Source organism: Pseudoalteromonas sp. McH1-7 (genome assembly GCF_013366255.1).
GTDB lineage: Bacteria > Pseudomonadota > Gammaproteobacteria > Enterobacterales > Alteromonadaceae > Pseudoalteromonas > Pseudoalteromonas peptidolytica.
Map to the genome: position 1 here is coordinate 1 of NZ_JABWPQ010000025.1, position 93,769 is coordinate 93,769.

Genomic DNA, 93,769 nt, shown 5'->3' on the forward strand with positions numbered 1-93,769 from the left:
GAATATATGGCAGCAATGAACTTTGAAATTCTATCAATTACTATCTTGTAATCGGAGAGAGTCCATATATGGTATTAATTAGCGGTTGCCAAGACAACCAAGGAACAGTATAACAAAAGCGCTTTTGGGGATATTACAAAGGAAACGACTTTGATTTGGCGAGGACTGGTTGCACTGCTACTTATTATATTCCTATTCTTTTTGCTGGTACTAATTTACCCTAGCGCATCGAAAGACTCGCCCAAGTCTTTATTACAAGAGCTTGGCGAACAATTGGAGATCCAGACCAATAAACTCCGTGCTGTAATAGACCCCTCTCATGTACCGACATACAAACCGCAGCTAAACACTCAACGAGTTACTCAACCAGTTAATCAAAGAGTGCCCACGAAAAAGCCTGAGCAAGTACTGGAACACCTGACAGGCCACAGTGATGTGGTTAATATGTTTAGCGGCATGACAACGCCAACTTGCGCAACTTTAAAAAATAAAGTGTTTTCGTTAAACGCGCAGTCCCAAAACAACCAACATCTGCAATTACAGCTAACAGGTAAAAAACTTAATCCACAAGCCCGTGCCCAAGCACAGCAAGTACTCCAAGTGGTCTACCTGCTATTTCAGCACTTTATCAATCAATCGGCACAAAAAAAAGCGCTCAGTCCTATCCAGCTAAATATGTATATTGCAGCCAACGATGATGAGTATAACGAGTTACTTCTTGCCCGTAATGTCGAGCCTAGTGGTACTGCTGGGATGTATTTTTTGTTTCAAAACCAAGGGTTTGTTAATGGTGGTGGTAGCGATGAACAAACCTTAAGAACATTACTGCATGAGTCAGTGCATGCGCTGGTATTTTATTATTTTGGCTTAACACCTAGGTGGGTAACGGAAGGCATAGCGGAGTATTTTGAGCACCTTAGAATAAATGAGACGGGTCGATTTACGATCTACAACTCAACTGAGGACTGGCTAACGCAACAAGGCCTGCTGCGCACACACTATACAAAACTTGATATCAGCACTTTGTTCAACAGCGAAGACCAATGGCAAACGCTGCAAAATACAACCCTTTACGCTAACACCTATCTATTCACTGGATTTATGATTGAGAGCAACAGTAACGCTTTTTTTGAATACTTGCTTCAAGAAGGCAGTAATCCTTGCAATATTGTACCAGCGCAAAATATTGAAACACTCTTTCGTAGCCACAATGCGCATATTGAGTCTCAATTTGAACAATGGCGCAGCGTCCCAAGACGAATACAAATTGGCCGCTGGTAGAGCGCTTGCTTTGCATACTGGTCGATTTCAACCAATTTACTTGGTCTAAGGTTTTAGCTTTTCAGCTTTTTAGCATGTGTAGTAATCGATAGGATAGCCCACAATTCAATTCCAGCAATGATACTTTTAATTGTCGGGTAGTTATAAAATACCCAATTCCATTCCCAAAACTGCTTTGCGAACTCCTCATCAAAACCAAGGTAATCAAGATTGCGAATAAAGTTTTCAAACATCGCCAGTAAATCAGCCACAATAAACAATAAACATACTGTCATTAATGACATGTCGGAGATAGTAAAATGCACTTTCCCACAGGGCTTATTTCGTACTCTTTGGACTGCCCTTGAAATCACAGGACGATATGCTAACACGATAAAGTTAACCATATCGGTAATAAGATGAATGGTATAGATACGAGTATTTTTCCATAGGTGCAAAGCATCTGCATTTAAGCCAAAAACATTGAAGTGAAATACTGAATACTCGAGCGTTATAATAGTTAATTGGATCGCACAAATATGTATGGCATTCACGTTTTCTCGATACCAAATCATAATCACTACAAGCGCTGTAATCACCCCCATACGATCTAAGAAAGGATGATCTAAATACAAGACACTTAGAAGTGTAAAATGCAGTGCAAGTAGCAGCTTCATATTTTCAGGAGCAAAGCCTTAAATGTTATTTTTAAAGTGATTTAGTCAACAAATTCAGAAATATAAAACATCTGGCTGTTACAATAAATTCGGATTATACATTCAAGATTGAAGCATCACTCTAGAGTGATGTTCGTTAAGAAAAGTAACTCTACTTTTTAGAAGAAATGTTATCGGTTCTATTTGTATCTTGCTCAGTATCACACTCCCTAATTTGACACATCAGACCTTTGATATCGATGGAGCAGTAAATACATATTTGCAAAAATTGATCGATCCTAGGCTGCCCTACCCCATTTTCCCAATTTTCAATTGTTTTTGGAGATACACCAATTTTATCCGCCATCTTTTGCTTAGAAATCCCCTTACGACTTCTAAGTGCACGAAGGTCATCTCCTGTTATACTATTTTTAAAGAAAAACAACGCTGTTATATCCCTAACATGATATCGTTACTATACGAATGTTAAAGAAGCAGTAAATGAGTCATGCCTGCACGCTTTGCTTCTATGCCATCTGTGAACTTAATAGCGAAGATAGCAACAAATAGAAACAAAAAATTAACAAATAAAGCATTACTCTTTATTACGTTACAAATCGTATATTAATTCGGTACCCCAAGCAAATATAACAGCTGTAGCAGTGAGCCTTCACAAATAGCGGCGTCAGCCTGTTCAACCACTTTTGGCTTGCCGTGAATGGCGACACCGAGCTGTGCTTTTGCCATCATCACCAGATCATTTGCGCCATCACCAATCGCGACTGTTTGCGCCATAGGTATACTTAATTGGCCTGCTAACTGCTCAAGCACTTTCGCCTTTTTGTCGGCATCCACTATTTCTCCTAACACTTTGCCAGTTAGCTGCTCGTTGGCCACTTCTAAGGTATTAGCAAAAACAGCGTCTAGCTGTAACGGTGCGATTAGCGCTTCTGCAAACCAAGTAAAACCACCAGAGGCAATGGCTAAAGACCAGCCATGCTGTTTTAATGATTGGCACAGCATTGCAATACCGGGCATTAATGGGAGGTTTTCCTTTAACGCTTGGATCTGTGATAGCTTCACACCTTCAAGGGAGGCGACACGACGATGTAGGCTTTGTGCAAACGAAAGGCTCCCCGCCATGGTCTGCGCTGTGATAGTTGCCACTTCATCAAACCTGTCAGCCAATCTTGCAATCTCATCAATACATTCGATTTGAATTGCGGTTGAGTCCATATCCATCACCAACAACCCAGGGCGCTCAAGCGTTGGTGCTTGGCTTATAATTGCACCTTGTAGATGTAACGCATCAGCCACAGCCCTAACCTGTGCCTTAGTAGGCAAATGTGAGGTATCAATGCTAAAGGCCAGCGCCACAGGCAGCGATTTATGTGGTTGATAGGCACACACATAAATAGGCTGCGCGGTAAACTCAGCAATAAACTTAGCTAATTTTATCAAGTGCTCACTAGCTACCTCTTCACCAAAAAAACAAAGTGTTTGCCAAGTATTAGCAAGCGGCGGATTTACTTGCGAGAGACTTGTGTTATTTTGATAATGATACCACTGCCCCAGCGACATCATTGTGCGAATAGGTGTTTTTAGCTCAATATCGCCTAATTGAATGATTGACGGCATAAGTTGCTCCTTGATAGCGTTAAGGTGATTTTTAACACGATTGCGCTTAACTGTCAGTATCTATGCTCGGTAAAAGCAGGTAATATTTGATAAATATGAAAAATTTACATGTCCTAGAAGCCCTAAATTCATCTCAAGGACGCAGACTGTTGCGTTTGTGTATCGCCGCTATCTGCTTGGTTATGGTTACTTGGCTTGCTTTTAACACCAGCTTTGAATCACATCGGTTATTGCACAATGGCGCTGACCTCACAGCGCGCAGCTTGACCAAGCAACTAGCAAAAAATGCTGCCTTACCGCTTTCACGTAATGATAATCCGAGATTAAGTGCGCTCGCTAACCATTTAGCTGGTGATGACTTTGTCTTACAAGTTTCTATTTATGACTTTCAAGGACGGTTTGTTGTTGGTAATGACGGTAACACAGCCCCCACGCAGTACCAGCAATTGCCTCAAACACTCCCCGGTTTAAGTAAAACAAAAAGTATTATTTCTGAACCAGTTTATACCCCAACAGGCCAACCATTGGGCTTTGTTAACATGGTATATCTAACAGAAGCTGCGATGTCACAAAGCCATGCTCACTTTCACGAGCTAGGCAGAGTGGTGTTACTCATGTTGATTATCACGATGGTATTTACGTGGCAAATTGGTAGGGGATTAAAAGGTTGGGAAGTCAAACGCAAAATTCGCAAGAAAGTGAAAACACTTGGGTCGCCAAATCGACATTGATTCAAGGCTAACACTATTACTATTGTAAATAACTTGATAATATCAATGGTAATTTATATAAATTCCAAAGACAAAGGATATGAACAATAAACTTTTTATCATTCCAAAACCAAACCCGAATGCCACTCTAAGGTTATTTTGCTTTCCTTATGCGGGAGGTTCTTCCACGATTTTTACCCCGTGGATTGAACGGGCTAATACCCATATAGAGCTGGTCTTTGTGCAATTGCCAGGTAGAGGGGCAAGACTCATGGAGCCTGCTATCGACAATATGCCTGAAGTGATAGAGGAGCTATTACTGTATAAAGACTTCATTACCAGTAAGCCCTACGCGTTTTTTGGTCACAGTCTTGGTAGTCGTATTTCTTATGCTCTCGCTTGCGAGCTACACACTTTGGGGCTTCCTTTACCTAGTAAAGTCTTTGCCTCTGCCAGCCGAGCACCACATTGCACATCGAATAAAAAATATTTACATGACCTTCCTCATGATGCCTTTATAGCAAAGTTACGCGATTTAAATGGCACACCGAAAGAGGTACTAGACAATGCTGAGTTGATGGAATTGTTAATTCCACTTCTGCGAGCGGATTTCAAGATTGCCGATACCTATGTTGCCGAGCAACGTGCCCTCCCAACTCCTATTCACGTATTTCACGGTGTAGAGGATGAGATTTTAGATGAACATATTTTGGCTTGGCAAGCGCTCACCGCTCAACCTTGTACCTACAAATATTTTGACGGTGGACACTTTTTTATCCATCAATATGGCGAGGAGATGATTAATATCATCAACCAGCAGTTAACGTAACCATCGCGGTTTGGTATATAAATAAGGCGTAAAAGTTGCAGTCAACAACGGCGCTTTTACCTCTTATTTATTGCTGATAAGGATGTTTTATACCGTCACAAAGAGTACGTTTGCCCGATAACCTGACCCCGTATATATTTGCTGTGAATGCCTATCGTAATGGGTATTTATACCAATTTGACTTAATACTTGCTCAATTTGAAGGAGTAAATCTGACGCTAACAGCGTTAAAAATTTCTCATTTAGAACAACTAAATAGCAAAATTTTTGCCTAGTTATCGACAAGATTTTCTCGCCTCAAAATAGACCATTTAATTAAGCAAATTGGTATTACAGCATCAACCTTGGTTTATGCCAGTATTGTCAACTTATACCAAATAACTGTTTGGTATTTTGATAAAGCATGGCACCCAACAAGTTTGGTGTTTCAGGGCGGTATTCACAGAGCTTTTCAAATACTTCAACTACGCGCTTGGGCGTATTGACCTTTCCTTGATACCCATTCAGCGGCATGGATGGAGCATCGGTTTCTAGTACTAAGCTTTCAAGTGGCAATTGTGAGATGATCTGTGCTGTTTTTTCACCCCTTGGATACGTGATAGTCCCACCAACTCCAAGCTTAAAACCCTGACTGATATAATATTCAGCTTGTTGTTTTGAGCCTGAGAAAGCATGGATCACCCCACCAAATTTTGGCTTAATGCGCTTAAACACTGCGGCTATCAGATGATGACTCTTACGGTGGTGGACAATAAGTGGCAACTCAAGCAAATTACTCAGCCTAACATGCGCTTCAAAGAGCGAAACTTGCTGCGCTAGCGCTTCACAAGTAGCGTCTATGCCACACTCTCCAATGGCACACAGCTGTGCACGGTTAAGCTTGGCGTGCTGGGCAAGTTTTGCCATATCACCTTCGTGGTGTTTGTCGATAAAATAAGGATGCAGACCCGCTGCAATCGCGCATTCTAGGTGTTTAGTTTTAAATTCAAGCAGTCGTTGCGACTGAGTAAGCGTAACACCTGGTACTATAAAACGTTCAACCCCCGCGCTTTGGGCGGCTTTTATATGCGTGGCTAAGCCCGCTGCCAACTCACTAAAATCAAGGTGGCAGTGGCTATCTATAAAAGCAAGTTTATGGGTTGAGTCGCTCAATTTCCCAGCTGCCATCAGCTTGTTTCACATACATAAAACGGTCATGAAGGCGGTGTTCTCCCCCTTGCCAAAACTCAATTTTGGTGGGCACAACACAATAACCGCCCCAAAAATCAGGAAGTGGTATTTCGCCTTTAGCAAACTTGTCTTTCATGCTACTAAAAGTTTGCATTAATGCTTGACGCGATGATACCGGGCGTGATTGTTGAGACGCCCATGCAGCAAGCTGGCTTTCTTTAGGCCGTGACAAAAAATACTTGGCAACACGGCTAGTTGGCAATGGTTGTGCTTCCCCATAAACAATTACCTGACGCTCAATCTCATGCCATGGGAAATGCAAACAGATCTTGTTGTTTTGTTTTAGCTCTTGCGCCTTTCTTGAGCCGGTATTAGTAAAGAAGACAAAGCCATTTTCATCAACATGTTTGAGCAATACTATGCGCTGAGATGGCTGCCCATCTTCATCTACAGTTGCAACTACCATCGCCGTGGGATCTGCAAATTTAGCTTCAATTGCCTGCTCAAGCCACAGTTCAAATTGCGCGACTGGCGTGTCCTTTAGCATCTCACGACGCAAACCATCTTTGGTGTACTCTCTACGAATATCTTCAAGTTTCATCACAATTTCCTTAATAATACCGATTTCACCTACTTTTTGCTTATCATGAAGAAGCTAATTGGTATAAAAAAGCCGCTATAAAGCGGCTTCTAGTATACCTTAATGCAAGTTAAAACGAACTTACATTTGCTCCATCACTTCAATACCTAGCAAGTCTAGACCTGTTTTCAGTGAATTAGCTACTAGATTACAAAGCAACAGACGGCTTTCGCGTACTTCTGCTGCCACGTCCTCTTTCAAAATTGGGCACGCTTCATAGAATGTCATATACAAGCTGGCAAGCTCATATAAGTAGCTACATAGTACGTGTGGAGTCGCTTCGCTGATCATCAGATCAAGCACTTCTTCAAGTTGCAATAGTTTAAGCGCAAGTGCCTTTTCCTGCGGCTCTTGAATTTGGATGCGACCAGTTAGACTTGTGCTATCGACATTTGCTTTGCGGAAGATACTGCGAACGCGAGTGTAAGCATACTGTAAGTAAGGCGCTGTTGCCCCTTCAAAGCTCAGCATTGTATCCCAGTTAAAGATATAGTCGCTGGTTCTATGCTTTGATAAGTCAGCATATTTCACCGCACCGATCCCTACCTTACGAGCGATTTCTTGGCGTGCTTCATCTGATAAATCAGAGGCTCTGTCAGCAAGCTTTTCCGTTGCTCGGCTTACCGCTTCATCGAGTAAATCCGATAGCTTAACGGTGCCACCGGTACGGGTTTTAAATGGTTTACCATCGTTACCCATCATAGTACCGAACAAGCTTGGCTCATAGCTGGTTTTATCTTTAAGTAGCCCAGCTTTACGTGCAGTGATCTCAACTTGGTTAAAGTGTAACCCTTGACGCGCATCAACAAAAATGAGGATGCGGTCAACATCTAGCTCATTTGAGCGGTAATCACAGGCGGCAAGATCAGTGGTTGAATATAAGAAGCCACCACCTGATTTTTGCACGATAAACACAGAAGGTTCACCGTCTTTATTTGCTAGTTCATCAAGGAATACGACTTGAGCGCCCTGATCTTCTACTGCAATGCCTTTCTCTTTTAGTAGCGTAATAACACCTGCAAGCCGGTCGTTGTAGGCACTTTCCGCCATGATGTCATCACGCGTTAGCGTAACATTTAACTTGCCGTATACTTCTTCTGAATGCTTAACAGACGTGTCGATAAACATTTGCCATAGCTTTTTACAATGTGCATCACCACTTTGTAGTTTGACTACATAATCACGGGCTTTATCGGCAAAACCTGCTTCGTCATCAAAACGCTTTTTAGCATCACGATAGAAGCTTTCTAAATCGGCAAGTGCGACATTTTCCAGATCAACGCCTTGGTTTAACAAATCTTCTAAGTGCGCGATTAGCATACCAAACTGGGTACCCCAGTCGCCCATGTGGTTTTGGCGAATAACGGTATCACCACGGAACTCAAGGGCGCGTACAACGGCATCACCAATAATAGTTGAGCGCAGGTGCCCGACGTGCATCTCTTTAGCTAGGTTTGGCGAAGAAAAGTCCACAACGACTTTGTCAGGTGTCGCATGCTCTGCAACCCCTAGCTTGGCATCCGTATTTGCCGCTTCAAGGCTTGTAGCTAAAAACTCAGGTTTGAGGTGAATATTAATAAAACCTGGGCCTGCTATTTCTGTTTTATCCGCAAGATCTGTAACGTCTAAGTTATCGATTATTTTTTGCGCCAGTTCTCGTGGGTTGGTTTTTAATGCTTTTGCAGCTCCCATTGCACCGTTAATTTGGTAATCACCAAACTGTGGACGCGTGCTTTGTGTTACCGCAGGGTTTGTACCTTCAGGGATACCAGCCGCTTGCATCGCTGCATTGGCCTTTTCAATTAAAATACTTTTAATGTTCATTTGTTTTCCTTTAATGCGCAGCGATTAGTGTTCACGAGTTTCATGGAACTTCACGTCAGGGTAACGCTCCATAGATAAATTCAGATTTACGCGACTTGGAGCGATGTACGTGAGGTTGTCACCACCATCTAATGCTAAGTTTTGTTCACACTTACGACGGAACTCAGCCATTTTCTTCTCATCATCACAGCTTACCCAGCGTGCTGTTTGTACTGTTACGCTCTCGTAAATCGCATCAACGTTATACTCAGACTTCAAACGCGCTACAACCACGTCAAACTGCAGCACACCAACCGCGCCAACAATCAAGTCGTTGTTGATAAGCGGTCTAAACACCTGTACAGCACCCTCTTCAGAAAGCTGCACTAAACCTTTGAGTAGCTGTTTTTGCTTCAATGGATCTTTTAGGCGAATACGGCGGAATAACTCCGGTGCAAAGTTTGGAATACCACTAAATTTAAGCGTTTCCCCTTGGGTAAAGGTATCACCGATTTGAATTGTGCCATGGTTATGTAGACCGATAATATCACCCGCGAAGGCTTCTTGGGCACGCTCACGGTCACCTGCCATAAAGGTTACCGCATCTGCAATACTGATTTGTTTGCCAATACGCACATGATTCATTTTCATGCCTTGAGTATATTTACCCGACACAATTCGCATAAAGGCAATACGGTCACGGTGTTTTGGATCCATATTTGCTTGGATCTTAAACACGAAACCAGAGAACTTTTCTTCGTCCGCTTTTACTTCACGTTCATCTGTTTGACGCGGCAGTGGCGTAGGTGCCCACTCGGTTAAGCCATCAAGCATGTGGTCAACACCAAAGTTACCCAGTGCCGTACCAAAGAACACTGGAGTGAGTTCGCCCGTTAAAAACAGTTCTTGGTCAAACTCGTGTGAAGCACCCATGACCAGCTCAAGCTCTTCTCGGAGCTGCTCTGCGAGGCTTTCACCTATAGCCGCATCAAGTTCGCTGTTATTAAGCCCTTTGATGATACGCTTGTCTTGAATTGTATGTCCTTGACCAGTTTGGTACAAAATCGTTTCATCACGGTGAATGTGATATACACCTTTAAACTCTTTACCACAGCCAATTGGCCAAGTAACTGGCGCACACATGATGTTCAGCTCGGTTTCTACTTCATCAAGTAGCTCCATCGGGTCACGAATATCACGGTCCAACTTGTTCATAAAGGTAACAATTGGCGTGTCACGTAAACGCGTAACTTCCATTAATTTACGAGTACGATCCTCTACACCTTTTGCCGCATCGATCACCATCAAACATGAGTCAACCGCAGTTAACGTACGATACGTATCTTCCGAGAAGTCTTCGTGCCCAGGAGTATCCAATAGGTTGACTAAGGCATCATTATACGGAAACTGCATCACGGAAGTGGTTACCGAGATACCACGTTCTTTTTCCATTTCCATCCAGTCAGACTTGGCGTGTTGGTTTGAACCTCGACCTTTAACTGTGCCTGCTTTTTGTAACGCCTTTCCGAATAAAAGTACTTTTTCGGTAATGGTGGTTTTACCCGCATCAGGGTGTGAAATGATCGCGAAAGTGCGTCTGCGCGACACTTCCTGCAAGATACTCATATTTGACATTGAAATTCTACTTATGGCATTGGTAACCGAACCAAAACTCGGCCACGCTAAATTCGAACAAAGATTGCTATATTCTCTCTGATCTTGGCCATTTTAACAACTTGATGACCATAATTTTCACAGTAAAAATCCATCATCTCAACCCAAGCCACTGTGCACTAGCGTGGCTTTTGTTGATACATTTGCTTGTCGGCACGTGAGAACAAGCTCGCCATGCTTTCAAATTTACTGTCGCACTTGGCAAATCCCGCCGAAAAGCCACACTTGGGTAACTGCTGTGCCTTTAATGCTTGGTAAAATGCAGCTTCGCTTTGATAAATAAAGTCTTGGACGTCATCTTCATTGACCCGTTGCACCATAGCAATAAATTCATCGCCACCATAGCGCCCAATGATGTCATCTTCACCGCTTATTTCCTTCAGCGCTTTACTTAAGCATTGCAATACTTGGTCGCCAACTTCATGACCATAACTGTCGTTGATGGGTTTGAATCCATCCAAATCTAAAAAAATACAGTATAACGACGCGCCAAGCTTAAATGCTATGTCACGTTTATGTTCACCGAGCAGTTCCGTCGCTCGACGATTTAACACTTCGGTTAAAGGGTCTTGCATCGCAATCGCTTTGATTTTGCTGTAACGCTCAATCATGACGAGGTCATCTTCGAGCATATCGCGCAGGTGCTCAACACATTCAATCATTGATGGAGCATAATCGGTTGGCTTAAAGTCCATTACACATAAAGTGCCGAATGACTTACCATTCGGCCAGTGAATGGGCACGCCTAAATAAGATTCAAAGCCATCTTCGGCGACTTCCGGATTATCATCCCATTTGGCATTGCAGCTGGCATGTTGCTCGTAAAGATTGCGATTGTTAGCCAAGACATGCTTACAAAATATATTGGTTTCTTGGGGAATAAAGCCACCAGCAGGATAAGGGTTTTGCGCTTGAGTACTGGAAATCATGACGGTAAACCCGTCTTGTTTTTTTTGTACCACAAATGCTGCAGGCGCTGAGAGTATTTTCGCTAACAAGTCGACTGTTTTTTGCCACTTGACTAACGCCTCTTGCGTTGTATCACGTTTAAATAAATCTGAGTAGGGCACACAGTTGCCTTGCTAAAAACCACGGTGCCCTTAATAATAATTCGCTTAAAATAAATTTCAATTGTACGGTTTACTTCCGTGACAAAGCAGGAATATCCATCATATTTTTATAGCTTGGATCGATACTAAATTGCTTAGCTGGAAATTTCACTTCTTTCACCCGCACAAACTGTGACGATGATTGCTGTCCAGGTAGGCTACCCAAAGGTGAAACATCAATACTGATCTTATTCTCAAGCGTGGGCATGGTATAACCAGAGAGGCTACCAACGTACTGTTGATAGCGATTAAACACAGCGGCATGTTGAGCTGATAAGCCAATATCGGCGATGTCAGCAAAGCACACTTGTTGCTGTAGCATGGCCACGCTAAACTCATAAAGCTCACAACTGATACCATTAATCCGTGCACGCTGGTTTAGCTTTTTTAACTGATTATTGCCATTGCTCTTAAGCTGTTTGATTTGTTGCTCAGCCATGCGCAGCGCACTTTTTGCCGTTTCAAGATGAGCTACATTCTTTAACCCCTCTTGGCTTTGTAATTTTTTTAACTCAGCCTCTTGCTTTGTCAACAAAGCAGACAAGTCACCAAACATGTTATTGCTCATTTCCATGTAGCTTTTTGACGTTGGTGTAACGACATATAGTTTGTTTTTCAAGGCATCAAATAGCTGATACTGTGCTGCGTTATCCATACGCATGGTATGGCCTTTAATCTTGAAGCTTTGCTGCCCAAGACCGGACTTGAATACTAGCTCCACTTCCGCTTGCGCTACCCCTGAAAGGGCCACTAATGACGCTGCAACCACAGTTTTAAACTTTAATAAATTCATAGTACTAAACTCAGAAATTACCGATATTGCCGATTAGGTTATAAATTGGCAGGAATAGCGCGCCGATAATGAATATCATAAATCCTCCCACTAAAAAAATTGCCACAGGTTCAACTAAGGTTTTTAGTTTATCTATGGTGTCATTAACACGGGTTGTATATTCATCAGAGATAAACCGCGCTTGATCTTCAAGCTTACCGCTGCGCTCACCTGTCATCAGCATCCTGATGATAAAGTTAGGGTACGACTTAGTTCGTTTAAACTCATCCGACAAGCTATTACCTTTGGCGACCCCTTGTTGAATCAGTTTTATATTTTCTTTATAAACTTCGTTGGGTACCGCCGCGGCAATTACTCCAAGAGATTTGTAGATATCCACTCCTGAGCGCACCAACAGCGAAAAGTATTCAAACACAAAGGCCATATTTGAATAACGGATCAATTTACCCACAACGGGGATTTTAAGTGCGAGCTTTGAAACCCAATATTTAAACCCTCGATGTTTTTTATAAGCCACCGAGATCAGTAAAAACACTGCGATAATTGCCGCGATGTAATAAAGCGTGTCATGGCGTAGTGAATCCGAGATATTCATCACCATCAGTGTAATGGCAGGCAGCTCAACTTGCATTTGCTGATATAGCTCTGTCATAGATGGGACGGTGTAATACATCCAAAACACACAGGCCAGTAAAGTTGCGAATAACACCACAACTGGGTAGATCAGTGCTTTTTTCACATCCACATTAATACGACCAATACGATTAATATGTTCCGCCGCATTTAGCAATGTTTGGTCGAGTAAGCCAGTTTCTTCACCAATACGGCACAGATATAGCACTGAGTCAGGAAATACTTCGCCTTGCTTTTCCATTGCGGATGACAAACTGTTGCCAGACTCTAATGCCATTCTTAATTCATCCGCAATAGTTCTAAGCGCTGGGTTTTCCGCATATTCAGCAGCATCTTGAAGTGCACTAATAATAGGAATACCGGCTTTAAGCATAACCGCGATGTTTCGCAAAAAGTCTGCAATTTCCGACTTTTTAATTTTGCGCTTTGTCGACCAGTTTGATAGCGCATAAAAAGGTTGCCATACTGCGTTTACCGGCTCTAATGCAATAACGGCACAGCCCTTTCGTTCGTAATATTCATGGGCAGAAATTGGGTTATCAAAAGGCAGCTCAGCCACCCCTTTCATTGCTTGGCCATCGCGGTCAATGACTTTATATTTAAATAACGCCATTAGTTGTACTCCACTTCTTTAGCAACTAAGTTTTGCAGCTCATCAACCGTCGTCGTACCATTTAACACTAAGCTAGTAGCAACACTGTGCATAGACACGTAGTTACCCGCTTTTGCATGTGCATATAGCTCTGACACAGGCTTATTTAACTCAATGAGGTGACATAGCGATTTGTCTACTGACATAATTTCATAGACAGGCACACGTCCCAAGAAACCAGTATGGCCACATGCCTCACATCCGACACCTTTTGCCAGTACCACGGGCTTATCCAGACCCAAGTATTGCATTTCTTCTGCTGTGCTTTGGACTTCTTCGCTACAGTGGCGGCAGTTTTTTCTCACCAAACGCTGAGATACCACGCCGACGAGAGAGTCAGCAATCATGTGGTTACTCACATCAAGTGAGCGCAATCTTGGGATTACTCCCATCACGTCATTGGTGTGTAATGTTGATAATACCAAGTGACCGGTTTCAGCCGCGGTCACAGCGGTATGCGCGGTCTCATTATCACGGATCTCACCGACTAAAATGACATCCGGGTCATGGCGGAGGAAGTGTCTGATTGCATCAGCAAAACCATACCCGGCTTTTTCATTGACCTGAGTTTGTCTAGCCAGTGGTAAACGGTACTCTATCGGATCTTCAACCGTGACAATATTCTTCTTGAGCATATCTAAACTGCTCAAGCCAGCATGCAGCGTAGTGGTTTTACCCGAGCCGGTTGGACCGGTAAGTAAGATAATTCCAGAAGGCTTGTTAAACATACTTTCAATTAACCCAAGGTGCTCAGGTAAAAAGCCCAGTTGTGACAAACTACGCAGTTCCACCTCTCTTGGTAAAATACGCGCCACTAAGTTTTCTCCGTAAGGACACCCAAGCGTCGATACACGAATATCATAACTCAAGCCATTCACCACAACTTCAAAGCTGCCATCTTGCGGTAAACGCTGCTCAGCAATATCCATTGATGCACGCATTTTTATCGTTGAGGTTAAGCGGCTGAGCTCTTTAGGTAATGCAAATGCTGAGCGCATTACCCCGTCAACACGAAATGCCACACTAATGCTTTTTTCCATTGGTCGGATATGAATATCCGTCGCCCGTTTTTTAACCGCAAAACGTAGAATGTTAGTTAGCAACGTGTCTAGCGTGCGCACAGACTCTTTATCGGCAATAAGGTGGTCGATTTCGTCTTGGAGAATCTTTTCTACTGGGTTATTCAGGTAAAAGTAGTGGTTATGTAACAGCTTTTGGATCACCCCCTTTTCTGCAAGGTGGATGTCTAAATGTAGTTGGCAATATTTGTATACAAGCGCCCGCAAACCATCTATGTTCTCATTACTCGTTGCAATCGTTAGGGTGCGCTCATCACATTTTAGTGGAATAAACTGGCTACCTTTACATAAGTTAAAATTGAACTTTTTTAATGCTTCAGGTTCAGGGATATAGTGAGCTAGGTCAATATAAGGTAGCTTTAGTAATGTTGCCAGTTGTTGGGCGAGCGCACGCTGACTTACAAAGCCGTTACGCTCTAGTACTTCACTTAACTTTTCGCCAGTGATCACTTGCTCTTGCAGTGCAAAATCGATTTCATCCTGTTTAATAGCCCCTGCACTGAGTAATAATTCCGCTAGGGTCTTCATTTCTTGTGTCATGAAAAATCTCTAAATTCTAAAAAATTGAATATGATAAAGTACAAACAAGGTTGCTTGATCTAAACTGGCTGTGGCTGGTAGCCCCAATACAAACTGTAACTTCTTAATCGCCCCAAGTGTTTGTACGCCCAACATGCCGTCAATGTCTCCACCGTACAAACCTGCGTTTGCCAGTGCCATTTGCATGTTGCTCAACTCCCCTTGCAGCGAAGACAAACCTGACCAGGTAAAAATACACTCGTGTTTAACGGCAAAGCACACTGCTTGTCCTTGCTCAGAAACGGCATGTAGAGGAAATGACACCACCTGTAAGTTACCGCTACGCTGCAACCAATTGATGATAATGGTGCTATTTTGCGCAGCCAGCGCTGCCAACACGTCCTCTTTTGCGTAAAACTGCCACAGTGATGATGCTTCCTGTTCCGGTAGTAAACGCTGCGTGAGTTCATGTAACGCACGCTCAGCTAACACTTTCTCAGGCGTGGTAGTGGTGCTATTGCCCTCAGTGGTGGGAGTATTATCAATGACAGCTGGTGCAGCATCACTGACCATGCTCACCTGCGGCGCTGGTTTCACCTCAGGCTTGTTAATCGATAGGGAAACCTGCTCAGGCTCACTTACTGTTGAGTCGCTGGAGTCTAGAGACGCTTCGCTTTGTGTTTCTCTTGACGTGATTGGTTGCTCCGCACTACTTTGCAGCCAATCATCGTAGTGGCCTTTGACCTTATCAACCACAGCAAACTTGCTCGCCAAAAAGGCAGCTGAAACCATCACTGCGGTGTAAATACAGCCAAAGATTATCTTTTTTTGGCTGCTGCGATAATAAAAAAACGCTTCACCGACATCGACAATCGCAAGTCGAATAATATCGCGACTGACCACTGACGTTTGCTTAGCCGCCAACACAATCAGTACTCTATCCATTAATAGGTTTACTAATCTCGGCACCCCGCGGGTTGCTCGGTATATCAAGGTCAAAGCTAAGCGAGATACTTGAAGTGCATCATACCCTGACGCTTGGGTTTTATATTTAATATATTGCGCCATTTGAGCCTTAGATAACGGCAAAAACTGACGAGATAACGCAATACGACTTTTAAGTTGTCGCATCGACTTAGTATTCAGCGTGTCTTGTAACTCTGGTTGTCCCAACAGCACTATTTGTAGTAATTTTTCGGAACTGGTTTCGAAGCTGGTTAGCAACCGGATCAACTCTAGGCTCGCGGCTGACAGATTTTGTGCATCGTCAATCACAACGACAGAAGTCACGGCATTCTTTTTATTTAATAGTAAAAAGTGATTGAGCTGCTGTAGTAGCTCCGGCATCTCTTTTGAGCATGGCGTTAAACCAAAATCCACGATGATTTGCTCAAGTAAAGCAGTCTCTTGCACCACACTATTGAGCACCAGTGCCGTTGCCGCTTGCAAAGTGGCAAGTTCTTGGAGTAACACTCGACTAAAGGTCGACTTGCCCAATCCCACTTCACCTGTGATCACCACAAAACCACGTCGCTGATTGAGCGTAAACAAAACTTCATGCAATAATGCTTGCAGAGTATCGTGCATGTAATAATGATTACCATCGGGTACCGCCGGAAACGGGTGATGTGTCATCCCGAGGCGCTCTATATGATGATCCATCGCTGGCATGGGAAACTGCAATCGTGTCATGATGATACTTGAAGAGACTGTAGATAACGCAAACGCGACAATAAACCGCGCGCGCGGTTTTGCAAGGTTATTTCCTTGAACCCTTGCTCTAGTAAGGCTCGAGCCTCGTCATACGACTTGAGCTGCATCTTGCAAACGGCAAGGTTCATTCTTGACTGTTCATCTGTTGGCACTAAATAAATCGCTTTTTGCCAGTAGCTAATTGCCTGCTGATAATTTGCCTGCTGCATATACATATATGCCCACGCCTTGGTAATAAATGGGCTCGTTGCTGATAAATCAGCATCATACTCTTGCAGTAGTATGCTTAGTTTTTCCCAATCTTGTAATTGCATCGCACGGCGAATATCGCCAAAACGCTGAGCGAGTGACTGTTTTGCTTGAGCCTTGATATTTAAATCAATTTTCACCTCAGGCTTCACTAAAATAGGTGTCTCTACCACCTCTGTTTGTGCTCTAGTATTGACATTTTGAGGTTGCTGCGCATCAATATCTGACACGTCGGTGTCAACCGTGCTCACCGCTAGACGTGGTGTTTTTGGCTCAGCAAGCGCGGCAACTTGCTCTACGTTTTTTTCCGCTTGTTGAGACTCCAACACAGGCGCACTCGAAGGCGATTCAGTTTGCAACGGCAACTCTTGCGCGTCATCTGTTGTTACTGCATTCGCATCACTCGGCTGCACCACTATCAAGGGGTCAGCTTTAGCACCATACTCCCTTGACCGTTGCGTGTCTTCCCTCACCTTGGTATCTGCTGTCGTGGCAGCAGGCACCAAACTGGTACTCTGCCAATCCCAAAGTATATACGCCGCGCCTAGTGCCCCTACTACGCAAACAGGCACTAGCGCTTTGGTAAAGCGAGTGTTGGTCGTTGAGGACAAAGCTGCTGGCGTCGACGATGACGTTGACTCCAGCGCTTTGAGTGAATCAAAAATTAGACTCAAATCAGGTTAACCTTTAGTACTAGCACCAGCTCACGAACTCCTGTGCCGTTGCTCTTTTTCTTAAACAAGTTACCAAGTACTGGTAAGCTGCCTAGCACTGGAACTTCTGATTCGTTACGGAAGTCTGATTGATCAATCAAACCACCCATAATGATTGTGTTACCATTTTTCACCTGTAGCTGAGTCGACATCGACTTTAATTCAACCTCAGGCAGGGTCACTTTCACATCAGCACCCGCTTCTACTAAACCGAGGCTCAACGGATTTACTTTGCTTTGTACAGGGTGGATAGACAGATTGATATCACCATTTTTTGCAATGAATGGCACCACACCAACCATTAAACCATCAAATACTTGGCGCGTTTGAACTTCCTGAGTAGTCGAAAGCCCTGTACCCGTACCATTCGTCGTGATACGCGTGTCTGAAATATACGTTGATGATGTACCCACACTGATGATCGCAGGCTGGCCATGCTTCGCACGAATTGTCGGGTTAGATAGCACGCCAACATCGCCGTATTTTTGCATCATATCAATCGCAACTAATGTACTGCCCGTTGATTTGTGGAAAGAAAAGTCTGAAGTACCAGAGCCGCCCATTGGTGGGGTCGTTAACGTAATACCACGCGCACCTTGAGAAAGGTTACCAAACGTGCCAACCGCTTCTGATACACTGCGGGTACCTGCCGAGAAAGCACTCGAAATATCATCACGTAAAATACTCCAATCTACTCCCCAGCGGAAATCATCACTAAGGTTGACTTCAATGATCTGTGCTTCTATTAGTAATTGACCGCTATGAACTTGCTCATAGTTATTCACTAATGTTTTAACCGTCTTCATCACTGACGGCTTTGCTCTTACAAATAGCGTACCTGTAGTGCGATTGAGTGAGTACATTGCAAGGTCGTTGCGCACGGCACTACCAAGGCGAGATAGCTTGCCTACTTCAGCCATGGTGCTTGCTCCAGCAATCGTACCTGCAAGAATATCACTGCTGTTACTACCAACGAGCTTTTGCAGCATGTTCTCTAGGGCGTCATAGGGGTTTGAATTTGGCATTGCAACGCCAGAAATAGAGAACTCACCTTTGATCTGGTTGTTACCAGACCCACCTGAGCCGCCATTTTGACCGCCATTACTGCTGCCACCCAACACGTCGCCGCCAGTGGCAAAAGTACTTTCTACGTCAGACTCCATAAACGCTAAGTTAAATACCGCGTCTTCCATCGGGTTGACGATGATAGTATTGTTTTCAATAGCGCCAGAAACATCTGCGATACGCATGATTTGATCAAACACCATAGACGCACTCACGTCTTTAAACTCCATGCTAATTGAGTAATCAGCGTTGAGTAGGTTTGGATGTACCAATAAGTTCAATCCAGTTTGACCTGCAAATACTTTCAGCACTTGGTGCAGTGCCGCATTCTCAACCGACAAAGTAACCTTAACTTCATCGAGTGGGTTAAACTCAGGTACTTCTACTATGCTTTGTGTTGCTTCATCTAATGCTTGTGTTTCTAGGCTTGCTCTTAGCTTCTGCATACGCTCCCAAGCGCTGCGAGACTGTTCTGCGATCAGCTCATGTGCTTCAGGCTGCTCTTTATGATAAGACTTGCTAAGGTCGACTTGATGACGTGGCGCATTGGCAGTACATCCTGCTAACACAAACGTAGCGGATATCATGGTCATTTTTATAGCAGAATGAGTTAACTTCATAAAATTCTCGTTAAGTCGTTTTAATTGAAATTGGTGATTAATTGTTTAATTCTTTTAGGCCGCCATTGGCATCTAAAATCGCTGCGTTATCGATTGCTAGCTGAACTACATTACGTGCATTCTTTTTCGCCTTTTCAGAGCTAGATACGCTCTTCTTAGCTTCGTGAAGCTGCTTTGCTGTTAATCCGATTACGGCAGTATCTGCCGCCGCTGCTAAGCCGTAACTTACCGTTGCAGCTACTTGCATACCAGCTGAGACGCACATATTCACAGCAAGACCTAAGGAGGCTGCACATGCGGCAAACTTGGCACCGGATTTAACCCCTGAAGCGGCTGTCGTTGCGACCGTTGAAGCAAGTTTTGCTGGTGCCATCGCCATATCTGCAATAGCTTGGGCTTCAGCTCTGTTTGCTGACACCAATACACCACTGGCGTCGTTGTAAGTCAGCACGCTGCTTGCAATGGTTTGCTCAATTGAACGATAGGTTTCAAGTAATGCTGGACAACCTAATTGCGTGCTCAGGTTAGAAACTGAAACGGGTACGGTCGTATCATCATAGGTATTCGAATGTGCTTGCGCTTCTGAAGCGAACAATCCATTGTTATTTACAAGTCGGCTTCGACTATCTAAACGCTGGTTGTTTCCGAGCCTGATTAGCACATAGGCAAGCGACTGCTGAGATGCAAAATTCATCCGCAGCGCTGGTTGGAAACCTGCACTATTAAGGGATGTATATAAGCTATTCCCAACATTTTGCTCAATTGATGATTTAAAAATATTATTCGGTTTTGAATTATCTACCCAGTCCAGCAGTGCTAGCTTGTAGCAAAAATCTCCCAAGTTTGTGAGTACAGGGTAATCATAAGGTGAATCACTCTCATCGGTAGTATCAGGAGCTGTCGCACCAGCTTTTGCCACTTTATCAAGGTAACTTAATAGGTTGCCTGCTTGTTCCTGCACTTTACATTCTGCAACACTAAACCCATATTTAGGGTCTTTGTACTGCTCAGCCATCTGCTCACAAACGTGGGCTGGTGAGTCTTTGTTACTCTCGTACTTATCAACCTCAGCTTGATCTGACCTAAACGCATCTTCAAACTCTGTGATCACACCATCTGAGCGCTGGAATGTATCGCGAAATAGCTTGGTCATGACATTATCAAGGCGAGTATAAAGGCCTTTGAGTTTGTCATAATTTGCTTTTTTCTCTTGCTCTGCAGCAGTAGGTGAGTCTGGTAGGGTGTAATCAAATAACTCGGCACGAGATTTAAAGTCACCTTTAACATCACGTTCAGTGACATCATCCCCCGATTTTTCTTTTATTTTCCCCGTATAATAATCGTCTACTTGACCACGCACGTCGCTAAGCGCTTTACTAAAGCCCTCATATAATGTACTTGACGCTCGCGTGCTTTTATTTGCAAAATCCATGGCTGCTTGATTCATCGCGGTACGGATCAATGCTTCATTACTAGAGTTCAAATCTGTCAATTGGTCAGCTGCAATTGCGTAACTATCCAAGCTGGTAAACCCTTGCTTATAGTAATTGTTTAACGTTGCGTCAGATTTGGTTATCCCGTTGTAGCTACTCACCTCTTGATTAAATTGATCGATTAATTGCTCAAGCTCTGCTCTTTGTGCGTTGACCTCAGCAATCGACATATCTGAGCGAGTCAACAAGGTGTTTACGATTTGGTTAGCATCACCACTCACTTCACCTAATTTTTGGTAGTACTCATGAAAGTCTACCACTTTATGAAGTCTAGCCTCAGCTTGTGTTACTTCCTTATATACCGAAGAGTTTTCCGAGAAGTCATCCGCTTTGTTCGTATCACCATCCAATAAGGTGATTTTTACTCTGCGCTCAGATGCAAGTTTAGAGATATAGCTTTGGTTGATTTCATTGGCAATTGCGTCACCTCGCTTGTCCGCATCGCTACTGTATTTATAAGCTTTATTAACGATGATACCAGCTCTAAACGCGTCTAATTGCGCTTGAACATTTTGGTTATGGGCTACGTTAGGGTCTGGCGTATAGGTTTCTGGTTGCGTGTCATCTGGTGGTACATCAGACACGGTAACGTCTTGAGGAATGCCTCCTTCAAAGTTTACTTTACGAACCTGCTCATTCGAAGACGCTAAATCAAAGCGTTGCCCGTTCAGCGAATCACGGTATGGCGCATAATTTAATCCTCGAACATCGCGCTTTGTTAGCCCCAAGGTGTTATACGGGACTAAACCTTCGGTGCTCGTCAAGGCACAATCTTCAAGACCATCTGAGTCGGCACTATCCGGACAAGGTAACCTATGATGAATAGCAATAAAACCGTTGATTGCTTCATTCACTCGCTCAGCAGATAGCTTTTGTTGTGATACCACATCTAGCTCATCTTGCTTTGCCACCACGGCGCTAAGCGCAACCGCTCCTGCGGTTATCGCAAGCAGAGTAACCATTAAAGGAAATAAACTAAAACCTGCGTGATTTAGTCGCATGAAATTGCACTCCCTTTTTGTTCTTGTGTGAATGTTCTTAAGGTATTACAGGTAGAATTTAGCTTTCCAATATATTCCTGAACTTTGCTTTTTTGCGACTTCGCCCGGTCTTCTGTTTTTTCAGCATTCACTAGCGCTTCAATTGAGCTGGCAACCGCAACAGCAGCCGCAGCGATATCAATTGCAGATGCTGCAACGGCACTCATTGTAGAAGGGTCTCCACTAGTTGCATCAGCAGCGCCGTCTAAATTACCAGCAACTGCAGAGGCGGCTTGCGCTGCTGCTACTGCCATATTGACACCGGAACTCACTCGTACCATGTAGAGGTCACTCAGTGTGCCGTCTAGCGTTCCAATCGTAGAGTTAAAGGCTTCTCTTTGAATGTCCAATAGTCGAATTTGACTTTCCATGCTATTGGCTGCAACCAGTAATCCGGTACAATTTAGCTCTCCAAGTAGCGGAACCAAGCCTTTGCTTACCGCTCTATCGTCACTGATAGCTCGCTCTGTTTTTCCAGGAATAAGGTAGGTATTTTCCCTGTTGTAAATTAATTCGGAGCCAACTTGACTCACAGTATCGACGTTACCATCGCTTAACTGACCATTGTCATAATCCTTGAGGCCACCGCTGATTAAGGTAAACCCGGTTTGACCAGCATTTGCAACCTCATTAGTTCTAATATGCTGACACAAGGTATACATATTCGTCGCATTTGTGCTGCTAAGCACTGAGCTAACCTGATAGCGAATAGGCTGATTCCAAGCGTCTGTAATTACGCCATCAAGCCCTAAGGTTTCGTAAGGCAAGGTACCATAACGAGAACCACAGTCTTCTTTGCCATCTTGATTGGTATCTGGGCAAGGGAGGCGTAGATTGGTTTGTAAATAATTAACTAAAATATCTTCAGCGGCAAAAATACTCGACTCAGTGACCAAATAGTCATTTCTTGTTTGCTGTTTGTTAAATGCACCAAAGCCAATACCTGCAATTACAGCCAGCAGGCTCGTCAATATCGCCAGCTCAAGTAATGAAATGCCTTGTTGCTTTTTAAATGAATTTACACTGTTCACTTGATTTGACCTGCCTGCTCTATTTCACGTGCTTTTTGCAGCTCTGCTCGCATCGTTGTACCGGCAAGTTGAGCTCGCTGGATAAGTTTGTCATGATATTCAAGTGCCGCACTGAGTGTGTCACGAGCATCTCTTTGTTCTGTTGTATTCGTGTCTAGATACCACTGCACTTTAACGAGATCAGCAACTGCAAGCGCTAAGGCAAACCCCGCAGGCACTGCAGCACCGCCTTTAGAAGATATCATGTCATCTGTGGCATCCTTTATTGCCGCAATATTGAAAAGCTTGTCTAAGTTAAGAAAAATCTCATCAAGCTCAAGTCGAGCTATCCCCTCTGCGGTGTTGAGCATATATATTTCAGAGTTAGCTAGGTGAAGCTGATACATGTTCTCATTGGCAATGTGTGCAATACCTTTAAATAAAGAGGTGTTTGCTTGGCTAAGACGCTTACCGCAATTCAACTCTCTATTAAGCTGTGCAAATGACTTAATGAGCGTAGTGTCATCATACTCATTCGTTGCAGTACGCGACTCTGCTTGAAATTCAAATACATCATCGGTATTTCGCTCAGAATAGCCTTCACCCGTAAGTACTTTTTGTGAGCGAGAAATAGACAGTGCGTAGGCGGGATAAATAACCCCAGCTGTCCCATTTTTTGTTTGGATACGCTCTGTAAATAAGCGTTGATTTTGTTTAGCACTGAGCACATCACTAATTTCATTGCCGCGCTCAAGTGCTGTTAGCTGCTGGCAAAAATCAAGCGTGTTGATGGTATTGGTTGTAGTTTGATAGCCATCACTTTGCTGTAGGTCATCAGAGTCGCTGGTTTTATTAAAGCTTCTACCTAAGTAGCTAAAATATAAGCTGGTACTGCTATCAGCTACACGGTAACGATTCACCGCGCAGTCACTTTTTCCCTCTTCACAAAGGGGCTCGTGGTTTACAGGTACTTGGCTATAATGATTGCCTTGGATGACCAAATCTTTGCTGTCTTGCTGCTGTCTGTAAACGCCGTATTCAATGCTCACTCTACGCCATTCTTCATCAGCATTTAGTGCGATTTGCAAATCCGCGACAGGTAAATAACCGACATGCACTTTGTTATCGCCACTGACACCGTGCTCCGTCGGATTTACAGTGACCCCAGACGGCACCGTACAATCTTCACGGCCATCTAAATTGATATCAGGACAGGGTAAACGGTGGTGAGTTTGTAAAAAGCCTAAAATTGCCCCATCGATTTCATCAAGTAGTAAGCGTGACTCACTGATTGATAAAGTTGGTGAGTCTTCGCTTTTCCCTCCAGCACCAATACCAGAGGTCATAACAGGTAAAATAGCTGCAAGTAATAAACTTAAAACGGCCATACTCACTGCTAATTCAACAAGGCTAAGCCCTTGCATACGCTTAAGTTGACTGCGAACCATAACTAATTACATACCTGCGAAATTAAGTTTGCCATCGACACAAAGTGCACCACATCGTCATACTGTGCTGACTTCTCACGACCTGAAAATTCGTAGCAATTATTGCCGCTGCCATTTTCGCCATCCAGCATACCGTTTATATTGTCCAAATCTTGTGCGCCCCCTGAGACCAACACAAAAGCTGGATTAAAAACATCAGCAGCCTGACAATTCAATCCCCGAGCTCGGATCACCGACAGTCTGTTGGTACTGATAGCAGCTCTATAACGAGACTTGGTTTTTTCACATAAATCATCGAGGTTCAGTCGCCCACCATCCCAACTGCTTGTTGCACTGTCTACTAACTGAGTCAATGCAAAATCAACGGCATAAAATGGGGCATTGCCAAAAGTATCAACGGGTCGTTGCTCTAGCGCGAGTGTTGTGAAAGGCAAAGTACCTTTTAATAATTCAGGTGGCGTTGCTGCATTAGGGCAATCTTCACTACCATCATTATTGGTATCGGGACAAGGTAAGCGGTAATGGGTTTGCGTAAACAGCAAAAGTGGTGCTGCGTAAGCATCTAAACTGAGGTTAGAGCCAGAGGCGGCTAGCTTTTCATTACTACTTGTTGCCTGCACTCCGGGCTTTTTACTGTTGTTCATCATCATCCCTGTGCCAACAGAAATGAGGATCCCTACAACCATGATATAAACTGCAAGCTCCAACAACGTGAAGCCTTTAGTTTTACGCTGTGTTATTACCCCGATACTTGGCATTTATAGCGCCTCACCAGTCATGCTTAACCGCGCCATCTGGCCTTGCTGATAAAACACCGCAGTTCTATCTTGCACATCAACAAGCTTTGCACCAGACGGTAAGGTCTGGCCAAGCTCATACACTTGGTTATCGACTACTGCGTACATTTTATCTGCTGACTTATAAACCATGCTCAAGCTATGCTGGTTAATCACACTTTGTAAGTCAAAGTTGGCATCTCTTGCCACGTAGCCAAGCATACCCAGTGACAATGCCTTATCGTTTTCAGCTATCACAATTTGTTTGTCGAGGATAGGCAACAGCGCATGCAGCCGCTCCTCATCAAATTTAGAGTAATTGAGTGTGTGTAAGGGCGGCACTCTTACTGGGTCGTTAAAAGACAGTTGAGCAGGTGCTAACCAATTCGCAACCGCCGTAACAATACATGCGCCGAGCGCCATTCCAACGCCTGCTAATCCTAATTTTTTACTCATAGTGGACGCTCCAAATCTAATGCAAAGCTAACCCCTTTGAAGCTGGTTTGTACCGAGCTATCTCTAAGCTTGTAACCTTGACTTGTGAGTGACTTAACAAATTGGTTAAAGTGCTCTATTGGATCGTCTGATTGCGCAGTTTGTGTCCCCACTAAACTAATAAAAAGCTTGTTTTCGTCAGTTTGTTTTGGGTAATCAAAACTTATCCAATCAAAAACCACAGAGTTTTGTGGGATAGCCGTTGCAATATCAGCGAGCACTTCATGATAGCCGGGCAATTTAGAAGCATGCTGAATACGCTCTAAATCATCCAAATAGAGCTGATAGTCGTTTTGCTGAATGACTTTGCTTGGAATTTGCTCAGTTAATGTACTTTGCATGCTCTGTACTCGAGCACTGAGCTGTTGATGACTTTCGCTGACTTGGAAGTATTGAAGGCCAATATAAGCATTTGCTGCAAGCAATAAGCTAGCCACCAATGGCAAGCTTTTTTTAGCCAAATAAAGGTATTTTGACTCGCTTTGATTCAGTGCATGCTTAAGCGATAAGCTACCCAAGTGAGGTGCTAGTGAACTAAACATAGGCTGGCCATCAACAATCACAGGAGTTGCTGTGACAGGCTCTAAATCAAGTTGCAATTCACTGGCAAGCGCTTCAGCCCAATCAACACTTGCGTCTGGTTCTAACCAAAAATGTACCGACACTGAGGTCGACTTCAAACGCAATTGGCGCTCAAGCGTACGCAAAGCATTGGTCAAACTTGCGATACGGTTTTCACCTTGGAACATCACCTTAGGCAATGACTCAAAGCCAACCACTTTACCCTTTTGACTGAGTAAAATACTAATATCACTTTCTGTGACAACGAAGCTAGCTCGTACCTGATTGCTTTTATTTGTCGCCGCAAGGCTAGCGTAGAGATGATAATAAGAAAACAACAGGGTATTGTGTAACGTATTATCTGCAATCACCTGATAACGATTATAGGTTTCTAGATTAACCGGTGCGTAAAACACACTGTTGTTCATTTGCGCTTGCTTGTTTTTTTGGATCGCAAGCAACTGCACATTACCTACAATTTCACCACTGTCTTTTAACTCTTTGGATAAGATAAATTCAGCGTATTTATAATCACACTGAATATGCTTAAACGCCGCAGTTGTGGCAAAGTCTGTCACCAAATGAACGTTTTCAGACAAGGTACCGACAAAGTTATTTACGCCTTTATGCTCTAGCGTCTGCCAGTTTTTTCCGTCGATTAAGACCAGCTTTCCATGGCTTTCAACTAAATACTTATTTGACATTATTTCTGTACCACCAATGCTGTGCCTTTATAAGACAGTAAGAAGTTTTGTACTTCATTTTGGCTGTGTTCCAGCATTTTCACTCTATCTGTGATACTGCCAGACAAGCTCATCCCTTCACGACTCAACTGAAAATTTTGAGGTACATAAAAGCGCCCAGGCTGACTATGTGTTTGTGACATATAAGCATCAATTTCGGCGATAGGGATCATTTGGCGGAAGTTAACTTTATACGCTTGCAAACTAGACTCACCAAGCCCTAATGAACTTGCTTTCTCGGTTAACTTAGTAACCGCAGCGTCGAAGTTTTTTCGCTGCTCTAATTTAGCTAAATAGCGCTTTTGCTGCTGTTGTTGATTTATTAGTTCAGAAAGAACTAAACGCTCTGATCTTAATGCTTTATCCGCAGAAGCCTGTAGGTATCCCACTACAGGCAAACTGATAGATAACAGCAAAATGAGCGCTAAGCTGATGCGAGTAATCATACTGCTCTCTTATTGCTCCATTTTGTAAACCGCAGTCACTAACATTACGGCATCTTCGTCTCGGTTAAGTCCTTCACGACTTTCCACAACTTGGTCGTTCATCGCATAGGTGTTGTTACCTAACCATTCGCGACCAGACTCACCAGACGTTGTCAGTGAATTTGGATTAGGGTTGTATTGACGGAACATACCTTCGATTGCATCTGCTTTGCCATCAATCATACGGTCAAACTCTCGAGCCAGCTCAGGAGTAAGGCCTCTTAGCACCATCACATTGCCACTGCCGTGAATTTGCCCCTCAGGGTTCCACTGGAAACATACCTGAACTTCTTGTGGGTTACCGTTGCTGTCAAGGTAGACAAATCTATCTTCCCTACCTTCAGAACGAGCTGCTGGCATGCGGATCCCTTGGCGATCCATCAAATCATGTAAACTTTGTGCAGCTAGCGCACGGTCATCGTCCATACCGATACGAGTATGCCCTGCACCCTCACAAATACGCGGCAGTGTTTCTGGCAAGCGAATATCACTTCCTTCAACACCTGGCACCCCTGCGCCACCAGCATTTTGTTGACGAATACCGACATACTCAAACTCTTTACCTGCAACCATGTAGCGCGGCTCTTGCTCACTATCACCTAGTACAACACCGGTGCGGTTATAGTACTGGTTATATGCCATTACCCACTGGTCGATAAATGTTTGCTTGAGCTTTTGTACTTCGGCGTTACGCTGTAGGTTTTGTCCTACTGACACGGCACTGATGATCAAACCAATTACCACCAGCACGACTGCCATTTCAACTAGCGTGAAACCTTTATTCTTGTTCATTGTTGCTACCTTACTGATTCATCTTGTAGTGTGCAGTGACAATTTTTACTTGTGCTTCGTCTGTAAATCCTGAAGCGGTTGAAGCCGTGGTGCTTGCTTGACTGTCTTTGTTGGTAAAGCTCCAGCCCACTTGTGGTGTCGTCGCTTGCTCTCTAAAGCGACCTTCTGCGGCGTTGATTTGACCGTCGATCATCTCATCTAACATACGCGCAAGATCTGGAGTTAAGCCCGCAATAACCATCACGTTACCTGAGCCTGAATTTGAGTTTGGCTTGTTCCACTGGAAACACACTTGAATTTCTTGCGGGTTACCATTGGTATCTAGATAGACATAACGATCTTCACGACCTTCTGCACGCCCCGCTGGCATACGAATACCAAGCGCATCAAAGTAGCTATGTAGATTTTCAGTGCTATTTTCACGTCTTTGCGTGTATTGGTCGATGTTTTGTCCTTGACATAAACGCGGCGGCTCGTCAATTTGACTGTAGTCTCCACCTGTATTTAGCTCTAAAAACTGCGATACCGTTGTGGTTTTTTGATTGTCTTTAGTAAATTCACCAGCGGCATTTACTGCAAACGTTGGCGTACTTAGGCTATCGCCAACAACCACACCTGTGCGCATATAATACTGGTTGTAAGCCTGTTCCCATTGATCCACAAACTTTTGCTTTACTTTGTTATATTCAGAACTACGCTGTAAGTCTTTACCAATTGATACCGCACCTAGAATTAGCCCGATAACAACCAGCACCAAAGCCATTTCAACTAGCGTAAAACCCGTTTGCTTATTCGACTGAAGAGGTTGGTTTTTCATTCTCTGGTTCCTGTTATTGAGTCATGCGGTAAAATGCAGTAAGGGTAGAAACTTGCTGATGATCTTCTACCGCTGAAGTCGTGTTACTCGCACCGCCTGTGCCAGCTGTTGTTACTGTATTGTTACCTGTTGGCCAACCATCACCGCCATTACCTGTACTCAAGCCAAGCGTGATTGCGTTATCTAAACGAAAGCGGCCATCGTCAGCATCCACAAGGCCATCAATGGCGCTGTCTAGTGAGCGTGCTAAGTCAGGAGTTAGCCCCTTGATCACCATGACGTTACCAGCACCATGGTCTGCACCTGCTACCAAAAATTGGAAACAAACGGTGAGCTGTTGTGGATTACCATTGGTATCTAGGTAGACATATCTGTCTTCATAACCACTCGCACGACCTGTTGGCAAACCAATACCAGCACGGTGGAAGTAGCCTAGTAAATCGGCTGTTTGACCAACCGTTGCAGGCGTTGAACAAAGCTCTGTGATATTTGCTTGAGAAAGTGCATTATCAGCAGTTCCAAGCAGTGTGTTAATAGTATTGTTGTCAGTAACATTTACCGCATTCACCGCTAATGTTGGCGTTTTTGGGCGGTCTCCAACTACCACGCCCATGCGGTCATAATATTGGTTGTAGGCCTGTACCCATTGGTCAACAAATTTTTGTTTGATCTTTTTGTATTCAGCATTTCGCTGCATATCTTTACCGACAGACAGCGCGCCAAGAATGAGCCCTATCACAACCAGTACTAAAGACATCTCAACAAGAGTAAAGCCTTGCTGACGATATGTTTTCTTCATCGCTATTGTTCCAAGTAGTTAGAGAGTTAAAAGTTAAAATGGCATACGGTAGTAAGCATCTACCGATTGTAAATTGGTGCCGTTGGCTACAGGCCAATCGGCATCGGCATTAGCGCCAGTAATGAGGCGAAACATACCGTCACTGGCGTTACTAAGGCCATCAATTGCAGTGTCCAGCTTTGCTGCCAAATCGGGGGTTAATCCATTGATACGTATTGCATTTACTGCAATCTCTGAGCCCTGAATACGCCACTGCTGTACGTGAGATAAGCACACTGCTATTTGGCGAGGGTTATTGTCTAAAGCATTAAAAACGGCTTTGTCTTCACGACTTGCGCCGCGGCCAGTTGGCAGTTCAATACCGGCATCATTAAAAAACTTGCGCAAATCAGCATCACAAATATCACCATTACCCTGGTTTATTTTTCCAGTGGCGGGAGTTATGTCTCCAGGGACGAGGCCAACATAATCAAAGTAGATTTTATAGGTTTGTGCCCAAGGCATAACAAAACGGCTTTGGATCTTGGTGTACTCTGCATTTCTTTGAATGTTTCCAGCAACCGAGCTAATGGAGATCAACAGTCCAATCACCACTAAGACAATTGATAGTTCGACGAGAGTGAAACCTTTTTGATTCATGCTACTACAGTATCCAGTTGATAGTTTTGATGTTTAACCTGTTCTACTGATGATTAATGGAAGTTAGCTGCCAGTTTTAACGCTAACTACGCTTAATTCACCTTCAAAAGCCAGCATTTGGGGCATAAATTCGCCTGACTTACATCAAATAGGCACCTTGGTAAGCGTTCGGTGTAAAGGCAATATCCACCAAAAGTGCTTGCTCAAGTAAAGAAGCAGGTTCAAACACGTTTTATAAACAAGAGGTTAGCTTTTGCTTACTCAAACCTTAGTTGCTGTAAATTTATTGCTTAATGCTGCTAGCGGTGACGAATCTTATACAACAAAACCAAAACACACAATAGTGCATAAAGTTAAATTGTAATCAAAGGAAATTAATATCACCCCATTAAAAACAACAACTTGTAAAAAATAAAAGTAAAAATTGTAAAAACACAAGTTTAAAACCAAAAACAGAACTAATGATTCAAAAGCAACTATAATCCAAAAGTAGCACCGATTTGAATTACACGTCATTACACGTACGTTTGGAATTTAACCAAAAACAATACTTTGAGCGTAAAGATTAAAAAAGGGATAATGAAAAGGAATGAGATACTAGAAAGTAAGGTAGGAATGAAATGGTCAAAGTTATTCAATGGGTGAACTTAACCGTGTTGCACCCATATAAACATCAAAAATTTAACAAGCAGGTTTTAAGGTTAACTTCCTGTTGTTATAATAGGTAATTAATTCATCGACTGTTTGCTGACAATATTCGCGGATCCCAGAAACCAGCATATGCTTTTCCCCAAAACCTACTTTTATGCCATTTGCGGTTAGGTTAAAGCGTAAATTGATTTTTCCACGCTTGCCATCATAGCTAAACTCAGGTTTGTCAGCCTCAAGTGATACTTCACTGACTGAGATATCATCCATTTGAATGCTCATAGATTCGTAGATAACCATAGGTCTTGCGGGGTTTATCATTACCTCTTGCTCACCCATCAATGGAATGATCACATGTGGGAAGGTAGTTCCAGAAAATTCAACATAATTTGTAGTTAAACTATCGATAAGCGATGAGCATGTACTTGTCTCCCCTTTGCGTGTTACAGAGAGCATTACTTTGTCGTTTGCCATAATATCAAACTGCGCACTGCCCTCGGGGAAAGTAAGAACGGTTGTTTCATCAACCATTCCTACAAAGCTAAACTGCATACTTTCACTCAAGCCATAGTGTTTAAGTACTAATGAGAAAAGTAGATCCCCTGGCACACAGAACTTTTTTGCATCTACATCATGTAATGGGTTGTAATCGTCCGCAACGCCCTTGGCAAATGAGCTGCCTTGCTCTCTGGTAATGGTGATCTGATTTGCCTGTTGTTGATAATACGGCTCTAACATCGTTACTTTTCTCTAACCTAGATAATAAAATTGCGCCATATTACCAGAATTTTTAGCACTAGAGGTCGAATCTGTTTCGGATATTCTGTTGCGAAATATTACAACAAACTATTCAGCGGCTCAGCGCCCCAAGTAAGCAGTAACAGCACCGACAATATTATAAAAATAAAATAAGCGACAATACCTGACTTCATTTTTGGCGCAACAGCAGCATTCTCTTGCTTGCCTGTTAGCAGTGTTTTAACTAAATTCTGACCTTTCAAGCGGTACATTACAATCGCCACGATATGAATAGCAATCGCCGCGAGCAATATGTCAATATTGGTGTGATGGATGTCACCTGCAATCTCAACTAAATCGTAAGAAACATACTGGGCGAGTGGACCTTCCACCAAAATATCATCTGTCGTCATTAATCCAGACCCCAGCTGCACAATAATCAAGACAAAAAACACCAGTACCATTTGGCTGCCAGCCGGGTTGTGGCCAACATGACTTTTACTGGACTTGATGGCACTCACTATGGCTTTTGGTGAATGAAATAACGCGCTAAGTTTTGCCGTTTGGCTGCCAAATAGCCCCCAAATAAGTCGAGTAGCCATTAACGCCAGTAACAAATAACCTGTAACAAAGTGAAGCTCCATCATACCTTCTTCACCCGTGATATATAAAGTAACCAATCCAGCCACAAGCAGCCAATGAAAACCTCGGATGAACCCGTCCCACACTTTAGTCATAACGTATTTGCCCCAATAATCAAAACTACCGCTATGATGACAGGTTCTAAAACGCAGTACAAAAACTTATCGTTAAAACGCGCTTGATTGATACATCTATATCATTTATGAAATTGTTAACAGATGACTTTATTCAAATGAATGACGACGTCAAGCTGGCTATAGCCTACGAAAGTGCACGAGAATATAAACCTAAAAGATAAATAACAGCGAATGTTCTATAGTAAGTAGAAATAGGTGTTATCACATTGGGGTAATGATGAAATATATGCTGATGTTGCTACTCATACTTAGTGGTAGCTGTAATGCAAAAATTCTCCTACTCTCTATTGAACCTGATGATGAATTTCGACTTTTTTCAAAAAAATCGAATAACCTAGAGTCAGATACAAACAACCTGCTACTCAATCAGTTTGGTCGCGATTTTTTTGATTTTAAAATAGTCACGCCGAGCGAGCTAAATCAGTTACTTGCCAGTGACCAAGCAGTATGTGCTGTATCACGACTTAAAACGCCAAGCCGACAGCAAACTTTTTTGTTCACTATTCCTATTCATTTGTATCCCAGTCACCGCCTCTACTACTTTAAGCAAAGCACGCCCATCGATGCCAGCTTAATTAATAGCACAGGCAAACTAAAGTCATTGAATAGCTTAATGGTATTCTACCCTGATAAAACCATTATTCGAGAAATCGGCAAATCGTATGGTACAGCTATTGATGCTGCATTATCTGAACTAGCACCACACAATGTCTCAGTCCAGCCATACAAAACATCGGCGGATACTATTATTAAGGAGTTTAGTTCAGGTAAGGTTGACTTTATATTAGCCTACCCCACAGTATTTCAAAATAGTTTCCCTAAAGATAAAGCACACTTGATAGGCTCCTTACCTCTTGCGAATAACCTCTCTCATCTAGAAGGCCATATAGCCTGTAGTCACACCCGCGAAACACAGGCATTTATAAAACAAGCAAACGCCATGATACGGGCGCTTTACCCTACCAAGCTTTATATTACGACGCACCTAAAGTACCTACCAAAACCAGATCATCTACTGATCACTCGCAGACTTGCAATGTTGAGCACCAAATACAAACCCATCCAGCCATAATGACGATTAGCTCAATGTTAGATAGTCATTTGCATTTGAGATTATCCACTTGCAATATTGAGAATTTGCCGATAAATTAGATCGCACACGATTAAATCTCAAGAGATTAATATGGCTAATTTATATCAGTTTGAAGCAAACACACTCCAAGGTAAGACATTTTCATTTACGGACTTACAGGACAAAGTCGTACTAATAGTCAATACCGCCAGTGAATGCGGCTTAACTCCACAATACGAAGGCCTACAAAAGCTACATCAACAGTATGCCGAGCAAGGCTTAGTGATTATTGGATTTCCTTGTAATCAATTTGGGAAACAAGAGCCAGGCGATGCAAAGCAAATTCAAGAAGGTTGCCTAATCAACTATGGTGTTGACTTTCAAATGATGGAAAAAATAGAAGTTAATGGCGATAACGCACATCCGCTTTATCAGTATCTAAAATCTATATTACCTGGAATGTTTGGTAACAAAATAAAATGGAACTTCACCAAATTTTTATTCGATAAACAAGGCCTGCCCGTAAAGCGCTACGCACCAATAACAAAACCGGCACAAATTGCACAAGACATTGAAGAGCTGCTGCGTTAAATGAATAAATCCAACCCTCAGCTCAACCTTGATAACCAGCTTTGCTTCAAGCTTTATAACGCGTCGAGACAAGTTACAAGGCTCTATCAGCCGCTACTCAAAGAAGTTGGGCTCACTTACCCGCAATATATCGTGCTACTTATTCTGTGGGAGCAAGACGGACAACTAGTGAAAGAAATCGGCAAGCGAGCGGGGCTGAATAGCAACACACTCACCCCTTTGCTGAAAAGGCTTGAGCAGCATGGAATAGTCTCACGGAACAAAACACCGGATGATGAACGACACACAATTATTCACTTAACTAAAGCTGGAAAAGCACTAGAGCAATCCTGCGCCTGCATTCCAGCCCAAATGTTGGAAAAGTCAGGGTTAAGCATGGAGCAAATGCAGCTGCTAAAAAGCGCACTCGATTTGTTGCAATGATCTAGACTTAGCGTCAAACCAAGATCTAATACCAATTAGACTTAATACTTGCTCAATTTGAAGGAGTAAATCTGACGCTAACCGCGTTAAAAATTTCTCATTTAGAACCACTAAATAGCAAAATTTTTGCCTTGTTATCGACAAGATTTTCTCTCCTCAAAATAGACCACTTAATTAAGATAATTGGTATAAATCAAAAAATGAAAATAAAAAGACATCAATATTGCAGCATTTTCGACTGCTTTACGTTAAAATATTCGGTTATACCAGTTACGCAAGTTCCTGTGACTTGCGAATAATTGTAGTTGGTATCAATTGGCAGCAGTTGCTGCTTATCACCATCACACGGGCTTCCTAACGGGGTATTTATGTCAGATAAGTGCTATATCACAGCGCAACAATTGCTAGAAGATTCATTTCGCTTAGCCGCTAAAGTTTATGAAGATGGGTTTAGACCTGACTTTATTATTGGTATTTGGCGTGGTGGTGCGCCTATTGGTATTGCAGTGCAAGAATTCTACGACTACAAAGGCATCGAAACCGATCACATTGCAGTGCGTACTTCCTCTTACTATGGCATTGGCAAGCAATCGAAAGAAATCAAAGTACATGGCTTGCACTATATAGTCGAAAATGCGAATGCCGACGACTCATTACTGATTGTTGATGATGTCTTTGATTCTGGTCGCAGTATTTTCGCATTAAAGGAAAAACTTGAAGAGCTAATGCGGTTAAACTTACCGCGAGATATTCGCGTAGCTTGTCCATACTACAAGCCTGCGAATAAGAAGGTGCCCATGACACCAGATTACTTTATTCATGAGTCTGATGAGTGGCTAGTATTTCCTCATGAGCTTTCGGGTTTAACCCCTGAAGAGTTAATCGAGGGTAAGTCAGATCTCGCTAATATTAAGCACTTGTTCGCTAAGTAGCTTAATATAAAAGCAATGAGGGCGAGTGTTACTCGCCCTTTTTATTAACCTAAACTTCCGATAATCTATTGTATTTTGGCTATGATCCCCATCAAGCCTGCGCGAAGCTATCTACAAACGCTTCAAGCGTATCAATGTCTACTGGCTTTAATCCTTCACTACTGCGCACTATAAGTCCTTTTTCTACTAATTCACTCACCACTCGACGGTAAGCACGCTCGGTAGTCGCAAATCGTTCAGCTTCGGCGCTAACCGTTGAGTAGGCTCGTAATAGTGTCGGATTAGAGTTTTCCGCGCGCAACAAACAATCTTTAGCAATGTTATAGCTCAAAGGTAATAATAATTTGTCTAAGTTTATCTTCTGATTTTCGGTGAATTTTGCCGCAATGGTTTGTGCTGTGTACAAGCTCAGCTCAGGTTGCTCAAGCAGTAACTTCCGCCAGTATTTTAGCTCGATTAGGTGATATGTCACATCACTCAAACACGTTACCGTGTAAATACAAGGCTGATGATTCAGTGCCTCAATTTCCCCAATCAAAGTATTGTTACAATCTAGTTGGCCAAGCAACAAACGACGACCGTTACCGACATCATAACTAAAAGATACAGTTCCACTGGTGACTAATATAAGCTTACTCAGCGGCTCGTCTTGGTGGATCAAGACTTCCTTTTTACTGTGTTGAAAACTGTTACCAGCAAAAGCGAGTAACTGTTCGACCAAATTGGTTGAAAAATGATATTGAAACATCTAGATGGCTCTTCGGACAAATGTCCTATTTATTAAACTATAATGACGTTAGCATGAATTTTTAAGTTTTACGCTAACTCACACTGTTTAAGTAGTATCACATTACATCGCTGCGCGAATTTATTGCATGATATTACCTTTAAACCCCCACTTCCCGTGTTAGAGCTAAGTGATTAGTGCTAATTTCTAGGGGTTTGTGGGTTAGCCTTTTTATACCAATTTGCTTAATTAAGTGACCTACTGTGAGGCGAGAAAATCTTGTCGATAACAAGGCAAAATTTTACTTTTTAGAGGTTCTAAAGTAAAAAATTTTGAACGCCGTTAGCGCCAGATTGACTCCTTCATATTGAGCAAGTATTAAGACTAATCGATATTATTCTGCACGAGACACAAATTCGAGCATAAACTATATGCTAACGCAACTTAGGGGAGAGAACAAATGAGTTGGGAATATTTAGGCTATTTAGCCTCTGCTTTTTTGGTCTTATCTTTAATGATGAGTGATGTGACCAAATTGCGTTGGTTTAATTTGATCGGCTGTATTTGTTTTACTGCCTACGGCGCACTTATTCAAGCGTGGCCGGTGGCATTAACGAATGGCTTACTGGCTCTCGTTAACACCTACCACTTGGTAAAACTGCAAAAGCGCTAACGCTGGTATTTTAATTCACCCGCAATCCACGTTTGCTCAACTTGAATATCGTCAATAACATCGTCGTTTACGGTAAAATAATCTTGGTCAATAAGAATAAAATCAGCCCATTTACCTTGCTCTAAACTCCCCAATTTATACTCTTGAAATGCACTATAGGCAGCATCTAAGGTAAACGCTCGTAGTGCTTGCACCTTGGTGAGCTTTTCAGCCGGACGCCAGCCTTGTTCGGGTAAGTTTTGGTGATCTTGTCTGGTAATAGCAGCATGTAAACCATGAAATGGGTTAGCCAATTCAACGGGGAAGTCAGATCCAGCAGCTACTCTACTGCCCTGCTTCAAAAATGTTTGCCAAGCATACGCTCCTCGAAGCTGCTTATCATCTAAGCGTTTTTCTGCCATGTGCATATCCGATGTTGCATGCACAGGCTGCATCGAGGGGATAATATCCAAGGTTTTAAAACGCGGTATATCATCAGGGTGAACAATTTGTGCGTGCTCAATCCGATTTCTCAGTAGTCTCCCGCCCACTTTAGTAAACACATTTTGATAAGCATCAAGTACGATACGATTCGCTCTGTCACCAATAGCATGGGTATGTGCACTGTATCCATGACGGATACTTTGTACTATCAGAGATTCAAGCGTGGATTGGTTTTCAAGCATCAGCCCGCGATGACCTTTACGATCATGATAGTCACCAATTAATGCAGCACCTCGGCTACCCAGTGCGCCATCAGCATAGATTTTCACACTGCGGATAGATAATTGATCTTGGGTGTCTTTGATTATCCCTGCCCCCAACATTTCACCCAGTTTAGGTGAGCTGGCGCTGAGCATCGCATAGACGCGAAGCGGCATAGTGCGCTGTTTTGCTCGAGCTTGGTAAACCTGCCATGTGGTGTGGTCAATTCCTGCATCATGCGCTGATGTGATCCCAAGACTCAACAAGTGCTCTGCGGCTTTATCTAAAGCTAAGTTCACTTGTTCTTGAGACAGTGTTGGGACTTGGCGACGAACCAGCTCCTCAGCTTTATCGATAAAGATACCACTCGGCTGCCCAGTGCTAAGCTTTATGATTTCTCCCCCTTCAGGAGTTTGGGTTGCACTTGAAATATTGGCTAGCTCCATTGCTTTAGTATTGACCCAAATCGCATGACCATCGACTCGAGTTAACATGACGGGTTTATCTTTAACGTACTTATCTAAGTCCGCTGCGGTTGGAAATTGCCCACCGGGCCATAAAGTTTGATCCCATCCACGGCCTATTATCCATGCCCCTTTATGTGTTTTAGCGTAAGCAGTGAGCCGTTTACCTATTTCAGCAATGGAACTGCTACCACGTACATCGAGGGTCAGCAAATTGTTACCTAACCCTATAATGTGCCCGTGCGCATCAATTAATCCTGGTAATAAAGTTTTGCCTTCACCATTAAACTTTATTGCATTGGGGTATTGTTCACTGAGGTCCTTTTCGCTGGTTTTAACGACCTTTCCATCTTTTATCACTAACGAGGAAAACCGCGTAACTGCTTGTGATTTAGTTGGCGTGTAGCCATTTACATTATGTATAACCGTGACTTGTGCTGTTGCACAGAGGCTAAAAACAGCCAAAAGCGCGAGGAATGTTTTTTTCATTTTCGTGTCCTTCACTGAGAATTTTTATACCAATTCTCTTAATTAAATCGTCTATTTTGAGGCGAGAAAGTCTTGTCGACAACACCGCTTCCGCGTCCTGTAGGCAAGGAAAAACCTTGCTATTTAGTGGTTCTAAATAAGAAGTTCTTAACGCAGTTAGTATTAGATATACGCCTTCAAATTGACCTAGAATTAAGGTTAATTAGTATTATTCAGCATAAGCATCTACAGGACTAAAGCCAAGCCTTTGCGTTAATTGTATACTTAACTTTATTACCTTAAGTTTGTTAACGTTGCGAAATAGGGAACCATAGTAGTGAAATTATTTATTGTCTATCTCGGTGGTCGTATCAAGGGTTGCCATATCGAAATGCACGATGTTCGGTTTGTTGCCGCAAACTCGATTGAAGAAGCATACCCTAAGCTAAAACAGCAATGGGTTGGTGATAAAAACGCCGTACACATGGATAGCTACACAATTATAGAGCATGCTGATGGTTATGCCGTAGAGCTTACTGAAGCGGCTGTGCAACAAGCTGAACATTTGTATTTTGTTAATTTAGGCGGGTATAAGCCGAATAGTTTAGTGGAGGCACACGACTTTGGCTTGTTTGTTGCCACAAGTGCTGATGAAGCAAAAACAAAAGCAAAGGCACGCCTATTGGCTGGATTTAGCCATATTCATAAGGATGATTTGCATGAAGTCGATGATTGTTTTGCTATTGATTTGTTCGACCAAAACTTAAATATAAAACTCACCCACAGCGGCCAAAGCACTCCCCTTACACCAATTTGGTTTGGCTACCACCCGCTATAATCGTGTACGTAGGTCACATTTTTAATCGCAGCGCTAACCCTCGTTATTTTCGTCGTTATCCGCTTTAATAGCGATTTTTATCGCGATAATAACGACGGCAAACATTAGAAAAGGTAGCGCTGCAAGAGAGTATTCAACTAAATGGCTATCTTTGTAACTAGGCTGAAGAATAAAATGGCCGCCAACACACATCACGATTACCACAAAAAGTAGTGGTAACATCATAATCTCTTTGTTCTTCTTGTGTTTTTTCATTGTGAACTCAGCTAGTTATTCTTTCGTTGCATGACATTACTCTCTCACACACAGTGTAAAAAAGCTTTGATCGAAATCAGTGCTGCCAATTATACCAATTTGCCTAAAGTTAGAAATAAAATTCGCGTATTTATCACTTGGGAGCGCCCAATGTCCGTGGTATAAAAGCAGGTATTGCTGAAAACGTAGTCAACTAACCATGACCAAAAATAACAAACAAATCATAGTGATCAAACTTGGTACTAGTGTATTAACTGCAGGCAGCCAAACACTCAACAAGCCAAGACTGGTAGAACTGGTAAGACAGTGTGTTACATTACGAGAAGCAGGCCATCAGATCATTATTGTGTCGAGTGGAGCAGTTGCGGCAGGTCGTGGTGTGTTGTCGCAACAAGTTGGGCATTCACTGGCAGAAAAGCAAATGCTTGCAGCGATAGGCCAAGGCCAGTTAATCCACTTGTGGCAGTCACTTTTTGGTATTTATGATGTCAATGTCGCGCAAATGTTGCTCACCCGGGCAGATTTAGAGCACCGTGGACGCTATTTAACCGCAAGGGATATGCTCACTAAATTATTAGAGCATCACGTTATACCTATCATTAATGAAAATGATGCGGTAGCAACATCAGAAATAAAGGTCGGTGATAACGATAACTTATCTGCCTACGTTGCCATTTTAGCCAATGCCGATAAGCTGGTGCTGTTAACCGATCAGCATGGACTTTTCACCGCAGATCCCCGCGCTAACCCTGAAGCTAAGCTCATCGAGCAAGTAACCCAGATAAACGATGAGCTAAGAGCACTGGCGGGAGATAGCGGCACTCAACTTGGTACTGGCGGTATGGCCACGAAATTACAAGCTGCTGATATTGCACAGCGAGCCGGTGTTGATGTAGTAATTGCTAAGGGTAGCGAATATGACATTATCCCTCAGGTACTATCGCAGACTGCCCCCGCTACCACCTTTTTGAAATTTGATGCGCCTGTGGGTGGGCGCAAACGTTGGCTACTGTCGGGTCCCAAATCATCAGGTCGCATTATTTGTGATACCGGTGCTATCAAGGCGGTGTGCCATCAAGGCGCAAGTTTACTCGCAAAAGGCATTGTTGCCGTTGAAGGTCAGTTTCAACGTGGTGAATTGATCCAAGTCTTTTGTCAAAATGGTAAGCTTCAAGCGCAAGGCTTGACCAACTTAGACAGTCAAGCCCTGAGTCTCGTGCTTGGCTGTCATAGTAACGAATTTTCACAGCGCTTGGGGTTTAAGACCGAAGAGGAGATCATTCATCGCGACAACATGGTGATTTTGACATAAAAGGAAGCCAATAAAAGCATCAATATCGCTGAAATTTTGGCTGGTTGTTCTACACTTAGCAGGTATTAATGCAATCACGAGGCTACTTATGTCAACTAGCTATTCACCATGTGGTCATGAACTTACTGTACAGCTCTTGGCACAAAAAAGTGAGTCGCAACTGGCACAAGCGTTGGAACATATTGTCGCCGATGCCTGTGAAACCCATTATGCTTTTTACTTTAGTAAAAGCCTCAGTGCAAATGAAATACCTAAACCCCTATTTGTAAGCCATCGCGATGTCTGCCTTAGCATCGATTCAACAACCTCAGTGCTGAACAAAACCAATAAAATAGAGGGAGATAAACACCTTATTCAACATGGCGGTGATAGTATCATACCGCTATGGCATCACACCGAATTAGTCGGTTTCTTGTATGTTAAAGGTCAACTTAACTTTACCTTGGCGACTCTATTAAAGCACTTACTCAATGTCTTTATTCATCAAATGGCAACGTTACATTTTGCTCGAATCGACCCACTTTCACAATTATTAAACCGCCAAACCTTTGATGAGAAAGTAATTGAAATAACCAATGGAGAAGGTTTTACGGTCTGCCGAGAAGCCAGTGATGAGCGCAAGTGGTACTTAGCCATGATCGATATTGATCATTTCAAACAAGTTAATGACAACTTTGGCCATGTTATTGGCGACGAAGTTATTTTGTTAGTAGCACAAATTATTAAGGCGAATTTCAGAACCGAGGATTATACCTTTCGTTACGGCGGTGAGGAGTTTTCGATACTCTTTCAAAGCTTTGATGATGATGCTGCGCTTATAGCACTAGAAAGGCTCAGAGAGCATATTGCCACCAGCCGCTTCCCGCAGGTCGAACACGTCTCCGTGAGTATTGGCTTTACAGAAGTAGTTGACACACTGCAAGTGTCAGAGCAAGTACACAAAGCCGATCAAGCGCTTTATTACTCTAAAGACAATGGTCGTAATCGAGTGACTAACTACCTCTCATTAGGATTATCTGAGTCACACTACGAATGTGCAGAAATCGAGTTGTTTTAACTCGTATTATATATAGCGTTCAAAGAATATGCTAAACTCCCCTGCCTAATTTATACCAATTATCTTAATTAACCTGAGCTGCGGATAATTAATGCCTTTCTAGCAGCCAGTTTTAGCGCTAATTGGTATTATTGGTACTACTTTAAGCAACAGGTTTGGGAAAAGTTATGCAATTTGTGAGATGGTTTTTAGGACGTCTAATTTTACTTTTTGATTTTATTTTTACCCCACGCAGTAAAAAGCGTGCCGCAGAGCAGCAGCAAAAGCTAGATGCAATGACAGCAAATTTAAAGCTATATCAGTTTAAAGCTTGCCCATTTTGTGTCAAAGTCCGCCGTGCAGCCAAGCGTGAAGGGCTGAAGCTAGAAACTCGAGATGCTAAAAACGATGAACAGTACCGCCAAGAGTTACTTGAGCAAGGCGGAAAAATTAAAGTACCTTGTTTACGTATTGAAGAGCAAAACAAAGTCACGTGGTTATACGAGTCTAATGACATTGTTGCCTACTTAGAAAAGCTGGAAAAAGCAGCTTAAATTGCGCACCTCGCTTTGCGCCAATCGGGCGCTATGCTAGCATAGCCCCATCAATCGACTAATCCATTTTAAGAGAATTTTGATGACTATCCGTACTCGTGTCGCACCCTCTCCTACGGGTGATCCGCATTTAGGAACGGCTTATATTGCCTTATTCAACTATTGTTTTGCCAAGCAACAAGGCGGCGAATTTGTACTACGTATTGAAGATACCGATCAGGTGCGCAGTACTGTTGAGTCTGAGCAAGCTATCATGGACAGCCTGCGCTGGTTAGGACTTGACTGGGATCATGGTCCGGATGTCGGTGGCGAGTTTGGCCCATATCGTCAATCAGAACGTTCTGAACTGTATAAAAAGTTTGCCCATCAACTCGTTGATGAAGGCAAAGCATTCTATTGTTTTGCAACGGCTGAAGAATTAGATGAGATGCGTGAAGCGCAGATGGCAGAGGGGTTACGCCCTAAATATGACGGCCGTGGTTTACGCCTATCTGAAGAAGAAGTAAAGGCAAATCTAGAAGCGGGCAAACCGTACGTTATTCGTATGAAGATCCCAGAAGAAGGTACCTTCAAGTTTAACGATTACCTACGCGGCGAAATAGAGATCCCTTGGGAAAACGTAGACATGCAAGTATTGTTGAAAGCTGATGGCTTCCCAACTTACTTCCTTGCTAACGTAGTCGATGACCACCACATGGAAATAAGCCATATCTTCCGTGGAGAGGAATGGATTAATTCAGCACCTAAGCTATTAAAGCTATACGAAGATTTCGGCTGGCAAGCACCAGTACTTGGTCACCTACCGCTACTGCGTAACCCTGATAAGTCAAAATTATCAAAGCGTAAAAACCCAACTTCAATTAACTACTATAAAGAAATGGGTTTCTTGCCAGAAGCACTGCTTAACTATTTAGGCCGTATGGGTTGGTCAATGCCTGATGAGCGTGAAAAGTTTACCCTAGCTGAGATGATTGAGCACTTTGACATGAAGCGTGTGTCACTTGGTGGGCCTATTTTTGATATTGATAAGCTAAACTGGTTAAATGGACTTTGGATCCGTGAAAATTTAACTGATGCCGAGCTGATCCAGCGTTTTGTTGATTGGAAGTTCAATGGCGATATGTTAGCCCGAGTACTACCTGAAGCCAAAGCGCGTATTAACACCTTATCTGACTTAGTTGGCCTAGCTGGTCACTTTGTTGGCGGTATACCTGAGTACGACCCAGCGTTATTAACAGCGGGTAAAGCGGACGAGGAAGTCGTTCGTCAGGCACTTCAATTCTTTATTTGGGAACTGGAAAAGCTGCGTACTTGGAATAAGTCTGAGATTTTCGCTATTGCAAAATCAGTGGCTACACATCATGAGCTTAAGATAAAAGATTTCTTAGAGCCTATTTTTGTTGCTATTACAGGCAAAACATCATCAACCTCAGTAGTTGATGCAATGGAAGTGTTAGGCTCTGACCTTTCTCGTGCGCGCTTAAGAGTAGCGCTTGAGTATGTTGGTGTTTCTAAAAAGCAAGCTAAAAAGCTTGAAAAAGCATATCGAGAATATCCATCGATTGCGTAGTGCAATATTGCATAAAAAAGCCGCTCATGTAGCGGCTTTTTCTTTGCTTCGACTTAGACAGCTGAGTTTACGCTCAGGAAAGGCAGTACTTTTACTATTGTTCGCTGTCTGGGTTTGCGCTTTCTTCAGTTAAATCAGCACTACTTTTCTCTAAATCGTAACTGTCAACACGCTGTAAGCCTCGCGGTAGCTTGTTGCCTCGTCGTCCGCGCTCACCATAGTAATGTTCTAAGTCGCTCGGTTTAAGGGTCAACTTTCGTTTACCTGCATGTAGGGTAACGGAAACCCCCTCTGGTACCACTGCAAGCACCTTGACGAACTCTTCTCGGCTTTGCACTTTGGCACTTGGAATAGAGATGATCTTATTTCCTTTACCTTTACCAAGCTTGGGTAAGTCACGCAGTGGGAATAGCAGCATACGACCTTCACTTGAGATAGCCATACACCTATCTGTGGCAACATCAAATACCTCTATAGGTGCAATCAAGTGTGCGCCTTTCGGTACGCTTACAAATGCTTTACCATTTTTATTTTTACTGACCATATCAGCAAAGTCGCTGATAAAGCCGTAGCCACCATCTGTAGCCATTAAATATGTAGACTTCTCCTCACCCATAACGACATGCTCAAAGTTGCACCCGGGCGCAGGATTAAAGCGGCCCGTCATCGGTTCACCTTGGCTTCTAGCCGATGGCAAGCTATGTGCATCCGTCGCAAAAGCGCGGCCAGAGGTATCTAAAAATACCGCAGGCTGGTTGCTTTTACCTTTAGCGGAGGCCTTATAACTATCTCCTGAGCGGTAGTTTAGGCCTTCAGCATCAATATCATGGCCTTTAGCAACCCGTGCCCAACCTTTTTCAGACAGTACCACAGTGACCGCTTCTGATGGGATTAAATCTTTTTCACTCAGCGCTTTGGCTTCGCCTCGCTCAACGACTGGAGAGCGTCTGTCATCACCATAGAGCTCAGCCGCTTCTTGGATCTCCTTTTTCATCAGGGTTGACATGCGGCGCTCAGAACCTAAGGTTTTTTCCAGCCCATCACGCTCTTTTTCTAGCTCATCTTGCTCGCCACGGATCTTCATTTCTTCCAGCTTTGCAAGGTGGCGGAGTTTTAGGTCTAATATCGCTTCCGCTTGTTTATCTGAGAGGCCAAAACGTGAAATCAACTCTTCTTTCGGCTTGTCTTCATTACGAATGATTTCGATGACCTCATCGATATTCAAAAACGCAATCATCAAGCCTTCAAGAATATGCAAACGAGCCAGTACTTTGTCTAGGCGATACTGTAAGCGTCTGCGCACCGTTTCACGGCGGAATATTAACCACTCAGATAAGATCTGACGTAAATCTTTGACCTGTGGACGACCATCCAAACCAATCATATTCAGATTTACACGGTAGTTCTTTTCAAGATCTGTGGTGGCAAATAAATGCGCCATTAATGGCTCAACCTTAACCCGATTAGAACGCGGCACGATAACAATACGCGTCGGATTTTCATGATCTGACTCGTCACGTAAATCAGCTACCATCGGCAGCTTTTTGGCCGTCATCTGGGCAGCGATTTGCTCTAATACCTTGGCACCTGAGCACTGGTGTGGTAAAGCTGTGATCACCACTTCGCCTTGCTCTTCAGTGTACACAGCGCGCATTTTGATTGAGCCACGCCCCGTAGTGTATAGCTTCTTGATCTCTTCTTGCGGGGTAATAATTTCAGCGTCGGTTGGATAATCAGGCGCTTTCACTATTTCTAGAATTTCTTCTAGCTCAGTTTTTGGCTTATCCAATAATAAGCAACAGGCCTGTGCTACTTCACGCACATTATGTGGTGGAATATCGGTTGCCATACCAACCGCAATACCTGTAACACCATTTAGTAAAATGTGAGGTAACCGAGCAGGTAATACTTTTGGCTCATCCAAGGTGCCATCAAAGTTAGCCGTCCAATCTACTGTCCCTTGTCCTAATTCTTTTAGTAACACTTCAGAGAACTTAGACAAGCGCGCTTCGGTATAACGCATTGCGGCAAAAGACTTAGGATCGTCCGCAGCTCCCCAGTTACCTTGACCATCCACGAGCGGATAGCGGTATGAGAAAGGCTGTGCCATAAGTACCATTGCCTCATAACAAGCACTATCACCGTGTGGGTGATACTTACCGAGTACGTCACCAACTGTACGAGCTGACTTTTTATATTTAGCTTGGGCAGATAAACCCAACTCACTCATCGCATACACAATACGACGCTGTACAGGTTTTAGGCCATCACCAATATGCGGTAACGCCCTATCCATGATCACATACATGGAGTAATTCAAATAGGCGTCTTCAGTAAAACGTCCCATTGCAAGTTGTTCAATGCCTTGTAATGACAAAGCTTGAGGATCTGTCATGTTACACCTTACTTGTTGTTGTAGCTGATGCGGTAAATTGCATTGGCGTAATCATCGGAAACGAGTAGGCTACCATCGCTAAGTTCAGCTACGGCAGCAGGACGGCCATAGGTTGTTTCGTTTTCCATAAAACCACTAAGGAAAGGTTGATAACCGGTAATTTGGTCATTTTCTATTGTGGCAAGCATCACCCGATAACCTACTTTTTTGCTGCGATTCCATGAGCCGTGTTCAGCAACAAACAACTGGTTTTTCATTGCTTTTGGAAATTGCTCACCACGATAGAAATGAATGCCCAGCGGTGCAACATGCGCTTGCAACGCCAGTGCAGGCATCGTGTAGTCAGTCACGGACTTACCTTTGCCAAATTCAGGATCAAGCACGCTACCGCCGTGTACATAAGGAAAGCCAAAGTGCTGACCAATTTCATCCACGCGGTTGATTTCACAAGGTGGAATATCATCTCCCATCATGTCTCGGCCGTTGTCGCTGAACCACAACTTTCCAGTCACGGGGTGGTAGTCAAACCCCACCGTATTACGCACGCCTTTAGCAACCGTCGAAAACGCTTTCGTCTCTAGGTTTAATGAGAAGATACGACCAAATTTAGGGTCTTCAGCACAAATATTACAAGGTACACCAACAGGGATAATTAACTCCCCCTCTGGCGATACCGTGAGATACTTCCAGCCATGATGGCGTTTATCAGGTAAATCATCAAATACCACGTCCTTTACTGGGGCTTTGAGATTTTTTGCAATTTGCTTGAAACGTATAATACGCTCCACTTCGGCAACGTATAAATCACCGTCTTTTAATGCGATACCAGAGGGCATATTAAGCCCCTCTGCCACTAGGATTTTTTTGTCAGCAATACCATCACGATTATTGTCGATAAGCGCATGAACTTTACCAGCTTTGCGCGACCCGACATAAACGGTGCCGTCTTTACCTACAGCCATTTGCCTTGCATTTTCAACATCTTTGGCAAAATAGCTGACTTTATAACCGTCTGGCACCACTAGGCGTGATAGAATGTCACTTGCAAGTGCTTGTGAACTGAGCAAAACTGCGGCAAATGCACTCGTTATTGTGGTCAGTTTATATTGTTTTTTCATCTTAAACCTCTGCCTTATCTCCGTGCTGCTCAAGCCATACCTTGCGGTCGCTAGAGCGTTTTTTTGCTAACAGCATGTCCATCATTTCGAGCGTCTGCTCTGGCTCATCTAATGTCAGCTGCACCAAACGTCTAGTATTCGGATCCATGGTAGTTTCGCGTAGTTGCATTGGGTTCATTTCACCTAACCCCTTGAAGCGCTGCACGTTAACTTTACCGCGTTTCTTTTCGGCCTCGATGCGGTCTAAAATGCCCTTTTTCTCGTCTTCATCTAGGGCGTAATAAACTTCTTTACCAACATCAATACGAAACAGTGGCGGCATGGCAACAAATACATGGCCCTTGCGAACAAGCTCGGGGAAATGTTTTACAAATAAAGCACATAATAAAGTGGCGATGTGAAGTCCATCAGAGTCAGCATCCGCAAGAATACATACTTTGCCGTAGCGAAGACCAGATAAATCCTCAGAATCTGGGTCGATGCCTAATGCCACAGAAATATCATGCACTTCTTGTGACGCTAAGATCTGACCCGACTCGACTTCCCAAGTATTCAAGATTTTACCGCGTAGTGGCATGATTGCTTGAAATTCACGGTCTCTCGCTTGTTTTGCCGAGCCACCTGCTGAGTCCCCTTCCACTAAGAAGATTTCAGAGCGCTCTGTTTCACTGCCTGAGCAGTCGGTTAATTTACCGGGTAAGGCTGGACCTGAAGTGACTTTTTTACGAACGACTTTCTTTGCTGCACGCAAACGCTTTTGAGCATTACTTATACACAGCTCAGCCAGTAGCTCCGCGGTTTCTGTATGCTCATTTAGCCAGAGGCTGAAAGCATCTTTGACGATACCTGACACAAAAGTGGCACAGGAGCGCGAAGACAGCTTTTCTTTCGTTTGACCGGCAAACTGCGGATCTTGCATTTTTACCGATAAAACATAACTACAGCGATCCCACACATCATCAGGTGTCAGTTTAACACCACGCGGGATCAAGTTTCTAAATTCGCAAAACTCACGCATGGCTTCAAGCAAGCCTTGGCGCAAGCCATTTACATGCGTTCCACCTTGCGCGGTAGGGATTAAGTTTACGTAGCTCTCAGCTATAGACTCGCCACCTTCCGGTAGCCAATGAAGCGCCCAATCGACGCCTTCAGTAGAACCGCTAAAGCTCCCAGTAAAAGGAGACTTTGGTAACACTTCGTACCCTTCGGCACTGTCTTTTAGATAATCTTCTAACCCAGCTTCGTAATGCCACTCTTGTGTCTCTTTCGTTTGTTTATTCACAAAACGAATGCGCAGCCCTGGGCATAATACGGCCTTGGCTTTGAGTAAATGGTTCAGTTTGGTAAGTGAAAAGTTGGCAGAATCAAAATAGCTGGGGTCAGGCCAAAAGTGCACTGAGGTTCCAGTATTGCGTTTACCGACGCTGCCTGTAACCCTCAAGTCTTCTACCTTATCGCCATTTTCAAATGCCATTTCATAGACTTGAGCATCGCGCTTAACGGTAATTTCAACCCGAGTCGATAACGCATTCACCACCGAGATACCAACGCCATGAAGACCGCCTGAAAATTGATAGTTTTTATTGGAAAACTTACCACCGGCATGTAACTTGGTTAATATCAACTCAACCCCAGGTACTCCCTCTTCAGGGTGAATATCAACGGGCATTCCTCGGCCATCATCAATGACCTCGAACGAGTTATCTTCATGTAGGATCACATCTATTTTAGTGGCATGCCCAGCTAAGGCTTCATCGACACTGTTATCAATAACCTCTTGACCTAAATGATTTGGTCTTGTGGTATCGGTATACATGCCGGGGCGACGTTTAACTGGCTCTAAGCCATTGAGTACCTCAATAGCTTCGGCATTATAGTTTTGCTGACTCATAGGCTAGTTCTGGTTATCTTTTTATCCGCTAGTATATGCACAACATGACGATTTACGCAGATATTTGTGCACAGATTTCAATTTGTGATAGTTAAAAATTTGGCGATGGTAGTAAAATAGCGTGAAAACTCGACAAAGCTATGATCCCCACCAAACTCTATAATTTGACGACAATGACTATAATAGCGTACCGCTTCTTCAAAAGGCAGCACCTCATCACCTGTTTGTTGCAATAATAGCAAGTTTTCTGGATTACTAAGCTTTGGTGTGTATATTGTTTTTAACGCTTCAACATGCTCGTACAGTAACTCATAATGACAATCCTGATATGGGTTGTATTGTGGCCCAAGGTAGTCGTTAAGTAATAAAAAAGGCCTAACAGCAGGGTTTATCACCACAGCTTTGCAGCCTTTTAGCTGTGAAAAGTAGGTGGCATAGTATCCACCCAGTGAACTACCTAATAACACAGTATCAGAATCAATGATGCTATCCAACTGTGCGAGTGCAACTCGAGGATCGAAATGCAGCCTAGGGGTTATATAACGCTCTGGCTTTCCACGCATATACACACCAAACTCCGTTGCCTTAAAGGATAGCTCTGAGCTGTTAAAGCCATGAATGTAGACTACCTGTCGAGCCATTTGACCTCTGTATTTATACCGTTGTTATTAAAGGTTATTAGACGATATGCGGGCCCTAAATCACACTGCTGCCACTCTTTAGTATGCTTTACAAACTGAATTGAAGTTGCAGGCGTGGCATAAATAGGTAATGTACGAAATTTTTGTTGATACTCATGGTGTACATGACCGTGAAACAGCCCTATGACCTGCTTGGTATCCACTAACGTGTTGAGCAGTTCAGGTCCATTTTCAAGCATGTGTTTATCTAAATATCCATCAATGGACTTAGGGTGATGATGTGTAAACACAATCGTTTGTTGTGTTATATGACGTTTTAGCGCGTCGAGATGCGCCCTTTCACACCACCCTGCCGGCGTTTCGCCTTTTGAATTTACCAACAGTATTTCACCAAACGGGGCTGTGATCCTCTTGTGGGGAAAAATCTTCCCAGTACTAATTTGTTCAAGTAAGGCGATGTCATCATGATTCCCTGGCACCCACAATACTGGGCAATGCAGCTCACTGTTAGTGACCAAACGGGCGAAAGCTTGATACGACTCAGTCGTATGGTCTTGAGTTAAGTCGCCGCCAAATATGACCACATCGCAATGCTCTTGTGCCATCGCAGCCAATGTTTGTTGTAGATTGGCTGCAGTATTCACTCCAAAATACTCACCCGAATCGTCAGCAAATAAATGACTATCGCTGAAGTGTCCAATCCTAATTTGCTGCTTGTTGATTGTTAATGCAGACTCAAACCATGCCATTATTCACATCCCAGTTTAGTTGTACTCGGCCTTTTTCTAAGCACACCATTAACCAATCAGCCAAAAAAGCATTAACTTGATACTTTTCGTCCTTCTGATGCATATCAGGGTTTGGGTAGCCATAAGAGGGTTTGATCCGGCGATGATAATTACGATGGATAACTTCAGCGACTTTCGCATCGTGATATAAACGCACAGACAAAGAGAAATGTGGTAAATGCTCACTCACCACCGTAACTTGTTCAATTAAAATGTCTGTGGTGTACTTACTTACCCCTTCTACTGTCAGGCTGTAGCGAGCAGAGGCCAGATCAATAATACGACACTCCCCGGGCGTTTCCTCAGGCAGCAATTTAAGCATCCGTAAATAATTACGCTCACACAGAGTAATGTAGCGAGGCAGAGATTGAATATACTGCTTTGAACTGAGCACCTGTGACAAAAATACAACTCCTATCCTGCTTGCACAATTCGCGCTTTATTTAGTGCCAACCATTGTAGACTAATAACAGTCGCAGCGTTATCGATTTCCTCATTATCCAGTCGAGCCAAGGCGTCTTCAAAGGGAATAACATGTACTTTAATATCCTCATTTTCTGTATCGAGGCCAAAAATTCCACCTGCGTCAGTCAAGTCGGTAAGCGCCAGATATAAATACAATCGCTCCGTTGTGCCACCGGGGCTGGATAGGTAAGAACGCATATAAATCATTTCATTAAGGTCAAGCCCTGCCTCTTCTTTTGCTTCTTTTCGCGCTACGGCTTCATAATCTTGGCTTCCTTCAGCCATGCCCGCTATACACTCCAGTAACCATGGTGTGTTTTTAGAGGCCAATGCACCTATTCGAATTTGCTCAATAAGTAGCACCCTATCTGTCACTGGATCATAGGGTAATACGGCAACGGCATGCCCTCGCTCAAGTATCTCTCGGGTAACGGTTGGTGAGACTCCACCGGCAAATAGAGCATGACTAAATTGGTATTTGTGAATGGTAAAGAAGCCATCAAAGACTGTTTCCATTGAAGAAACAGTGACATCGGCTTTATTAAACTGACTCAAAGATTTCATAAAATAATCCTGTTATTTTTGACAGCAACGGTTTAAAAGCTAACCAATCGCCCTTATATTAGCTTCATACTCTAAAAAGTAAACGAAGTCGTTTACCTTTAACTTTTTCCACTTTACAATACCCAGAAGGTATTAATATATTCTGTTACACTTGTTGGCGATGTTTTACGCATTAAGTCTTTAATTGGGCTGTAAAAACAGGGTAACATGCTGACAGTATAAAAATTGTCTAAGGACTGAGCGAAAAATGAAAAAAACTCTACTATCGTTGGTTGTTGGGTTGTCGTGCGCACTTTCAAGCAGCCTGTCCCACGCGGAAGACTTACTGCAAGTATACGACATTGCAACGGCTAACGATCCCACTGTATTAAAAGCAAAAGCACAAGCAGATTCACAGAAGTATGCCCAAGACCAGGCCTTAGGGGTGTTGCTACCTCAACTTGGTTTTAGAATGAGCTACTCAGATACCAATTCTGAGGGCGCTCCTAATGACCAGAATGATGCCACAGGTTATACGTTAGTAGAATCAGACAGCGATACGTTTAGCCGCTCGATTACACTCAATCAAACCATTTTTGATATGGCCTCGTGGCAGAGCTTATCTATCGCTGAAAAACGAGCAATGCAGGCTATGACTCAGTATGAGCGCGAAAAGCAATCTCTGATTGTTCGTATCGCTGAAGGTTACTTTAACGTACTTAGTGCGTTAGATAGCCTAGAGTTTGTCCAAGCTGAAAAGCGCGCGATTGAACGCCAACTAGAGCAAACAAAACAGCGCTATGAGGTGGGCTTAACGGCAATTACTGACGTTCATGAAGCGCGAGCTCAGTTTGACCGTGCAGTTGCCGACGAGATAATCGCGAGCAATGCAGTGGAAACTGCTCGAGAGACATTGCGTACCATTACGGGTAAGTACCATGCTAAGTTGGATAAGCTTAATACAGAAACATTCTCAACGGTAAAGCCAACACAAAACACGTCTGATTTTATTGAAATTGCAAAAGGTAAAAACCTAGACTTGCAAGTTGCTAAGTCCGCGGTTGAAATTGCAAAAGATCAGATTGACCTTGCAAATGCAGGCCATTATCCAACGCTAAATTTGAACGCAACATACAGCGACTCATTAAGGGATTTTACAGGTAGACAGCATGCTCCTCGTGGTGATGAAACCACGGTAGGACTAACGCTCGACGTGCCAATTTACTCTGGCGGTCGCACGGTAGCTGCGACAGATCAAGCTCGTGCTAATTTTGTAGCTAGTAGCGAAGATATGGAAGCGGCAATGCGCAACATGACACGCTCGGTCATCACTTCATATAACCAAGTGGCTTCTGATGTTGCAACCTATCGTGCACTTGAGCAAGCGGTAGTCTCTGCAGAAAGCGCATTGCAAGCCACAGAAGCAGGATTTGATGTAGGTACTCGTACTATTGTTGACGTGCTAGTAAGCACACAAAACCTGTATAACGCCAAACGTAACTTAGCGGATATTCGCTATCGCTATGTGTTGTCTTCGCTTCGTTTAAAGCAAGCATCAGGGACATTGTCTCGTGCTGATCTTGAAGCAATTAACCAAGGTTTGATTGAAGGCTAAGCACTTTAATTATTACCTATGAAAGGCCAGCTATGCTGGCTTTTTGTATTTTTACAGCAATATAGATAAACTAGCTGCTTCAATTGAGTCTTAGGTATATTACTTTGGTTACGCATTCACCTTTTAAATGGTCATTTCTAGCACCTAAATTTTGGCTAACTTGGCTGGGTGTCTTTTTTCTTTATCTCATTTCTTGGTTACCACAACGCTGGCAGTTTGCCATTGGCAAAGGGCTTGGTCGCCTGATCCACAAATATATGAAACGACGCCGCCACATTGCTGATGTCAACTTAAAGCTGTGTTTTCCGCATCTTACTGAAGCTGAGCATCACGCTATGCTGCTAAAAAATATGGAGAACACCGCCATAGCAACGCTTGAAACCGGCATGGCTTGGTGGTGGCCTACATGGCGTGTAAACCGAGTTGTTGGCTCAATCAAAGGGATGGAACACATTGAGGCTATACAGCAACAAGGTAAAGGCGTGCTCATGCTGGTGCCCCATATGCTGCATTTAGAAATGGTTAGTCGAGTTCTGGGTACCAAAATACAAGGGGTTGGATTTTATCGTCCCCATAACAATCCGCTTATGGAGTTTTTCATGACTCGTGGTCGACTGCGCTCTAACGAATACCTAGTCACCAAACGAGACGTAAAAGGGCTCCTAAAAACTTTAGCAAGTAAGCGTGTGTGTTATTACCTACCGGATCAGGATTATGGCCGCAAGCGCTGTGAGTTTGCACCGTTTTTTGCCATACCTGATGCTGCTACTACTACTGGTACTTTGTTATTTTCTGCTAGTAAAAATGCTGAGACTTTAAGCTTACACTGTACGAGGGACAACAAAGGGATGTATCATCTAGAAATACAACCTGTTTTGGAAGCGTTTCCAAGCGGTGATAACCTTGCTGATGTCACCCGTGTTAACGAGAGAATGGAGCAAGCAATCAATTGCGCACCAGATCAATACATGTGGGTACATCGACGCTTTAAAACGCGTCCAGATGAGAAAGCACCTTCGCTATACTAGCAGCTCGGAGTAGTTTTTTATGGCAAAAAAAAGAAGAAAAAGCAATGTATCCGCAATTTGGTTTTGGACCAAGCACCTTTCTTTGGGTGTGCTATTGATATGGGCTGCCTACTATTTTCTTTTTGGCGCATCAAAGAATTTAAATTTTAAAGAAACCACAAATGTTGCCGCCCAAGGGTTATCACAATTTTACGAAAGCTTCAGAAATAGAATGAGTGATCGCGATACCGATCGCGAAAAGTACGTGATTACATTAGGCAAGCCAACCTACCCGTTAGATGATGCACTCGCCCAAAGAGCATTGGCAGTAAAACCTTCAAACTCGAAGTGGACAGGCGAAAAACAACCAAGACGCTTCGACACCGGAGATACATTAAAAGATGTGCTGTCAAAACAAGCAAAGGAAGAAGGTGTAGAGCTGTTTTGGTACCTTGAACGAGATTATGTGGTGAAGTATAACTTCCGCCTTGATACTGACTTTGTCACCGCGTTATATCAGGTAGGCACGGCGATTAACGATGACTTCGAATTTCAAGTATATACTTTCTTCTGTCCACGGGAGCGTGCTGCGGTGATCACTCAAAACCCACCGCTGTACGTACGTGAAAATTGTCGCAAGTTGGCCGGTTAGCCTAATAAGCGCTGCCAAACTTGTGTAACCTGTTGAGCGTATTGTGTAAATTCGCTGCGCTCAACCGCCCTGCCGAGCTGATTCAAACTGTTAAAGTGGTACCTATCTCTAAATAGGCAATACGCTGAAACCAGTGTTTCCATCTCAAGTTTTTCTATCATAGCAACAGCTCCTGCTTGCTCTAAAATACGGATGTTATCCGTATACTTACACAGTTGAGGATAGGTATGACTATATTGGAGCACTATGTATTGACTCATAAACTCAATATCTGTCATGCCGCCAACGCCTTGCTTTAGGTCAAACCGTTGCTCGTTGTCTTGATTTAGGTGCTGGCGCATTTTTTCACGCATTTTACACACATCATCGACTAATTTAGTGCTATCGCGCTTTTGCGTCAGGATCCCATGGCGAATTTCAGTAAAACGTGTTTGCATTGTTTCTTCACCGAGTACCATACGTGCCCTCACTAAAGCCTGATGCTCCCAAGTCCAAGCTTGCTCAAGTTGATACTGATAAAAGCTCTCAAGGTTAATCGCCAGTAAACCTGAATTTCCTTCTGGGCGCAGACGGGTATCAAGTTCATATAACATACCCGATAGCGTCTTGGTATTGAACAAGTGCATAAGACGCTGTGCCAACTTCATGTAAAATTGTCTCGATGAAATCGACTTTTCACCTTGCGTGTAGCTTTCACCATCTCGATTGTGTACAAAGACTAAATCTAAATCTGAGTTATAACCTAATTCATAGCCACCGGCCTTACCGTAGGCTATGACAGCAAAGCCTTTTTCTGTAATCGTAGCTCCTTGTGGCGCACCATAGCGAGCCACCATATGCCCCCAAGCAATGTCTACCGCTTTTGCAATAATCGCTTCGGCTAAGGCTGTAAGGTGGTCACTCACCTTCATTATGTCGAGCACTCCTGTGGCATCTGCTGCTGCGATCTTAAGCTGATGAGTTTGCTTAAACTGGCGCAGCGCTTCCATTTGTGTTTCTACATCTTGCTCGTCAATACGTAAAAAGAGTTGCTGGATCTCGCTGTGATAAGCACTTAATGGCAGTGGTTTATATAGACTTTGTGGGTCTATTAGCTCATCGAGTAAGATGGGGTATTTGGCAATATGCTCTGCAATCCAGGCACTGTGACAACAAAGTTTAATTAGCTGTGTTAACGCACCATGATTTTCATATAGCAGCTCTAGATAAGCGGTTCGAGAAACAATTTTATTAATAACACTGAATACACGTGCCAAAGCAGGTTCGATGTTCTGTTTGCTCAATTCACGTAATAGCGCAGGGATCAACTTATCTAGAATATCTCTGCCTCGGGTACCGGCTTGTTTTTTACTTAGCCCGGATTTAAATGCTTCCAGATCAGCCTGCCACTGTGGAAAACAAGGTGTCGCATTACACTCACCAAGCTGCATAATTTCCGCACTTTGCCAAGCATAAACTGCGCTGTCATCATCTTCTACCGCCTCTTCAGGCGGCTCACCAATAACTTGATTGAACTCAGTTCGAACCTCTTCCATTATTCGCTGAAGTGTTTGTTCGACCTGAGTATAATCCTGACACTGCAATAAGTAGCTAAGGCGCAAACAAGCAAGTGTATCATCGGGTAAAGTTTGAGTCTGTTTGTCATCGAATGCTTGTAAGTATTGTTCAACTTTTCGAAGTGACAGGTAATGATTGTAGAGCGTGTTTTTAACCTCTTTAGGCACTATATCTAGCGCTTCTAGTTGTTCAAGCGCAGTTAACAACGACGACGTTTGTAATGGTGTTTCACGCCCTCCTCGAATAAGCTGCAATGCTTGTACGATAAACTCCACTTCGCGGATACCACCAGCACCAAGCTTAATGTTATTTGTTAAGCCTTTGCGTCTAACTTCTTGGGCTATCATCTGTTTCATTTTGCGCAAAGAGTCAATTACTGAAAAGTCAATATAACGGCGATAAACAAAAGGCCTTATCAAATCATAAAACTCTTGCCAATACGCTGATGGCTCACCAATGGGACGCGCTTTTAACATGGCGTAGCGCTCCCACTCACGACCTTGATCTTGATAGTAGTCTTCCATTGCCGCATAACTCATCACCAGCGGGCCACTATCGCCAAAAGGTCTCAACCGCATGTCAACTCTGAACACTTGGCCATCCACAGTCACTTGGTTTAGTGCTGCAATTAACTTTTGAGCCACACGAGTGTAAAACACCTGTGCTTCGATGCTACGCCTCCCTCCTGTAGTCGAAATACTTCGAGGGTAAGCAAAAATAAGATCAATGTCAGACGAGAAATTTAGCTCTTTACCACCTAACTTGCCCATGCCCAATACTGTCATTGGAAGTGGATTATCAGCTTCATCCTTTGGAGAACCTGACTGTACTTCACAAGATGAGTACGCCCATTGGTAGGCATTGGCTATCAAGGTGTCTGACAGGGCTGAAATATAGCCAATACTGTCATCAATTGGGTTATCTGCTACCAAATCCAGCCACATCACCTTCAACCAATACTTCAACCGGTAATGACGTAATTGTGCAAAGGCTTGTTGCTCATCAGGCAGTGGGGCAGAAAAGTCAAACACCGCTGGGCAATCGCGTCTTTTCATCTGTGCATCATCAAGAAGCCATGCGCCCCATTCGGGAAATCGCGACAAGATACGAAATGCAAAGTCACTCAAAGCGAGCAAACGAGCCAGTTTGGGCTGCACCGTTTTATCGCCAAAAACAATTTTAAAACGTTCAAGCGCAAGCGCATTTAATGCCTGTTGTGAAAACAATTCCGACATAAAAACTCCACGGTTAGCTGGCTCTCTTTGTGAGCAGTGTTATAGTAACTCTATCTAAAACACAACCTTACACCGAGTATGAGTTATTTGTCTTTACACAATATCAATTTTTTGGCGATTTTAATTTGCTTTGTTATCGTCTGTGCACTCACTATTTTGTTACGTTTAATGATCCAACGCATTGCCAATAACCTACTTGAAGAAGAGCTAGCCCAACGTGACAACTTTGCTCTTGGGATCAGTTATGCAAGTCAAATAACCATGTTGTGTATTTGTGTCGCCTATTTATTCAATGACCTAGGTGTGGTGAGAGCGCAAACATATCCACTGCAAGTCGGACTCCACATCAGCTTAGTTGTCGCGTTTATATATTTTGGGCAATGGATCCATCGCAAGTGGATTTTATATCAATTCAATGAAGAAGAAGCGATTTTAAAACAGAATATCTGCGCCGCGATGGTTGACTCGGGTATGTTGCTGGGCAATACGATTTTGGTGCTAGGCATGTATCACTGGGTGCATCCGAAAGGCTGGAGTGATTTGCTTGTGGTAGCACTTGGCTTTTTACTGCTACAGCTTTTATTTACGTTAGACAGTAAAGTAAGAGAAAGTCGCTTTGCTAAACTCAATCAGGGCGCGTCCTTGCAGCAAAACTTTAATTTGCGAAACACCTCGATTGGGATCCGCTATGCAGGGAAAACCATTGGCCTAGCTTTAGCCATTTATGCAGGTCTTCATAGTGCCCCCTACCATGGGGCTAAAGTCGTCGAAAACTTATTCTCTGTCGTTATTCATTGCGGTGTGATGTGGATATTTCTGTATCTGGGCAGTCATGTCCTTTTGCATCTATCCTTGCCAAAGGTCAACATTGGCCTTGAAGTCGATCACCAAGACAATGTCGGGATCGCCTGTTTAGAGTTTGCGGTTTTTTGTTCTATGGGCTATTTACTTATTAACTTGTTTTCGGCGTAACATGGCCTTGTATGAATGCACAAAGTGACGGATTTTTGCTAGTTGATTCCAACTGGGACTTTAGCCTAGAACTCGTCGCGCATATACAAAGTTTACATGAGGGTCTTGCCAGCAACATTATCATTGCTGGCGATAACACCAAACAGATGCTCAAAATGATGTTTAATGAACAGATTAAAGACTACTGCTATTGTGACTTTGATAATGAAATCAGCGTCTCTGAACTCGCGACGTATCTGCATCGCCACCATAATATTAGTGCAGTGTTGCTATACTCCCTTGACTACCACCTTGCAAGCGAAGAACAACGATTTATTTTTGACTCCCTTCACCCGCACCGATTTTTAATTGAGCAGTCACCACAAGGCTTTACCTTAAATATGCTTCGGGCTTCTACCACATTAAATCACTTATCATGCCACCCCAACATTGTAAGCTTACCAGCTCCGGATTTAATTCTTGCTAAGCTCACAGGCTTGTTATGCTCAAAGGAAAAAGTACTGGACAACCCTGTTGTAGATCAATGATAGCCATTACGTGCAAATATTCTAAGTGCCAGACTCAAATTGAGATATAAACAAGCGCTGATATAGACTAACGAAGCACAAGCGCTTACCATTGCCAAAAACAGCCACTCAATTTTCAATTATGCGTATTCCACATATTTATCAAGATTCACCGCTCGAAATTGGTATTCCTGTAACCTTAGATGATGATGCTGCTGGCCATATCGGCCGCGTTTTAAGAATGACGACCAAGGACAAAGTAAGCTTATTCAATGGTCAAGGTGGAGAGTATCTGTGTCATTTGAGCGAAGTGAGTAAAAAGAAAGTTATTGCTGTCCCTGAAACATTTCAAGACAATAATGTAGAGTCTCCGCTTGCCATACACCTTGGTCAAGGCATTTCCCGAGGTGATAAAATGGACTTTACTATTCAAAAGTCAGTTGAGCTTGGTGTCAGTGAAATAACCCCCTTATTCACAACCCGCTGCGGTGTAAAATTAAATGCAGAACGCCTAGCTAAAAAGCATCAGCAATGGCAAAAAATCGCCATCGCAGCAGCAGAGCAGTCGGGACGCAACACCATCACAGTGATCCACCCTCCAATAGAGCTGTCACAGTGGTTAAAACAACATAGTGATGAGCTAAAAGTTACCCTTCACCCACGTGCTGAGCACTCTATTAAAACGCTACCTTACACTCAATCTGGGATACGTTTTTTAGTCGGCCCAGAAGGTGGCTTTACTGATGAAGAACTGGTAGCCACCGCAGAGCAAGGCTTTATTGATGTACGTTTGGGCCCTCGCGTGCTAAGAACAGAAACCGCGGCCTTAACAGTACTAAGCGCACTGCAACTACAATTTGGTGATTTGGCTCTTTAAATACACAGAGTAACCCCCATATCATGGTTACATTCAGCAAGTTCAATGGAAGTATTTATGACAATTAAGTTAGGGATCATTTCTGATCCAATCAGTGGCTTTAACATTAAAAAAGACACGGGATTCGCAATGATGCTGGCGGCACAGCAACGCGGTTATGAATTGTATTATATGGAAATGAATGATCTGTTTTTATACCAAGGAGTTGCCAAAGCAACTGCCGCCAAAGCACAGGTCTTTGATAATACTTCTCACTGGTATGAGCTTGCTGAAAAACAAGAAATCGATTTGGGCGATCTTGATGTAATATTAATGCGTAAGGATCCTCCTTTCGATACAGAATATATTTATGCCACCTATATTTTAGAACGTGCAGAACTTGCCGGTGCGCTCGTTGTAAACAAACCCCAGAGCCTCCGTGATGCCAATGAAAAGCTATTTACAGCATGGTTTAGCGAGCACACACCAGACACCCTTGTCACCCGTGACCAATCTCAAATTCGTGCATTTTTAGCCAAGCATGGTGACATTATCTTAAAACCTTTGGATGGCATGGGTGGCGCTTCGATTTTCAGGGTTCGACAAGACGACGCTAACATTGGGGTGATCTGCGAAACGCTCACCGAGCACGGCTCACGATACGCAATGGCGCAAAATTATATTCCAGCAATTAAAGATGGCGATAAAAGAGTTTTGGTGGTTGATGGTGAAGTGATGCCATATTGCCTTGCGCGTATCCCTCAAGGGGGCGAGACCAGAGGTAATTTAGCCGCGGGCGGTCGCGGTGAAGCTAGACCAATTAACGAATCAGATCGTAAAATTGCCGAAGCCGTTGCCCCGACGCTAAAAGAGAAAGGTTTGATTTTCGTTGGGCTTGATATCATCGGCGACAAGCTCACCGAAATTAATGTGACTGCCCCAACCTGTGTTAAAGAAATTGAAGCCGCGTACGATATTTCAATTATGGATAAGTTTTATGATGCGATCGAGCGAAAACTCGACCATACTGAAAGTTAATCATTGAGGGGGTCTGATTATGAAATCACTCGCTAATCACTTTTTAATAGCAATGCCTAGCATGGATGACCCTTTTTTCAATCACACAGTCACTTATCTGTGTGAGCACAACGAAGACGGCGCTATGGGGCTGGTTGTTAACCACCCTATTGACGTCACGGTTGGAGAATTACTCGACCAAATCGATATTGATAACGACAAGTCGAGTCAAACATCAAAAGTAAAGATTTATGCTGGGGGGCCTGTCCATACCGACAGAGGTTTCGTGCTACACACGCCGAAGTTGGGCTATGCTTCTAGCCAAGAACTTAGCTCTGATATTATGATCACCACCTCAAAAGACGTACTGGCCTCGCTCACCTCCCCACAATCGCCAGAGGGCTTTATCATCACACTTGGTTATGCCGGGTGGGTTCAAGGCCAATTGGAAAAAGAATTGAAAGCAAACACTTGGTTAGTGGTTGAGGCTAACCCTGAGATCATTTTTAATACACCGCCTGAAAAGCGTTGGGAAAAAGCCGTACAAATGCTCGGCATTGACGTCGCGCAGTTAAGCTCACAAGCCGGCCACGCATAACCGCTTTACGCAAAAACTAACATACGAAGTATTCATGGAAAATAAAAAAGATAAGGTTGAAAAAGGCAAGCGCAGTGTGATTGGCTTTGACTTTGGCACTAAAAGTATCGGCCTTGCTATCGGCCAAGAACTTACAGCCACAGCCTCGAGTTTAGGCGCAGTTAAAGCGAATGATGGTATTCCAAATTGGGATGATATCGCCGCGTATATAAATGAGTGGCAACCTGATTTGCTTGTTGTTGGTTTGCCACTCAACATGGATGGCACCACTCAGGATTTAACCTTTCGTGCGAAAAAGTTTGCTAATCGACTCCATAATCACTTCCGCCTACCGGTTGAAACGCAAGATGAACGCCTGACCACAGCGGACGCAAGGGCTAGACTGTTTGAACAAGGTGGTTACAAAAACCTCGCAAAAGGCAAGGTCGATGGCATGTCTGCGTGTATTATTCTCGAAAGTTACTTTGAAGCAATGTGGGAATAACCCCCATACTCTGTAATCTTAAGATTAGATTTCACTTCAAGGTGATAGTAATTACCCTACGCTCAAGAAGGCGTCTGTGCGCCAATAACTAGCCTGTTGCAAACAAATTTCACGCAGTAGTGACACAGAACAACAGGCTCATAAATACATAATAGTGTTTTCAGGTTCGGTTAAAAAGCATTCACACCCCGTCCATTGGCTTGTCTACCAAAAGGCATCACAATTTGACGACAAATGACAGTTTTTCACAACTCATATCCGTATAGTTTAACTCCCTCAGTTCATTAAGGAAAAACTAGCAATGGTGAAGTTTAAATGGTGTGAAATATTGCTGACACTTTGTCTGCTTTGCATGCTATCGGCATGTAATGGCAAATCAAATAAAAGCGCTTACCCATATTCAATACACGTCTTTCACTCCCAGGACAATCAGTTAACAGGGCGACTTTATCTACCAGATGGTCATACAGACTCTGATCCAATCGTTATTCTCGTACATGGTGACGGTGCGATGGATAGCACCGCAAACGGATTTTATTTACCTATAATTCAATCATTGCTCAGCGAAAACATCGCAGCTTTTTCGTGGGATAAACCTGGCATAGGACAGTCTCAAGGGCACTGGCTGACACAATCAATGACGCAAAGAGCAGCTGAAGTAAAAGACGTAATTAGCTACCTGAAGCGTAATGGCTATGAATATAACCCAATCCATCTATTGGGTTTTAGTCAAGCCAGTTGGGTTTTTGCTCACTTATATGACGAACCGAATATTGACTCGATGATCTTGGTCGGTGGTGCCGCAAACTGGTTGGCACAAAGCCAGTACAGCATGTGGATACGCTTACTTGAAGAGGAAAAAATCGATGCTAATGATATGCAAGCCATCGCTAAGATCAAAGAATTGAGCCAACAAGAGTATCACCTTATCAAAACAGGCTACGACCACTACCTTTCATCGCCATTACACCAACACCCTTTTATGTCTGATCCCATCGCCGATGAAGCACGATTTAACTTTATTCGTAATAATATTGATGCCGATGTCCATGAGGGCTTTAGTCAGCTCACAGTGCCTATGCTTGCTATTTTCGGCGATAGCGATACCCATGTCGATATTGAACACAGTCAATTAGCATTCGCCACTGCCTATGCAAGTTCTATATCATCCAAAGCAAGATTAGTACAAGTTACTATTCCTAATGCAAGTCACAGTTTACTCAAGCCAGAACTTCCGTTTGATGCGTTATTTTCAATTGAAAAGCAACATTTTGCTCCAGATGCCATTGAGACGATAGTGAACTGGCTAACAAGACAACATCCAGGTGACGCACAATAAATAAAATGCTAAACATACCCGTTATTGTGGATTAACAACTTGGTAGTCATCTAGGTTGGGAATAAAACCTGCCTGCTTGTATGCCTTTGTAATTCGGCCTTGTTGGCGTAACATCGTTAGGCCTTTTTGTAACGCTGCAAGTGCTCGCTCGCCTTCAGGGTGAAGCCTAGACACCGCATAATGTCGGCTATCATTTAGTAATACAATCAAGTGTTTGTTTGCCACTAATTCCACCTCTGATAACGTAAAGCGATTATCCAGATTTGGCAGCAGTGGCATTAACATGAAATCAACCCAGCCCTTGCTCACCATACGCGCTTGAGAGATCCATTCAGGTTCAGCAAATACCTTTTTTAGTGAAAGCGAATGTAAGGTTTGCCAATCAGTGTGCCACTTTGGACTGGAAACTGCGGTTAACTTACTCAATCCCGTTGCATCTTTAAGTTGCTCTACAGCGCGGTTACTTGGCGCATGGAAGATCCCTGCATAATATTGTCCTTTTTTGATAACTGGCGCACTGATAAAGAGCAGGTGCGCTTTGGCAGTTAAATCTGCTTGCCAATAACTATCAAAATGAAGGAGCTGTTCTCCTTTCTCAAGTAGGTTTGATTCTCTAAAGCTCACAAAACCTGGAGTAAATTGCAACTGAAGATTGAACCCACCTATCTTTAATGCCTGAAGTGCGATAACCATATCTATCACATCACGGCGTAAATACCCTTCATTGAAATCAGTGATTGTCGTAACGTCGCGATCGCCAACAAAGTCTTCGTAGGCTGTGAGTACATCATCACGAATGAATACGTTAATCGCTTCACCGGCATATAACGTGCTGCTGAAGCACATTAAGCTACTAAAAATAGCGCTACGGTATTTAGCTTTTAGGATCCAAGCCATCAACCGTCACTCCCTGTAAGAAGCCTGCACCTTTTTGATCGTTGTTTTGAAGCTTAATCATCAAACGCAAATCATTTGGTGAGTCAGCATGGTGCAGCGCGTCTGCATAGTTGATACGCTGTTGCTTGTACAGTTCAAACAGCGCTTGGTCGAAGGTTTGCATTCCCATTTCTTTTGACTTTGCCATGGCTTCTTTAATAGAACCAATATCGCCCTTTTTAATTAGCTCAGAAACAAGGGGAGAGTTCAGCAACACCTCAATTGCAGCTTCTCTTCCTTCCCCTTTTGACGAGGGGACTAGCTGCTGCGCTACAATAGCGCGCAAGTTGAGTGCCAAGTCATATTTGAGCTTGTCGTGCTTTTCCTTAGGCACTAGGTGCATTATGCGATCAATCGCTTGGTTAGCATTGTTAGCATGTAGCGTCGCAACGCACAGATGACCCGTTTCCGCAAAGCTAAGCGCATATTCCATGGTTTCTTGTGAACGGATCTCACCAATTAAAATGACATCAGGAGCTTGGCGCAGTGAACTTTTTAGTGCTGATTCAAAGCTATCCGTGTCAATTCCGACCTCTCGCTGAGTGATAATACTTTTTTGGTGTTGATGCACAAACTCTATGGGATCTTCAATCGTTAAGATATGCCCTCGTTGGTTACGATTGCGATAGCCCAACAATGCTGCCAGCGAGGTAGATTTACCGGTTCCAGTGCCTCCAACAAATAGCACCAAGCCACGCTTTGACATAATGACATCAGTTAACACCGAAGGTAAGCCCAGCTCATTGACATCAGGGATAGCAGTAACAATACGCCTCAATACCATTCCCGCACAATCTCGTTGCCAAAATGCAGAAACACGAAAGCGACCAATCTCATTAGCGATTGCAAAGTTACATTCTTTGGCGTTGAAAAACTCTTGCTTTTGTTTCTCGCTCATTATCGAGGTAACAAGGTTTAGTGATTGCTCAGCATCAAGCTTTTCTTCACTTAGCGCCCTCAGCTCGCCATCAATCTTAGCACTCACAGCAAGGCCTGCTGAGACAAAGAGATCAGACGCTTGCTGATCTGCCATAGTTTGTAAAAATGGTTCTATATTCATTACCACACCACTGTTTAATAGCCGCCGCTAAACTGGTTTTTATCATGAGCCTTAGCACGAGCATCTTGCTGAGTGATCAAGCCTCTATTTAACAAATTCGTTAAACATTGATCCATGGTTTGCATGCCGTGCATTGCCCCTGTTTGAATTGCCGAATACATTTGCGCAATTTTATCTTCTCGAATAAGGTTACGAATAGCGGGGATCCCAAGCATAATTTCATGTGCAGCTATTCGCCCTCCTCCTACTTTTTTCACTAGTGTTTGTGAAATAACTGCTTGCAGCGACTCTGAAAGCATAGATCGCACCATGTCTTTTTCCTCTCCAGGAAAAACGTCAACAATACGGTCAATCGTCTTTGGAGCAGAGGTTGTGTGCAAAGTACCAAACACTAAATGGCCGGTTTCTGCTGCGGTTAAAGCTAGACGGATAGTTTCTAAATCACGCAATTCACCAACTAAAATAACATCTGGGTCTTCACGCAGTGCACTTCTCAGCGCCGCATTAAAGCTATGTGTATCACGATGTACTTCGCGCTGATTAATCAAGCTTTGTTTATTGTGATGAACAAACTCTATCGGATCTTCAATAGTAAGAATGTGATGATGTTTGTTGTTATTGATGTAATCAACCATTGCAGCTAAGGTGGTGGATTTACCCGAGCCTGTAGGGCCTGTCACCAGTACTAGCCCACGCGGTGTATCCGATATTTTGGTGAAAATATCTGGCGCACCCAGTTCATCTAAACTTAAGACCTGATTTGGAATAGTACGAAATACCGCAGCGGGTCCACGATTTGAATTAAAGGCGTTAACACGAAAGCGCGCTAAATTCGGCACTTCAAATGAGAAGTCAACTTCGAGGTTTTGCTCATAGTCACGACGTTGATTATCATTCATAATATCGTAGATGAGGCTGCTAACGTCTTTTGCTTCAAGCGGCGGGATATTAACCCGACGCACGTCCCCATCAACGCGGATCATAGGGGAAACACTAGACGAAAGGTGTAAGTCAGATGCTTTGTGTTGCACACTAAAAGCCAATAATTCTGTAATATCCATTTATAACTCCAAAATGAGCACAAGTACTATATGGTTACAATAGCAGAACGCTTAGATAACGCCTATGGCAGGATTGAAAAAGCCAAGCAAAACTGTCAATTCAGCGAAACAGTAAAGTTACTCGCAGTATCTAAAACTAAACCAATTGCTGACATCGAAGCGGCGATTGCCGCAGGCCAGACTCAGTTCGGAGAGTCTTATGTACAAGAAGCCGTTGACAAAGTCGTACACTTTAAAGACAACAAAGCGCTTGAGTGGCACTTTATTGGCCCTATTCAGTCAAACAAGTCGAGATTGATTGCTGAGAATTTCCACTGGGTGCAAAGCGTGGATAGAGAAAAAATTGCACGGCGTTTAAATGAACAAAGACCAAATAACCTCAAGCCGCTTAACGTACTGCTGCAAGTAAACATCAGCGGTGATGATAAAAAGTCAGGCTGCCATCCGGACGACGTTGAATCACTCGCCCTTTTTATTCATCAATGTCGTCAATTAGAGCTGCGCGGCTTAATGACAATTACCGAACAAACCAATGATAAACAAAAGCAATTGCAATATTTCCAGCAAATGCGCGCTTGCTTTGATAGACTAAAGCACCAATATCCACAGTTAGATACCTTATCGATGGGAATGAGTGGTGATTTAGAAACTGCCATTACAGCAGGTTCCACTATGGTTCGCATTGGTACTGATATTTTTGGCAAACGACAGTGAGGTGAATAATATAATGTCAAACAAGACAATTGCATTTATAGGAACAGGCAACATGAGCTATGCCATTATCGGTGGCATGATCAAAAGTGGCTTTGACGCCCAGTCAATTATCGCCACCAACCGTAATGCAGAGAAACTTGCCAACGTCGCAGCACAATTATCGGTAAGAACAACGCAGAACAACTTAGAGGCTGTCGCTGCTGCTGACGTCATAGTGTTGTCCGTCAAGCCACAAATGATGGCCGACCTATGTCAAACCTTTCAAGATGCAGATATTGATATTAGTGGTAAGCTATTTATTTCTGTAGCCGCAGGTATCACAGTTGCGCGCTTAAGAGAGATGCTAGGACAGCCAGTAAAAATAGTACGTTGTATGCCAAATACTCCTTCATTGTTAGGTCGAGGTGTATCTGGCTTGTATGGCGTTGACATCAGCGATGAAGAGAAAAGTTATGTCGAACAAGTATTTTCATCTACAGGCATTGCGCTTTGGCTTGACGAAGAGTCAAAGATCAATGATGTAATTGCCGTAACTGGATCGTCGCCAGCTTACTTTTTCTTATTTATGGAAGCCATAGAAGAAAAAGCAATTGCACTTGGCTTTAGTCGTGAAGAAGCGAGAAAATTAGTTCAACAAACCGCGCTTGGCGCTGCTGAAATGGCACTTTCTCAGCCTGATATTAGTATTGCCCAATTACGTGCTAACGTCACTTCAAAAGGTGGTACAACACATGCGGCTGTTGAGCATTTAAAAGCGCAACAATTACCAAAAACCGTAGCAGACGCGATGGATGCTTGTATCGCGCGCGCTGAAGCAATGGAACAAGAAATTTAAAAGGTGACCAATGAATGCCATGCAATTTTTAGTTGGGATCGTATTTGATCTGTTTTTAATGGTCGTATTACTACGATTTTGGCTGCAACTTGTAAGAGCGGATTTTTATAACCCGCTTAGCCAAGCCGTGGTTAAGGCAACCTCTTTTGCAGTCAACCCACTGCGTAAAATTATCCCCGGCGTTGGTGGATTAGATCTCGCTTCCTTAGTACTGGCATTCATTGTTGGCTTTGCCAAAATGGCGGCTCTGATGACATTGTTTGGTGGTTACTTCGATGCGCTCGGTGCATTGGTTGGGGGTGCGATTACCGTCTTAAAAGAAGCGTTTAGCCTAGTTTTTTGGATTCTAATAATTCGCGCAATCTTAAGCTGGGTAGCGCAAGGTTACAACCCGGTCGCTGCAGTATTTGAACAATTAACAGAGCCAATGCTAAGACCTATCCGTAAAGTTATTCCACCTTTAGGTGGGTTAGACTTATCTATTTTGGTGCTTATCATTGGGATGCAGTTTTTACAAATTCTGATGATGGACTTGTTAAGATAGGTGCGAGAAATGAGAAAACTGATTGCTGCTTTTATTATACTACTTTCCCCTTTTGTTTATGCCAGTGAACAGCAAGGTGGCCAATTTAAAGACTTAGGACCTTGGGAAGTGCACTACATCGCTTTTCCATCCACATTTGTGCAGCCCAACATTGCTAAAGCATATAATTTAACTCGAAGTGGCAACAAAGCGATTGTAAATATTTCTGTTTTGGCAGATAAACCCGGTAAGCCTGCAATTAAAGCAAAGGTTACGGGTAGTGCTAAAAACTTACTGGGCAAAGTTGTTCCGTTAAATTTTAAAGAGGTCGTTGAAGGTGAAGCGGTCTATTATCTTGCTCAATTAGACTATGACGATGAAGATATTTTTCGTTTTAATGTCGAAATAACCAAAGATAAGCAAACACGCAAGCTTACGTTCTCACAAAAGTTTTATGAAGAGTAGAAAATATGGCAAATAAAGTGGTTCTTGCCACAGGTAACCAAGGTAAAGTCAATGAGCTTAGCGCGATGTTAAGCCAATACAATATTGAAGTGTTACCTCAAAGTAACTTTGACGTCCCTGAAGTAGCAGAAACTGGCACTACCTTTGTAGAAAATGCCATCATCAAAGCGCGTCACGCAGCTAAAATTTCAGGTTTACCAGCAATTGCGGATGACTCAGGACTTGAAGTAGATGCCCTCAACGGTGCTCCTGGTGTTTACTCGGCGCGTTTCGCAGGCATTGATGCCAGTGATCAACATAATATCGACCATTTACTGGCCGAGCTTGGTGAGCAAACGCAGCGCAGTGCGCGCTTTTGGTGTGTGCTGGTCTACATGCGACATGCTGATGATCCAACACCTATTATCTGCCAAGCGAGCTGGGAAGGTGAAATCACTCAAACCCAACAAGGCAGAGAAGGGTTTGGTTACGACCCTATCTTTAAAGTAGGTGGTTTAGACTGCACATCTGCTGAATTAACTAAGGAAGAGAAAAACGCAATTAGCCATAGAGGACAAGCACTTAAACAACTCGTCAGTCACTTTCAAGGCCTCGCGTGAAACTACCTCCATTAAGTCTTTATGTGCACGTACCTTGGTGCGTGCAAAAATGTCCATACTGTGATTTCAACAGCCATGGAAAAAAAGGAGATATTCCAGAAGCGGAATATATTCAACACTTACTTCATGATATTAAAGCAGACCTACATTATGTGCAGGGTCGAAAGCTCAGTAGTATTTTTATTGGCGGTGGTACGCCAAGCCTACTCTCTGGTGAGGCTTATCGCTATTTACTGAGTGAAATAAAAACCCTAATTGGGTTTGAAGACGATATTGAAGTAACACTAGAAGCCAACCCAGGTACAGTCGAAACTGACAAGTTTAAACACTATGTTGCTGCTGGCATTAATCGTATTTCCATTGGTGTACAAAGCTTACAGCAAGATAAATTAACTCAACTTGGTCGTATTCATGGCGAACAAGAAGCGCTCAATGCAGCACAAGAAGCCCATCAAGCGGGCCTAAACAGCTTTAATCTTGATTTAATGCACGGCCTTCCCAATCAATCAGTTGATGATGCAATGGAGGACTTGAAAAAAGCCATAGCAATGTCTCCTCCACATCTTTCTTGGTACCAATTAACAATAGAACCAAATACGCAATTTGCTTCTAAACCTCCTGTCTTACCTGAAGACGAAACACTGTGGGAGATCCAAGAGCGCGGCCAGGCTTTGCTTGCAGAGCACGGTTATCAACAATATGAAATTTCGGGGTATGCCAAAACTGAAATGCAATGTCGACACAACCTGAATTATTGGCAGTTTGGCGATTATCTTGGGATCGGTTGTGGTGCGCATGGCAAAATTACATTACCAGAGCAACAGAAAATCCTCAGAACAGTAAAAGTAAAGCACCCTCGTGGCTACATGGATCTGAGCAAGCCTTATTTATACGAGCAGTGGCATGTTGCAAACGATGACAAACCATTTGAGTTTTTTATGAACGTATTTCGCTTGAAAGCACCAGCATCGAAGCAGCAGTTTGTCGAGTACACGGGTCTTCAACTCAGTGCAATTTCCCAGCAAATTAATACTGCTGTAAATAAGGGGCTTCTTGAAGAAACAGCGGATTCATGGCTAGTTACAAATAAAGGCCACCGCTATCTTAACGATCTGCTAGAGTTATTTGTTTAATCAGAACTCAAAATTATGCAGGAGTATTCTTGGCTCCTGTATGAAAACCGCCTTTAGGCAAAATATAATAAAAGGGTATAAAATGCGTAAACTAACCATTTTAGCAGCAGCGGTAAGCGTCGCGCTTCTTGCTGGCTGTCAACAAACCACACACTCTCAAGCGCCAGCGCAACATGCTGAGCAACAAATCGTGCAAAGTGAAGTTGAAAAAGCCAATGCGCTTTTTGAAGCATCTTTTATGCGTGGCGTTATGCGCAGTCCAATTTACCAAACTTATATGGGTATCAAACAGGACTATGACAAGTGGGATGACAGTAGTGAAGCTCGCCAGCTTGAAAACCTCGAATTAACAAAGCAGGACCTAGCCGCTCTGAAAGCCATTGATCGCAGCAAGTTAGACGCAAATACGCAAGTTAGCTATGACTTATTCAAGCAAAGCCTAGAAAATACCATTGCAGACTTCAAATGGCGTCATCACTCTTACCCAGTAAATCAAATGTTTGGTACACACTCGATGGTGCCAGCGTTTTTGATCAACCAGCACCAAATCGCTGATGTTAAAGATGCAAAAGCGTACATCTCACGTTTGAATGGCGTGCCAGCCGTGTTTGATCAGCTAATTGTTGATTTAAAAGCGCGCGCAGACAAAGGTATTATTGCACCAAAGTTTGTATTTCCTCACGTTATTGAATCAAGTGAAAACATCATCAAAGGCGCACCATTTGGCTCAGGTGATGATTCAACCTTATTGGCAGATTTTAAGCGTAAAATTGCTAAGCTTGAAATTACGGAAACAGAAAAGTCAGCATTAATTAGCGAAGCCACCGCAGCGTTAACTAGCTCAGTAAAACCTGCCTATAACAAGCTAATCGGTTATCTACATAAACTGGAGAAAAAAGCAGATAATCGCGATGGTGCATGGAAATTCCCTGACGGTGAAAAGTTTTATAACAATGCACTGGCGCGAACGACTACAACAGCATTAAGCGCAGAAGAAATTCATAATATCGGTTTATCGGAAGTGGCTCGAATTCATGACGAAATGCGTGCTATTAAAGATAAAGTTGGTTTTAAAGGTGATTTACAAGCCTTTATGGAATTCATGAAAACCGACAAACAATTTTATCTTCCAAATACAGAAGCTGGCAAAGCGCAATATTTAGCAGAAGCAAAAGCGATGATCGATAATATGAAGTCACGCCTAGATGAGCTATTTATCGTGAAACCAAAAGCTGACATGATAGTGAAGCGTGTAGAAGCATTCCGTGAAAAGTCAGCGGGTAAAGCGTTCTATCAGCAACCAGCACCAGACGGCTCTCGCCCAGGTATTTACTACGCTAACTTATACGATATGGAGGCCATGCCAACCTACCAAATGGAAGCCCTAGCTTACCACGAAGGTATTCCTGGTCACCATATGCAGATAGCTATCGCGCAAGAGCTAGAAGATATGCCTAAGTTCCGTAAGTTTGGTGGCTATACTGCGTATATTGAAGGCTGGGGTCTATACTCTGAACTTGTACCTAAAGAAATGGGATTATATGAAGACCCATATTCTGATTTTGGTCGTTTAGCGATGGAATTATGGCGTGCTTGTCGCTTAGTAGTAGATACCGGTATTCATGCTATGAAATGGACACGTCAAGAAGGCATCGATTACTATGTAAACAACACACCAAATGCGAAATCAGATGCTGTGAAGATGGTTGAGCGTCATATTGTCATGCCATCACAAGCGACCGCATACAAAGTTGGTATGTTGAAGATTTTGGAACTTCGTGAAACGGCGAGAAAAGAACTAGGTGACAAGTTTGATATTCGAGAATTCCACGATGTTGTACTTAAAAATGGCCCAGTGCCACTTAACGTACTTGAATCATTTGTTGATGGCTGGGTAACGAGCAAACAAGACTAACACTCGCAAACCACCTTCAACACAAGGCCAGTAAGATAAAGCTGGCCTTTTTGGTTGTGCTTGTTTTTCATGCCAATCAATACATATACCAATTAGCCTTTATACTTGCTCAATTTGAAGGAGTAAATCTGATACTAGCTGCATTAAAAGTTTCTTATTTAGAACAAAAAACAATCTAAGCCAATTAATGATTAACGCCTTTTTCTAACCAGTTTCAACATTAGCTAGGTTGATTTCACCTCACAATAGAAAGCTGAATTAAGCTAATTGGTATCATTCAAGAAAAATTCGGTTCCACTTAGAATAATATGTAAGCATGCGCCACCATGTGCGGGGCTCTGCATTTTGATCTCCCCTTTGAGCTTTTGAGTTACTAAATTATACACAATGCTTAGGCCCAGTCCCGTGCCACCACAAAAGCGCTTAGAAGTTACAAACGGCTCAAAAATTACTGGTAAAAGCGCTTTATCTATCCCAGCTCCATCATCTTTAAAATAAAAATGAAGGTAATCGTTTATCACCACGGTTGACACCACAATGTTGAGTTTTTGACCGGCTACCTTGGCATGCTTAATACAATTATTGATGCAATATCCAACAACTTGACTGAATACAGAGGGGTAGCTATTCAAGACTAAATTTTCCGGAATTTCTATTTCGACAGAGTAATCATCTCGCTCCATCTCTGACTGATAACAGTCAAATACGCTTTGTACTAAGTGATTCAGGTTGAAGCGACTTTGCTCCTCATATTCACGGTTCACAGCCACTAACTTAAAGTCATCCACAAGCGAAGCGGTACGATGCAAGTTATTTTCTAAAAGATACAGAGCAGCTTCAGCTTCAGTAATTAGGGTTGTCAGTGTCTGACGTTGCAGTTTGCCAAGCTCAAGCTGTGACTTAAGCGTCGCAACTTGTTCTTTTAAATGTGATTGACTGGTTATGGCCACGCCCAGCGGCGTATTTAATTCATGGGCAAAACCACTGACCATATTACCTAAACTCGCCATTTTCGCTTCTTCTATAAGTCGCTGCTGCGCTGCGCTGAGGCGTGCTAATAAGGTTTCTATAAACGACAATAAATCGTCTAGGTGATGTGCGATTTGCGCAATCTCATCGTTTCCCTCTATTCCAACCCGAAGACTAAAATCTTCAAGTTTGGCTACTTTTACGAGCACTTTATTAATAGCCAAAATATGGCGCGTCACCTTACTGTTTTGGTAATTGAGTAGAATCAGCACCGCAAGATTCATTAATATAATGAGCGTGAGACCATACACGATAATATTCTCTTTTCGCTCCTGTGCCAGCGTTTGTGTTCTTACTGCAACCAGTTCAAACTGACTTCTTAGCTTTTGTTTTTCAGTTAGTAATTCAGCTCTCACCCCTTGTGCGCTGTGAAGTCCTAATTTCTGTAATGCAGAAACGTAGTGGTTAAACCCCGTAACATAGCGTTGTAGCAAGTTTTTAACTTCAACATCTGATTGGTTTTGCTCAAGTAAATGCTGTGTTTCTTGAACCAACTGCTCGTGCATTTGTAAGTAGCTCAGATCCGCTCTTAACAAAAAGTCTTTTTCGCGACGCCGCAACTCTAGTACGGCAATTTCTAATTTTGCTGTCGTTTGCCCAGACACTCTAGCCTGCAATGCGTGGGCACTGCGCCTAAACTCACCATAAATGCCAGAGTTCTCATCATAGCCAAGTTGCTCGTAGAGCTGGGTCAATTCTTCTTTTTTGGTAAAATATGACTTAGAGACTGTATCTAGCTGTAATAGTAACGGCAATAACTGCTGCTCGTGTGACAGTGAATTAAGCAGGTTGCTAAAACTATCTTGGTAGCTGTATTTAAGTTGGGGTAGCGCCGAGGCTGGTTCTTTCTTTCCACGCTGATGTAGTAACTCCGCATTATCCATTGCCCGTTGTAACGCCTTTTGCACATCACCAAGCTCTGTGGTTAGCCGCGCACTGAGATGCACTTCGTAATACAAAAACCAACTCGTGCAAATAATCACAAGAGCCGATGCCAACGCTGCGACTTTAAAAAATAATACAGACTGTTTTAGCTGCACAACACAACTCCTATCCGCGTTTTCTATAAGCTTAGTACAGTTCAAACGTGCTTTAATGACCCCTATCGCACTTTTGTACAAATAGGGATTAATATTGGCCGAGTTGAAAAAATGGGTAGTAATACCAATTCGGTCTAAATAGCTACGCTAATCAATTTCTAAAGCATTGTGATTTTGTTGTCGAAACACACTTTTATCGTAATACATATTATGGTCGGCTCGCGCCATTAACTCTGAAACACTCGTATTACCAGCTTGAGGGAAAGCATGTCCGATGCTCACTGAAATTGCTATCAAGTGCCTATCGACTTGAAAAGGATGCTGCTGGATTTGCTGCTTTATATGTTGAACTATAGAATTTACTTGCTCTTCTTCTGAGACACGATGAACAATAATGATAAACTCATCTCCTCCAAACCGAGCAATAAAGTCATACACCCTTACTGAGCTCCTCAATATCGACGACACATGCAGCAACAATTTATCACCAACCTCATGACCGAATTTATCATTTACTAGCTTAAAATCATTTAAATCCAAATTGAGTAGTGCAAATGATGGTGGCTCAGTTCTTCCAAGTAATGAGCTCAGTTGACGGATAGCATGACGACGATTAGGTAATTTTGTGAGCTCGTCTTGCAACGAAGCCGTACGTGCAAGATAGTAAGCGCGATAAAGGATCAGTAAAGATAAAAAAAGTACGAGTGCTATCACATGAACAAAAAGTCGTACTTGATTTTCAGATTTTGAATAAGTGCTCGGGTCAATTTGGTAGTCAGCAACAAGTTGCCACTGACCTGATGGCAAACTGATCGGAATCGTAACGTCTGGTGCGCCGAACAGCGCACTATCTCCAAAAAACACAGCTCCGTTTTGCCCTTGACCATCCCGTCCACGCAAAGCCACTTTCGCGTCATCAAGTGCCAATATCCCGCTAGAATCAAGTAACTTCTGATAGTCTAGTACAACGCTGATAGCCCCCCAATAATCAGTGTTTAGCGGGTAATCAGAAAAGACCGGAAACCGAGCGATAAGTGCCTCTCCCCCTTGTACTAATTGTAACGGTCCGGCAATAAATACGCGCTTTGAAGTTCGAGCTAACTCAACGGTACGAAACTGCTCGGGGCGAGTTCGAAAATCAAATCCAATTGCAGCGCGATTTCCCTCAGCAGGATACACATGACTGATAATATTATTTGGCGCTAGACCGACATGACGAATTAACCTCGATTCATCTACCACTTTTGCAGCTACAAGAGACCAATGTTCAATAGCAAAGTCCGAATCTATCGTCACAAATGTAGCTAAGCTCTCAGCCAAGTATGTATCCATAAAGATTGCATTTTCTATTTTGGCTCGAACTAGGGCAATATTTGAGCGCACGACTTCTTTTCTCTCGCTTATCTCCTGCACGACAATCGAGTGGGCAATATGCTTTGCGGCATAAAATGTAAGCCCCCAAAATACCGAGCTAAATAAAAGTAATAGCGCTATGGTTGGTTTTTCTATCGTTATTCTTATCACCGTACTTTACTCATGACCGCTTAATGAGGTTAATGTCGCCAGCTCAAAACTAAACAGTTGTCCTATGCTCTTCACTTAACATGCTACACATCCACCGCATATGCGAGATCATGGCTATGTAAAAAGCGTATTTTTTGATGCCACTTGCAATCACGCCAGACACATTTTGAACTGCAATTTACTAATATGACCGAGTATACTGAGATATTATTACCAAAAGTATGTGCTTAACTCACTGTAAACTAAAACTTAGTATCGCAACAACTGGCTTTATTGAAGCATAGGCAAAGATAAGAAAATAGCGAGTTTTACGCCAAAAAGGGACAAATCAATGACTCTGTTTTGGCGTAGTAAAACTATTCTTAATTATCGGCTAAGTAATGACATAGGCTTTGCTATCAAACTATAAAGCCCCCAATGTAATGCCCTGCTCTTTGCTGCAGGGTGAGCCAACAGACCAAGTGCGGCTCGATAGCTGCGATGTTTAATGTTACGCTTGGCCAAATCACACAAATGCGCGCCTATATACTTTTTCGCCATGCTGGCGGTGCGATCGGCTACTTTGCCTAGTGTAATCTCTGTCATCAAACGCTCAGCAAAGGGGCAAATGGTGCTTGGGGGAGCTTTATCACAGGCACTGTCAGCAATACCTATATAATAAAAACTTTCGATTGCAGGTGTGTACGCGATGGTTGAATTCAATGCAACTTGCACATACAAACTTTGGTCTTCTCCCATCCATTCCCCTTCAGGAAAACCACCGACTTTCAGAAAAGTCTGTTTATCTAACACAATGCTTGAAGCGGTAAATGGCAAATCACCATTGGCAGCAATTTCAAAATAGTTATCCATTTGATAACCATCAGGGTTCCAGTGCGTTAACGCAATTTTTGCATCAAGATAGTCACACTCTCCTCTCACTTTTTGGTAGCGGCTAGCATAAAGCCCTGCGTTAGGAAAGCGCTGGACAAGTTGAGCTATTTTCGCAAGAAAGAAGGGGGACCAAGTATCATCTGCGTCCAAAAATGCAATATAACGACTTGATGCCTGTCTTACCCCGTTGTTTCTCGCACTTGAAACGCCTTGGTTTGGTTGCTGGATCAGCTTTAGGTTATCCAAGTCCAATGCTCGTACTTTGTCTACACTATCATCTGTTGAGCCATCATCGACTACGATAATTTCAGCTGCGGGATGCTTTTGCGCCATAACACTTGTTAACGCACGCTCAATACAGCCGCTTTTATTGTATAGGGGAATAATGACGGAGAATTGTATTTTGCTCATGGCTCTCGCTCCAATTAGAAATTGATAAAGAAATTGCTTGATGTAGAGGAAACTTCGGCTGTATGAAGCCATATCTCAACCCGTGGGTAATTCGATTATGTATTTCAGCAACACTAAACTCATTGGCATCAAAACGATTGTCAGTACTCGTTGCTGTTTGCATACACCACTGTGCACATTTATTGTGATATTCAAGACTAAGATAAGGTGTTTGCATCATGTAAGCATAAACCAGCGCATGTAAGCGCATCCCTATCAGGGCTTTGAACATGGAGATACATTTAAGTGTCGCTAATGGGTTGGCAACATAACTTATGCGCTGGACTTCCACCCAACTGGGCAGCGCAGCTATAATTTTGTCGTGAACTAACCTATCGCTTATCAGCGGCTGGTCATTCAGCTCAATCAAATAGATTTTCTCTCGTGTGGCTTCCCAAGTTGCCGTGATCAGTTTAGCAGCTTTGTTGATACGGTTGGCTTCTGCTTGCTCATTAACATCACCAAATGGTGTGGTCACTTTTGGACAAAAATTAAAAGCGATGCCTTGGCGCTCAACCGGGTTTAGCCTATCAGCGAAGTAATGTAGTAAAGACGGAGCTAGGTCAAATGTATGCCTAATATTGGCATGTGGCGCTAGTAAAGTCGCAATCTCATAGCTTTGCTTGTCTCTGACAGTGACAAGTCCACACTCATTCAAAAACTTCTTACACTGTCTCTCAGCATTGATATCACTAAAACCTTCAATCCCTACACCTAACGCCATTGAATTTTTAGCGCCGGCAAGTGCTATCATATGACGCTTCTGCGCGATATCGCGACAGCTGTGTAGCACCGACCCGCCACCAAATATCACCGCTTTTGAGTGTAGCGATCTGTGATAGTGTTTAAGCCGTTGATGACCGCGAAATACTACGTCAGTTTGGCCTATACATCCTGACTCTCGTACTATGGGATTATTGATTGGGGCATTCACCGCAATCGAAGCGCTGCCAAGAAATGTCTTAGCACCTAGCATTGTTGCTTGCATGAGGGCATCGTCACCGCTGTTTCTCATGCCGTAGTACCCGACTAGATACGCGTCCAAATTTTTCATCATGCTAATTCCACCGATTCAAGAAGATAACTTGGTACTGCAGTTAGCATGCCAAAATTTAAGATGTTGATTTTAAAGAATTATATTGCATTTCACTTGGCGTTATTCGCAGATTGCATTGCATATTATTAAAATGAAAACAGGGCCACCGAGATAACCGGTCGCCCTGTTTAGGTGATGTTTTATTTGACAAGCAGTATGTAGTCTAAGCTGAGGCAGATGAAACGCTTTACTGTCGGCTCGAATACTGCTGCTGTGATACACAGACTACCAGTGTCAATAGTCTCGGTTACGCACTAATATGCACCGCGAGCTCCTAATACACATGGAACTGTTTTGCATATAATTTTAATATCCTGAACCATACTCTGGTTATCTATATACTGCTTATCCAACATAACTTGCTGCTCGAAAGTAGTGTCAGCGCGCCCAGTTACCTGCCAGAGACCTGTAAGCCCTTGTTCACAGTTTAAACGCGTAAGCTCTCTCACTTGATAAGCACTTACTTCTTTTTCTAGCGCTGGTCGTGGACCTATTAGCAGCATGTCCCCACATACAACATTGAATAACTGTGGTAATTCATCAATCGAGTACTTACGAATAAAACGCCCTACTCGCGTGATCCTAGGATCATTATGAAATTTTGCACATACGCCATCACGGTTACTTTGGCTTGGATCTGGCGCTTTGAATTTCGGGTCATCCGCCATATACATAGAACGGAACTTATACATAGTGAAGCGACGACCGAGTTTACCCACTCTCACTTGCTTGTACACACATGGTCCTTGGCTTTCTAGTTTAATCAGCAACATCACGAGTAAAAGTAATGGTGAGATAAATAGCATACCGAGTCCAGCTATTGCTCTTTGTAGCATGACAGGGATACCGTGGTGACGACCGTCGCGCACTGAGGTTGAGTCGGGCGCGGTTGCAGTTTGAGTAAATGCCATATTGGTTGATAACTTTTTGATAGTAGTCATGATTAAAGCCCTCTCAATGCCTGATTCAGAATATAAACACGGAATAAAAATATCGGATTTCCAATAACGTAGCGGTGAAACTTAGCTTTAGGCTGTTGTATTAATCGCCAAACCCACTCAAGTCCTAGCTCACGCAGCCAAAGTGGTGCTCTTGGAACATCACCGGAAAAGAAGTCAAATAATCCACCAACCGCTAGCGCACAGCTGGCTTCAAGCTTATGTTTGTTGCTATCTACCCATATCTCTTGACGAGGGGAGCCTAATGCCACCAGCACGATATCAGCTTTACTTTGGTTGATTTGCGCAATGACAGCTTCATCGTCGTCAAAGTAGCCATGGTGTGACCCTGCGATCCGCAAATTGGGATATGTTTGACGTAGGGACTGCGCCGCTTTTTCAGCAACACCGGGTTTTGCACCAAGTAAAAATACTGATTTTCCAGACGCTTCCATGCGTTCGCAAAGTTGCGGGAGCATATCTGTACCATTGCAATTATCAGCTAGTTGCACTCCAACTTTTCTTACAGCTAAGCGCATACCCGAGCCGTCGATAAAATTACGGTTGCTGCTTTTCAACGCTGAGCGTAACGCAGAGTTTTCAGCCGCAAGGTTGATAGAATTCGCATTGATAAAAAACGCGGTACGACAAGTTTGCGATGCCGTGCTGTCAAGTACCCAAGAAACCGCCTCTTCCATCTGACAATTACTGAATGACAGACCAAAAACGGGACGCGACGTGTGGTCAAGTGTCTTGCCTGAATAAAGCAGTCGGCAGATGAGAATCTTAAACACCATGACAAGGTCGGCCAAGACGCTCTGTTGTACCTGCTTATTAAGCAGTGCCTGTGGGTCTTCGGCCTTTAATCCGGTAAGGCTATGAAGCTGTAGATAATCAAATAATCCTGATTTGCTACACGGCGAGCGGAAGTTATCTACTTTTGGGATAGAAACATTGTCTCTCACCAGCGGGTTTCCCACGAACTCAATGTCTCCTTTGATGACATTAAATAATGCAGCGCTATCAGCAAATATGCCTTTACTCCACTGGTACAACTCTACCCTACATCCACTTATGTCCATCCAAGATCTTTTCTTTATCGGTGCACAAAAGAATAAAACCGCTATGACCACATTAACGGCATATAGAGGCATAAGGAGTACCAGTAGCAAAGAAGCTATCATCACCGCGAATATGCGTGTGCTTTTTGAACTAGAGACTTGAGTTTCAAAATCTAAGACTTTCATAATCCACCTCAGTGTGGTTTGCTTTTTCTTAGTTTTGCGATTACCGTGCCAAACCTATAACTCACTGTTTATAAATAAAAATAGATAAATATCAGAGTAAATTTGTTGCAAAATGCAAAAGCAATTCCGAATTAAAAAATGAAATTAAAAAACAAATACCAGATAACAAAAGAGGCCTATAGGGCCTCAGGAAAAGTGTTTGTACTCGGAAATGACACGATGGAATAATATCGGAATGCGTTCTTTTACCGTTTTTAATTTAAGCGGCATTTCTGACTTATTATTTAAATTGCAGTGGAGCAGTAGCTTTGAAAGCTTAAATATTAATTTGTGAAATAATCGGTCGACTACTGAATTTTTCATCGGTCCGTAATTATAATGTCTAATATAGTCTGAACACTGTGGGCTTTTAGTGTTATTCCATTTTTCGTTTAATAGCTCAAGTCCATCACAATTTTTCGCAAAGTGAATGACATGACCATTTTCTCCCCACCCTACTGACTCAATATCGACAACAGGCTCAGTGATAGCGTTGATAATACTATCGAGCCACAACAACGCTTCGGGGCAGGCCTTCATTAACATCACCCCTGAGTTTAGCCTGCCGCTATAACCATTTGCCATAAACAAAAACTTATCAGGCTTAATAACACTCGATAGGTTGGGGCAAGAGTCTTGAATGTAAGCGTCGGCATCGACAAACAACACATAATCATAGCCAGCCGACAGCGCTGAGCGTAATAGATACAGCTTTAACCAGCAGCACTCCGCACCAAGATTTGTCACCCAAGGCTTTGTGATCACAGTGTAGTCGTACCCCATGCGCTCAGCGTAACGCCGCTGGCTTGCAAGATGGCGGCGGTATCGAATTTGATAACCATTCAAAGCTATGCTGAATATTAGTATGTTGTCGTTTGTCATAGATCACCTCCAAGGTGATATAAAGGTATGCAAATACCACTCCAGCTGCCAATAACAAACCTTTCGAACAAAACAAAATACAGTAACAAACTGATTTAAAATACTTTTATTATTTCTGACTTCAAACAAACTCAATAACTAGAGTCGCAATACAGAAAGCTAATTGACACTCTTCATGACTTTCTAATCTTTTTCACCATTGTGCAAACCACACTGCGCTGCAAAATGCGAAAAATTCAGATTACAAGCACACTAGAAGAGGTAAACGCCTAATAATTATAAGCTTTTCATTTTGGCATGATAACTGCGTTGTGAGTCGTATCTCCATTCATGCCCACGGAGGCAATTATGAAAAATAGGTCTTTATTACCGCAGTCGTTGTTTGTTGCAAGCACACTATGCGTGAGCACAGCATCTCTTTCAGTAGAGCAGCAAGGCGGTAACTACGTATGGCAATTCAACTCTGGCCAATCTTGGCCACTAGGCTATAACCAAAACACCGGAAAGCCTGATCAACTTACCTACAACCGCGGGGAATACACGCCAGAATTTTTTCAGCGGATCGCCAATGCACTCCCTGAAAGTCGAGTAAACGAGGCTTTTATCACTGGCGACCAAGGTTCAACAATCCACCTATCTGAGGATGCAGAAGTATTTATCACATTCATTCACGAAGGCGCTGGTTACAAAAACTCATTCGGCTACTTTACGTTTGACCCAGAGAATCCACCACAGTCACCGGAAGAAGTGCAAGAAACCATCGTCTTTCCCAACCTCAGCTATCCACATTTAACCAATGGACACCGGGTAAGTATTGGTGAGTTTCCTGCCGGTACTAGTATTGGCTTTTTTATCGCTGCCAATGGCTTTTGGTATTACACTGGAGTTAAACCATTCAGGGTTCCCTACTACTACTCCTTATCTAACTTAAATCCAGAAGCTGATGAGTCTCTCAAGCAGCACTGTGTGTTACTCTATGACGAGGAGCAGGATGAAGTCGTAATAGGCTTTGAAGACTTACCAAGAACATGGGGTGACAACGACTTTAACGACGCTCTGTTCAGTGTGAAAAGCTCTCCCGCTAGTGCTATTGCTGCCACAAATCTAAACCCCATGCCGGAGTCGAACGACAGTGATGCAGATGGCGTGCCTGATGACCAAGATGAATTTCCAAACGATTATGATCGTGTATCCAGCCAGTATTTCCCATCAGAATCGGGTATAGCAACTTTCGCATTTGAAGATAATTGGCCAAATCGCGGCGATCATGACCTCAACGATTTAGTGGTTAAACAGCAAATCCGTATAACTTATGATGCTGACAATCAAGTTAGCGGCTTTATTTTAAATGGCTTTATAACAGCCAGAGGGGCAGCTAACAATAACGGATTTGGATTGAGGTTGATGGATTCAGAGCCAGGTTTAATTGGAGAAGCAAGTATCCAAATAGATGGGCAAACTTATGAAAAACGCGCAGAAGAATATCAATCAAATGCAGTTATTACACTTTGGCGCAATACTCATGTGTTTACGACAACTGGACAATCAGGCAGTTGCTCCCACTTTAACACGGTCATGAGCTGTGACAACTTCAGCCCAGTACCATTTACACTAGATGTAAAGTTCGACTACAGCATTTCCGCTTTGGCTTTGGCAGACTTCGACTTTTTCTTATATCGCAGTTGGGATCGCTCGTGGGAAGTACATATGGCTGATTATCCACCCACTGACTTATTTGACGATAGTCGACTTGGTAGAAAAGATGATACCTCAGATGCTGCCAGTGGTCGCTACTTTAGAACAGCTGAAAACCTATCTTGGGGATTAATGATCAGTGAAGACTGGAATTACCCAAGAGAATATATTGATGTTGTTTGGGCTTATCCAGACTATGAGCTGTGGGTCGAGAGCAATGGTGAACAGGCACAAGATTGGTATCTCACCAACGAAAGAACAACACATACGTATAGTGAACAGTAATCGGAGGCTGTGATGAAAATACATAACCAACAGACAAAATTATTTATGCTCGTAAGCTTGGCACTACTTGGATGCAGTGACGGCGATACAAACAACGAAACTGAGATGAAAACAGCATCTCAACCTGTTTCTCAAATTAAAACCAACCAGTATGAGCCGGATCCCATGCTGCTAAGCTCGACCGCAGCAACATCCAAGCAGCTTCATGTCAAACCTAAGTTTGCTTTTAAAACCAGTAGTGCCGTTACGTTAGATTTAAGTGGCAATGATGTTTTTGGTGCCTCTTTGGCAACTAAAACAGTAAAAGTCTATGCGTTAAAGAGTCGCGTAAGCCAGTACGATGAGCAAGCTATGGTGGAAAAGTCATTGTTAGCGACTACCCGATTTAACTCAGCAGGACAACTTGGCCTTAACCTCGATGTTCCTGCTCACTATAAGACCCTGTTGATCAGTGTTGATGGCATGTTGGAGAACAATCACTTACTAGTACCAGTAGAAAAGCAATCGACGATTAGCCATCAGTTTTACTGATAAACGAGGGAGGTTAAGAATGAGGTAACGCATTGTGTTAAAGCTCTCATCAACTTATTGCTCAGTAGTGGCGCTTTGGGGATAACTTGATGAAGTTATACATCACTAGATGACCGAAGAGCATAGTGTTAACGTGATTTGGCACAGAAGACGGTCACCAGAACCGCGTTAATTCTGCAAAACTCTGGCCAATAATCCCTCACCCCGATGACAGCTGCGCTTCTGGAGTAGAAGTGCAGCTTTTTCGGTTTAGATAGACCATAATTCAATATGTGTAATTAAACAGCACTTCTTTTTGATTAGATAGCCGTTGAGCTGCTATAAATAAGTTACAGGAAAGCCAAAGTAGTGAGAGATTAATGGAGCCAATACACAATATTACGCTACTATTTGTAGATGATGAGCCGCTTATACTTCGCTCCCTGATCAGGGCGTTAAGAGACGAGCCATACGAAGTTCTTACTGCAAACAGTGGTGAGGAAGGGCTTGCACTACTTGAGGAGCGCCCAATTGATGTGGTCATTTCAGATAAAATGATGCCCAATATGTCAGGGATAGAGTTCCTGGGTGAAGTAGCAGAGCGATATCCTGATACTTTACGTATTATGCTTACTGCATATACAGATTTAGATGGGTTGATCCATGCCATTAACCAAGGAAAAGTCTGGGGCTACCTGCAAAAGCCATTCGAAATTGATAGTATTAAATTAACGATAGAACAGGCGTTACAGACAAAGATGCTGATTGCCGAGCGCAATATGCTGCGCTCTAGCCTCGCACGCTACAAAAGCGAATACCGCGCAGGGTTTCATCGCTTTGTTGGTGATTCTATCGCCATGCAAACCGTATATAGAGCAATAGAAAAAGCAGGACCAAGTAGAGCAAATGTATTCATCACGGGACCAAGCGGTACGGGTAAAGAACTTGCAGCAGAGGCCATTCACCACTCAAGTGAACGCAGTAATGAGCCTTTTATATGCTTGAATTGCGCCGCGATCCCTAAAGATCTTATGGAATCTGAAATATTTGGCCATATCAAAGGCGCCTTCTCTGGTGCAATTGCCAATCGTGATGGCGCAGCTTCCGAGGCCGATGGTGGTACTCTGTTTCTTGATGAATTAGGAGAAATGGATATTGCTTTACAGGCTAAAATTTTACGTTTTGTGCAAACTGGTTCGTTTCAAAAAGTGGGCAGTGCAAAAACTGAAAAAGTCGATGTGCGCTTTGTTTGTGCTACCAACAGAGATCCCTATCAAGCTATTGCAGATAATCACCTAAGGGAAGATTTATATTATCGACTCAATGTTATTTCTATCGATTTACCGCCACTGCATGATAGGGGGCGGGATGTCTTACTACTGGCACAACACTTTTTACAACGATTTAGCGAATTAGAGAATAAAATTTTTGTTGGGTTTTCTGACCGTGCAGAGCAACTCATATTACAGTTTGACTGGCCAGGAAACGTGCGCCAACTAGAAAACTTTGTGCATAGCATTGTTGTGATGTCAGACGGGCCATTAATAGATTATGATGTTGTTCAAGCGCACCTTCCTGGTGATACCCCAACCCCCTTGGTTACTAAAACCGAACCGAACCCAAAGGCTGCTGACATTCCACCGATAGGACAAGGTTCCACTAGCATTCAAAAAGAGAGTAAAAACGTAGCGCCCTTAGCGGAAGTTGAACGTGTTGCCATTGAACAAGCATTGCTTTTATGTGATGACAATGTCGTAAAAGCAGCGAGCCTATTAGAAGTTAGCCCCTCTACCTTATATAGAAAGATACAACAATGGTCAGAGGCGACTTCATAGCATTAATTTAGTACACGTAAAATGAATTGCACTTTGCAAAAGATAAAATTCGCAAAGTGCGATTTTCCTCTCCAAATTTGCTTCACCATCCTGAAAAAAATAAAAACCAATAAAAATCAATAGAATAAGAAAAGTTACTATCTAACCTACATTTGGCATGCTTCTTGGAACTGTATACCCATAGTTTCTAGAGGCCGCCTGCTATGAGTAATCCAAAAAGCACATCAAGTATTCTTGTATCCAACACCTCATATTTGGTTGGTGCTGAAATTGTTGCAAAAGGTTCTCGACTTTTTAGCATCATGGCCATGGCGGTGTATTTCACCCCCACAGAGTATGGTGCAGTGATGCTTGCTCTCACCATCCATGAAGTACTTAGATTACTTCTTCGCTCTGGCGCTGGCGTGCAAATAATTCGCGCCTCGGATGAATCGCTCCCATTATTTTTAGGAAATGGTTTGTTGATACAATGGCTGCTTTGTACGTCGCTGTGTCTCATTCAAATTGCCATAGGATGGAGTGCACAATGGGCTTTTCCAGAGCATGATATATTCGCTTTAGTTGCTTTAATGGCACTCACATATCTTGCCTTTCCCGCAGTAAGTACCCGCGTTTTTCTTCTTCAACGTAGTAACAGAATGGGCTTATTTAGCCTAATAAGTAGCGCGTGCATTATTGTTGAAAATGTCACTATTGCTGTTGCTCTTTACTTTGATGCGCACATGATGGCTGTAGTCATAGCCAAGTGGTGTTTCGCCCTTCTGTGGCTCGCGTGTTTTTCGTTCGTACCTTGCCTTTCACACAAACTGAGTTATCACAAAGACACCTTTCGTTTATTACTTAAGTCCTCATCGCAGCTCGCCATCAGCGAAATCTTACGGTCTTTAAGAATAAACATGGATACCTTTATCGCAGCACGGTTATTAACGCCGGAGTTATTTGGGATCTACAGTTTTGCAAAAAGCGCAGGAATTGGGCTGGCGATGTCGATTAGTCAAGCCTACACCAGCGCGCTATATCCGTTTATATGCCGCCGTGCACTGCAAAACAACAGCGACCACAATAGTCAAAAGCTTATTTTTATAACAACGTTTGCAGTATCAAGCATATTTATGATTCAAGCCCTAGCAGTGCCAGTATACGTGCCAATTTTATTTTCGTCACAATGGCAAAGCAGTTTTGATACCACATCGTTGCTGTGTCTTGTGGCGGTAAGCTCAGTATGGGTCGACACCTACACCACAGTGCTAAGAAGCGAAGCACAGTACAAGCGAGATTGCCACTTTTGCGTGTTTGCATTAGTCGTTTCGCTACTTAGCGTCGCAATTGTCATGCCCAGTTCACCCGTTCAACTTGCTGTTACCTTATTAGGCGGCAGCATAGTTTGGCTTCTATTTCCTTTGGCTGATATCACATCAAGATATCTACAGCCTGATCCAGCTTAAAATCTTATCGGAGAGTACTATGAAAAGTTCAAAAAATAAGGTGTATCCAAAAGTAAGTGTCATTATCCCGATGTTCAACGTCGAAAAATATATTGATGAGTGTATCTGCTCGGTGTTGAATCAAACCTTTAAGAATTTTGAAGTTATTTGTGTCGATGATGGCTGTACAGACAATACATTGAACTATTTGACTGACTATAAAGACGCACGGATAAAAATTGTTCGCCAACCAAATAGAGGACTTTCCGGGGCTAGAAATACTGGGATCCGTGTTGCACGTGGTAAATATATTGCGTTTCTTGATGCTGATGACTTTTGGGATCCTAGAAAGCTTGAAAAGCACGTATATCACTTAGATCGTGATTATGAGTTAGGGGTTAGCTACTGCCCTTCTTTATTTGTCGATGAGCAGAGCAAACCATTAGGTATTGGACAATTTCCATCACTTAAGCACATCAATGCTAAAACCATACTATGTAGAAATCCTATCGGCAATGGTTCTGCGCCTGTCATTAGAAAAGATGTACTTAGCCAGATCGCATTTAATGATGGAAAACGAAGCTGGCGCCAGTATTTCGATGAAAATTTAAAACAGTCAGAAGATATCGAGACATGGCTGCGCATAGCACTAAACACTCAATGGAAATTTGAAGGTATTGAAGAACCACTGACTTTTTATCGTGTAAACGCATCTGGTTTGTCTGCTAATTTAACAAATCAATTCAAAAGCTGGCAGTACGCTATAAATAAAAATAGTAAAAAACATGCTTGGTTTTTTGAGCAGTTTGGTTCTTTAGCTCAGGCCTATCAACTTAGATATCTCAGCCGCCGAGCATTGCAGTCACGGAATAAATTCCAAGCATTAAAACTTATTCATCAAGCGATTTGGACTAACTGGAGAATACTCACAGAAGAACCAACCAGAACTACATTAACCTGGTGTTGCTCACTGCTGTGCATTCTGCCCAATAAAGTCTATTCCACCATTGAGCGACTAACGATGCGCACCATCGGACTATTACAAAAACGCACTACCGCATAAGCCCTCGACCTTATGGCCAGCTCAGCTGGCCTTTTTCATTTTGCAATGCAAATCTCAAAATGCCGCATATAGTTACTAATATAGAATTAAAAGTGGACTTCTCAGCGCAGCAGCTTAGCTGCAACTCGTAAAGGCACACTACACATAACCTTTAGCTGCGAACTACTAGTAAGTTATTGTTTTTATTTAATATAAAATGGTGAAGTAACAACATGATGGTAATACAACTGGGTTTTGATTGTATCAAGCCATTAACTTGGTCTAATTAATGCAACAACCAAAGTGAACGCATCCACAAGGAGCCCACTATGAAACATGTACATAAAGCCACATGGATAAAGATACTTACAGTTACCCTTGTGAGTGGGATATTACTGGGATGCGCTAACAACGCTGCATTAGTGGAGCTTGAAGATGACGATATGCAGTTTTATGGCTATCCAAACGCTACAGGTAAAGCAATCAAACACCAAGCCGTAAGTTCCGTGTTTGCCACTAATATTGATTGTGTTGATGCACAACAATTCGCCGCCCCCACTAATTTTCGTGTCGACAAACCATTACTCTTACCTGACTCAAAACAAATGCTACATGCCATCACCACTTCACTTTCATCAGAGTCTCTCCCCTTAAGCCCTGGAGACTTGATAGAACTGAGCATGGAGTATGGTGAGGGCTTTAACGGCCGTTATATTCTCGATACTACGGGTTCCATTTTCTTACCGGTCGCAGGCGCAGTAAAAGCGTCGGGCTTAACTAGTCACCAGTTAGCACAAAAATTAGAGTTGACCCTAACGAAAGCAAAAATATTCAAAGCTTATACCATTGATGTCAGCGTTAAAGTGTTAAATTGGGCAGCGATAGAAGTTCCTGTGTCCGGTGCTGTTTTTCAACCCGGACGAGTGACTATTAACTCTGCTTTACCAGAGCAAGTAATGGAAGAGCGCATTGGTGCCTCTGGTGATTATTCTAACCAACGCTTGCTGTCTGAAGCTATCCGAGCTGCGGCTGGGATCCGTCCTGACGCAAAGCTTGATCAAGTGATACTAATCAGACAAGGCTGGCAGATTGAAGCTGACCTCAGCGGCATACTAACCGGTCAACCTGTTAAAGATTATGCGTTGATTGCTGGCGATCAAGTGATAGTGCCAAGTACTGGTTGCTTTCAACCGCACTTAGTTAGACCGTCACAAATAACACCAAAAGGATTCAGGGTGTTTATGTCAAATTTAATTGACTCAGCAATGAGCAACTCCAATGCAGCTATTGGACGTTTTTCTAGCAACTTACCCTATGGAACGCGTTTACTTCAAGCTGCTATCTCTGCAAACTGTGTTGGTGGCAAAGCCTACACTAATGCCCCTCGACGTGTGGCGTTGGTGAGCAATAACCCAATTACAGGTCAAACTCAAGTAATAGAGCGCTCTGTTGAACAGTTAATGAGAATGCCATATCGGGATTTAATTAACCCCTATGTCATGCCAAATGATGCCATTGCTTGCTACGACTCTGATGTTACTAACCTTAGAGACATCGCGGGTACACTACTTGACTTAATCGCGCCGTTTTCGGCTCTAAATTAAGGGGGACTTGTTATGAGTAACCACTTACAAACTACGACTCCATATAGTCGCTTTAGAGCATCAATCTATCGCACATTACGAAGACCATACCTGGTGACTTGTCTGATCAGCTATTGCGTGATCACTCTGCTGGTTTTGTTCTATTTACAACAGCCCCCAAAATACACCAGTGATTTAGATATGGTTTTACCCGGTACAGGTGCAAATAGTAATGTATCGCTAGATGAAGTAGGTCAAGTCGTTTCATCCACCAGCGCTCCTTTTGGAAAAGGTTACAACCCTAGAGTCAATTACAAAGAAATGTTGATGAGCAGAAATTTACTTGAAAGTGCAGCAACATCACTCAGCATGGACGTAAAAAGTTTTGGTCGACCAAAAGTGAGACTTACTGAGCAAACGTCAATTCTAAATGTCGAGATAAGCGCCTCGTCAGCCAAGCTTGCTGAGCAAAAAGCATGGGCGTTATTCAACGCACTGCAGGAGCAACTTAAGTTTTTAAGAGCCGATGAAGTATCACGCAGAGATGACAGTATTAAAGCAGTATTAGATCAATACCGAGAGCGCCTTAACATTGCCAGAAATAATATTACCGATTTCCAGCAACGATCGTTACTCGTATCTACAGACCAGCTAACACAGCATATTGCAACCCTTGCTAACCTCAAAGAACAAATTGTTATTACAAAGGCAGAGATCGGCCGCTCTGAATATTATGTCACGCAATTAAGCGTTGACCTTGGTGTCTCACCGTCTATGGCAGGACAGGCCTTCGCTTTACAATCCGATGGTGAGTTTAGAGCCTACCTATCTGAACTTACAGAGTCATCATCACAATTAAGCGAATACCGCTCTCGCTGGGATGAAGGACACCCAAAAGTAAAAGCAGAACTTGCTAGGTTTGAGCAGTCAAAACAAGCCCTTCGCACACGTTCAGAGGGGTTGGTAGGCCCACATGCGGCACATGCTTTCCAAACAATGGATCTTGAGAGCAATCCAAATAGAGCACAACTGTTTGCTGATCTTATAAGCGCTTTTGCTGCCAAAAAAGGCATAGAAGCCAAGCAGGCTGAGCTCGAAAACTCAGCACAGTTATTGAGTGAAAAAATAAAGATATACGCACGAGAGGCCGCTGAGTTAGATCGGCTAGAAAGAGAGTTTGACTTAGCTGAAGCCGTATTTACTTCAGCAGCAGCCCGCTTAGAGGCGAGCAAAGCAGACGTATTTGCATCATACCCTGTGATCCAATTGATGACACCGCCTTCACTTGCAATCAATTCGACAAGTCCGAAAAAAAGTATTGCGATAGCAGCAGCATTAGCTGCAATGATCTTCCTAACAATGGGCATGCTCATGGTGAACAAGCGCAGAGAGATAGTGTCAGCTATTTTGCAAAAACCAGAGTAGACGCAGCTAATCAGGACAATAAATCAAGGAGCTAACGATGTTAATGAAAGCCGCCTTGCCAGTGCAGGACAAGCGCTTCATCAGTACCGAAGAGATGCTGGTGTGGGCTGGGCTTGTTCTTACCTACCCGATGTTTTTATTGGGGATGCTATACGTGATGGGTTCAGTAATCGGGTGGATAATCGCATTTGTTATAATGCTGCGTATGTATGTCCAGACACATCGCAAATATACTCCCATTTCGTTCATGGTTTGGCTCTGGCTCATCGCTATGTTAGTCATGCTTGTAGCCTTACTAATGGCACATAGTGAGTGGTCTCTCGGGCTGCCACAAACAATAAAATCGTCAATAGGGTGGATGAAAGGCTGGGCACTACTGGCAATTTTCCCATTGATTGCAAATCTTGCACAGATCCGTAAAGAAGTTGTTGTCCGTGGCGTTTGTATTATTGCGATTCATACTTTTATCTTTGCGCTAGTTTCTCTTGCTTTTTACATTGTCAGATTACCCGGAGATATATTTTTGTCTCCGTTAAAAGTGATAGGAGGCCCAGGCGAAAGTTTCTTTATGGTGAGTTTTTATGGTATCAACCCCGAAACAGGGGCTGGACGTTGGCGCTTTTTCACCCCATGGGCACCTGCTGCTGGCTTTATGGCATGTACGTATTTAGTATTCTGTTTACAAGAAAAAAACAAACGAATACGCCGCTGGGCAATTGCAGGGTGCTGGGCTATGTTACTGTTGTCTCAATCAAGAGCCGGCATAGCTATTTTTATTATGCTTTTTCCACTTGTGATTTTTAGCGACAAACTAAAAGAGCCATGGCTCCTTATCTGCCTTGGAGTTATTGTGCCGACCATCTTACTCTTGGGAGAACCTATTTATAACGCCATCATGGACTCTTATGAAGCCATAAAGCAACAAAGACCAGGCTCTACCCGAGTCAGACAGGCGCTTGCCAATATTGCTATCCAACGCTGGCAGGCCGAAGCACCGATTTGGGGGCATGGCATTGTTGAAAGAGGGCCTAAGATGGTTGAGTTTATGCCGATAGGGTCGCATCATAGTTGGTACGGACTGCTATTTGTTAAGGGGTTAGTCGGTGCATTCGCACTGGCTATTCCGATGATTATATCAGCGCTTTATTTTTTATGGCACGCACAAACCTCAAAAACCTCGCAAATTGCGTTTTGCTTGCTCACTGTACTAATCTGCTACAGCTTTTTCGAAAATTTAGAAATTTTATCTTATCTATTCTGGCCTGCGTTATTATGGTTTGGCTTCGCATTTTCAGAACGCGATACGGGCTAACACTTAGCCACACAGTCAACGCTAAACTCATATTTGCGCAACCTGCGTGGCGCTATCCACTTGCTGTGAGTTCGACACCGCTATTTTCAATGCACAAATTCGAGGCATAAAAAAACCCTTGCTAAAAAGCAAGGGTTATAAAAAGTGGCACCAGTAGGCGGACTCTGAATTTGTATTAGCGCCACCCGCGTGGCGACCAAGTCCGACACCACTATTTTCAATACACAAATTCA

General features: G+C 43.1%; 86 protein-coding genes. 38 read left to right on the top strand and 48 right to left on the bottom strand.

The features are described 5' to 3' along the window. The first annotated feature begins 150 nt into the window (after positions 1 to 150). Entirely contained in the window at positions 151 to 1,281 is a 1,131-nt protein-coding gene (locus HUZ36_RS16675) for a DUF1570 domain-containing protein (RefSeq protein WP_176033465.1), read from the top strand. A 53-nt stretch (positions 1,282 to 1,334) separates the two neighbouring features. Here HUZ36_RS16675 and HUZ36_RS16680 read toward each other — a convergent pair whose 3' ends face one another. The 3 genes from HUZ36_RS16680 to serB all read right to left on the bottom strand — a co-directional run bounded on the left by HUZ36_RS16680 (position 1,335) and on the right by serB (position 3,554). Continuing rightward, the gene (locus HUZ36_RS16680) at positions 1,335 to 1,937 is read right to left on the bottom strand and encodes a hypothetical protein (protein ID WP_128731012.1); all 603 of its coding nucleotides are present in this window, start codon (positions 1,935 to 1,937) and stop codon (positions 1,335 to 1,337) included. A gap of 151 nt (positions 1,938 to 2,088) precedes the next feature. Further along, positions 2,089 to 2,361, bottom strand: a complete 273-nt coding sequence (locus HUZ36_RS16685) for a helix-turn-helix domain-containing protein (RefSeq protein ID WP_128731013.1) — start codon at positions 2,359 to 2,361, stop codon at positions 2,089 to 2,091. 179 nt (positions 2,362 to 2,540) lie between these two features. Beyond that, positions 2,541 to 3,554, bottom strand: coding sequence for a phosphoserine phosphatase SerB (gene serB, locus HUZ36_RS16690; RefSeq protein ID WP_176033466.1), 1,014 nt, complete (start codon positions 3,552 to 3,554; stop codon positions 2,541 to 2,543). Between the two features lie 95 nt (positions 3,555 to 3,649). Between serB and HUZ36_RS16695 the strand changes: the two genes are divergently transcribed. Continuing rightward, positions 3,650 to 4,285 (top strand): AhpA/YtjB family protein, encoded by a 636-nt coding sequence (locus tag HUZ36_RS16695; protein ID WP_176033467.1) that lies wholly within the window; start codon positions 3,650 to 3,652, stop codon positions 4,283 to 4,285. A gap of 79 nt (positions 4,286 to 4,364) precedes the next feature. Continuing rightward, a complete protein-coding gene (locus tag HUZ36_RS16700) occupies positions 4,365 to 5,093 on the top strand; it encodes a thioesterase II family protein (RefSeq protein WP_176033468.1) in 729 nt (242 codons plus the stop codon). Between the two features lie 363 nt (positions 5,094 to 5,456). Here HUZ36_RS16700 and HUZ36_RS16705 read toward each other — a convergent pair whose 3' ends face one another. The 24 genes from HUZ36_RS16705 to HUZ36_RS16820 all read right to left on the bottom strand — a co-directional run bounded on the left by HUZ36_RS16705 (position 5,457) and on the right by HUZ36_RS16820 (position 32,746). Beyond that, positions 5,457 to 6,260 (bottom strand): TatD family hydrolase, encoded by an 804-nt coding sequence (locus HUZ36_RS16705; protein WP_176033469.1) that lies wholly within the window; start codon positions 6,258 to 6,260, stop codon positions 5,457 to 5,459. Then, positions 6,226 to 6,867 (bottom strand): pyridoxamine 5'-phosphate oxidase, encoded by a 642-nt coding sequence (pdxH, locus tag HUZ36_RS16710; protein WP_206644506.1) that lies wholly within the window; start codon positions 6,865 to 6,867, stop codon positions 6,226 to 6,228. The genes HUZ36_RS16705 and pdxH overlap by 35 nt, the downstream gene beginning before the upstream one ends. 117 nt (positions 6,868 to 6,984) lie before the next feature. Beyond that, positions 6,985 to 8,727, bottom strand: coding sequence for an arginine--tRNA ligase (gene argS / locus HUZ36_RS16715; protein ID WP_125250490.1), 1,743 nt, complete (start codon positions 8,725 to 8,727; stop codon positions 6,985 to 6,987). Positions 8,728 to 8,751: 24 nt separating this feature from the next. Next, positions 8,752 to 10,341, bottom strand: a complete 1,590-nt coding sequence (prfC, locus tag HUZ36_RS16720; RefSeq protein ID WP_147388818.1) for a peptide chain release factor 3 — start codon at positions 10,339 to 10,341, stop codon at positions 8,752 to 8,754. A 158-nt stretch (positions 10,342 to 10,499) separates the two neighbouring features. Further along, complete coding sequence (locus HUZ36_RS21985) at positions 10,500 to 11,450, bottom strand: sensor domain-containing diguanylate cyclase (RefSeq protein WP_176033470.1); 951 nt, start codon at positions 11,448 to 11,450, stop codon at positions 10,500 to 10,502. Positions 11,451 to 11,520: 70 nt separating this feature from the next. After that, on the bottom strand, positions 11,521 to 12,282 hold the full coding sequence (locus HUZ36_RS16730; RefSeq protein WP_176033471.1) for a hypothetical protein: 762 nt from the start codon (positions 12,280 to 12,282) through the stop codon (positions 11,521 to 11,523). A gap of 10 nt (positions 12,283 to 12,292) precedes the next feature. Next, positions 12,293 to 13,528: a type II secretion system F family protein gene (locus HUZ36_RS16735; RefSeq protein WP_176033472.1), complete on the bottom strand. Its 1,236-nt coding sequence runs from the start codon at positions 13,526 to 13,528 to the stop codon at positions 12,293 to 12,295. Further along, positions 13,528 to 15,186, bottom strand: a complete 1,659-nt coding sequence (locus HUZ36_RS16740; RefSeq protein WP_176033473.1) for a GspE/PulE family protein — start codon at positions 15,184 to 15,186, stop codon at positions 13,528 to 13,530. Before HUZ36_RS16740 ends, HUZ36_RS16735 begins: the two co-directional genes overlap by 1 nt. A gap of 9 nt (positions 15,187 to 15,195) precedes the next feature. After that, on the bottom strand, positions 15,196 to 16,857 hold the full coding sequence (locus HUZ36_RS16745) for an ExeA family protein (RefSeq protein ID WP_176033474.1): 1,662 nt from the start codon (positions 16,855 to 16,857) through the stop codon (positions 15,196 to 15,198). Then, a complete protein-coding gene (locus HUZ36_RS16750; RefSeq protein WP_176033475.1) occupies positions 16,854 to 17,801 on the bottom strand; it encodes a tetratricopeptide repeat protein in 948 nt (315 codons plus the stop codon). The genes HUZ36_RS16745 and HUZ36_RS16750 overlap by 4 nt, the downstream gene beginning before the upstream one ends. After that, on the bottom strand, positions 17,798 to 19,525 hold the full coding sequence (mshL, locus tag HUZ36_RS16755) for a pilus (MSHA type) biogenesis protein MshL (RefSeq protein ID WP_176033476.1): 1,728 nt from the start codon (positions 19,523 to 19,525) through the stop codon (positions 17,798 to 17,800). Before mshL ends, HUZ36_RS16750 begins: the two co-directional genes overlap by 4 nt. A gap of 37 nt (positions 19,526 to 19,562) precedes the next feature. Next, positions 19,563 to 22,019: a hypothetical protein gene (locus HUZ36_RS16760; protein ID WP_176033477.1), complete on the bottom strand. Its 2,457-nt coding sequence runs from the start codon at positions 22,017 to 22,019 to the stop codon at positions 19,563 to 19,565. After that, the gene (locus tag HUZ36_RS16765) at positions 22,010 to 23,089 is read right to left on the bottom strand and encodes a type II secretion system protein (RefSeq protein ID WP_128731871.1); all 1,080 of its coding nucleotides are present in this window, start codon (positions 23,087 to 23,089) and stop codon (positions 22,010 to 22,012) included. Before HUZ36_RS16765 ends, HUZ36_RS16760 begins: the two co-directional genes overlap by 10 nt. Further along, the gene (locus HUZ36_RS16770; RefSeq protein ID WP_147388808.1) at positions 23,086 to 24,516 is read right to left on the bottom strand and encodes a pilus assembly FimT family protein; all 1,431 of its coding nucleotides are present in this window, start codon (positions 24,514 to 24,516) and stop codon (positions 23,086 to 23,088) included. The genes HUZ36_RS16765 and HUZ36_RS16770 overlap by 4 nt, the downstream gene beginning before the upstream one ends. Before the next feature lie 2 nt (positions 24,517 to 24,518). Then, entirely contained in the window at positions 24,519 to 25,274 is a 756-nt protein-coding gene (locus tag HUZ36_RS16775; protein ID WP_176033478.1) for a prepilin-type N-terminal cleavage/methylation domain-containing protein, read from the bottom strand. Then, on the bottom strand, positions 25,275 to 25,748 hold the full coding sequence (locus tag HUZ36_RS16780; protein ID WP_128731874.1) for a hypothetical protein: 474 nt from the start codon (positions 25,746 to 25,748) through the stop codon (positions 25,275 to 25,277). Continuing rightward, positions 25,745 to 27,052 carry a hypothetical protein gene (locus HUZ36_RS16785; protein WP_125250504.1) on the bottom strand — a complete coding sequence of 436 codons (1,308 nt, stop codon included), beginning with the start codon at positions 27,050 to 27,052 and terminating at the stop codon, positions 25,745 to 25,747. Before HUZ36_RS16785 ends, HUZ36_RS16780 begins: the two co-directional genes overlap by 4 nt. Beyond that, positions 27,052 to 27,537, bottom strand: coding sequence for a hypothetical protein (locus HUZ36_RS16790; protein WP_128731876.1), 486 nt, complete (start codon positions 27,535 to 27,537; stop codon positions 27,052 to 27,054). Before HUZ36_RS16790 ends, HUZ36_RS16785 begins: the two co-directional genes overlap by 1 nt. A gap of 9 nt (positions 27,538 to 27,546) precedes the next feature. Next, complete coding sequence (locus tag HUZ36_RS16795) at positions 27,547 to 28,368, bottom strand: type II secretion system protein (RefSeq protein WP_128731877.1); 822 nt, start codon at positions 28,366 to 28,368, stop codon at positions 27,547 to 27,549. A gap of 10 nt (positions 28,369 to 28,378) precedes the next feature. Next, positions 28,379 to 29,185 (bottom strand): type II secretion system protein, encoded by an 807-nt coding sequence (locus tag HUZ36_RS16800; protein WP_128731878.1) that lies wholly within the window; start codon positions 29,183 to 29,185, stop codon positions 28,379 to 28,381. A gap of 13 nt (positions 29,186 to 29,198) precedes the next feature. Then, positions 29,199 to 29,984, bottom strand: coding sequence for a type II secretion system protein (locus HUZ36_RS16805; RefSeq protein ID WP_147388805.1), 786 nt, complete (start codon positions 29,982 to 29,984; stop codon positions 29,199 to 29,201). Positions 29,985 to 30,017: 33 nt separating this feature from the next. Continuing rightward, positions 30,018 to 30,623 carry a type II secretion system protein gene (locus HUZ36_RS16810; protein ID WP_176033479.1) on the bottom strand — a complete coding sequence of 202 codons (606 nt, stop codon included), beginning with the start codon at positions 30,621 to 30,623 and terminating at the stop codon, positions 30,018 to 30,020. A gap of 681 nt (positions 30,624 to 31,304) precedes the next feature. Continuing rightward, on the bottom strand, positions 31,305 to 32,009 hold the full coding sequence (locus tag HUZ36_RS16815; protein ID WP_176033480.1) for a DUF3581 family protein: 705 nt from the start codon (positions 32,007 to 32,009) through the stop codon (positions 31,305 to 31,307). Positions 32,010 to 32,107: 98 nt separating this feature from the next. Then, a complete protein-coding gene (locus tag HUZ36_RS16820) occupies positions 32,108 to 32,746 on the bottom strand; it encodes a cytochrome b/b6 domain-containing protein (protein ID WP_176033481.1) in 639 nt (212 codons plus the stop codon). 256 nt (positions 32,747 to 33,002) lie between these two features. On the opposite strand from HUZ36_RS16820, the gene HUZ36_RS16825 reads away from it, so the two are divergent. From HUZ36_RS16825 to HUZ36_RS16840, 4 genes are all read left to right on the top strand, one after another. Continuing rightward, entirely contained in the window at positions 33,003 to 33,860 is an 858-nt protein-coding gene (locus tag HUZ36_RS16825) for a transporter substrate-binding domain-containing protein (RefSeq protein ID WP_225740754.1), read from the top strand. 111 nt (positions 33,861 to 33,971) lie between these two features. Further along, the gene (locus HUZ36_RS16830; protein ID WP_176033482.1) at positions 33,972 to 34,451 is read left to right on the top strand and encodes a glutathione peroxidase; all 480 of its coding nucleotides are present in this window, start codon (positions 33,972 to 33,974) and stop codon (positions 34,449 to 34,451) included. Beyond that, on the top strand, positions 34,452 to 34,874 hold the full coding sequence (locus HUZ36_RS16835) for a MarR family winged helix-turn-helix transcriptional regulator (RefSeq protein WP_176033483.1): 423 nt from the start codon (positions 34,452 to 34,454) through the stop codon (positions 34,872 to 34,874). It begins immediately after the preceding gene. 368 nt (positions 34,875 to 35,242) lie between these two features. Then, positions 35,243 to 35,806 carry a phosphoribosyltransferase gene (locus HUZ36_RS16840; RefSeq protein WP_125250515.1) on the top strand — a complete coding sequence of 188 codons (564 nt, stop codon included), beginning with the start codon at positions 35,243 to 35,245 and terminating at the stop codon, positions 35,804 to 35,806. A gap of 91 nt (positions 35,807 to 35,897) precedes the next feature. Here the strand turns inward: HUZ36_RS16840 and HUZ36_RS16845 are convergent, their stop codons facing one another. Then, entirely contained in the window at positions 35,898 to 36,554 is a 657-nt protein-coding gene (locus tag HUZ36_RS16845) for a Crp/Fnr family transcriptional regulator (RefSeq protein WP_128732651.1), read from the bottom strand. A 439-nt stretch (positions 36,555 to 36,993) separates the two neighbouring features. Here HUZ36_RS16845 and HUZ36_RS16850 point away from each other — a divergent pair, with 439 nt between their 5' ends. Next, positions 36,994 to 37,206, top strand: coding sequence for a YgjV family protein (locus HUZ36_RS16850; protein WP_125250517.1), 213 nt, complete (start codon positions 36,994 to 36,996; stop codon positions 37,204 to 37,206). On the opposite strand, the gene HUZ36_RS16855 is transcribed toward HUZ36_RS16850, so the two are convergent. Continuing rightward, positions 37,203 to 38,843 (bottom strand): amidohydrolase, encoded by a 1,641-nt coding sequence (locus tag HUZ36_RS16855; protein WP_176033484.1) that lies wholly within the window; start codon positions 38,841 to 38,843, stop codon positions 37,203 to 37,205. The genes HUZ36_RS16850 and HUZ36_RS16855 overlap by 4 nt on opposite strands. 316 nt (positions 38,844 to 39,159) lie before the next feature. Here HUZ36_RS16855 and HUZ36_RS16860 point away from each other — a divergent pair, with 316 nt between their 5' ends. Beyond that, positions 39,160 to 39,660, top strand: coding sequence for a DUF1543 domain-containing protein (locus HUZ36_RS16860; protein ID WP_176033485.1), 501 nt, complete (start codon positions 39,160 to 39,162; stop codon positions 39,658 to 39,660). Between the two features lie 33 nt (positions 39,661 to 39,693). On the opposite strand, the gene HUZ36_RS16865 is transcribed toward HUZ36_RS16860, so the two are convergent. Then, on the bottom strand, positions 39,694 to 39,915 hold the full coding sequence (locus HUZ36_RS16865) for a hypothetical protein (protein ID WP_125250520.1): 222 nt from the start codon (positions 39,913 to 39,915) through the stop codon (positions 39,694 to 39,696). Positions 39,916 to 40,114: 199 nt separating this feature from the next. Between HUZ36_RS16865 and proB the strand changes: the two genes are divergently transcribed. From proB to gltX, 4 genes are all read left to right on the top strand, one after another. Next, on the top strand, positions 40,115 to 41,227 hold the full coding sequence (gene proB / locus HUZ36_RS16870) for a glutamate 5-kinase (RefSeq protein ID WP_147388798.1): 1,113 nt from the start codon (positions 40,115 to 40,117) through the stop codon (positions 41,225 to 41,227). A gap of 88 nt (positions 41,228 to 41,315) precedes the next feature. Then, positions 41,316 to 42,284, top strand: a complete 969-nt coding sequence (locus HUZ36_RS16875; RefSeq protein WP_147388797.1) for a GGDEF domain-containing protein — start codon at positions 41,316 to 41,318, stop codon at positions 42,282 to 42,284. Between the two features lie 167 nt (positions 42,285 to 42,451). After that, positions 42,452 to 42,817 carry a glutaredoxin family protein gene (locus HUZ36_RS16880; RefSeq protein ID WP_125250523.1) on the top strand — a complete coding sequence of 122 codons (366 nt, stop codon included), beginning with the start codon at positions 42,452 to 42,454 and terminating at the stop codon, positions 42,815 to 42,817. Between the two features lie 82 nt (positions 42,818 to 42,899). Then, positions 42,900 to 44,387 (top strand): glutamate--tRNA ligase, encoded by a 1,488-nt coding sequence (gene gltX, locus HUZ36_RS16885; protein ID WP_176033486.1) that lies wholly within the window; start codon positions 42,900 to 42,902, stop codon positions 44,385 to 44,387. 94 nt (positions 44,388 to 44,481) lie between these two features. On the opposite strand, the gene parC is transcribed toward gltX, so the two are convergent. The 7 genes from parC to HUZ36_RS16920 form a co-directional block, all read right to left on the bottom strand. Then, positions 44,482 to 46,782: a DNA topoisomerase IV subunit A gene (gene parC, locus HUZ36_RS16890; RefSeq protein WP_125250525.1), complete on the bottom strand. Its 2,301-nt coding sequence runs from the start codon at positions 46,780 to 46,782 to the stop codon at positions 44,482 to 44,484. Positions 46,783 to 46,790: 8 nt separating this feature from the next. Beyond that, positions 46,791 to 47,900: a PQQ-dependent sugar dehydrogenase gene (locus HUZ36_RS16895; RefSeq protein WP_147388796.1), complete on the bottom strand. Its 1,110-nt coding sequence runs from the start codon at positions 47,898 to 47,900 to the stop codon at positions 46,791 to 46,793. Between the two features lies 1 nt (position 47,901). Continuing rightward, positions 47,902 to 49,791 carry a DNA topoisomerase IV subunit B gene (gene parE, locus HUZ36_RS16900; protein WP_125250527.1) on the bottom strand — a complete coding sequence of 630 codons (1,890 nt, stop codon included), beginning with the start codon at positions 49,789 to 49,791 and terminating at the stop codon, positions 47,902 to 47,904. A gap of 77 nt (positions 49,792 to 49,868) precedes the next feature. Beyond that, positions 49,869 to 50,432: a YqiA/YcfP family alpha/beta fold hydrolase gene (locus tag HUZ36_RS16905; protein WP_125250528.1), complete on the bottom strand. Its 564-nt coding sequence runs from the start codon at positions 50,430 to 50,432 to the stop codon at positions 49,869 to 49,871. Continuing rightward, entirely contained in the window at positions 50,417 to 51,181 is a 765-nt protein-coding gene (locus HUZ36_RS16910) for a metallophosphoesterase family protein (protein WP_176033487.1), read from the bottom strand. Before HUZ36_RS16910 ends, HUZ36_RS16905 begins: the two co-directional genes overlap by 16 nt. After that, positions 51,168 to 51,623, bottom strand: coding sequence for a DUF1249 domain-containing protein (locus HUZ36_RS16915; protein ID WP_176033488.1), 456 nt, complete (start codon positions 51,621 to 51,623; stop codon positions 51,168 to 51,170). The genes HUZ36_RS16910 and HUZ36_RS16915 overlap by 14 nt, the downstream gene beginning before the upstream one ends. Before the next feature lie 11 nt (positions 51,624 to 51,634). After that, positions 51,635 to 52,249 carry an NUDIX domain-containing protein gene (locus tag HUZ36_RS16920; protein ID WP_176033489.1) on the bottom strand — a complete coding sequence of 205 codons (615 nt, stop codon included), beginning with the start codon at positions 52,247 to 52,249 and terminating at the stop codon, positions 51,635 to 51,637. Positions 52,250 to 52,496: 247 nt separating this feature from the next. Between HUZ36_RS16920 and tolC the strand changes: the two genes are divergently transcribed. The 3 genes from tolC (at position 52,497) to HUZ36_RS16935 (ending at position 55,502) form a co-directional block, all read left to right on the top strand. Beyond that, positions 52,497 to 53,843: an outer membrane channel protein TolC gene (tolC, locus tag HUZ36_RS16925; RefSeq protein WP_176033490.1), complete on the top strand. Its 1,347-nt coding sequence runs from the start codon at positions 52,497 to 52,499 to the stop codon at positions 53,841 to 53,843. Between the two features lie 104 nt (positions 53,844 to 53,947). Continuing rightward, the gene (lpxL, locus tag HUZ36_RS16930) at positions 53,948 to 54,871 is read left to right on the top strand and encodes an LpxL/LpxP family Kdo(2)-lipid IV(A) lauroyl/palmitoleoyl acyltransferase (RefSeq protein ID WP_176033491.1); all 924 of its coding nucleotides are present in this window, start codon (positions 53,948 to 53,950) and stop codon (positions 54,869 to 54,871) included. 19 nt (positions 54,872 to 54,890) lie between these two features. Continuing rightward, positions 54,891 to 55,502, top strand: coding sequence for a TcpQ domain-containing protein (locus tag HUZ36_RS16935; protein WP_125250534.1), 612 nt, complete (start codon positions 54,891 to 54,893; stop codon positions 55,500 to 55,502). Here HUZ36_RS16935 and glnE read toward each other — a convergent pair. After that, entirely contained in the window at positions 55,499 to 58,294 is a 2,796-nt protein-coding gene (gene glnE / locus HUZ36_RS16940) for a bifunctional [glutamate--ammonia ligase]-adenylyl-L-tyrosine phosphorylase/[glutamate--ammonia-ligase] adenylyltransferase (protein WP_176033492.1), read from the bottom strand. The genes HUZ36_RS16935 and glnE overlap by 4 nt on opposite strands. A 78-nt stretch (positions 58,295 to 58,372) precedes the next feature. Here glnE and HUZ36_RS16945 point away from each other — a divergent pair, with 78 nt between their 5' ends. From HUZ36_RS16945 to HUZ36_RS16975, 7 genes are all read left to right on the top strand, one after another. Next, positions 58,373 to 59,266 carry a DUF350 domain-containing protein gene (locus HUZ36_RS16945; protein ID WP_176033493.1) on the top strand — a complete coding sequence of 298 codons (894 nt, stop codon included), beginning with the start codon at positions 58,373 to 58,375 and terminating at the stop codon, positions 59,264 to 59,266. An 11-nt stretch (positions 59,267 to 59,277) separates the two neighbouring features. Continuing rightward, a complete protein-coding gene (locus tag HUZ36_RS16950; RefSeq protein ID WP_128730916.1) occupies positions 59,278 to 59,793 on the top strand; it encodes a hypothetical protein in 516 nt (171 codons plus the stop codon). Positions 59,794 to 59,914: 121 nt separating this feature from the next. Beyond that, complete coding sequence (gene rsmE / locus HUZ36_RS16955) at positions 59,915 to 60,649, top strand: 16S rRNA (uracil(1498)-N(3))-methyltransferase (protein ID WP_147388822.1); 735 nt, start codon at positions 59,915 to 59,917, stop codon at positions 60,647 to 60,649. A 57-nt stretch (positions 60,650 to 60,706) separates the two neighbouring features. After that, the gene (gshB, locus tag HUZ36_RS16960) at positions 60,707 to 61,666 is read left to right on the top strand and encodes a glutathione synthase (protein ID WP_147388788.1); all 960 of its coding nucleotides are present in this window, start codon (positions 60,707 to 60,709) and stop codon (positions 61,664 to 61,666) included. Between the two features lie 19 nt (positions 61,667 to 61,685). Next, positions 61,686 to 62,243, top strand: a complete 558-nt coding sequence (locus tag HUZ36_RS16965) for a YqgE/AlgH family protein (RefSeq protein WP_176033494.1) — start codon at positions 61,686 to 61,688, stop codon at positions 62,241 to 62,243. 34 nt (positions 62,244 to 62,277) lie between these two features. Continuing rightward, positions 62,278 to 62,727 (top strand): Holliday junction resolvase RuvX, encoded by a 450-nt coding sequence (gene ruvX / locus HUZ36_RS16970; RefSeq protein ID WP_125250540.1) that lies wholly within the window; start codon positions 62,278 to 62,280, stop codon positions 62,725 to 62,727. Between the two features lie 301 nt (positions 62,728 to 63,028). Then, entirely contained in the window at positions 63,029 to 64,066 is a 1,038-nt protein-coding gene (locus tag HUZ36_RS16975) for an alpha/beta hydrolase family protein (RefSeq protein WP_176033495.1), read from the top strand. A gap of 21 nt (positions 64,067 to 64,087) precedes the next feature. On the opposite strand, the gene HUZ36_RS16980 is transcribed toward HUZ36_RS16975, so the two are convergent. Genes HUZ36_RS16980 through HUZ36_RS16990 form a run of 3 tightly spaced genes read right to left on the bottom strand, consistent with a single transcriptional unit; the run spans position 64,088 to position 67,123 of the window. Continuing rightward, entirely contained in the window at positions 64,088 to 64,963 is an 876-nt protein-coding gene (locus HUZ36_RS16980; protein WP_176033496.1) for a hypothetical protein, read from the bottom strand. Beyond that, a complete protein-coding gene (locus HUZ36_RS16985; protein WP_125250543.1) occupies positions 64,941 to 66,062 on the bottom strand; it encodes a PilT/PilU family type 4a pilus ATPase in 1,122 nt (373 codons plus the stop codon). Before HUZ36_RS16985 ends, HUZ36_RS16980 begins: the two co-directional genes overlap by 23 nt. A gap of 14 nt (positions 66,063 to 66,076) precedes the next feature. Further along, complete coding sequence (locus HUZ36_RS16990) at positions 66,077 to 67,123, bottom strand: type IV pilus twitching motility protein PilT (protein ID WP_125250544.1); 1,047 nt, start codon at positions 67,121 to 67,123, stop codon at positions 66,077 to 66,079. Positions 67,124 to 67,153: 30 nt separating this feature from the next. Here HUZ36_RS16990 and HUZ36_RS16995 point away from each other — a divergent pair, with 30 nt between their 5' ends. From HUZ36_RS16995 to HUZ36_RS17025, 7 genes are all read left to right on the top strand, one after another. After that, a complete protein-coding gene (locus HUZ36_RS16995; protein ID WP_176033497.1) occupies positions 67,154 to 67,837 on the top strand; it encodes a YggS family pyridoxal phosphate-dependent enzyme in 684 nt (227 codons plus the stop codon). 13 nt (positions 67,838 to 67,850) lie between these two features. Next, positions 67,851 to 68,672, top strand: a complete 822-nt coding sequence (gene proC, locus HUZ36_RS17000) for a pyrroline-5-carboxylate reductase (RefSeq protein WP_176033498.1) — start codon at positions 67,851 to 67,853, stop codon at positions 68,670 to 68,672. Positions 68,673 to 68,682: 10 nt separating this feature from the next. Further along, the gene (locus tag HUZ36_RS17005; RefSeq protein WP_125250547.1) at positions 68,683 to 69,216 is read left to right on the top strand and encodes a YggT family protein; all 534 of its coding nucleotides are present in this window, start codon (positions 68,683 to 68,685) and stop codon (positions 69,214 to 69,216) included. A gap of 9 nt (positions 69,217 to 69,225) precedes the next feature. After that, a complete protein-coding gene (locus tag HUZ36_RS17010; protein ID WP_128730909.1) occupies positions 69,226 to 69,660 on the top strand; it encodes a DUF4426 domain-containing protein in 435 nt (144 codons plus the stop codon). A 5-nt stretch (positions 69,661 to 69,665) separates the two neighbouring features. Then, positions 69,666 to 70,259 (top strand): XTP/dITP diphosphatase, encoded by a 594-nt coding sequence (locus HUZ36_RS17015; RefSeq protein WP_125250549.1) that lies wholly within the window; start codon positions 69,666 to 69,668, stop codon positions 70,257 to 70,259. After that, on the top strand, positions 70,256 to 71,392 hold the full coding sequence (gene hemW, locus HUZ36_RS17020; RefSeq protein ID WP_176033499.1) for a radical SAM family heme chaperone HemW: 1,137 nt from the start codon (positions 70,256 to 70,258) through the stop codon (positions 71,390 to 71,392). The genes HUZ36_RS17015 and hemW overlap by 4 nt, the downstream gene beginning before the upstream one ends. Positions 71,393 to 71,474: 82 nt before the next feature. Further along, the gene (locus tag HUZ36_RS17025) at positions 71,475 to 73,307 is read left to right on the top strand and encodes a DUF885 domain-containing protein (RefSeq protein ID WP_176033500.1); all 1,833 of its coding nucleotides are present in this window, start codon (positions 71,475 to 71,477) and stop codon (positions 73,305 to 73,307) included. 263 nt (positions 73,308 to 73,570) lie between these two features. On the opposite strand, the gene HUZ36_RS17030 is transcribed toward HUZ36_RS17025, so the two are convergent. The 7 genes from HUZ36_RS17030 to HUZ36_RS17060 form a co-directional block, all read right to left on the bottom strand. Beyond that, positions 73,571 to 75,376, bottom strand: coding sequence for a sensor histidine kinase (locus HUZ36_RS17030; RefSeq protein ID WP_147388780.1), 1,806 nt, complete (start codon positions 75,374 to 75,376; stop codon positions 73,571 to 73,573). Between the two features lie 147 nt (positions 75,377 to 75,523). After that, positions 75,524 to 76,900, bottom strand: coding sequence for a diguanylate cyclase (locus HUZ36_RS17035; protein ID WP_244297215.1), 1,377 nt, complete (start codon positions 76,898 to 76,900; stop codon positions 75,524 to 75,526). A gap of 366 nt (positions 76,901 to 77,266) precedes the next feature. Beyond that, positions 77,267 to 78,184, bottom strand: a complete 918-nt coding sequence (locus tag HUZ36_RS17040) for a glycosyltransferase family 2 protein (protein ID WP_176033501.1) — start codon at positions 78,182 to 78,184, stop codon at positions 77,267 to 77,269. Continuing rightward, complete coding sequence (locus HUZ36_RS17045; RefSeq protein ID WP_176033502.1) at positions 78,141 to 79,280, bottom strand: polysaccharide pyruvyl transferase family protein; 1,140 nt, start codon at positions 79,278 to 79,280, stop codon at positions 78,141 to 78,143. The genes HUZ36_RS17040 and HUZ36_RS17045 overlap by 44 nt, the downstream gene beginning before the upstream one ends. Positions 79,281 to 79,573: 293 nt before the next feature. Beyond that, positions 79,574 to 80,260 carry a sugar transferase gene (locus HUZ36_RS17050; protein WP_125250555.1) on the bottom strand — a complete coding sequence of 229 codons (687 nt, stop codon included), beginning with the start codon at positions 80,258 to 80,260 and terminating at the stop codon, positions 79,574 to 79,576. Positions 80,261 to 80,262: 2 nt separating this feature from the next. Next, entirely contained in the window at positions 80,263 to 81,504 is a 1,242-nt protein-coding gene (locus HUZ36_RS17055; RefSeq protein WP_176033503.1) for a WecB/TagA/CpsF family glycosyltransferase, read from the bottom strand. 186 nt (positions 81,505 to 81,690) lie between these two features. Next, positions 81,691 to 82,425 (bottom strand): hypothetical protein, encoded by a 735-nt coding sequence (locus tag HUZ36_RS17060; RefSeq protein WP_147388775.1) that lies wholly within the window; start codon positions 82,423 to 82,425, stop codon positions 81,691 to 81,693. 348 nt (positions 82,426 to 82,773) lie between these two features. Here HUZ36_RS17060 and HUZ36_RS17065 point away from each other — a divergent pair, with 348 nt between their 5' ends. From HUZ36_RS17065 to HUZ36_RS17100, 8 genes are all read left to right on the top strand, one after another. Continuing rightward, a complete protein-coding gene (locus tag HUZ36_RS17065; RefSeq protein WP_176033504.1) occupies positions 82,774 to 84,405 on the top strand; it encodes an LruC domain-containing protein in 1,632 nt (543 codons plus the stop codon). Between the two features lie 12 nt (positions 84,406 to 84,417). After that, complete coding sequence (locus tag HUZ36_RS17070; protein WP_147388773.1) at positions 84,418 to 84,936, top strand: hypothetical protein; 519 nt, start codon at positions 84,418 to 84,420, stop codon at positions 84,934 to 84,936. A gap of 359 nt (positions 84,937 to 85,295) precedes the next feature. Continuing rightward, positions 85,296 to 86,750: a sigma-54-dependent transcriptional regulator gene (locus tag HUZ36_RS17075; protein WP_176033505.1), complete on the top strand. Its 1,455-nt coding sequence runs from the start codon at positions 85,296 to 85,298 to the stop codon at positions 86,748 to 86,750. Positions 86,751 to 86,953: 203 nt separating this feature from the next. Continuing rightward, the gene (locus tag HUZ36_RS17080; protein ID WP_128730896.1) at positions 86,954 to 88,195 is read left to right on the top strand and encodes an oligosaccharide flippase family protein; all 1,242 of its coding nucleotides are present in this window, start codon (positions 86,954 to 86,956) and stop codon (positions 88,193 to 88,195) included. A gap of 19 nt (positions 88,196 to 88,214) precedes the next feature. Further along, positions 88,215 to 89,237, top strand: coding sequence for a glycosyltransferase family 2 protein (locus HUZ36_RS17085; RefSeq protein ID WP_128730895.1), 1,023 nt, complete (start codon positions 88,215 to 88,217; stop codon positions 89,235 to 89,237). A 308-nt stretch (positions 89,238 to 89,545) separates the two neighbouring features. After that, positions 89,546 to 90,820 (top strand): polysaccharide biosynthesis/export family protein, encoded by a 1,275-nt coding sequence (locus HUZ36_RS17090; RefSeq protein ID WP_128730894.1) that lies wholly within the window; start codon positions 89,546 to 89,548, stop codon positions 90,818 to 90,820. Positions 90,821 to 90,832: 12 nt separating this feature from the next. After that, positions 90,833 to 92,224: a GumC family protein gene (locus tag HUZ36_RS17095; RefSeq protein ID WP_176033506.1), complete on the top strand. Its 1,392-nt coding sequence runs from the start codon at positions 90,833 to 90,835 to the stop codon at positions 92,222 to 92,224. A 37-nt stretch (positions 92,225 to 92,261) separates the two neighbouring features. After that, complete coding sequence (locus HUZ36_RS17100) at positions 92,262 to 93,536, top strand: O-antigen ligase family protein (RefSeq protein ID WP_176033507.1); 1,275 nt, start codon at positions 92,262 to 92,264, stop codon at positions 93,534 to 93,536. Positions 93,537 to 93,769: the final 233 nt, after the last annotated feature.

Coding starts and splice junctions, on each gene's coding strand:
- HUZ36_RS16865 (WP_125250520.1), bottom strand. CDS start 39,915: ATGAAAAAACACAAGAAGAACAAAGAGATTATGATGTTACCACTACTT.
- HUZ36_RS16705 (WP_176033469.1), bottom strand. CDS start 6,260: ATGGCAGCTGGGAAATTGAGCGACTCAACCCATAAACTTGCTTTTATA.
- HUZ36_RS17045 (WP_176033502.1), bottom strand. CDS start 79,280: ATGATGAAAAATTTGGACGCGTATCTAGTCGGGTACTACGGCATGAGA.
- HUZ36_RS16775 (WP_176033478.1), bottom strand. CDS start 25,274: ATGCCAAGTATCGGGGTAATAACACAGCGTAAAACTAAAGGCTTCACG.
- HUZ36_RS16815 (WP_176033480.1), bottom strand. CDS start 32,009: ATGTTAGAGCCGTATTATCAACAACAGGCAAATCAGATCACCATTACC.
- HUZ36_RS16695 (WP_176033467.1), top strand. CDS start 3,650: ATGAAAAATTTACATGTCCTAGAAGCCCTAAATTCATCTCAAGGACGC.
- mshL (WP_176033476.1), bottom strand. CDS start 19,525: ATGAAGTTAACTCATTCTGCTATAAAAATGACCATGATATCCGCTACG.
- HUZ36_RS16995 (WP_176033497.1), top strand. CDS start 67,154: ATGGTTACAATAGCAGAACGCTTAGATAACGCCTATGGCAGGATTGAA.
- HUZ36_RS16785 (WP_125250504.1), bottom strand. CDS start 27,052: ATGTCAAATAAGTATTTAGTTGAAAGCCATGGAAAGCTGGTCTTAATC.
- HUZ36_RS16825 (WP_225740754.1), top strand. CDS start 33,003: ATGATGAAATATATGCTGATGTTGCTACTCATACTTAGTGGTAGCTGT.
- proC (WP_176033498.1), top strand. CDS start 67,851: ATGTCAAACAAGACAATTGCATTTATAGGAACAGGCAACATGAGCTAT.
- HUZ36_RS17085 (WP_128730895.1), top strand. CDS start 88,215: ATGAAAAGTTCAAAAAATAAGGTGTATCCAAAAGTAAGTGTCATTATC.
- HUZ36_RS16980 (WP_176033496.1), bottom strand. CDS start 64,963: ATGGCTTGGATCCTAAAAGCTAAATACCGTAGCGCTATTTTTAGTAGC.
- HUZ36_RS16990 (WP_125250544.1), bottom strand. CDS start 67,123: ATGGATATTACAGAATTATTGGCTTTTAGTGTGCAACACAAAGCATCT.
- prfC (WP_147388818.1), bottom strand. CDS start 10,341: ATGTCAAATATGAGTATCTTGCAGGAAGTGTCGCGCAGACGCACTTTC.
- HUZ36_RS16845 (WP_128732651.1), bottom strand. CDS start 36,554: ATGTTTCAATATCATTTTTCAACCAATTTGGTCGAACAGTTACTCGCT.
- HUZ36_RS16875 (WP_147388797.1), top strand. CDS start 41,316: ATGTCAACTAGCTATTCACCATGTGGTCATGAACTTACTGTACAGCTC.
- HUZ36_RS16950 (WP_128730916.1), top strand. CDS start 59,278: ATGAATGCACAAAGTGACGGATTTTTGCTAGTTGATTCCAACTGGGAC.
- HUZ36_RS17050 (WP_125250555.1), bottom strand. CDS start 80,260: ATGACTACTATCAAAAAGTTATCAACCAATATGGCATTTACTCAAACT.
- parE (WP_125250527.1), bottom strand. CDS start 49,791: ATGAGTCAGCAAAACTATAATGCCGAAGCTATTGAGGTACTCAATGGC.
- HUZ36_RS17025 (WP_176033500.1), top strand. CDS start 71,475: ATGCGTAAACTAACCATTTTAGCAGCAGCGGTAAGCGTCGCGCTTCTT.
- HUZ36_RS16740 (WP_176033473.1), bottom strand. CDS start 15,186: ATGACACAAGAAATGAAGACCCTAGCGGAATTATTACTCAGTGCAGGG.
- HUZ36_RS16920 (WP_176033489.1), bottom strand. CDS start 52,249: ATGAAATCTTTGAGTCAGTTTAATAAAGCCGATGTCACTGTTTCTTCA.
- HUZ36_RS17075 (WP_176033505.1), top strand. CDS start 85,296: ATGGAGCCAATACACAATATTACGCTACTATTTGTAGATGATGAGCCG.
- gltX (WP_176033486.1), top strand. CDS start 42,900: ATGACTATCCGTACTCGTGTCGCACCCTCTCCTACGGGTGATCCGCAT.
- HUZ36_RS16795 (WP_128731877.1), bottom strand. CDS start 28,368: ATGAACAAGAATAAAGGTTTCACGCTAGTTGAAATGGCAGTCGTGCTG.
- HUZ36_RS17100 (WP_176033507.1), top strand. CDS start 92,262: ATGTTAATGAAAGCCGCCTTGCCAGTGCAGGACAAGCGCTTCATCAGT.
- HUZ36_RS16680 (WP_128731012.1), bottom strand. CDS start 1,937: ATGAAGCTGCTACTTGCACTGCATTTTACACTTCTAAGTGTCTTGTAT.
- HUZ36_RS16830 (WP_176033482.1), top strand. CDS start 33,972: ATGGCTAATTTATATCAGTTTGAAGCAAACACACTCCAAGGTAAGACA.
- argS (WP_125250490.1), bottom strand. CDS start 8,727: ATGAACATTAAAAGTATTTTAATTGAAAAGGCCAATGCAGCGATGCAA.
- HUZ36_RS17090 (WP_128730894.1), top strand. CDS start 89,546: ATGAAACATGTACATAAAGCCACATGGATAAAGATACTTACAGTTACC.
- HUZ36_RS16985 (WP_125250543.1), bottom strand. CDS start 66,062: ATGAATATAGAACCATTTTTACAAACTATGGCAGATCAGCAAGCGTCT.
- HUZ36_RS16770 (WP_147388808.1), bottom strand. CDS start 24,516: ATGGTTCGCAGTCAACTTAAGCGTATGCAAGGGCTTAGCCTTGTTGAA.
- HUZ36_RS17080 (WP_128730896.1), top strand. CDS start 86,954: ATGAGTAATCCAAAAAGCACATCAAGTATTCTTGTATCCAACACCTCA.
- HUZ36_RS16910 (WP_176033487.1), bottom strand. CDS start 51,181: ATGGCATGGTTTGAGTCTGCATTAACAATCAACAAGCAGCAAATTAGG.
- HUZ36_RS16945 (WP_176033493.1), top strand. CDS start 58,373: ATGAGTTATTTGTCTTTACACAATATCAATTTTTTGGCGATTTTAATT.
- HUZ36_RS16800 (WP_128731878.1), bottom strand. CDS start 29,185: ATGAAAAACCAACCTCTTCAGTCGAATAAGCAAACGGGTTTTACGCTA.
- HUZ36_RS16855 (WP_176033484.1), bottom strand. CDS start 38,843: ATGAAAAAAACATTCCTCGCGCTTTTGGCTGTTTTTAGCCTCTGTGCA.
- HUZ36_RS16975 (WP_176033495.1), top strand. CDS start 63,029: ATGGTGAAGTTTAAATGGTGTGAAATATTGCTGACACTTTGTCTGCTT.
- HUZ36_RS17065 (WP_176033504.1), top strand. CDS start 82,774: ATGAAAAATAGGTCTTTATTACCGCAGTCGTTGTTTGTTGCAAGCACA.
- HUZ36_RS16730 (WP_176033471.1), bottom strand. CDS start 12,282: ATGAATTTATTAAAGTTTAAAACTGTGGTTGCAGCGTCATTAGTGGCC.
- HUZ36_RS16760 (WP_176033477.1), bottom strand. CDS start 22,019: ATGCGACTAAATCACGCAGGTTTTAGTTTATTTCCTTTAATGGTTACT.
- HUZ36_RS17095 (WP_176033506.1), top strand. CDS start 90,833: ATGAGTAACCACTTACAAACTACGACTCCATATAGTCGCTTTAGAGCA.
- HUZ36_RS16745 (WP_176033474.1), bottom strand. CDS start 16,857: ATGACACGATTGCAGTTTCCCATGCCAGCGATGGATCATCATATAGAG.
- HUZ36_RS16810 (WP_176033479.1), bottom strand. CDS start 30,623: ATGAATCAAAAAGGTTTCACTCTCGTCGAACTATCAATTGTCTTAGTG.
- HUZ36_RS16965 (WP_176033494.1), top strand. CDS start 61,686: ATGAAATCACTCGCTAATCACTTTTTAATAGCAATGCCTAGCATGGAT.
- HUZ36_RS16880 (WP_125250523.1), top strand. CDS start 42,452: ATGCAATTTGTGAGATGGTTTTTAGGACGTCTAATTTTACTTTTTGAT.
- HUZ36_RS16790 (WP_128731876.1), bottom strand. CDS start 27,537: ATGATTACTCGCATCAGCTTAGCGCTCATTTTGCTGTTATCTATCAGT.
- HUZ36_RS16700 (WP_176033468.1), top strand. CDS start 4,365: ATGAACAATAAACTTTTTATCATTCCAAAACCAAACCCGAATGCCACT.
- HUZ36_RS16850 (WP_125250517.1), top strand. CDS start 36,994: ATGAGTTGGGAATATTTAGGCTATTTAGCCTCTGCTTTTTTGGTCTTA.
- HUZ36_RS16905 (WP_125250528.1), bottom strand. CDS start 50,432: ATGGCTCGACAGGTAGTCTACATTCATGGCTTTAACAGCTCAGAGCTA.
- rsmE (WP_147388822.1), top strand. CDS start 59,915: ATGCGTATTCCACATATTTATCAAGATTCACCGCTCGAAATTGGTATT.
- ruvX (WP_125250540.1), top strand. CDS start 62,278: ATGGAAAATAAAAAAGATAAGGTTGAAAAAGGCAAGCGCAGTGTGATT.
- proB (WP_147388798.1), top strand. CDS start 40,115: ATGACCAAAAATAACAAACAAATCATAGTGATCAAACTTGGTACTAGT.
- glnE (WP_176033492.1), bottom strand. CDS start 58,294: ATGTCGGAATTGTTTTCACAACAGGCATTAAATGCGCTTGCGCTTGAA.
- HUZ36_RS16835 (WP_176033483.1), top strand. CDS start 34,452: ATGAATAAATCCAACCCTCAGCTCAACCTTGATAACCAGCTTTGCTTC.
- HUZ36_RS16935 (WP_125250534.1), top strand. CDS start 54,891: ATGGCAAAAAAAAGAAGAAAAAGCAATGTATCCGCAATTTGGTTTTGG.
- parC (WP_125250525.1), bottom strand. CDS start 46,782: ATGACAGATCCTCAAGCTTTGTCATTACAAGGCATTGAACAACTTGCA.
- HUZ36_RS17010 (WP_128730909.1), top strand. CDS start 69,226: ATGAGAAAACTGATTGCTGCTTTTATTATACTACTTTCCCCTTTTGTT.
- HUZ36_RS17055 (WP_176033503.1), bottom strand. CDS start 81,504: ATGAAAGTCTTAGATTTTGAAACTCAAGTCTCTAGTTCAAAAAGCACA.
- HUZ36_RS17005 (WP_125250547.1), top strand. CDS start 68,683: ATGAATGCCATGCAATTTTTAGTTGGGATCGTATTTGATCTGTTTTTA.
- HUZ36_RS17060 (WP_147388775.1), bottom strand. CDS start 82,425: ATGACAAACGACAACATACTAATATTCAGCATAGCTTTGAATGGTTAT.
- HUZ36_RS16735 (WP_176033472.1), bottom strand. CDS start 13,528: ATGGCGTTATTTAAATATAAAGTCATTGACCGCGATGGCCAAGCAATG.
- HUZ36_RS17015 (WP_125250549.1), top strand. CDS start 69,666: ATGGCAAATAAAGTGGTTCTTGCCACAGGTAACCAAGGTAAAGTCAAT.
- gshB (WP_147388788.1), top strand. CDS start 60,707: ATGACAATTAAGTTAGGGATCATTTCTGATCCAATCAGTGGCTTTAAC.
- HUZ36_RS17040 (WP_176033501.1), bottom strand. CDS start 78,184: ATGAGCAAAATACAATTCTCCGTCATTATTCCCCTATACAATAAAAGC.
- HUZ36_RS16840 (WP_125250515.1), top strand. CDS start 35,243: ATGTCAGATAAGTGCTATATCACAGCGCAACAATTGCTAGAAGATTCA.
- HUZ36_RS16805 (WP_147388805.1), bottom strand. CDS start 29,984: ATGAAGAAAACATATCGTCAGCAAGGCTTTACTCTTGTTGAGATGTCT.
- HUZ36_RS16780 (WP_128731874.1), bottom strand. CDS start 25,748: ATGAGTAAAAAATTAGGATTAGCAGGCGTTGGAATGGCGCTCGGCGCA.
- HUZ36_RS16895 (WP_147388796.1), bottom strand. CDS start 47,900: ATGAAAAAACAATATAAACTGACCACAATAACGAGTGCATTTGCCGCA.
- HUZ36_RS17070 (WP_147388773.1), top strand. CDS start 84,418: ATGAAAATACATAACCAACAGACAAAATTATTTATGCTCGTAAGCTTG.
- tolC (WP_176033490.1), top strand. CDS start 52,497: ATGAAAAAAACTCTACTATCGTTGGTTGTTGGGTTGTCGTGCGCACTT.
- serB (WP_176033466.1), bottom strand. CDS start 3,554: ATGCCGTCAATCATTCAATTAGGCGATATTGAGCTAAAAACACCTATT.
- HUZ36_RS16820 (WP_176033481.1), bottom strand. CDS start 32,746: ATGACTAAAGTGTGGGACGGGTTCATCCGAGGTTTTCATTGGCTGCTT.